The organism is Pantoea sp. B_9 (assembly GCF_008632015.1).
Classification (GTDB): Bacteria; Pseudomonadota; Gammaproteobacteria; order Enterobacterales; family Enterobacteriaceae; genus Pantoea; species Pantoea dispersa.
The window spans coordinates 1-114,952 of sequence record NZ_VWVL01000009.1 but is presented as its reverse complement, the minus strand read 5'-3'; the positions used below and the strand labels follow the sequence as shown (position 1 = coordinate 114,952).

The 114,952-nt window shown below is 57.0% G+C and carries 111 protein-coding genes and 1 tRNA gene (1 of these 112 cut by a window edge); 47 read left to right on the top strand and 65 right to left on the bottom strand.

The window, feature by feature from the left end; translation table 11 throughout:
- Positions 1-771 carry the 5' portion of a xylose isomerase gene (gene xylA / locus F3I21_RS21420; RefSeq protein ID WP_058775593.1) on the bottom strand. The gene continues 552 nt to the left of window position 1, outside the view, so the window shows 771 of its 1,323 coding nt (coding positions 1-771); it begins with the start codon at positions 769-771; its stop codon lies beyond the left edge, outside the window.
- 358 nt (positions 772-1,129) lie between these two features.
- Here xylA and xylF point away from each other — a divergent pair, with 358 nt between their 5' ends.
- From xylF to F3I21_RS21395, 5 genes are all read left to right on the top strand, one after another.
- On the top strand, positions 1,130-2,122 hold the full coding sequence (xylF, locus tag F3I21_RS21415; RefSeq protein ID WP_058758164.1) for a D-xylose ABC transporter substrate-binding protein: 993 nt from the start codon (positions 1,130-1,132) through the stop codon (positions 2,120-2,122).
- Between the two features lie 27 nt (positions 2,123-2,149).
- Positions 2,150-3,670 (top strand): xylose ABC transporter ATP-binding protein, encoded by a 1,521-nt coding sequence (locus tag F3I21_RS21410; RefSeq protein WP_150059701.1) that lies wholly within the window; start codon positions 2,150-2,152, stop codon positions 3,668-3,670.
- Complete coding sequence (gene xylH / locus F3I21_RS21405; protein WP_058758166.1) at positions 3,663-4,844, top strand: xylose ABC transporter permease XylH; 1,182 nt, start codon at positions 3,663-3,665, stop codon at positions 4,842-4,844. The genes F3I21_RS21410 and xylH overlap by 8 nt, the downstream gene beginning before the upstream one ends.
- Positions 4,845-4,937: 93 nt before the next feature.
- The gene (gene xylR / locus F3I21_RS21400) at positions 4,938-6,116 is read left to right on the top strand and encodes a D-xylose utilization transcriptional activator XylR (RefSeq protein ID WP_021506871.1); all 1,179 of its coding nucleotides are present in this window, start codon (positions 4,938-4,940) and stop codon (positions 6,114-6,116) included.
- Positions 6,117-6,176: 60 nt separating this feature from the next.
- Positions 6,177-6,271: transfer RNA gene (locus tag F3I21_RS21395), tRNA-Sec, on the top strand.
- A 147-nt stretch (positions 6,272-6,418) separates the two neighbouring features.
- Here the strand turns inward: F3I21_RS21395 and F3I21_RS21390 are convergent.
- Positions 6,419-6,901, bottom strand: coding sequence for a type VI secretion system tube protein Hcp (locus tag F3I21_RS21390; protein ID WP_150059700.1), 483 nt, complete (start codon positions 6,899-6,901; stop codon positions 6,419-6,421).
- Positions 6,902-6,983: 82 nt separating this feature from the next.
- Here F3I21_RS21390 and F3I21_RS21385 point away from each other — a divergent pair, with 82 nt between their 5' ends.
- Positions 6,984-7,802 carry a DUF4225 domain-containing protein gene (locus F3I21_RS21385; RefSeq protein WP_150059699.1) on the top strand — a complete coding sequence of 273 codons (819 nt, stop codon included), beginning with the start codon at positions 6,984-6,986 and terminating at the stop codon, positions 7,800-7,802.
- On the opposite strand, the gene F3I21_RS21380 is transcribed toward F3I21_RS21385, so the two are convergent.
- The gene (locus F3I21_RS21380; protein WP_136546269.1) at positions 7,799-8,125 is read right to left on the bottom strand and encodes a hypothetical protein; all 327 of its coding nucleotides are present in this window, start codon (positions 8,123-8,125) and stop codon (positions 7,799-7,801) included. The genes F3I21_RS21385 and F3I21_RS21380 overlap by 4 nt on opposite strands.
- 653 nt (positions 8,126-8,778) lie before the next feature.
- On the opposite strand from F3I21_RS21380, the gene F3I21_RS21375 reads away from it, so the two are divergent.
- On the top strand, positions 8,779-9,627 hold the full coding sequence (locus F3I21_RS21375; protein WP_104094299.1) for an AraC family transcriptional regulator: 849 nt from the start codon (positions 8,779-8,781) through the stop codon (positions 9,625-9,627).
- Here F3I21_RS21375 and F3I21_RS21370 read toward each other — a convergent pair.
- A complete protein-coding gene (locus F3I21_RS21370) occupies positions 9,584-9,982 on the bottom strand; it encodes a helix-turn-helix domain-containing protein (RefSeq protein ID WP_021506873.1) in 399 nt (132 codons plus the stop codon). The genes F3I21_RS21375 and F3I21_RS21370 overlap by 44 nt on opposite strands.
- 233 nt (positions 9,983-10,215) lie before the next feature.
- On the opposite strand from F3I21_RS21370, the gene F3I21_RS21365 reads away from it, so the two are divergent.
- Positions 10,216-10,593 (top strand): hypothetical protein, encoded by a 378-nt coding sequence (locus F3I21_RS21365; RefSeq protein ID WP_058770754.1) that lies wholly within the window; start codon positions 10,216-10,218, stop codon positions 10,591-10,593.
- 12 nt (positions 10,594-10,605) lie between these two features.
- On the opposite strand, the gene F3I21_RS21360 is transcribed toward F3I21_RS21365, so the two are convergent.
- Positions 10,606-11,070: an Rrf2 family transcriptional regulator gene (locus F3I21_RS21360; protein ID WP_058758169.1), complete on the bottom strand. Its 465-nt coding sequence runs from the start codon at positions 11,068-11,070 to the stop codon at positions 10,606-10,608.
- Between the two features lie 363 nt (positions 11,071-11,433).
- Between F3I21_RS21360 and F3I21_RS21355 the strand changes: the two genes are divergently transcribed.
- Entirely contained in the window at positions 11,434-12,102 is a 669-nt protein-coding gene (locus F3I21_RS21355; RefSeq protein WP_223815728.1) for a response regulator, read from the top strand.
- Positions 12,099-15,287 carry a transporter substrate-binding domain-containing protein gene (locus F3I21_RS21350; RefSeq protein ID WP_150059698.1) on the top strand — a complete coding sequence of 1,063 codons (3,189 nt, stop codon included), beginning with the start codon at positions 12,099-12,101 and terminating at the stop codon, positions 15,285-15,287. Before F3I21_RS21355 ends, F3I21_RS21350 begins: the two co-directional genes overlap by 4 nt.
- 9 nt (positions 15,288-15,296) lie before the next feature.
- Here F3I21_RS21350 and F3I21_RS21345 read toward each other — a convergent pair whose 3' ends face one another.
- Entirely contained in the window at positions 15,297-16,040 is a 744-nt protein-coding gene (locus F3I21_RS21345; protein WP_370515724.1) for an alpha/beta hydrolase, read from the bottom strand.
- Between the two features lie 490 nt (positions 16,041-16,530).
- Here F3I21_RS21345 and F3I21_RS21340 point away from each other — a divergent pair, with 490 nt between their 5' ends.
- Positions 16,531-17,607, top strand: a complete 1,077-nt coding sequence (locus tag F3I21_RS21340) for an EpsG family protein (RefSeq protein WP_223815726.1) — start codon at positions 16,531-16,533, stop codon at positions 17,605-17,607.
- A gap of 26 nt (positions 17,608-17,633) precedes the next feature.
- On the opposite strand, the gene F3I21_RS23280 is transcribed toward F3I21_RS21340, so the two are convergent.
- Positions 17,634-17,963, bottom strand: a complete 330-nt coding sequence (locus tag F3I21_RS23280) for a hypothetical protein (protein ID WP_190286122.1) — start codon at positions 17,961-17,963, stop codon at positions 17,634-17,636.
- Between F3I21_RS23280 and F3I21_RS21335 the strand changes: the two genes are divergently transcribed.
- Complete coding sequence (locus tag F3I21_RS21335) at positions 17,853-18,890, top strand: acyltransferase (protein WP_058758174.1); 1,038 nt, start codon at positions 17,853-17,855, stop codon at positions 18,888-18,890. The two genes, F3I21_RS23280 and F3I21_RS21335, sit on opposite strands and share 111 nt — an antisense overlap.
- A gap of 48 nt (positions 18,891-18,938) precedes the next feature.
- Here the strand turns inward: F3I21_RS21335 and F3I21_RS21330 are convergent, their stop codons facing one another.
- From F3I21_RS21330 to F3I21_RS21305, 6 genes are all read right to left on the bottom strand, one after another.
- Positions 18,939-19,931 (bottom strand): LacI family DNA-binding transcriptional regulator, encoded by a 993-nt coding sequence (locus F3I21_RS21330; protein ID WP_058775602.1) that lies wholly within the window; start codon positions 19,929-19,931, stop codon positions 18,939-18,941.
- Between the two features lie 79 nt (positions 19,932-20,010).
- Positions 20,011-21,141, bottom strand: coding sequence for an ROK family protein (locus tag F3I21_RS21325; protein ID WP_021506882.1), 1,131 nt, complete (start codon positions 21,139-21,141; stop codon positions 20,011-20,013).
- Positions 21,142-21,240: 99 nt separating this feature from the next.
- The gene (gene dnaC, locus F3I21_RS21320; protein ID WP_021506883.1) at positions 21,241-21,981 is read right to left on the bottom strand and encodes a DNA replication protein DnaC; all 741 of its coding nucleotides are present in this window, start codon (positions 21,979-21,981) and stop codon (positions 21,241-21,243) included.
- Complete coding sequence (dnaT, locus tag F3I21_RS21315; protein WP_021506884.1) at positions 21,981-22,517, bottom strand: primosomal protein DnaT; 537 nt, start codon at positions 22,515-22,517, stop codon at positions 21,981-21,983. The genes dnaC and dnaT overlap by 1 nt, the downstream gene beginning before the upstream one ends.
- Before the next feature lie 101 nt (positions 22,518-22,618).
- The gene (locus F3I21_RS21310; protein ID WP_150059696.1) at positions 22,619-23,296 is read right to left on the bottom strand and encodes a hypothetical protein; all 678 of its coding nucleotides are present in this window, start codon (positions 23,294-23,296) and stop codon (positions 22,619-22,621) included.
- Between the two features lie 78 nt (positions 23,297-23,374).
- Complete coding sequence (locus tag F3I21_RS21305) at positions 23,375-24,064, bottom strand: autotransporter domain-containing protein (RefSeq protein WP_150059695.1); 690 nt, start codon at positions 24,062-24,064, stop codon at positions 23,375-23,377.
- A 187-nt stretch (positions 24,065-24,251) separates the two neighbouring features.
- Between F3I21_RS21305 and F3I21_RS21300 the strand changes: the two genes are divergently transcribed.
- The 9 genes from F3I21_RS21300 to F3I21_RS21260 all read left to right on the top strand — a co-directional run bounded on the left by F3I21_RS21300 (position 24,252) and on the right by F3I21_RS21260 (position 33,524).
- Entirely contained in the window at positions 24,252-24,812 is a 561-nt protein-coding gene (locus F3I21_RS21300) for a DNA-3-methyladenine glycosylase I (RefSeq protein ID WP_104189518.1), read from the top strand.
- 109 nt (positions 24,813-24,921) lie between these two features.
- The gene (locus tag F3I21_RS21295) at positions 24,922-25,584 is read left to right on the top strand and encodes an OmpA family lipoprotein (RefSeq protein ID WP_021506888.1); all 663 of its coding nucleotides are present in this window, start codon (positions 24,922-24,924) and stop codon (positions 25,582-25,584) included.
- Between the two features lie 157 nt (positions 25,585-25,741).
- Positions 25,742-26,746 (top strand): LacI family DNA-binding transcriptional regulator, encoded by a 1,005-nt coding sequence (locus F3I21_RS21290; protein ID WP_058758180.1) that lies wholly within the window; start codon positions 25,742-25,744, stop codon positions 26,744-26,746.
- A 58-nt stretch (positions 26,747-26,804) separates the two neighbouring features.
- Positions 26,805-27,830, top strand: a complete 1,026-nt coding sequence (locus F3I21_RS21285; RefSeq protein ID WP_058758181.1) for a LacI family DNA-binding transcriptional regulator — start codon at positions 26,805-26,807, stop codon at positions 27,828-27,830.
- 158 nt (positions 27,831-27,988) lie between these two features.
- Positions 27,989-28,738 (top strand): sugar phosphate isomerase/epimerase, encoded by a 750-nt coding sequence (locus F3I21_RS21280; protein WP_150059694.1) that lies wholly within the window; start codon positions 27,989-27,991, stop codon positions 28,736-28,738.
- Between the two features lie 10 nt (positions 28,739-28,748).
- The gene (locus F3I21_RS21275) at positions 28,749-29,696 is read left to right on the top strand and encodes a sugar kinase (RefSeq protein WP_058758183.1); all 948 of its coding nucleotides are present in this window, start codon (positions 28,749-28,751) and stop codon (positions 29,694-29,696) included.
- A gap of 175 nt (positions 29,697-29,871) precedes the next feature.
- The gene (locus tag F3I21_RS21270; RefSeq protein WP_150059693.1) at positions 29,872-31,155 is read left to right on the top strand and encodes an MFS transporter; all 1,284 of its coding nucleotides are present in this window, start codon (positions 29,872-29,874) and stop codon (positions 31,153-31,155) included.
- A 66-nt stretch (positions 31,156-31,221) separates the two neighbouring features.
- Positions 31,222-32,196, top strand: coding sequence for a glyoxylate/hydroxypyruvate reductase GhrB (gene ghrB, locus F3I21_RS21265; RefSeq protein ID WP_150059692.1), 975 nt, complete (start codon positions 31,222-31,224; stop codon positions 32,194-32,196).
- An 80-nt stretch (positions 32,197-32,276) separates the two neighbouring features.
- Positions 32,277-33,524: a valine--pyruvate transaminase gene (locus F3I21_RS21260; protein ID WP_150059691.1), complete on the top strand. Its 1,248-nt coding sequence runs from the start codon at positions 32,277-32,279 to the stop codon at positions 33,522-33,524.
- On the opposite strand, the gene F3I21_RS21255 is transcribed toward F3I21_RS21260, so the two are convergent.
- Positions 33,521-34,966 (bottom strand): PLP-dependent aminotransferase family protein, encoded by a 1,446-nt coding sequence (locus F3I21_RS21255; protein ID WP_058775612.1) that lies wholly within the window; start codon positions 34,964-34,966, stop codon positions 33,521-33,523. The genes F3I21_RS21260 and F3I21_RS21255 overlap by 4 nt on opposite strands.
- 171 nt (positions 34,967-35,137) lie before the next feature.
- On the opposite strand from F3I21_RS21255, the gene F3I21_RS21250 reads away from it, so the two are divergent.
- The 6 genes from F3I21_RS21250 to F3I21_RS21225 are packed head-to-tail and all read left to right on the top strand — an operon-like array spanning position 35,138 to position 40,856.
- Complete coding sequence (locus tag F3I21_RS21250) at positions 35,138-36,604, top strand: hypothetical protein (RefSeq protein WP_150059690.1); 1,467 nt, start codon at positions 35,138-35,140, stop codon at positions 36,602-36,604.
- Positions 36,605-36,621: 17 nt separating this feature from the next.
- The gene (locus tag F3I21_RS21245) at positions 36,622-37,899 is read left to right on the top strand and encodes an acetyl-CoA carboxylase biotin carboxylase subunit family protein (protein ID WP_150059689.1); all 1,278 of its coding nucleotides are present in this window, start codon (positions 36,622-36,624) and stop codon (positions 37,897-37,899) included.
- Entirely contained in the window at positions 37,887-38,597 is a 711-nt protein-coding gene (locus tag F3I21_RS21240) for a class II glutamine amidotransferase (protein ID WP_031279597.1), read from the top strand. Before F3I21_RS21245 ends, F3I21_RS21240 begins: the two co-directional genes overlap by 13 nt.
- Before the next feature lie 4 nt (positions 38,598-38,601).
- A complete protein-coding gene (locus tag F3I21_RS21235; protein WP_021506900.1) occupies positions 38,602-39,402 on the top strand; it encodes a hypothetical protein in 801 nt (266 codons plus the stop codon).
- A gap of 26 nt (positions 39,403-39,428) precedes the next feature.
- Positions 39,429-39,929 carry a YbaK/EbsC family protein gene (locus F3I21_RS21230; protein WP_150059688.1) on the top strand — a complete coding sequence of 167 codons (501 nt, stop codon included), beginning with the start codon at positions 39,429-39,431 and terminating at the stop codon, positions 39,927-39,929.
- A 21-nt stretch (positions 39,930-39,950) separates the two neighbouring features.
- Complete coding sequence (locus F3I21_RS21225) at positions 39,951-40,856, top strand: EamA family transporter (protein ID WP_021506902.1); 906 nt, start codon at positions 39,951-39,953, stop codon at positions 40,854-40,856.
- Between the two features lie 58 nt (positions 40,857-40,914).
- On the opposite strand, the gene ibpA is transcribed toward F3I21_RS21225, so the two are convergent.
- Complete coding sequence (gene ibpA / locus F3I21_RS21220) at positions 40,915-41,331, bottom strand: small heat shock chaperone IbpA (RefSeq protein WP_010617843.1); 417 nt, start codon at positions 41,329-41,331, stop codon at positions 40,915-40,917.
- 285 nt (positions 41,332-41,616) lie between these two features.
- On the opposite strand from ibpA, the gene F3I21_RS21215 reads away from it, so the two are divergent.
- Positions 41,617-41,976: a YceK/YidQ family lipoprotein gene (locus F3I21_RS21215; RefSeq protein WP_040679624.1), complete on the top strand. Its 360-nt coding sequence runs from the start codon at positions 41,617-41,619 to the stop codon at positions 41,974-41,976.
- Here the strand turns inward: F3I21_RS21215 and F3I21_RS21210 are convergent.
- The 7 genes from F3I21_RS21210 to yidA form a co-directional block, all read right to left on the bottom strand.
- Entirely contained in the window at positions 41,954-43,216 is a 1,263-nt protein-coding gene (locus F3I21_RS21210; RefSeq protein ID WP_150059687.1) for a DUF3748 domain-containing protein, read from the bottom strand. The genes F3I21_RS21215 and F3I21_RS21210 overlap by 23 nt on opposite strands.
- A gap of 106 nt (positions 43,217-43,322) precedes the next feature.
- Positions 43,323-44,615, bottom strand: a complete 1,293-nt coding sequence (locus F3I21_RS21205) for an MFS transporter (protein ID WP_021506905.1) — start codon at positions 44,613-44,615, stop codon at positions 43,323-43,325.
- A 245-nt stretch (positions 44,616-44,860) separates the two neighbouring features.
- Complete coding sequence (gene dgoD, locus F3I21_RS21200; protein WP_141496834.1) at positions 44,861-46,009, bottom strand: galactonate dehydratase; 1,149 nt, start codon at positions 46,007-46,009, stop codon at positions 44,861-44,863.
- The gene (locus F3I21_RS21195; protein WP_021506907.1) at positions 46,006-46,623 is read right to left on the bottom strand and encodes a 2-dehydro-3-deoxy-6-phosphogalactonate aldolase; all 618 of its coding nucleotides are present in this window, start codon (positions 46,621-46,623) and stop codon (positions 46,006-46,008) included. The genes dgoD and F3I21_RS21195 overlap by 4 nt, the downstream gene beginning before the upstream one ends.
- Entirely contained in the window at positions 46,607-47,485 is an 879-nt protein-coding gene (locus tag F3I21_RS21190) for a 2-dehydro-3-deoxygalactonokinase (protein WP_150059686.1), read from the bottom strand. The genes F3I21_RS21195 and F3I21_RS21190 overlap by 17 nt, the downstream gene beginning before the upstream one ends.
- Entirely contained in the window at positions 47,482-48,180 is a 699-nt protein-coding gene (locus F3I21_RS21185) for a FadR/GntR family transcriptional regulator (RefSeq protein ID WP_058770730.1), read from the bottom strand. Before F3I21_RS21185 ends, F3I21_RS21190 begins: the two co-directional genes overlap by 4 nt.
- A 216-nt stretch (positions 48,181-48,396) precedes the next feature.
- Positions 48,397-49,206, bottom strand: a complete 810-nt coding sequence (yidA, locus tag F3I21_RS21180) for a sugar-phosphatase (protein ID WP_058758197.1) — start codon at positions 49,204-49,206, stop codon at positions 48,397-48,399.
- Positions 49,207-49,412: 206 nt separating this feature from the next.
- Here yidA and F3I21_RS21175 point away from each other — a divergent pair, with 206 nt between their 5' ends.
- Both F3I21_RS21175 and F3I21_RS21170 read left to right on the top strand, forming a co-directional pair.
- On the top strand, positions 49,413-49,766 hold the full coding sequence (locus tag F3I21_RS21175; RefSeq protein WP_058758198.1) for a type II toxin-antitoxin system RelE/ParE family toxin: 354 nt from the start codon (positions 49,413-49,415) through the stop codon (positions 49,764-49,766).
- The gene (locus tag F3I21_RS21170; RefSeq protein WP_058758199.1) at positions 49,763-50,068 is read left to right on the top strand and encodes a helix-turn-helix domain-containing protein; all 306 of its coding nucleotides are present in this window, start codon (positions 49,763-49,765) and stop codon (positions 50,066-50,068) included. The genes F3I21_RS21175 and F3I21_RS21170 overlap by 4 nt, the downstream gene beginning before the upstream one ends.
- Before the next feature lie 42 nt (positions 50,069-50,110).
- On the opposite strand, the gene gyrB is transcribed toward F3I21_RS21170, so the two are convergent.
- The 4 genes from gyrB to dnaA all read right to left on the bottom strand — a co-directional run bounded on the left by gyrB (position 50,111) and on the right by dnaA (position 56,303).
- On the bottom strand, positions 50,111-52,519 hold the full coding sequence (gyrB, locus tag F3I21_RS21165) for a DNA topoisomerase (ATP-hydrolyzing) subunit B (protein ID WP_127833470.1): 2,409 nt from the start codon (positions 52,517-52,519) through the stop codon (positions 50,111-50,113).
- Between the two features lie 17 nt (positions 52,520-52,536).
- Positions 52,537-53,622, bottom strand: a complete 1,086-nt coding sequence (gene recF / locus F3I21_RS21160) for a DNA replication/repair protein RecF (RefSeq protein ID WP_058758201.1) — start codon at positions 53,620-53,622, stop codon at positions 52,537-52,539.
- Between the two features lie 171 nt (positions 53,623-53,793).
- A complete protein-coding gene (dnaN, locus tag F3I21_RS21155; RefSeq protein ID WP_010617831.1) occupies positions 53,794-54,894 on the bottom strand; it encodes a DNA polymerase III subunit beta in 1,101 nt (366 codons plus the stop codon).
- 5 nt (positions 54,895-54,899) lie between these two features.
- Positions 54,900-56,303, bottom strand: coding sequence for a chromosomal replication initiator protein DnaA (gene dnaA / locus F3I21_RS21150; RefSeq protein WP_031279599.1), 1,404 nt, complete (start codon positions 56,301-56,303; stop codon positions 54,900-54,902).
- Between the two features lie 601 nt (positions 56,304-56,904).
- On the opposite strand from dnaA, the gene rpmH reads away from it, so the two are divergent.
- The 6 genes from rpmH (at position 56,905) to F3I21_RS21120 (ending at position 61,552) form a co-directional block, all read left to right on the top strand.
- Positions 56,905-57,045, top strand: a complete 141-nt coding sequence (rpmH, locus tag F3I21_RS21145) for a 50S ribosomal protein L34 (RefSeq protein ID WP_000831330.1) — start codon at positions 56,905-56,907, stop codon at positions 57,043-57,045.
- A 15-nt stretch (positions 57,046-57,060) separates the two neighbouring features.
- Positions 57,061-57,420 carry a ribonuclease P protein component gene (gene rnpA, locus F3I21_RS21140; RefSeq protein WP_040679622.1) on the top strand — a complete coding sequence of 120 codons (360 nt, stop codon included), beginning with the start codon at positions 57,061-57,063 and terminating at the stop codon, positions 57,418-57,420.
- Positions 57,384-57,641: a membrane protein insertion efficiency factor YidD gene (yidD, locus tag F3I21_RS21135; protein ID WP_071813586.1), complete on the top strand. Its 258-nt coding sequence runs from the start codon at positions 57,384-57,386 to the stop codon at positions 57,639-57,641. Before rnpA ends, yidD begins: the two co-directional genes overlap by 37 nt.
- Before the next feature lie 2 nt (positions 57,642-57,643).
- Complete coding sequence (yidC, locus tag F3I21_RS21130) at positions 57,644-59,290, top strand: membrane protein insertase YidC (RefSeq protein WP_021506916.1); 1,647 nt, start codon at positions 57,644-57,646, stop codon at positions 59,288-59,290.
- A gap of 80 nt (positions 59,291-59,370) precedes the next feature.
- Positions 59,371-60,735: a tRNA uridine-5-carboxymethylaminomethyl(34) synthesis GTPase MnmE gene (gene mnmE / locus F3I21_RS21125; protein ID WP_150059685.1), complete on the top strand. Its 1,365-nt coding sequence runs from the start codon at positions 59,371-59,373 to the stop codon at positions 60,733-60,735.
- Between the two features lie 226 nt (positions 60,736-60,961).
- Positions 60,962-61,552 carry a malonic semialdehyde reductase gene (locus F3I21_RS21120; protein WP_021506918.1) on the top strand — a complete coding sequence of 197 codons (591 nt, stop codon included), beginning with the start codon at positions 60,962-60,964 and terminating at the stop codon, positions 61,550-61,552.
- A gap of 41 nt (positions 61,553-61,593) precedes the next feature.
- Here the strand turns inward: F3I21_RS21120 and F3I21_RS21115 are convergent, their stop codons facing one another.
- The gene (locus tag F3I21_RS21115) at positions 61,594-62,103 is read right to left on the bottom strand and encodes a flavin reductase family protein (RefSeq protein WP_150059684.1); all 510 of its coding nucleotides are present in this window, start codon (positions 62,101-62,103) and stop codon (positions 61,594-61,596) included.
- Between the two features lie 293 nt (positions 62,104-62,396).
- Here F3I21_RS21115 and F3I21_RS21110 point away from each other — a divergent pair, with 293 nt between their 5' ends.
- On the top strand, positions 62,397-63,161 hold the full coding sequence (locus F3I21_RS21110) for a 4'-phosphopantetheinyl transferase superfamily protein (protein WP_125310371.1): 765 nt from the start codon (positions 62,397-62,399) through the stop codon (positions 63,159-63,161).
- Positions 63,162-63,188: 27 nt separating this feature from the next.
- On the opposite strand, the gene F3I21_RS21105 is transcribed toward F3I21_RS21110, so the two are convergent.
- Positions 63,189-64,502 carry an NCS2 family permease gene (locus F3I21_RS21105; RefSeq protein WP_150059683.1) on the bottom strand — a complete coding sequence of 438 codons (1,314 nt, stop codon included), beginning with the start codon at positions 64,500-64,502 and terminating at the stop codon, positions 63,189-63,191.
- Between the two features lie 151 nt (positions 64,503-64,653).
- Here F3I21_RS21105 and yieH point away from each other — a divergent pair, with 151 nt between their 5' ends.
- Positions 64,654-65,316 carry a 6-phosphogluconate phosphatase gene (gene yieH, locus F3I21_RS21100; RefSeq protein WP_150059682.1) on the top strand — a complete coding sequence of 221 codons (663 nt, stop codon included), beginning with the start codon at positions 64,654-64,656 and terminating at the stop codon, positions 65,314-65,316.
- 229 nt (positions 65,317-65,545) lie between these two features.
- Here yieH and F3I21_RS21095 read toward each other — a convergent pair whose 3' ends face one another.
- The 15 genes from F3I21_RS21095 to F3I21_RS21025 all read right to left on the bottom strand — a co-directional run bounded on the left by F3I21_RS21095 (position 65,546) and on the right by F3I21_RS21025 (position 78,954).
- Positions 65,546-66,784 (bottom strand): MFS transporter, encoded by a 1,239-nt coding sequence (locus F3I21_RS21095; protein ID WP_150059681.1) that lies wholly within the window; start codon positions 66,782-66,784, stop codon positions 65,546-65,548.
- 119 nt (positions 66,785-66,903) lie between these two features.
- Positions 66,904-67,638, bottom strand: a complete 735-nt coding sequence (gene phoU, locus F3I21_RS21090; protein ID WP_021506924.1) for a phosphate signaling complex protein PhoU — start codon at positions 67,636-67,638, stop codon at positions 66,904-66,906.
- 14 nt (positions 67,639-67,652) lie between these two features.
- Positions 67,653-68,426 (bottom strand): phosphate ABC transporter ATP-binding protein PstB, encoded by a 774-nt coding sequence (gene pstB / locus F3I21_RS21085; RefSeq protein ID WP_021506925.1) that lies wholly within the window; start codon positions 68,424-68,426, stop codon positions 67,653-67,655.
- 44 nt (positions 68,427-68,470) lie between these two features.
- Complete coding sequence (pstA, locus tag F3I21_RS21080; protein WP_021506926.1) at positions 68,471-69,358, bottom strand: phosphate ABC transporter permease PstA; 888 nt, start codon at positions 69,356-69,358, stop codon at positions 68,471-68,473.
- Positions 69,355-70,317, bottom strand: a complete 963-nt coding sequence (pstC, locus tag F3I21_RS21075) for a phosphate ABC transporter permease PstC (RefSeq protein WP_150059680.1) — start codon at positions 70,315-70,317, stop codon at positions 69,355-69,357. The genes pstA and pstC overlap by 4 nt, the downstream gene beginning before the upstream one ends.
- Before the next feature lie 86 nt (positions 70,318-70,403).
- Positions 70,404-71,447: a phosphate ABC transporter substrate-binding protein PstS gene (gene pstS / locus F3I21_RS21070; RefSeq protein WP_127833474.1), complete on the bottom strand. Its 1,044-nt coding sequence runs from the start codon at positions 71,445-71,447 to the stop codon at positions 70,404-70,406.
- Positions 71,448-71,613: 166 nt separating this feature from the next.
- Positions 71,614-72,450 carry a hypothetical protein gene (locus F3I21_RS21065; RefSeq protein ID WP_150059679.1) on the bottom strand — a complete coding sequence of 279 codons (837 nt, stop codon included), beginning with the start codon at positions 72,448-72,450 and terminating at the stop codon, positions 71,614-71,616.
- Between the two features lie 16 nt (positions 72,451-72,466).
- A complete protein-coding gene (locus F3I21_RS21060; protein WP_058758208.1) occupies positions 72,467-72,988 on the bottom strand; it encodes a fimbrial protein in 522 nt (173 codons plus the stop codon).
- Positions 72,988-73,470, bottom strand: coding sequence for a fimbrial protein (locus F3I21_RS21055; RefSeq protein WP_150059678.1), 483 nt, complete (start codon positions 73,468-73,470; stop codon positions 72,988-72,990). Before F3I21_RS21055 ends, F3I21_RS21060 begins: the two co-directional genes overlap by 1 nt.
- A 1-nt stretch (position 73,471) precedes the next feature.
- A complete protein-coding gene (locus F3I21_RS21050) occupies positions 73,472-73,960 on the bottom strand; it encodes a fimbrial protein (RefSeq protein ID WP_150059677.1) in 489 nt (162 codons plus the stop codon).
- A 20-nt stretch (positions 73,961-73,980) separates the two neighbouring features.
- Positions 73,981-74,484, bottom strand: a complete 504-nt coding sequence (locus F3I21_RS21045) for a fimbrial protein (protein WP_058758209.1) — start codon at positions 74,482-74,484, stop codon at positions 73,981-73,983.
- A gap of 56 nt (positions 74,485-74,540) precedes the next feature.
- On the bottom strand, positions 74,541-75,287 hold the full coding sequence (locus F3I21_RS21040; RefSeq protein ID WP_058758210.1) for a fimbria/pilus periplasmic chaperone: 747 nt from the start codon (positions 75,285-75,287) through the stop codon (positions 74,541-74,543).
- A gap of 24 nt (positions 75,288-75,311) precedes the next feature.
- Positions 75,312-77,831, bottom strand: coding sequence for an outer membrane usher protein (locus tag F3I21_RS21035; protein WP_150059676.1), 2,520 nt, complete (start codon positions 77,829-77,831; stop codon positions 75,312-75,314).
- Complete coding sequence (locus F3I21_RS21030) at positions 77,831-78,355, bottom strand: fimbrial protein (protein WP_058758212.1); 525 nt, start codon at positions 78,353-78,355, stop codon at positions 77,831-77,833. Before F3I21_RS21030 ends, F3I21_RS21035 begins: the two co-directional genes overlap by 1 nt.
- Positions 78,356-78,420: 65 nt before the next feature.
- Complete coding sequence (locus tag F3I21_RS21025) at positions 78,421-78,954, bottom strand: fimbrial protein (RefSeq protein ID WP_058758213.1); 534 nt, start codon at positions 78,952-78,954, stop codon at positions 78,421-78,423.
- A gap of 591 nt (positions 78,955-79,545) precedes the next feature.
- Here F3I21_RS21025 and F3I21_RS21020 point away from each other — a divergent pair.
- A complete protein-coding gene (locus F3I21_RS21020) occupies positions 79,546-80,196 on the top strand; it encodes a LuxR C-terminal-related transcriptional regulator (RefSeq protein ID WP_150059675.1) in 651 nt (216 codons plus the stop codon).
- A 49-nt stretch (positions 80,197-80,245) separates the two neighbouring features.
- Here the strand turns inward: F3I21_RS21020 and F3I21_RS21015 are convergent, their stop codons facing one another.
- From F3I21_RS21015 to ravA, 19 genes are all read right to left on the bottom strand, one after another.
- Positions 80,246-81,064, bottom strand: a complete 819-nt coding sequence (locus F3I21_RS21015) for a winged helix-turn-helix domain-containing protein (protein ID WP_058758215.1) — start codon at positions 81,062-81,064, stop codon at positions 80,246-80,248.
- Positions 81,065-81,512: 448 nt separating this feature from the next.
- Entirely contained in the window at positions 81,513-83,342 is a 1,830-nt protein-coding gene (glmS, locus tag F3I21_RS21010) for a glutamine--fructose-6-phosphate transaminase (isomerizing) (RefSeq protein ID WP_150059674.1), read from the bottom strand.
- Between the two features lie 180 nt (positions 83,343-83,522).
- The gene (glmU, locus tag F3I21_RS21005; RefSeq protein WP_031279605.1) at positions 83,523-84,893 is read right to left on the bottom strand and encodes a bifunctional UDP-N-acetylglucosamine diphosphorylase/glucosamine-1-phosphate N-acetyltransferase GlmU; all 1,371 of its coding nucleotides are present in this window, start codon (positions 84,891-84,893) and stop codon (positions 83,523-83,525) included.
- Between the two features lie 512 nt (positions 84,894-85,405).
- Entirely contained in the window at positions 85,406-85,825 is a 420-nt protein-coding gene (locus tag F3I21_RS21000) for a F0F1 ATP synthase subunit epsilon (protein WP_021508191.1), read from the bottom strand.
- A 24-nt stretch (positions 85,826-85,849) separates the two neighbouring features.
- The gene (gene atpD / locus F3I21_RS20995) at positions 85,850-87,247 is read right to left on the bottom strand and encodes a F0F1 ATP synthase subunit beta (RefSeq protein WP_021508190.1); all 1,398 of its coding nucleotides are present in this window, start codon (positions 87,245-87,247) and stop codon (positions 85,850-85,852) included.
- Positions 87,248-87,310: 63 nt separating this feature from the next.
- Positions 87,311-88,177, bottom strand: coding sequence for a F0F1 ATP synthase subunit gamma (gene atpG, locus F3I21_RS20990; RefSeq protein ID WP_021508189.1), 867 nt, complete (start codon positions 88,175-88,177; stop codon positions 87,311-87,313).
- A gap of 52 nt (positions 88,178-88,229) precedes the next feature.
- Positions 88,230-89,771, bottom strand: coding sequence for a F0F1 ATP synthase subunit alpha (atpA, locus tag F3I21_RS20985; protein ID WP_021508188.1), 1,542 nt, complete (start codon positions 89,769-89,771; stop codon positions 88,230-88,232).
- A 14-nt stretch (positions 89,772-89,785) separates the two neighbouring features.
- Positions 89,786-90,319, bottom strand: coding sequence for a F0F1 ATP synthase subunit delta (gene atpH, locus F3I21_RS20980; RefSeq protein ID WP_021508187.1), 534 nt, complete (start codon positions 90,317-90,319; stop codon positions 89,786-89,788).
- Between the two features lie 14 nt (positions 90,320-90,333).
- The gene (gene atpF / locus F3I21_RS20975; protein WP_021313757.1) at positions 90,334-90,804 is read right to left on the bottom strand and encodes a F0F1 ATP synthase subunit B; all 471 of its coding nucleotides are present in this window, start codon (positions 90,802-90,804) and stop codon (positions 90,334-90,336) included.
- Between the two features lie 108 nt (positions 90,805-90,912).
- Positions 90,913-91,152 (bottom strand): F0F1 ATP synthase subunit C, encoded by a 240-nt coding sequence (atpE, locus tag F3I21_RS20970; protein ID WP_003849523.1) that lies wholly within the window; start codon positions 91,150-91,152, stop codon positions 90,913-90,915.
- Positions 91,153-91,201: 49 nt separating this feature from the next.
- Positions 91,202-92,020: a F0F1 ATP synthase subunit A gene (atpB, locus tag F3I21_RS20965; protein WP_031279833.1), complete on the bottom strand. Its 819-nt coding sequence runs from the start codon at positions 92,018-92,020 to the stop codon at positions 91,202-91,204.
- Positions 92,021-92,028: 8 nt separating this feature from the next.
- Positions 92,029-92,409 carry a F0F1 ATP synthase subunit I gene (atpI, locus tag F3I21_RS20960; protein ID WP_021508185.1) on the bottom strand — a complete coding sequence of 127 codons (381 nt, stop codon included), beginning with the start codon at positions 92,407-92,409 and terminating at the stop codon, positions 92,029-92,031.
- A 713-nt stretch (positions 92,410-93,122) separates the two neighbouring features.
- On the bottom strand, positions 93,123-93,740 hold the full coding sequence (rsmG, locus tag F3I21_RS20955; protein ID WP_021508184.1) for a 16S rRNA (guanine(527)-N(7))-methyltransferase RsmG: 618 nt from the start codon (positions 93,738-93,740) through the stop codon (positions 93,123-93,125).
- Positions 93,741-93,788: 48 nt separating this feature from the next.
- Positions 93,789-95,678, bottom strand: a complete 1,890-nt coding sequence (gene mnmG / locus F3I21_RS20950; RefSeq protein WP_150059673.1) for a tRNA uridine-5-carboxymethylaminomethyl(34) synthesis enzyme MnmG — start codon at positions 95,676-95,678, stop codon at positions 93,789-93,791.
- Between the two features lie 441 nt (positions 95,679-96,119).
- Positions 96,120-96,560, bottom strand: coding sequence for an FMN-binding protein MioC (mioC, locus tag F3I21_RS20945; RefSeq protein WP_021508182.1), 441 nt, complete (start codon positions 96,558-96,560; stop codon positions 96,120-96,122).
- 154 nt (positions 96,561-96,714) lie between these two features.
- On the bottom strand, positions 96,715-97,176 hold the full coding sequence (asnC, locus tag F3I21_RS20940) for a transcriptional regulator AsnC (protein ID WP_007893613.1): 462 nt from the start codon (positions 97,174-97,176) through the stop codon (positions 96,715-96,717).
- Between the two features lie 105 nt (positions 97,177-97,281).
- Positions 97,282-99,420 carry a 5-histidylcysteine sulfoxide synthase gene (gene ovoA / locus F3I21_RS20935; protein WP_150059672.1) on the bottom strand — a complete coding sequence of 713 codons (2,139 nt, stop codon included), beginning with the start codon at positions 99,418-99,420 and terminating at the stop codon, positions 97,282-97,284.
- Positions 99,421-99,491: 71 nt separating this feature from the next.
- Entirely contained in the window at positions 99,492-100,952 is a 1,461-nt protein-coding gene (gene viaA, locus F3I21_RS20930) for an ATPase RavA stimulator ViaA (RefSeq protein ID WP_058770715.1), read from the bottom strand.
- Positions 100,949-102,445 (bottom strand): ATPase RavA, encoded by a 1,497-nt coding sequence (gene ravA, locus F3I21_RS20925; protein WP_058758223.1) that lies wholly within the window; start codon positions 102,443-102,445, stop codon positions 100,949-100,951. The genes viaA and ravA overlap by 4 nt, the downstream gene beginning before the upstream one ends.
- Positions 102,446-102,744: 299 nt before the next feature.
- On the opposite strand from ravA, the gene kup reads away from it, so the two are divergent.
- Entirely contained in the window at positions 102,745-104,613 is a 1,869-nt protein-coding gene (gene kup / locus F3I21_RS20920; protein ID WP_021508177.1) for a low affinity potassium transporter Kup, read from the top strand.
- A gap of 11 nt (positions 104,614-104,624) precedes the next feature.
- Here the strand turns inward: kup and qseC are convergent, their stop codons facing one another.
- Positions 104,625-105,956, bottom strand: coding sequence for a quorum sensing histidine kinase QseC (qseC, locus tag F3I21_RS20915; protein WP_104094328.1), 1,332 nt, complete (start codon positions 105,954-105,956; stop codon positions 104,625-104,627).
- Positions 105,953-106,615, bottom strand: a complete 663-nt coding sequence (gene qseB / locus F3I21_RS20910; RefSeq protein ID WP_088516146.1) for a quorum sensing response regulator transcription factor QseB — start codon at positions 106,613-106,615, stop codon at positions 105,953-105,955. The genes qseC and qseB overlap by 4 nt, the downstream gene beginning before the upstream one ends.
- 169 nt (positions 106,616-106,784) lie before the next feature.
- On the opposite strand from qseB, the gene F3I21_RS20905 reads away from it, so the two are divergent.
- The 7 genes from F3I21_RS20905 (at position 106,785) to rbsR (ending at position 113,150) form a co-directional block, all read left to right on the top strand.
- On the top strand, positions 106,785-107,180 hold the full coding sequence (locus F3I21_RS20905; protein WP_058758226.1) for a YgiW/YdeI family stress tolerance OB fold protein: 396 nt from the start codon (positions 106,785-106,787) through the stop codon (positions 107,178-107,180).
- Positions 107,181-107,352: 172 nt separating this feature from the next.
- On the top strand, positions 107,353-107,772 hold the full coding sequence (rbsD, locus tag F3I21_RS20900; RefSeq protein ID WP_021313542.1) for a D-ribose pyranase: 420 nt from the start codon (positions 107,353-107,355) through the stop codon (positions 107,770-107,772).
- A 7-nt stretch (positions 107,773-107,779) separates the two neighbouring features.
- Positions 107,780-109,288, top strand: a complete 1,509-nt coding sequence (rbsA, locus tag F3I21_RS20895) for a ribose ABC transporter ATP-binding protein RbsA (RefSeq protein WP_058758228.1) — start codon at positions 107,780-107,782, stop codon at positions 109,286-109,288.
- Positions 109,285-110,256: a ribose ABC transporter permease gene (gene rbsC / locus F3I21_RS20890; protein WP_021508172.1), complete on the top strand. Its 972-nt coding sequence runs from the start codon at positions 109,285-109,287 to the stop codon at positions 110,254-110,256. The genes rbsA and rbsC overlap by 4 nt, the downstream gene beginning before the upstream one ends.
- A 27-nt stretch (positions 110,257-110,283) precedes the next feature.
- Entirely contained in the window at positions 110,284-111,159 is an 876-nt protein-coding gene (gene rbsB / locus F3I21_RS20885) for a ribose ABC transporter substrate-binding protein RbsB (RefSeq protein ID WP_021508171.1), read from the top strand.
- A 64-nt stretch (positions 111,160-111,223) separates the two neighbouring features.
- Positions 111,224-112,153: a ribokinase gene (gene rbsK, locus F3I21_RS20880; protein ID WP_150059671.1), complete on the top strand. Its 930-nt coding sequence runs from the start codon at positions 111,224-111,226 to the stop codon at positions 112,151-112,153.
- Positions 112,154-112,157: 4 nt separating this feature from the next.
- Positions 112,158-113,150 carry a ribose operon transcriptional repressor RbsR gene (gene rbsR / locus F3I21_RS20875; protein ID WP_369597187.1) on the top strand — a complete coding sequence of 331 codons (993 nt, stop codon included), beginning with the start codon at positions 112,158-112,160 and terminating at the stop codon, positions 113,148-113,150.
- Here rbsR and mdtD read toward each other — a convergent pair.
- A complete protein-coding gene (gene mdtD, locus F3I21_RS20870; protein ID WP_150059670.1) occupies positions 113,147-114,550 on the bottom strand; it encodes a multidrug transporter subunit MdtD in 1,404 nt (467 codons plus the stop codon). The two genes, rbsR and mdtD, sit on opposite strands and share 4 nt — an antisense overlap.
- Between the last annotated feature and the right edge of the window lie 402 nt (positions 114,551-114,952).

The following is a 114,952-nucleotide window of genomic DNA, read 5'->3' as shown; positions in this document are numbered from 1 at the left end:
AAACTGGCGGAGGAAACCGTAGACCGTCGCGACATCAAAGTCATACTGATGTTTAGTCGGCTCCTGCGGCTTCGGCTCAATCAGCAGCATCCCCTGGAAACCGATTTTATGCTTGTGCTCCACCACCATCTGCATGAAGCGCCCGATCTGCTCGCGCTCCTGCCGCAAATCGGTATTCAGCAGCGTCTCGTATCCTTCGCGTCCGCCCCACAGCACATAGTTTTCACCGCCCAGCGTCTGCGTCGCCTGCATCGCGCTGCACACCTGGCTGGCTGCCCAGGCGAAAATTTCCGGATCCGGGCTGGTCGCCGCGCCAGCCGCATAGCGGGGATGCGTAAAGCAGTTCGCGGTGCCCCACAGCAATCTGACGCCGGTTTCCTGCTGTTTTTCCAGCAGCTTATCTGTCATTACCGCCAGGTTTTCCTGGTAGCTGCGCAGCGAATCACCTTCCGGTGACACATCGACATCATGGAAGCAGTAATAAGGCACGTTGAGTTTGTAAAAGAACTCGAACGCGACATCCGCTTTGAGCTTCGCCAGCTGCAGCGCATCGCCATTTTTCTGCCACGGGCGATCAAAGGCCCCCACGCCGAACATATCCGCCCCGTTCCAGCAGAACGTGTGCCAGTAACAGGCGGCAAAACGCAGGTGTTCCGCCATGGTTTTACCCAGAATCACTTCCTGCGGATTGTAATGGCGAAACGCCAGTGCGTTAGTGGTATTGGCCCCTTCATAACCAACGCGCTCAAGCTGGTCGAAATAAGCGTGCATGTTGTGCTCCTTAGCATCAGACCCGAATGGTCAGCAGTGAAGCGTTATTTTGCGGAGGCGTAAGCGTTCAGCTCAATTACGATATTTCACACTGAACTTAAGATAATTATTATTTGTGCGACAGCTCGCAAATCCATGTATTTAATTACATCGCGTGCCGGCGCGCAGCGCCGCTGCAAGATTTAACAGATGGCCGCGTAAAATTTCGATCGCGCTCAAAGAATCACAAATAAACAAAAAAACGTAATAGCAGGATAAAAATCAGTAATTGATGTTGTTCACGTCGCGGGGCAACAATTCATCCGCCCTGGTTCATAGCCTTACAACGACAATAGCCTCAACCTACAGGATGACCATGATGAAAATGAGACACACGCTGTTAGCCCTCAGCGCTGCACTGGCCCTGTTCAGCCACGCCGGGCTGGCGAAAGAAGTGAAAATCGGTATGGCGATCGATGATTTACGTCTGGAACGCTGGCAGAAAGACCGGGACATTTTTGTCAGCCAGGCGGAAAAGTCTGGGGCCAAAGTATTTGTCCAGTCGGCCAACGGCAATGAAGAGACGCAAATCTCGCAGATTGAAAATATGATCAACCGCGGTGTCGATGTGCTGGTCATCATTCCTTATAACGGTCAGGTATTGAGTAATGTGGTGGCCGAAGCGAAACGCGAAGGCATTAAAGTCCTCGCTTATGACCGCATGATTAATAATGCCGACATCGATTTTTATATCTCGTTTGATAATGAAAAAGTCGGCGAACTGCAGGCCGAAAGTCTGGTTAAACAGGTACCTAAAGGTAACTACTTTTTGATGGGTGGATCGCCGGTGGATAATAATGCACGTCTGTTCCGTGCCGGCCAGATGAAAGTGTTAAAACCTTACATCGATAACGGCAGCATTAAAGTGGTGGGCGATCAGTGGGTTGATGCCTGGCTGCCAGAGAATGCGCTGAAAATCATGGAAAACGCGCTGACCGCTAACAGCAACCACATTGATGCCGTCGTTGCCTCCAACGATGCCACCGCCGGTGGGGCCATTCAGGCGCTGAGCGCGCAGGGACTGGCGGGCAAAGTCGCCATTTCCGGTCAGGATGCCGATCTCGCCGCCATCAAACGCATCATGAACGGCACGCAAACCATGACGGTGTACAAACCCATCACCGAACTTGCCACCGAAGCGGCAAAAATTGCAGTGGAACTGGGCGATGGCAAAACGCCCGCCAGCAACAGCAAGCTGAATAATGGCCTGAAAGAGGTGCCGTCGCGCCTGCTGAAGCCGATTCCGGTCAACAAAGACAACATCGAAAGCACCGTAGTGAAAGACGGCTTCCATAAACAGAGCGAACTCTAAGCGCCTGAAACGCGAAGGAGCAGATCGATGCTGCTGGAAATGAACAACATCACCAAGCGTTTCGGCGCGGTGAAAGCGCTGGATGCCGTCAGCCTGCGGCTCGAAGCCGGTGAAGTCATGTCGCTGTGCGGTGAGAACGGCTCGGGCAAATCGACGCTGATGAAAGTGCTGTGCGGGCTTTACCCGCACGGCGAATTTGACGGCGAGATTCGCTTTGCCGGCGATCGCATCGAGGCGCAAACCATCCGCGACACCGAGCGCAAAGGCATTGTGATTATTCATCAGGAGCTGGCGCTGGTGCGGCAGCTTACGGTCATGGAGAACATTTTCCTCGGTGCCGAGCTGGGTCGCTTCGGTATGGTCGATGATGAAACCATGACGCTGCGCTGCCAGCAGCTGCTGGAGCGGGTCAAACTTAACGTTTCGCCTGCCACCAAAGTTGGCGAGCTCGGCCTCGGCCAGCAGCAGCTGGTAGAGATCGCGCGGGCGCTGAATAAGCAGGTGCGATTGCTAATCCTCGATGAACCGACCTCGTCGCTCACCGAAGAGGAAACCGAAGTGCTGCTTGGGATTATCACTAACCTGCGCGAGCACGGTATTGCCTGCATCTACATCTCCCACAAGCTTAATGAGGTCAAAGCGATTTCGGACACCATCTGTGTGATTCGCGATGGTCAGCACATCGCCACACGGCCAGCGGCCGGGCTGAGTGAAGATGACATCATCACGATGATGGTGGGTCGCGAGCTCACCGCACTCTATCCGCACCAGCCGCACGAGATCGGCGAAACGGTACTGAAAGTCGAAAACCTCACCGCCTGGCATCCGGTCAACCGCCATGTGCGCCGCGTTAATAATGTGTCGTTCAGCCTGAAGCGCGGCGAAATTCTCGGTATTGCCGGGCTGGTGGGCGCAGGACGCACCGAAACGGTCCAGTGCCTGTTTGGTGTCTGGCCCGGTCGCTGGCAGGGCGAAATCTGGATTGATGGCCAGCAGGTGAAGATCGACGATTGCCGGGCCGCGATTGCGCACGGCATCGCCATGGTGCCGGAGGACCGGAAAAAAGATGGCATCGTGCCACTGATGGGCGTGGGGAAAAACATCACGCTGGCCGCGCTGGATCAATACAGCCATCGCTTCTCCACGCTGGATGAAGCCCAGGAGCAGCAGGCGATCAACGATGCTATCCGCCGTCTGCGTGTCAAAACCTCCTCACCCGAGCTGGCGATTGGCCGCCTCAGCGGTGGTAATCAGCAAAAAGCGATCCTCGCCAAATGCCTGCTGCTCAATCCGCGCATTTTGATTCTGGACGAACCGACGCGCGGCATCGACGTCGGCGCTCGCCAGGAGATCTATCTGCTGATTAACGCGCTGGTGCAGCAGGGCATCGCGGTGATTGTTATCTCCTCTGAACTGCCTGAAGTGCTGGGTCTGAGTGACCGCGTATTGGTGATGCACGAAGGGCAAATCAAAGCCGATTTGATTAACGACAACCTGACTCAGGAGCAGGTCATGGAAGCTGCCCTGCGGAGCGAACATTATGCTTAAAACTGAAAGTAGCCAGAGCCTGTCCGGTACCCCGGGCAAGCCAGCGCCGGGCAAGTTTCCGCGCTTCAATCTGCAGGTGCTGGTGATGCTGGGAGCGATTGTGCTTATCGCTCTGTTCTTCACCTGGACCACCGACGGTGCCTGGCTTAGCCCACGTAACGTCTCTAACCTGCTGCGCCAGACCGCCATCACCGGCATCCTCGCGGTGGGCATGGTGTTTGTCATTATCTCGGCGGAGATCGACCTTTCCGTCGGTTCGATGATGGGCCTGCTGGGCGGTGCCGCGGCCATCTTTGACGTCTGGCTCGGCTGGCCGCTACCGCTGACCATCGTGGTAACGCTGGTGCTTGGCCTGTTGCTGGGCACCTGGAATGGCTGGTGGGTCGCGTACCGTAAAGTGCCCTCGTTCATCGTCACGCTGGCGGGCATGCTGGCGTTTCGCGGCATTCTGGTTGGTATTACCGATGGCACCACCGTAGCGCCAACAACGCCGGCGATGTCGCAGATCGGGCAAAGCTATTTGCCGGGCGGTGTTGGCTTTGGCTTCGGCTTCGCCGGTCTGGCGCTGTTTATTCTCTGGCAATGGCGGCTGCGGCTGCGTCGCCAGCAGCTGGGGTTATCACAACCAGCCGCCAGCGGCACGGTGGCACGCCAGGCGATTACCGCTGTTCTGGTGCTGGGTGCCATCTGGTTACTGAACGATTACCGCGGCGTGCCGACACCGGTCCTGCTGCTGGCACTGCTGCTGCTCGGCGGCATGTTTATGGCCACGCGCACCGCCTTCGGACGACGGATTTACGCCATCGGCGGCAACATTGATGCAGCGCGCCTGTCGGGCATCAACGTGGCGCGCACCAAGCTGGCGGTGTTCGCCATCAACGGCGTCATGGTGGCTATCGCCGGCCTGATCCTCAGCTCACGTCTGGGTGCTGGCTCGCCCTCGGCGGGCAATATTGCCGAACTGGACGCCATCGCTGCCTGCGTGATTGGCGGCACCAGCCTGGCGGGCGGCGTCGGTTCGGTGGCCGGTGCGGTGATGGGCGCCTTCATCATGGCGTCTCTGGATAACGGCATGAGCATGATGGACGTGCCGACCTTCTGGCAGTACATCGTCAAAGGGGCGATTTTACTGCTGGCGGTGTGGATGGATACGGCCACGCGCCGCCGGGTGTAATCGCGTGGGCGATCACAATGTGGCGCAAACAATTTCTGCTGCCTTTTCCGCCGTGCTATGCAATGCGCAACAGGTTTAAGGGAGCGCGCCACGATGCACGAAAAACGTTACCGTATTACGCTGCTGTTTAACGCCAACAAGGTGTATGACCGCCAGGTGGTAGAAGGGGTTGGCGAGTATCTGCAGGCTTCGCAAACCGACTGGGATATCTTCATTGAAGAGGATTTCCGCTGCCGCATCGACAACATCCGCGAATGGCTGGGCGACGGCGTCATTGCGGATTACGACGACAGCTCGATCGAGAGCCTGCTCAGCAATGTGCCGGTGCCGATTGTCGGTGTTGGTGGCTCTTATCACCGGCAGCAGGATTATCCGCCGGTGCACTACATCGCCACCGACAACGCTGCGCTGGTGGAGAGTGCCTTTCTGCACCTGAAAGAGAAAGGCATTCATCGCTTTGCGTTTTACGGCCTGCCCGCCGCCAGCGGCAAACGCTGGGCGCAGGAGCGCGAGCAGGCGTTTCGCCAGCTGGTGATGCGCGAGCGCTATCAGGGCGTGGTGTATCAGGGGATGGAAACCGCGCCGGAAAACTGGCAGCACGCGCAAAACCGCCTCGCCGACTGGCTGCAAACGCTGCCGCCGCAGACCGGCATTATCGCGGTGACCGACGCGCGTGCGCGTCATTTGCTACAGGCTTGTGAACACCTGAAAATACCGGTGCCGGAGAAGCTCAGCGTAATCGGCATTGATAACGAAGAGCTGACACGCTATCTGTCCCGCGTGGCGCTCTCTTCGGTGGCCCAGGGCACACGCCAGATGGGTTATCAGGCCGCCAAGCTGTTGCATCGCCTGCTCGATCGGCAAACGCTGCCCTTGCAACGCATTCTGGTGCCGCCGGTGAAAGTCATTGCCCGCCGCTCTACCGATTTTCGCTCGCTGCGCGATCCGGCGGTGATTCAGGCGATGCATTACATCCGCTTTAACGCCTGTAAAGGCATCAAGGTCGAACAGGTGCTGGATGCGATTGGCATGTCGCGCTCCAATCTGGAAAAGCGTTTTCGCGATGAGACCGGCGACACCATTCACGCCATGATTCACCGCGAGAAGCTGGAGAAAGCGCGTGAACTGCTGGCCTGCTCTTCATTAAATATTAATGAAATTTCGCAGATGTGCGGCTATCCTTCCCTGCAGTACTTCTATTCGGTGTTTAAGAAAAGCTACGCCACCACGCCAAAGGAGTATCGGCAGCATCACGGCGAGAAGGTGCAATAACGCCCCGCTGCGATCAAGATTTTGCCGCCAATTGCCGCTATACTGCGCGGCATCTTCAAAGGAAGATCGTCGTCTCCGGTGAGGCGGCCGGATTTCAAATCCGGTTGGGGCCGCCAGCGGTCCCGGGCAGGTTCGACTCCTGTGATCTTCCGCCAATTTGCTTTTTCTGAATTCCACCGCTTCAGGTGATCATTTTTACAACCTATAATTAGCGCTAACTCTAATCTTTCGTTAACGCTAATGAACGCATCTGAGAGAACTACCTTAAATATTTACAGGGTGCCTTTCAGATACGTACTCATTCAAGCTTCCTTATTACTTTTAATATCCCATCCCGACTGCGACTCAGCACCTTTACCGCCAGAGGAAGACTGTTCCCAATACTGAATCTTAACTTTTGAAGCCTGAAACTGATAAGATAAGGCTAAAAGCTCTGAATGGTTTGCTCCATTGAAGAGAACGTTGGTAATAAGGACATCTTCCAATGTTATCCTGCAATATTCAGTTTGGCTGCCCCCTGCCTTACAGGCGGAAAGTTCCACCTTACTAATATGGTTGCCGTTCGAGACATACTTCATCACTGCTGGTGTGGCTTTGTCGATATGAGTCTGAACTGTTAGGTCCCGGTACTGCACTTTTCCTGCACCACCACCGCCACCCACACTCATGTTGCCTGGCTGACTGGCACCCCAGGTAAAAGAATCAACATTAATCCATCCCTTATGATTCGAGTCTTGAGATTCGCCTGTGATGCCTTCAATTTTGAGAAAAATATCAATGCTCATTTGTCTTCCTTTTCGACTCCAGTTATTTTAGGATCTGATTAGCCCTGTTAATTGAAAGCTATGTTTACACAAAGGTATCGTTATGGACAACTACTGGAATAAGAACAGATTTTCAGATTACTTCCTCACAATGGGTAATCTTCAGGCAAATCAACTAGTAAGCTTAGCTAACAATCTTTCTCTCATTCATCTGAAAGATGGAATGCTTAGGATGCGATTTCATGATGAAGTACGGGACTTCATTAATCTTCAACTTAATACCATCCGTTCTGCTACCAGCGATGAACAATGTCAGGAGTGCATTCAGAATCTTAAGAAAGAGTCTCATAACCTTTCAATTCAGGACAGAATGCTCAGAACCGGCCAGGCGACGATATCCTCATCAGTAAAGTTCTACCATGATAATGAAAAGGTCATCGGTTATGTTATTGACGGTATAAGCGTTGTCCTAAGTGGCTTACAAATTGTGGCAGGGGCGGGTGTATTAGTCGGGTCTGCAGCAACAGGCAATGTGCTAGGCGTAATCGCCGGTTCAACACTCATTATGAATGGTGTAGGTTCAGGTATTGAAGGAATTGGAAAGCTGAGAGGTGTACCTAACCCTTCAAATCCGGTCAGAGACGCATATGAGGATATAGCTGAGTTTTTTGGATTTGACCAAAGGCTGGGATTACTTGCATATCAGGTAGTTGATTTAACCACCTCTTATTATGGTATTTTCAAACTTACATTAAAGCCGGAAGCCTGGAGATTATACAAATATCTTCCTGCTGATTATTATCGCAAAGTTCAGACTATGAGCAAGCCCGCCCTTGCTATAAAAGGTGCAGGAGCGGCGATCAAAGGGACTGGAATAGGTTTGAATCTTTATCAAATGCAAAACAACCCTGCAAATAATTAACTATTATCGTTCTTCTTAATAAACCTATAGGCTTTCCAGGATAATCTCAATGGAGTAACGAAATAGATAATCAAAAAAGCGAAGCCAAGGACAATCACATAAGAGAGGAAATCTGATTTATCGGCATTAAGGGCACCATATAATCCTATGAGGATCAATATAGATACTCCGATAACACCTCCCCAAAAACGTTTGCTTAAATCAATAACCAGAGTTTTAAGGGTATCAGATTGGGACTCATCCTTTTTTACGATACTCCTGAGCTTGCCGATATCTTTAGTAGTGAAACCATTATCAAACAGCTTTTTCTCATATTCGTTCATATAAATCATCCCGATTAGACATCCTGTTCCGAATCAAATATATCACAATCCAATGATGAAAAGCCACATGAAATCCAGGTATGCCACGCCAGTTTGATTGAAATATGAATACAAAGTGGCATGGCTCCAATACCCATCTCAATTTATAAAATAAAAAATACATCAATCCACTCTTCGTCATATAAATCAATGAATTAATAAGTTTTGATATTAACAACCAAGCCTGAGGATTTAAAGTAGCTTCTGGCTTATACGCTCTCACTCAGACTCGTTAGATATGAATCATTAAAAAACTTGCACGAAACTCAAGTTTGATGTGCTGCCTGCAAATCCGGTATCAATTAAGCATAAATGAAACCGGAATCACCACCCTCAAATTCATAAAGTCATCAGACCAAAAGGGCAACACTGTCTTTGCTCGGAACGCTCATAATTTTTCAGGTTTTTAGTTATTGCTGCGATCTGCTGCCAGATTCAGTAAACCGGCTTGTGCTGAATGACTTGATCGGTAGTATGAATGTGAGAGCTGCCCGGTTCTTGTATCAGGTTCAACTCTCCGGTCAAAACCAGTAGCTATGAATCTCTTAAATTCATAATTTAAAAACATCACCCTACATCGGTGATCTTCCGCCACTCACCACTCAGGCCCAGCCATGCTCATCCATCCATCCGACAACCTTCCGTTCTCTGGCGATCCGCGTAAGGAAGAGCTGCGCCAGCGGCTGATGCGGCCAGATGCGCCTAAAGTCATTGCCGTGTCACTGTCGAAGGAGCTGGATCGCGAGCGACGCACGCATCGTCATGCCGCCGGACAGCTGTTTTGCCTGCGCCAGGGATTGATGACGGTGAACACCTCGTCGGGCATTTTTGCTAATCCGCCGCGGCTGGTCGGCTGGATTCCGCCGTGGTTTGACCATGCCCTTGTCGGGCCGGGACGCGTGCTGGGCTGGACGGTACTGATTGACGAAGCGCTGGCCGCGCCGCTGCCGGATCGGCCGGTGCTGCTCTCCTGCCCGACCGTACTGGAGCCGCTGGCTGAACGGCTGGCGGTGCTGGAGCCTGAACTGTGGAGCAGCGCGCGCTATACCCGGCTGGGTCAGGTGTTTCTTGATGAACTGTACGAATCCACGCCGCAGGAACTTACCCTGCCGCTGCCGGAAGAGCCGCGGCTGCGGCAGATTGCACGCCTGCTGATGGACGATCCGGCTGATACACGCACCGGGCCGGAGCTGGCGCAGTGGGCTGGTCTGAGCGCGCGCAGCCTGAGTCGCCACTGGTCGAGCGCGGTTGGCATGAGCCTGAGTAAATATCGTCAGGTATCGCGCCTGCTGAAATCGCTGGAAGGGCTGGCGGCAGGCCACAGCGTGCAGCAGGTTGCCTGGCAGGTGGGCTTCGACAGCGTCAGCAGCTATATCAGCGCGTTTCGCGCCGCCTTCGGCTCAACGCCAGGCAAATATTTTACGACGCCAGCCGACTCTGCGAATGCAGCATCAGCAGGCTAGCCGGACCGTCAATCGGTGGCAGGCTGTGCCGGTATTTGCGGCGAAAAGCGCCCGGCGGCAGGTCAAACATGCGCCGAAAGGTGCGGCAGTAGGTTTGCTGTGAATCGAAGCCAAACTGCAGCGCAATCTGCATCAGCGACGTATTACTGCTGAGCAGGGTGATGACGGAAGCCGTTAGCTTACGTTCACGGATATAGGCTCCCAGCGCCACGCCAGTGTAGCTGCGGAACAGCCGCTGCAGATGCCACTGCGAATAACCGGCCCGCTGTGCGACCGTCTCCAGCATGAGCTTTTGTTCAATATTCGCCTCTATCCACATCATCAGCTGATGCATAAAGGCTGCGTGAATATCCATCCTCTCCTCCTGATGCCGTGGTGCGACTCAATCTGCGACATTGTAAAAACAGGACGACTGGCTGTGTTTGCGTATAAAGCCAATAAATAGCGATAACTCGCCAATTTACATGTCACTACTCTGGCGGGGAGGACATGCTGTTGCGCCAGCGCACATCATGTAATATTGTAAGTTACATGATAGATAAGCTGCCGTTCTTTCCGCTGCGCCAATCGTCACAAAGGAGAAAATCTATGCATGCCTTTTTACTCTCTGACACGGGTGTGTGCCTGGCAATTGCGCTGGCCTCAGCCAGCATCGCGATGACCATGACGCAGACCGAACTGTTTGCCGGTTTGCGCGCCTGGACCGCACGCAAACACGCCTTGCTCGGTCATCTGTTTCACTGTTTCTATTGCCTGAGCCATTGGGTGGTGTTTGCCGCGATGCTGGTTTACCACCCGACGCTGCTGAACAGCGGTTGGCCGCTGGTCGACTGGATCATGACAGCCTTCATCACGCTGACGCTGACCACGTTTGTCAGCGGTATGATGTTTAAAGTGTTTCAGGCCGCCGTCACCACGCATGTGATGAAGCATGACGCGCAGATCAAATTGCAGAAGCAGGATTAATGGCCGCGCGGGTTAGTCGCTGCAGCGCGGAAAGATGTGCGGATCCAGCCCAAGGCTGGCCATTTTTTGCAGGTAATCGTCGGCGATGTCCGCCACGGTAATCTGGCTGAAGCGCTGCAGCAGTAGCGCTTCGGCTTCACCCAGCGCCTGGTCAAGCCGGGCGTCCACCGCATGTTCCACCAGGCAGGGCGAAGGATCGGCCGCCGGGCCAATGCTGAACAGCGCCGGTGAGCCGATAGCCTGGTACACATCCAGTAGCGTGATATCGCGCAGGTCCGCGCGCAGCTCCCAGCCGCCGCCGTGCCCCTTTTCCGACACCAGATACCCCTTTTCACGCAGCCCCGACATCATGCGACGCACCACCACCGGATTGGTGCCGAGCATTTTTGCCATGGCATCGGAAGTAGCGCGTTTAACGTGACGATCAAGATGAATGAGCGCGTGCAGCGAGCGGGACAGGCGGTTATCGCGTGGCATGGACGTTTCCTCTGAAATTCCCGCTACTGTAGCAAACCACGCTGGCGGCAACAATTTATCCCGGCTGAGCGTGGATGACGCCCTGACCAGGCATCCGCGTTAATCAGGCTGCCAAATGGGAAAAGGCAGACCGCCACAGTAAAAGAAATTGCGGTGAAAAGGCGATTGGGCATCAGTTAATTAATTAATGAAGTGAGTGACAGAAAGGGAATATTTATTTCCCACCAGGAAAGATAACTCCTCCAGGCGGAATAACCATTTCCCTTTTATAATTAATTTAATCTTGTAGGACATAGACTACAAATAATTATTTTATTGTTCTTGATCATACGCAATATATAAAATTCAACGAGCGGCTAAAGTTTGACCTGTCATTCACTCATCAGGAAAAGGTTAACTATGGCTCAGGTCGTTGTGGTTGATGACCATCCGATCGCGCGGATGGCCGTTCGTTATTTGCTGGAACAAAATGGACATACGGTGCTGGCCGAAAGCGCCGATGGCCGGGAAGCGGTAACGCTGATTCAGCAGCAGCAGCCGGATATCGTCATCATTGATATCGACCTGCCGTCGCTGGACGGAATTGAAGTGATTAAGTCATTGCGCGAGCAAAGTTTTCCAGGAAAAATCATTGTTATCTCCGGGAAAAATGAAAACGTGTATGCCGTGCAGAGCCTGCGCAGCGGTGCCAATGGCTTTGTCAGTAAAAAAACCGATATGCCAGAGATCGCCACTGCTATTCAGGCGACACAACGTGGTTACGGTTATTTCCCGCTGGGCGGTTTTATGCAGCAAATGGAGCAGGAAAGCACGCTGGCGGAGAAAAAAATGATTGAATCTTTGTCACCCCAAGAGTTTCAGGTTTTCCATCATATTATTAAGGGCCTGAATAATATGCGCATCGCGGCGCGGATGGGCGTCAGTAATAAAACCGTCAGTACCTATAAAAGCCGATTAATGGATAAACTGCACTGCAAAACCATGAGTGATTTATTTGCTTTAGTGCATCGCAATCAAATGGAAGCCTCATGATCCGTCTGCTGATGTTTATCGGACTGGTGCTGTGCTGCAGCTCCACGGTGGCGCAGCCGATGCCACAGCTCTATATTCCGCTGGAGCGGGAACCGCTGGCACCGCTGATACCGCAACTGTCGCAGGACGACTGGCAGGCATTGCGTCAGTTGCCCACGCTGCGCATTGCGCTGTGGGCGCCTGATATTCCGCCTTATCTCACCTTCCTTGATATGTCATCCGAGGAAAAAAACGTGGAAGGCGTATTTGCTGATTACGCCCGGCTGATAGGCCAGGCACTCGGTATGCGGATAGAGATGCAGCGCTATGCCGATCGTGACGCGGCGCTGGCCGCTATCGCTGCCGACCAGGCTGATATGCTGTTTAGCAAAGCCGGGAACACTGTGCCCGCTAACGCCCAACTGGACGCCTCACAGAATCTGCTGATCAACCGACCGGTGGTAGTGACCCAGCGCGATCGCGCCATGCAGCCGGTGCCTTATGCAGCGCCAGTCAGACTGGCGGTGGACCAGCACTATCTCAGCGACAGCGTAATCCGGGCGCAATTTCCTCAGGCGCACATCATGCGTTATGCCTCCAGTCGCGTCGCGCTGTCGGCGCTGGCGACCGGCGAGGCGGATTACGTGCTCGATAATCTGACCTCCGCCAGCTTTTTAATTGAACGCAACTATCTCAATCAGCTGGCGCTGGCCGACATTCTCGCCCCACGCGCGCAGGATGCCAGTCGGCTACTGGTCAGTCAGCGCAGGCCGGTAATGCTGCGTGCAATAAATCGCGTCATCGCGGCGATCCCCGCAGAGCAGCATCGCGCGATCTCACGCCAGTGGACACAGCGCCCGGACATCTGGCGTCTGCAGCAGCCGCTGGCGCTTACGGCTGCTGAACAGCGCTGGCTACAGCAGCACGGCAGCGTGCGCGTGGGTTTTAATCCGTTTTTTGCGCCACTGGCACTGCTGGATGGGCGTAACCAGTTTCAGGGCATCAGTGCCGAACTGCTGCACCAAATCCACCTGCGCACCGGTATCAATTTTGTCGCCGTGCCGGAGTATCACGAAGACTCGCTCCTGATGCAGCTTCAACAGCATAAAATCGACATGTTGGCCGCACTCTCCTATAACGCGCAGTGGCCAGGCCGTTTTACCCAGCCGTGGCTGCACACGCCGTTTGTGCTGATTACCGCCGCTACCGCGGGTGCACCGGCCGCGCTGCACTCGGGCTTACGTATCAGCGTAATGAAAGGCAGCCCGGTCATTGGCTGGCTGCAGCAACACTATCCTGAAGTACAGCTACAGCTGGTGGACAACGCCAGTCTCGGCATGCAGCAAGTGGTGGAAGGCAAAGCCGATGGCATGGTGCATAACCAGCTGGGCGCCGCTTACCTGATCAAACGCTATTTTTCCGGACGGATGCGTATTGTCCAGCGCGTCGGCACCCAGCCCGCTCACATCAGTTTCGCCGTGCACGCTGGCGATCCCGAGCTGCTCAGCATCATGAATAAAGCCCTGAATGAAATATTACCCAGTGAGATCTCGCAGCTCACCAGCCGCTGGCAGGGTACGCCCGAGGTGACGGCCAGCAGCTGGCCACTGTATCGCACGCCATTTTATGCGCTGGCGGGCGTGGCAGCCGTCGTCTCCCTCGCCTGCCTGCTCTGGGTGTATCAGCGCGGCCGGGAAATCCGCCGCCGCCGCCGGGCGCAGCGGCAATTGCAGATCGCCCGCGATCGTGCCGACCGTGAAAATCAGGCCAAAAGCCGCTGGGTTGCTACCGTGAGCCATGAGATTCGCAATCCGGTCAACGCGATCATCGGCCTGCTGGCGCTGGAAGCGCGTAAGGCCGGTGCCAGCGAGGCGCTGCTGACTGCATGGCAATCGGCACAGGCATTAAGCGGCCTGGTGGGCGACATTCTGGATATGGCGAAGATTGAGCGCGGGCAGCTGACGCTGGCACCGCAGTGGCACAGCATCGCGACCCTGTGCCAGCCGGTACTGCAGCTCTATCAGGGGCTGGCGCATGAAAAAAACCTTACGCTTAGCTATCACACTACGCTGCCTGATCTTGAAGTCTGGGTTGATGCGCCGCGCCTGCGTCAGGTGATCGCCAATTACATCAGCAACGCCATTAAATTCACGCCGCAGGGAAGCGTGGCGGTGTATCTCAGCGGTGAGCAAAACGCCGCTGGCGAACTGGTGCTGGAAATTGAAGTGCAGGATAGCGGCATTGGCATCAGCGAACAGGAGCAACAGCAGCTGTTTCAGCCGTTTGCGCAGGCCACAGCCGGTCGTCAGCAAACCGGCTGCGGACTGGGGCTGGTGATCAGCGCGCAGCTGCTGCAACAGATGCAGGGCAGCATGCGGCTGCACAGCGAGCCGGGTGAAGGCACCCTGGTTAACGTCACGCTGCCGCTACCGAGTCGCGCACCGCCGCCGGTAACCCTGCGCGCGACTGATGCGCCGCCCGCCATGCCGGCACTGCATATCCTGGTGGTTGACGATCATCCGGCGAATTGTTTGCTGCTGACCCGTCAGCTGGAAGCGCTGCAGCATCGTGTTACCGCGATCGGCCAGCCTGACCTCGCACCTGAGATCATCGCAACACAGCAAATTGACGCGGTAATCACCGATTGCCATATGCCGCAGATGGATGGTTTTACGCTGACCAGTGTGTTACGTCGCCGTGGTTATCGTCACAAAATCATCGGACTTACCGGCAGTGCACTGGCTGAGACGCGCGAACGCGGCCTCGCGGCAGGTATGGATGCGTGCCTGTTTAAGCCGCTGCATCCGGATCAGCTTAACGCTGCCCTGGCGCAGCCTGCTGCCCTGCCGGCATTGCTGTCGTTGCCGCAGCTGCGCGCCATGGTGCACCACGATGACGATATGGTGGCAAAACTGCTGCTCAGGGTATGCGAAGAGAATCAACGCGATTTGCAACAGGCCCAGCAGGAACTGGCGCAGCAGCAGTGGCCGGCGCTGGCACGCACGCTGCACCGGCTGGCCGGGGCAGCTCAAATTATCTATGCAGCAGATATCAATCAGCTGTGCCAGCAGCTTGAGCAGGACTGCGTCGATGCGCGCGATGGCGACCTGCTCAGCGTGGGTCTGGCTGGCCTGACTACGCGTATCGAGCAGCTACAGCTGGCCATTGATTGCTGGCTGCCGTTCAATCGTGTTGTAAAGCAATAACCATCCCGCTTACGGCTTCACCAGGCTGCTTTGCCAGTCGTGGAACAGGGTGAGCCAGTTTTGCACCGGCAGATGTTGCTTCTGCCCGGTGCCAAAGCCGTGACCGCCCTGCTGGAACAGATGCAGCTCCACATTGACCTTGTTCTGCCGCAGTGCGCTGAACATGTCCAGCGCGTTTTGCGGTGAGGCGGTGCCATCGTTCAGCGCCTGCACCAGAAAAGTCGGCGGCGTGTGTGCGCTGACACGATCTTCCTGCGAAAGCTGTGCCATTTGTTGGGCAGTGAGATCTTTTCCGTACAGCGCCGCGCGCGTGCCTGGGTGGGTCACGCCCTGTTTCAGCGACAGCACCGGGTAGATGAGCGCGCTGAAATCCGGGCGCGCCGACACCTTATCCTGCGCATCGACGGCCTGATAGTTAGCTTCATCGGGAGTGTTGCTCAGATTGGCGGCGAGAAAGGCACCGGCGGAAAAGCCCATCACGCCAATGCGGTCAGGCGCCACCTGGTACTGCTGCGCATTGGCCCGAATCAGCCGCAGCGCTCGCTGGGTATCGGCAAAAGCCTGCTGGCGATACTGCGCTGAACCGTCGTGTGGCAGACGATAAATTAACACAAATGAAGCATAGCCCTGCTGGCTGAGCACGTTGGCCACATCCAGCCCTTCAAGATCTTTCATAATATAAGAAAAACCCCCACCGGGAATGATTAGCACCGCCGCATGATTATTTTTTCCTGTTGCCGGAACATAAATCATTTGTGGCGCATCGACGTGGGTAACAGCCCGGTTATTAATGGCCGGGTTTTTACTAAAATTAATAAATTTATTATTTGCTGACACTTCATTTGGCCAGATCGGAATTTCCTTATTGGCAAACGCGGCCGGAAGATACAGTAAAAAAAACAGGCTAAATATCCACAACCCTCTCATCGCACTGGCTCCAAATCCTGAATAAAAACAGCAACAAAAGTCAAACTGAACGGATAAAATCGCTCAGTGACGCTCCGGCTCTCCGCGAGATAATGAAAAAAACATACTCATCGAAAAATGTCTGTGGAAACGGTAGCAAATAAATATGGCAAAACCTATTCAATATAATATCGGACCAGGAAAAATTAGACTTTTCTCATGTTTACGTTAACAAGGCCGTATGTTATAAGTGAATTTTAAACTATAAGAATCTGTGACCATGGGAATTTACTGGATCATAAGTCTTAGCCTGACTTTCGTCGCTATTGTCGAAATCATGTTAAGTAAAAATGAAAACACAGCGCAAATCAGGACGTGGCTTTATTTTGTTGCCGTTGTAGTACTTTTTACTTTTGGCGGTATTCGTGGCCTGGGAACCGGCCTTGATGACTTCCAGTATCGCGACTTCTATGCCCAGTTTATCGATAAAATTATTATCGAAGGTTTCTGGCGTGCGGTCGTGGAATTCCGTTATGAACCAGCCATTTACGCCATTGCCGGTGCGACACGCATCTTTACCGCTAATCCGGACATTTTCATCTTTGTCTTCGCGGTCATCGCTGTTGGTGTCAACGCGCACTACTTCCGTAAGCTGACACCGCTGCCGCTGGTGGCCCTCGCCGTCTACTCTGCGCACCTGTTTATCAACAAAGACATGAACCAGATTCGCTTCGGTTTATGTTCGGCGTTTTTAATGGGCTTCGTCTGGCACATGTCGCGGCGCAGCAAGTCTGGCATGATCACCACCTTCATCCTGTCGTTTATCAGCCACGCCACCGCGATTGTCGCGCTGCTGATTCCGCTGGCGATGATTGTGCGTAAAAACAAATACATCCCGATTGCTATCGTGGTCGCCAGCCTGCCGCTGGCGTTTCTCGGCAGTTCAGCGCTGATCGCCGCGCTCTCCAGCCACCTCGGTGCGCTGGGCGACAGGGCCATGGGCTATGCCGATGCCGATTCTCGCCAGGAACAGGGTATTCTGACCCTGTCGAACCTGAAGAATATCGGCTTCGTCTTTATCTTCAGCTACATGTTGCTGAGCGATAAAATTAAAAATTTCGACCCGGAAAAGTTTAATACCTATTACATTCTGGTCATCACTTTTGCCATCGGCAGTGGCCTGAGGATGGCGCTACAGGATTACGCTTCTGGTGGTCGTCTGGCGAACTATTTGCTGCAGGTTGAGCCGGTGCTTATTTCGCTGTGTATCTGGGAAACCCGGAAGCTGAAGAAGGTGCTTGCCGTGGCTGTCACCATTCTGATGGTGCTGTACTATCTCTACTACAACACCGTATCGAGCAAGCAGTCGATTGTCGGCTATGAGGTGTCACGCACCTTCCAGCTGTTCCGTTAGGTCCAGAAATAACGCTAGCCAACTGGTTAGCGTTTTTTCATTAATAAGTCCTTTCTCATCGTCATCCAGGGAAAATCCGAATATTTTACTGGTCCTGAACATTGCTTGCTTTTTATGAAGATTAAAATTCTAATAGATTGCATCTGCTCACGCAGAACACCTGTGATAAGAATATTCCGAAGCAACCATGCAAAGTCTTTCATGGCTTTTCCTGGCACGTCGTCACTCAATGAAAGAATGCTGACATGAACGAAAAAAACAATTTTGACATCGTACGACTTTCCCTCGCCTTTATCGTAATGCTGGTGCATTCCGCTGAGGTGACGAGAAACGCCGATATCCGTTTCCTGGCGCATTTTCTCAATAGTGATTTTGCCGTCAAAGGATTTTTCGCAATAAGTGGTTTTCTTATTGCAAAAAGTTACTTAAGAAGTAAATCGCTGACGTCCTATTTTATTAAGCGCGCACAACGTATATTACCGGCTTATATTTTCACCATCATCATGTGTTTTGTGATTGGCATGTGTCTTACTACCCTACCGCTGATGGATTTCCTGAAAAATAAAGAAACCCTTAAATATCTGGTCGCCAACTTCTCGTTTCTTAACTTTATTCAGCCGTCGCTGCCGGGCGTGTTTACCAACAACCCCAATCAGCCGCTGGATGGTTCACTGTGGACCATCAAAGCCGAGCTGACGCTCTACGTGCTGCTGCCGTTTATCGTGCCGTTGCTGAAGCGAAGCCCGCTGAAGGTGTGGAGCGTGATTTTTATTATCTCCTGCGCCTGGTACTTCTACTTCACCGCGCTGTACAGCGGCCCGAAAGCCGATACGCTGGCCAAGCAGTTTATTGCGCTGTCGTCCTACTTCTTCTTTGGCAGCCTGCTGGCGGTGCATCAGCCAACCTTTGACCGCCTGAAAGAGATCACCATTGTGTCGCTGGTGGTGTTCCTGCTGTTCAAGAGCACGGATTACGCGTTTATCGTTGAGCCGGTGGCGTTTTCGGCGGTAGTGATTCTGTTCTGCACCAGCCTGTGTAAAGAGATAAAAATCAGCCAGTACGGCGATCTCTCTTACGGCATGTACCTCTATCACTGGCCGATTATTCAGGTGCTACAGCATTTCGGTGTGTTCGATGCCAACGCGTTTGCTGGCCTGGGGCTGACGATTGTGATGACGCTGGCGCTGGCTTACACCTCGTGGAATTTGCTGGAGAGCCGTTTCCTGAAGCGCACCCATCACGCTCAGCCGTCGATTGTGCCGCCCACCGCTGCACGCGACTAAGTATTAATCATGCAGGCGCACGTCGCGCCTGCACCAAAGCGCCACCGCTCAAATGGTGGCGCCCATCGACAGCTGATAATGCAAATCCACCTGTTCAATGGTGGGCTGCTGGTTAATCTTCTTCAGCACAATTTCCGTTGCCACTTTGCCCATCTCGAAGCGCGGTGTAATCACACTGGCCAGCCGCGGCGTTGTCGCCTGACCAATCTCCAGTCCGTGGAATCCGGCAATTGCCAGCGCCTGCGGCACTGCAATCCCAGCAGCCTGACACTCCTGCAGCACGCCGACCGCCAGATCATCGTTGGTACAGAGAATGGCATCCATCTGCGGATAGAGCTGGCGCGCCAGCGTCATCATGCCGGTGCCAATCGACACCGAAGAGACTTTGTTCGGAACGATGCGTCCGGCCGGCAATCCGGCCGCCGCCACGGCATCGCAATAGCCGGCGTAGCGCTGCTGGTCACGGCGATCGGACATCGAGCCAAAATAAATCACCCGCTGTTTGCCGCTGGCCAGCAGCATCGCGGTCATGTCGTAGCCGGCACGGTAATTATCAAAGCCGACGTTGATGCGCCCGCGCGTCTCGCTCAGTCCCATCACTTCGGCGACCGGAATGGTGGCCGCGTTAAGATACTTTTCCGCACGCACGGTGTGCACCGACTCGGTCAGGATCAATCCCTGCACGTTAAAAGCCAGTACCGTGGCAATCTGCTCCTCTTCGCGCTGCGGATTGTAGTCGTAGTTGACCACCAGCGTCTGATAGCCGTGGGCGCTGGTGACCGATTCGATACCGGCCAGCAGATCGGCAAAGATTTGATTATTGAATGAGGGGATGAGTACGCCGATGCGCGGCGGTGGGTGCCGCGACGCCGCGGTGTTTTCCTGTTCGGCGACGTAGCCGATTTCGGCCATGACGCTGGCGATTTTCGCCGCCGTTTCCGCCCTGACCTTTTCCGGCGTGCGCAGATAGCGGCTCACCGTCATCTTGGTGACCCCTGCGAGAGTCGCAATATCGTCCAGAGTGATGCGCTGCGTTTTCATTGCGCGGTCCGCAAAGAGAGCCTGTCAATCAACGTATTATGCCCGCTGGCGAGTCAAAAAAGAAACGCTGCTCCGCCGGTCATACCGCTCGTTCATAGTGCTCAATCACCGCCAGCGCCAGACCGTTGGCCGGATCAATGCGCTGCGGCAGAAAGTGCAGCGCGGTATGGGCAAAGGTAAACGCCAGCGTGCCGGCCTGTGCCGCCTGCTGTACTGCCTGCACAAACGCCGGTTGCGCATTCCACGGGCCGTCAATGATGATGCTGGCCGGATTGACCAGTTGCATCACCTGGCTCAGCGCATGGCCGAGATAGCGGCCGGTCTGCGCCATCAGCTCATACACGATCTCCGGCTCGCTGTCGCCGGACTGCCAGCGTAAGCCGGGCTTGCGCCGGGCCAGCTGCTGCTGGATCGCCGGCAGGCTGACCAGCGTCTCCAGACAACCCTGTCGCCCGCAGCTGCAGCGCGCGCCGTTGGGCTGCACGCTCAGATGGCCTATCTCACCGGCGGTCCAGCTGCTGCCGCTGAACACCTCGCCGCGCTCCACCAGCGCGCCGCCCACGCCGTCGGCGATGCGCAGATAGAAGTGGCTTTGCGCTTTATTGAGCTCCAGCTGCTGCACCGCCAGCAGCGCGGCCGCTTTGACGTTATTCATGATGCGCAGCGGCAGCTCAACGCCGCGCCGCAGCGGCGTCAGCACATCGACATCCTGCCAGCCGAGCGGCGCAGAAAAGTGCACCCGTCCGCGCTGAGAATCAATGATGCCGGGAAAACCGATGGCGACACCCAGCAGCGCCGGATGCGCCGCGCGCAGCGTCTGACACACTTCCGTCAGCTCGTGCAGCAGCCCGTCGGCATCGGCCGTTTCGGTGCGCCAGGTTTGCTCGGCCACCACGCGCGAAAAGTAGTCGCACACGCGCCAGTGAATCGCCTGGCGCTCCACCATGATGCCCGCGCTTTTCAGCTGGCCCGCGCGCAGTTCGATCTCAATTTTGGGCCGGCCAGCCGCCGCCACGCTGACCGGGCCAAGCTCGTGAATCAGCCCCTGCGCCAGCAGGTCATCGATAATCAGGGAAACGGTGTTTTTGCTCAGGTCGAGCGCCAGCGCCAGATCCTGGCGGGAAGTGATGCGGGTGGTACGCAGCTGCGTCATCACCCGCTTGAGGTTGTTCAGTCGAAGTACCGCTGGTCCTTTCCCGGCTGCTTTCATCGCACCCTCACCTGACAAAGAGTAATAGGTGTAAGTTTAGCAGCCCGCACTGGCAGTTAATCGCCGGTAAAACCGGGTTTTTACCGCTTCTGCCGCGTATCAGTACTCGTCGCCGCGCACGCGGCTGCGGTAACTTTCCCAGTCAAAACGCACCCACAGGCTATTACCGAGGCGCATGCGATCCATCACCCGTTCGCCAAGCAGCGTATTCATGCCGGCCGGATCGAGGTTGGAGAGCATGCCGGTCGGCCGCTTTGACGACGAACGGCGATCAACAATCTGGTTGATGATCACTTTCTCGTAGCGCGATTCGCTCTGCATGCCGATCTCATCGATCACCAGCAGATCGACATGGCTGAGATCCTGCAGCAGCCGCTCTTCGGTCAGGTCGCTGCCGCCGCTGAAGGTGCCTTTCATGCTCGACATCAGATCGGCCACCGTGACAATCAGCACGCTTTTACCGCGCAGAATCAGATCGTTACCAATCGCCGCCGCCAGATGGTTTTTGCCGGTGCCGGGACGACCAGAAAACACGAAGCTGGCGATGCTGTTCTCAAAGCCGGCGGCGTATTCACGCGCCAGACTGAGCGCCTTGCGCTGGCCGTCATTTTCGACGCGGTAGTTGTCGAACGAGCAGTTCATGTGCAACTCACGGATGCCGGAGCGGCCCATGATGCGCTGCATCTTCATGGCGCGGTTTTCGCGCACAATCGCTTCTGAGCGCAGCCGGCCCTGCTCCTGATTCCACGCCAGCAGCTCGGCGCCGTTTTTAAACTTTGGCTGCACATCTGCGGGCATGATTTTTTTCAGGCGACTGAAAAGATCGTTCGGCGTTTTCATTACTCACCTCGGAATCCATCGGGAATATCATAATCAGTATTGCTGATCTGGGTGATATCGCGCTTTGGCTGACCGCCGTTGGCGGCGCGGTTCATCTGCACGCTGCGCGCCAGTTTCTGCTGCCACTGTACATGGTGAAACAGCCGGCCTTCCGCCTGCCAGTAGGCGACAAAAGCCGCCAGCTCTGCGGCGGTGACCGGCTCGCTCAGCGCCACGCCCCAGATCGCCGCCTGGCGCTGGAAGTCGCTGTCCGGCTGCCAGCCCGGATACATGGCGAACTTACCCACCGGCACGGCGATCGGCGCGGCGTCGCTGTGAAACAGGCTGTCGTCCAGCGTGACATCATTCGGCTGCTGCGCCGCCGCTTCCAGCGCCAGCAGGTGCGCGAGGCGCTGCGGCGTGATCGCGTAAAACGCCGGAACATTGTTGTGCAGCACCGCCAGCGTGCCGTTATCGGCCTGCTGCAGCGTGGTGAGGGGATCGTGGCAAAAGCCATCCAGCCCCACCAGCGTTGAAGATAAGATTTTGACTGACATGAAGAAACCTGACGTTGACTCACCCGGTGCACCGGCGACCCGGTGCTAAGCGGTCAGTGTACCTGTTTTAGCACCGGGGATCGCCATAAAACCGCGCGGATTTAGCGCGAGGCGAAGTGCGGTTCAGCCGCCTCAATACTGACCACGCGACGGCTGGCGCGTGCCGCTGCCAGCGCCGGGCGGGTTTGCCACAGATAGCGCAGCGATGCTACCAGACACAGGCTGTAGCCAAACAGCTCGCTGCCCTCTTCCACCATGTTCTTCACCACGCGGTTATAGCCATCCAGCATTAGTTGCTGCCACAGCTCATGCATGCCAAACAGCCGCGAGAACACCAGCACCGCCAGCAGCCCGGCGGCCATCATTTGCCAGCTGCGATGCTGCAGCAGTGCCGCCAGGCCCGGCAGGATTTGCCGCGGCTGACGCAGCGCCATCGCCAGCGAGGCCGCGGTCGTTGCCAGCGCAAACCACAGCCATGCGCCGTGTTGCACCACGTCGAACAGAAAATCCATTTCACGAATCAGCATGCAGCTGAAGAAGCCACCGACCAGAATCAGCGCGCTGCGCTGCTGCGGTCGCTGCCAGGCGGCGAGGAAGAACAGTGCGGCAATGGCCGCCAGCATCAGCTCCTGTGTCGCTTCGGTGAAAGAGGTTTCGTGCAGTGCATCGTTCATCCAGTTGACGTCGATGTAGACCATCGCCATACAGAAGACCAGCACCAATCCACTGATGATAAAGGCCGCCAGTTCGCGGCTAATAAGAATAATGTTTTCGCGCATTGTGATACCAAATCAGAAAATAATTAGCGCGCTTATTATATTTCTGCTGGCTGGCACCACTTCTCATTTCATGCCGCTTCAGAAGCTGGCGCTGACGCCGAGGTTGTAAATGAACTGTTCGCCGCTGCTGACCGCACCGGTCTGGGCGAAGGAGGCGAACGCCGCCATGTTCTGGCCGAGCGGCAGACGGGCACCGACGCTGACATCCATCCAGTTCGTTTCCCGGTTCATCTCTTCCGGCCGATCGCGTGGCACGGCCGTGCCGTCTAAGCTGAGCTGATGGCTGTAACTCACCTGTGCCCACGGCGATATCCAGCCAAAACTGGAATCCACGCGCCAGCCCAGTGAAGCGATGTGTTCGGCGTTGTTACGATCGACCGGCGCGCAGGCGGCGCAGCTCAGGGTGGAATCATCGACGGCAAACTGCGCCACCGGACCGGTGCGCAGGCGGTCATTCATCGGCAGGTTCCAGCCTGCCGAGTAGCGGTTCACCAGCGGCGAGTTGCCGACGCTGGCCGTTTCGCTGTGCAGCGCCATGCCGCCGCCGGGCGGATTGAGCGCGGCATCAAGCAGATCGCTGTCGCGGTTTTCTGTCAACATCAGATGATTACTGGAAATTTTTTCGGCAAGTATCGCATTGTAATCCGGCGCGCGGCTCTCGCTGGCCTGATCCCACGCGTGCGCTGGCAGGGCCGCCACCAGTAGCCACCCACCGCTAAAGGCCAGCGCAAGGAGACGCAGGCCGGTCCGCTGACTGTTCTGCCACATGAAAGACTCCTGACGAGCCAGAAGGGATCGGGTTGGCCTTGAAATTGATGATCATCCTGAAGCGTTCACCCGGTTGCAGCGCGAACGTCCATGACGTTATTATCGGCACCCATTGATTAACTATTAATCGATTCTTTCAAACGTCAAGCGACTGACCGCTTTTTCCTCATGCTTAGGGAGTGATGCAATGCAGCGATGTGGCTGGGTAACACAGGATGCGCTTTATCTGGCGTACCACGACACGGAATGGGGCGTGCCGCAGACCGATAAGCGCGCCTTATTTGAGATGCTGTGTCTGGAGGGGCAACAGGCTGGCCTGTCATGGATCACCGTGCTGAAAAAGCGCGAGAACTACCGCCAGGCGTTTCATGATTTTGATCCGCAGGCGGTGGCGCTGATGGATGAGGCCGATCTGCTGCGCCTGCTGCAGAACAGCGGTTTGATCCGCCATCGCGGCAAGCTGGAAGCCATCATCAATAATGCCAAAGCGCTGCTGGCGCTGGAGGCCACCGGCGAAGACTTTTCCCGCTTTATCTGGTCATTTGTCGATAACCAGCCGATTTTGCACCATTACGCGGATTATAAGCTGGCGCCAACCACCTCCGAACCGGCCATTGCGCTGTCTAAAGCGCTTAAGAAGCGTGGTTTTAAATTCGTCGGGCCTACAACCTGCCACTCTTTTTTACAGGCCTGCGGGCTGATAAACGATCATCAAACCAGCTGTTTCTGCCATCCCGATAATCTTTAAGGCAAAAGTTTACAAATTAAGACTGTGCCTCACGAATTTCCGCATCATTGAACGGCATAATAGTGCCGTTTTGGGGCATTTTCCCCGTTTCCGTATGAGGGACTTTTTCATGAAAAAGCGTGTACTGGCGCTGGCCTTGTTAATGAGCGGCAGCGTGGCGCTGTCGGGTTGTACCACCAATCCTTATACCGGCGAATCGCAGGCCGGGAAATCGGGCATCGGCGCGGGTCTGGGCGCGGTGCTGGGCGCTGGCGTGGGCGTGCTCTCTTCGTCGAAGAAAGATCGCGGTAAAGGTGCGCTGATTGGCGCAGCGTCCGGTGCGGCACTGGGCGGCGGCGTCGGCTATTACATGGATGTGCAGGAAGCCAAACTGCGCGACAAGATGCGCGGCACCGGCGTCAGCGTAACGCGTCAGGGCGATAACATCGTGCTGAACATGCCGAACAACGTGACTTTTGACTCAAGCAGCGCCAACCTGAAACCGGCCGGCGCAAATACGCTGACCGGCGTGGCGATGGTGCTGAAAGAGTATCCGAAAACCGCCGTCAACGTGGTCGGCTTTACCGATAGCACCGGCACGCGCGCGCTGAACATGCGCCTGTCGCAGCAGCGAGCAGAAAGCGTTGCCAGCGCGCTGATCGTGCAGGGCGTGGCGCAGAACCGCCTGCGCACCCAGGGCATGGGCCCGGATAACCCGGTCGCCAGCAACAGCACCGAAGCCGGTAAAGCCCAAAACCGTCGCGTCGAAATTACCCTGAGTCCGCTGGGCTAAGGCACAGGCCGGTCTGCCGCTGCAGGCCGGCTTTTGACGCGTTTTTACGCGCTTATTGACGTGCAAAGCAGCAGATAACGCGTAAACGTCGCCGGACGATAGAGCCAGCGATGACTTTATGCTAGCGTGATCAAAATTTGATCAGTGGAAAGCCATCATGTCACTCAAAGCTATCGCCTCCGCCCTTGGCCTCTCTGTGACCACCGTGAGCCGCGCGCTGAATGGGTTTGATGATGTCGCCGCTGCTACCCGCAAACGCATCGAAGAGGAAGCCGACCGGCGCGGTTATCGCCCGAATGCCGCCGCGCGTCGCCTGAAAACCGGCCGTGCCAATGCGGTCGGGCTGGTGTTTCCGGTCAGCAATGCCTCACTCAACGACAGCTACTACAGTGAAATGCTGCTGACGCTCGATCAGCGCCTTGCCCTGCACGAGATCGATCTGCTGTTGCTCCCCGACAAACCGCAGGATCAGCAGCGCAATTTGCTGCGCATGCTGCGCAGCGGCGTGCTGGACGCGCTGATAGTCACCCATACCACGCCGCAGGATGTGCGATTGCAGCGCCTGCAGCAGAAGGGTTTTCGCTTTCTTACGCTGGGGCGCAGTCAGCTGCCGCAGCCTTACGCCTGGTTTGATTATGATAACCATGCCGGAACGCTACTGGCGGCGCAGCACTGCCAGCAGCAGGGCTATACGCGCATCGCTTATCTCGGCGGTAACGAGCCCAGCACCTACATTCTTGACCGCCGGCAGGGGTTTATCGACGCGCTGCCCGCCACGCCCTGCGCGCAGCAGGCTGGCTGGATGGCCGCGCTGCCACCCTCGCGCCGCGCGGGCTATCAGCAAACCCGTGCCTGGCTGGCGCACGTTATCCAGCCTGACGCCATCATTACCGACTGCAGCCCGCTCGGCGAAGGCGCAGCGATTGCCCTGCAGCAGGCCGGGCGTCTGAGCGGCGCGCAGGCAATTCCCCTGTACGTGTACGATGGTCTGCCGCACGACTCCATTATCACGCAACCGGTCAACGCGATTCTGCAATCATCACAGCAGCGGATTGGCGAACGCGTCGCCGAAATGGTGCTGCAGCTGCTGGAAGGCGCGCCGCCCGCGCATTTACAGACGCTGTGGCAGCCAATGCTGCGCCTCACTTCTGACGCACAGTGATTGCGCGGGTGCCGCGCTGTGATAGTCTTCGCCTGATGCAATTAATCAGGTGTATGTGATGAAAACCAGGCCGCCACGAGCCACAATCAGTGACGTTGCCCGCACGGCAAAAACCGGTAAAACCAGCGTTTCCCGCTATCTGAATGGCGAAGTCCATCTGCTTTCGCCGGATCTGAAAGCCCGTATCGAACAGGCGATTGCCGACCTCAACTACCGCCCCAGCCAGATGGCGCGCGGACTCAAACGCGGCCGCACCCGGCTGATAGGCCTGATCATTGCCGATATCACCAACCCCTACTCGGTGGATGTGCTGAGCGGCATTGAAGCCGCCTGCCGCGCGCGCGGCTTCACGCTGCTGATGTGTAACACCAACAACGAAGTTGACCTCGAACAGCACTACCTGCAGCTGCTCAGCAGCTATCAGGTGGAAGGCATTGTGGTGAATGCAGTCGGGATGCACGAAGAGGTGCTCAACCGTCTGCAGCAGTCGATGCTGCCGATGGTGCTGATTGACCGCAAGATTCCCGATTTCGCCTGCGACGTGGTCGGGCTCAACAACCCGGAGGCCGCCCGCATCGCCACCCGGCATCTGCTGGATAACGGCTATGAAGCGCTGCTGTTTCTCAGTGAGCCGCTCGGCAGCGTCAATACCCGCCGCGAACGTCTCGCCGCCTTCTTTGATACCATCAGCGGCGCGCCACAGGTGGTGGCAGAGAATGCCGAAGTGGTGTTGCATCAGCCGGCGCAGCTGGAACAGGTGCTGCAGGCGTTTCATCAGCGCCATCCGGGCAAACGCTGCGCGGTGATGGCGGCCAACGGTGCGCTGACGCTACAGGTGGCGCGGGCGTTACAGCGCCTGACGCTGCGCTGGGGCGAGAGCATTGGCCTGCTGGGCTTCGACGAACTTGAGTGGGCGGCGCTGGCCGGCGTCGGCATCACCACGCTGAAGCAGCCCACCTGGCAGATCGGCTATGCCGCGCTGGAGCAGGTGATCGCGCGTATCGAAGGCAGCGAACAGCCGATTCGCGAGCAGGTTTTCTCCGGCGAACTGATTGTGCGCGGCTCCAGCCAGCCGCTGCGCTAATCCCGCTTTTGACGGCTCACTTCGTGAGCAGGATCATAATTCCGCACTCTGCTACTTTCCTTTGGAACCGGTTCCATTAAGCTTTTTACAGCACATTAACGTGCTGTCTGGCGCATAACGGTGCGGCGGGCAGTACAGCGAGACAGGCTGGAGGAAAGATGTCGAAAGCGGAAATTATTGTGGTTACGGCCGCCTACGGCGCGCACAAGGTGGCAGAACTGGGCGGCCAGGCAGCGCTGCTGCCGCTGATTAAAGCGGCCGGTGCCGATGGCGTCGAGATCCGCCGCGAGCTGTTCGGCGACGACGAATTGTGCCAGCTGCATACGCTTAGCGACGCGCTGCGCCAGCATCAGCTCAGCGTCAGCTATTCAGTGCCGGAAGCGCTGTGGCAGGCGGACGGTGCGCTCAATCCGCGTCTGGCGCAGTTCCTGCAGGAAGCTGAGCTGCTGGGCGCTCAGCGCCTCAAGCTGGCACTGGGTCACTATGTCTCGCTGGCCGATCGCCAGCTGGTCAAGGTGCTGGCCGGCTCGCGCGTCACGCTGGTCATCGAAAACGATCAGACGCCGGACAGTAAGCTGACGCCGATGCTGCACTTCTTCCATCACGCCTGCGATGCCGCGCTGCCGCTGGATATGACCTTCGACATGGGCAACTGGCGCTGGACCGGCGAAGACGCCCTGCAGGCAGCGGCGCAGCTCAGTCGCTACGTGAGCTACATTCATGTTAAGGCGGCGGTGCCGCACGGTGACAGCTTCCGCGCCATTGCGCTGGATGACGCCGACGACAGCTGGCGCACGCTGTTGCAGGCGCTGCCGGCCGATGCACCGCGCGGTATTGAGTTCCCATTAGCCGGCGCAGATTTACTGGCGGTGACCCGCCACTACGTCGATCTGCTGCGCGCGGTGTAAGGAGTTGAGCATGACACACACCTCTCAGCTGGATGTCGTCACCATTGGTGAAGCGATGGCGATGTTTATCGCCGGGCAAACCGGCGATCTCGCCGCAGCCGATCAGTTCACGAAGCGCATTGCCGGTGCCGAACTTAATGTGGCGATTGGTCTGGCGCGCCTCGGTTTGCAGGTGGGCTGGGTCAGCCGCGTCGGCGACGACAGCTTCGGCCGTTTTACCCTGCAGCAGCTGGCGAAAGAGCACGTTGACCACCGCTGCGTGACCATTGATAACCGCTATCGCACCGGTTTTCAGCTTAAAGCGCGCGTGGACGACGGCTCCGATCCGGAAGTGGAGTATTTCCGTAAAGGCTCCGCCGCCAGCCACCTGTCACCGGATGATTTCGACGAAAGCTATTTCGGCAGCGCGCGCCATCTGCATCTGAGCGGCGTGGCCGCCGCGCTTTCCGATAGTTCGCTGGCGCTGGCTAAACATGCGGCGAAAGAGATGCGCGCCCGCGGCAAAACCATCTCCTTTGATCCTAATCTGCGTCCGGTGCTGTGGCGCAGTGAAGAAGAGATGCGTAAGCAGCTGAATTTGCTGGCAGAATACGCCGACTGGGTGCTGCCAGGTGAAAAAGAGGGGCTGATTCTGACCGGCTACCGTCAGCCTGAAGCGATCGCGGATTTCTACCTCGATAAAGGCGTGCGGGCGGTGGTGATCAAAACCGGCAGCGACGGCGCCTGGTATAAAACCGCCGCGGGCGAACAGGGCCAGATTGCGCCGATCCACGTGGAGAATGTGGTGGATACCGTCGGCGCGGGCGATGGCTTTGCGGTCGGGCTGATCAGCGCGCTGCTGGAAGGGAAATCGCTGCCGCAGGCGATTCTGCGCGGTAACAAAATTGGTTCGCTGGCGATTCAGGTTGCCGGCGACAGCGAAGGTCTGCCGACGCGCGCAGCGCTCGGCGATTATTAAACAAACGCACGGACCCGTAGCGGCGCAATTTATTGCGCACATGCAGGACGCAACGTCAACAACGCGCGATGAATCGCGCCGCTACGATGCCGTGCCAATACACTAAAACTGTCTCTACACCCTAATTTCGAGACGCATCCACAGAATGCGCCCGCCTCAACCAGAGGAGTCACCCATGAAATCGCAGACAATCGCGCCAAAACGCTGGTGGTATATCATGCCCATCGTGTTTATTACCTACAGTCTGGCGTATCTGGACCGGGCGAACTTTAGCTTCGCCTCTGCCGCAGGGATAAATGAGGATCTCGGTATCACCAAAGGCATGTCATCGCTGCTCGGTGCCCTGTTCTTCCTTGGCTACTTCTTCTTTCAGATCCCCGGCGCGGTCTATGCCGAGCGCCGCAGCGTAAAAAAACTGATTTTCTGGTGTCTGATTCTGTGGGGCGGCTGCGCCTCGCTGACCGGTATCGTCAGCAATATTCCGATGCTGGCCGCCATCCGCTTTGTGCTCGGCGTGGTGGAAGCGGCGGTGATGCCGGCGATGCTGATCTACATCAGCAACTGGTTTACCAAATCCGAGCGCTCCCGCGCGAATACCTTCCTGATCCTCGGTAACCCGGTGACGGTGCTGTGGATGTCAGTGGTGTCCGGCTACCTGATTAACTCCTTTGGCTGGCGCGAGATGTTCATCATCGAGGGCTTCCCGGCGGTGATCTGGGCGATTGCCTGGTGGTTTATAGTGCAGGATAAACCGGCCCAGGCCAAATGGATGAGCGACGAAGAGAAAGCGGCGCTGCAGGCGCAGCTGCAGAAGGAGCAGGAGAACATTAAAGCGGTGCGCAACTACAGCGAAGCCTTTCGCAACCGCAACGTTATCCTGCTGTGCCTGCAATATTTTGCCTGGAGCATCGGCGTGTACGGTTTCGTGCTGTGGCTGCCGTCGATTCTGCGTAACGGCACGCAAATGGGCATGGTCGAAGCGGGCTGGCTGTCGGCGGTACCGTATCTGGTGGCGACCATCGCCATGCTGGTGGTGTCGTGGGCGTCGGACAAGACGCAAAACCGTAAGCTGTTTGTCTGGCCGCTGCTGCTGATTGGCGCACTGGCGTTCCTCGGCTCGTGGATGGTGGGCTCCAGCAACTTCTGGCTGTCGTATGCGCTGCTGGTGATTGCCGGCGGGGCCATGTACGCCCCCTATGGCCCGTTCTTCGCCATCATTCCGGAGATGCTGCCGCGCAATGTTTCCGGCGGTGCCATGGCGCTGATTAACAGTATGGGCGCACTGGGTTCCTTCATCGGTTCATGGATCGTAGGCTATCTTAATGGGGCGACCGGCAGTCCTGCCGCCTCCTATGTCTTTATGGGTGCTGCGCTACTGGCGTCGGTGTGGCTGACGCTGATTGTTAAACCGGCGGAAAACAAAACGCCGCCGCCGATTCACGGGGCGAAGCACGCCTGAAAGCGTAAGCGATGACTTTTCCGGGCGACTCAGGTCGCCCGTCACACGTTCTACAGGGAGCAAATAATGAAACCTGCTGTGATTCTGTATAAGAGCCTGCCCGATGACCTGCGTGCCAAGCTGGACCAGCACTTCAGCGTCACGGAAGTGAAAGATGTCTCGCCGGAGACGGTGAAACAGCATGCGGCGCAGTTCGCCGCAGCGCAGGGTCTGCTCGGCTCCGGCGGCAAAGTGAATGATGAGCTGCTGGCCAGCATGCCGGCGCTGCGTGCCTGTTCTACCGTCTCCGTCGGCTATGACAACTTTGACGTTGATGCGCTCAACCAGCGCAACGTTCTGCTGATGCACACGCCCACCGTACTGACCGAAACCGTGGCTGATACCATGATGGCGCTGGTGCTGAGCACTGCGCGTCGCGTCACCGAGCTGGATAAATGGGTCAAAGCCGGTGAGTGGAAAAAGAGTATCGATGCTGAGCACTTCGGTATCGACGTACACCACAAGACGCTGGGCATTCTCGGCATGGGCCGTATTGGTCTGGCACTGGCGCAGCGCGCGCACTTTGGCTTCGGCATGAACATTCTGTACAACGCCCGCCGCCAGCATGAAGAGGCGGAAACCCGCTTTGGCGCGCGCGCCTGCGATCTGGAAACGCTGCTGAAAGAGAGCGATTTTGTCTGCATCAGCCTGCCGCTGACCGAGCAGACGCACCATATGATCGGTGCGGAACAGCTGAAACTGATGAAGCCGAGCGCGATTCTGATCAACGCCGGACGCGGTCCGGTGGTCGATGAGCAGGCGCTGACCGCCGCACTGAAAGACGGCACTATTCACGCCGCCGGGCTGGATGTGTTTGAAGTCGAGCCGGTGCCGGCCGATGCGGAAATCCTCACGCTGCCGAACGTGGTCGCACTGCCGCACATCGGCTCCGCCACGCATGAAACGCGCTACGGCATGGCGCGCGATGCGGTCGACAACATGATCGCCGCACTGAGCGGTAAAGTGGAGAAAAACTGCGTTAACCCGCAGGTCCAGGCTTGATCTCACGGCTTTAGCCATTGCGCCTGCCGGTTGCGGGCGCTATGGTGGTCTTCCCCCTGATAACAATGTTTTTACCTCCTATGGCTTTTTCTCAGTTCGGCGACAAATTTACGCAACATTCCGGCATCTCTCGTCTGATGGAAGATATGGGCGAAGGGCTGCGCACGCCTGGCACGATCATGCTGGGCGGCGGTAATCCGGCGCAGATTCCGGCCATCAATGATTATTTCAGTCAGCTGCTGCTGCAGATGCATCAGGACGGCAAGCTGAACGAAGCGCTGTGCAACTACGACGGCCCGCGCGGCAAAGCGCTGCTGCTGGAGGCGCTGGCTACGCTGCTGCGCGAGGAGCTCGGCTGGCCGGTAACGCCACAAAATATCGCGCTCACCAACGGCAGTCAGAGCGCGTTCTTTTACCTGTTTAATCTGTTTGCCGGCCGCCGCGCCGACGGCAGCAAAAAGCGCGTGCTGTTCCCGCTGGCGCCGGAATACCTCGGCTATGCCGATGCCGGGCTGGAGGAGGATCTGTTCATCTCCGCCAAACCCAATATTGAACTGCTGCCGGAAGGCCAGTTCAAATACCACGTCGATTTCGACCATCTGCCGCTGAATGATGAGACTGGCCTGATTTGCGTGTCGCGTCCGACCAATCCAACCGGCAACGTCATCACCGACCAAGAACTGCTGCAGCTGGATGCGCTGGCACAGCAGCACGGCGTCCCGCTGCTGATCGATAACGCCTATGGCGTGCCGTTCCCCGGCATCATCTTCAGTGAGGCACGTCCGCTGTGGAACCCCAACACCATTCTGTGCATGAGCCTGTCGAAGCTGGGCCTGCCGGGCGCACGTTGCGGAATTATCATTGCCGATGAGAGCACGATCGGTGCCATTGGTAACATGAACGGCATTATCAGCCTGGCGCCAGGCAGCATCGGTCCGGCGATTGCCACCGAGATGATTGTGCGTGGCGATCTGCTGCGCCTGTCGCAGGAAGTGATTAAACCGTTCTATCAGGCCAAGGTTAGCGAAACTATCGCGATTATTCGCCGCTATATCAGCGAAGATCGCTGCCTGATCCACAAACCGGAAGGCGCTATTTTCCTGTGGCTGTGGTTCCGCGACCTGCCGATCAGTACCGAAGCGCTGTATCAGCGCCTGAAAGCGCGCGGCGTGCTGATGGTGCCGGGCCACTTCTTCTTCCCGGGGCTGGAACAGGCCTGGCCGCACACACATCAGTGCATGCGCATGAATTACGTACCGGACAGCGACAAGATTGAGCGTGCGGTACAGATTCTGGCGGAAGAGCTGGATAACGCCTGGAACGCTTAATCCGCGCTTAACGACAGCTGGCACCACTGCGCCAGCTGCTGAATCGCCTGTTCGACTTCGGCATTCCAGCCAAAACCGGCGTTGAGCCGGAAGCAGTGATCGTAGCGATGATCGGTGGCGAAGATGTGCCCAGGCGCGATGCCGATGCCCGCGTTGCGCGCCTTGAGAAACAGCGCGCGCACGTTCAGCGCCTGTTGCGGCATCTCCACCCACAGCACGTAACCGCCCTCCGGATCCGACACGCGCGTGCCCGCCGGGAAGTAGCGCAGCACCGCCTGGCGCATATGGTGGATCTGATTTTTCAGCTCGCGCCGCAGCTTGCGCAGGTGCGCATCGTAACCGCCACTGCGCAGCAGTTCGGCAATCGCCGCCTGCGACAGCACCGACGTGCCCATGCTGGTGGTGTACTTCAGCGAGGCGATTTTGCGCATGTACTTGGTGCTGTGCACCCAGCCAATACGGATGCCGGGCGCCACGGTTTTTGAAAAGCCGCTGCACAGGATGGCATTCGGGCTGAAGGCGCGCATCGGAAACGGCCGGCGCTCGCCGAAAGCCGTATCGCCAAAGATATCGTCCTCAATGATCACCACATCATTCTCATCGGCCTGGCGCGCGATATACGCCTTGTGCTCGTTGGGAATGCTTTTGCCCAGCGGATTATTGATGTTGTTGATGGTGAGATAGGCCTGCACCGCTTTACGCCGGAACAGCCCGGTGAGTTTCGCGACGTTAACGTAACCCTCCGGCCCGGCTTCCACTTCAATGACGCGCAGGTTGAGGTTGTGCAACATCTGTAGCAGCACGAAGTAGCACGGCGACTCCACCGCCACGATATCGCCTGGCCGCGTGGTGGCGCGCAGCGCCAGCGAAATCGCCTCAATGCAGCCGTTAGTGACCAGGATGTCATCGGCGCTGATATTGCAGCCATAATCCACCGCGCGCCGGGCAATTTCCGCCTTGAGCGGCGCATAGCCGGTGCCTTTCACCGTATTACCGAGCAGCGCCGGTTTGCTGTAACCCATCTGCCGCATCAGCAGGCCAATTTTTTTCACCGGATAGAGCGAGATGTCGCCGTTGGCCAGATCGAGCCGCACGCGGCAGTCCGATCCCAGCATCGCCAGGTGCAGTTCGGTTTGCTCATCCAGCGGCGCCACTTCGCGCGGCTGCTCGCTGAATACCGCCGGCACTTTTTTCTCTGTGGGACGCGGTGCGACAAAAAAGCCAGACTTCGGCCGTGCCACCGCGTAGTGCTCATCCTCCAGCGTGCGTAATGTTTTCAGCGCAGTGGTCATGCTGACGCGATACTGCGTCGCCAGCGTGCGCACCGACGGCAAACGGCTGTCGGGCGGCAGCGATCCGCTGTGAATGGCCTGTTTTATCTGCTCAGCGATCTGACGGTAACGACTGCTCTGACTCTCCTGTTCCTGCGTTTCACCCGCCATCTGTTCCACCCCATATCGTGCTGATCTGTGCGTATTCATCAGATTACATTCAAAGTACTTTAGGCTGCATCTGTTAATTCAGCTTCACGCAGCACCTTCGTGGCCCGTTTTCCAGCCCGTTGTCGCCCGCACGGCAGCGGCGATTTTATTAGCCAAAGGATGAAGTGAAAAATGAATAATCTGTCCGCGATGATGAGTGAAATTGAAGAATACCTGACGCCCGCGATTCTCGATTCCGCCCAGCACTGTGCTCAGCGCCTGCTCGCCGCCCTGCCCGATCCCGACCATCCCGAACGTAACCGCGTGCTGCTGGCCTATGGCGGCGGCAAAGACAGCAGCTATATGGTGGCCTACGTACGTTACATTCAGGGGTTAATCTGGCAACAGCGCAACAGCACGTTTCAGCTGCGCATCAGCACTAACCGCCATGCCGCCATGAATAACAGCGTGATGGAAAACATCGACCGCGTCTATCGCGCGCTGCGTATCCATGACGACGCGTTCACCGAATGCCTGGTGACCGACGGACTACAGATTCGTCCCTTCGATCGCCATTTGCCGATGCCGCAGAGCGTGCGCCAGCAGAACCGCGACGATGTGCTGATGAATGGTCACCGCTTCCGTGCCGACGCGCGCTCCACCTTCTGCAACGCCTGCAACCTGAGCATGGTGAATTCGTTTGGCCTGGCGGCGCACTACGATGGCGGCGTCGATGTGATCATCACCGGCGATTCGCCGCAGGAGCAGACCGCTTACCTTGCGTGGGCGCGCCACCTGTCAAAACTGTTTGATGCGCCGATGGCCGATAAGTCGCGCGGCTTCAGCGGCTTTCTGCACACGCTAGACGGCGTGGCGGCGCGCTACTTCGCCGACATTTACGGCGCTGACCAGGTCACGCCGGCACATCGCATTACCTGGCAGCTGGCGCGCGACCCGCTGTTCTTCAACATCTATCAGGACACCGCTTATGAGGCTGGCGCGCACTGGGCGCTGCTGACCGAATTCATGCATTTCCGCTTCGATGAGCTGATGTTCAGCTTCTCCGAGTCGGACTGCGGCAACCCGACGTTAATGGCACATATTCGCGGTCTGCGTGCGGAGACGCTGTTGCAGCGCAGCTACGCCGAAGGCATTCGCGAATATGTGCGCTTTGCGCTCGGCCTGATGGTGCAGAAGGACTTTCCGCCGCAGCTGATCGATGAGATGGCCGCGCGCTATCAGGATGATGCCGCGATTGCCCGCGCACGCCAGCGCGCCGCGCAGTTCGCACTCGACGCTTTCGGCCTCAGTGAAACCCAGCTGGTATGCATGATCTATTCACCGTTTATCGCCGGCGGCCAGCAGCTGAAAGCCTGGCTGCTGCAGCTGCCGGCCGCGCCGGAAGAAGCCGCGGTGCGCGCCTTGCTGAGCGGAGAGAGCGAGGATGTGGCGCTGGCGCAGCAGCTCACGCAGCTGTCGGGCCTCAGCGTGGCGCAGATGCGGCACTGCTGGCGCAGCGCGGCGGTGAGTTCGCTGCTGGACGGCGCGCGCGGCGATGCGCTGTCGCGCGTGTTGCGTTTCGACCCGCACAAAGCGGTGATTCAGGTTAACAACGGTGCGTTACAGGACATCGTTACTGAAGTGATTTCCGGGCGTTAACCCGGTAAGGCGACGCGATGAGAAAGATTTTTCTGCAGATTGGCGCCACGCGCGACGGGCAAAATCCCTACTGCGCGGTGGCAAAACGCGAAGGCTATTTTACTGTACTGGCCGAAATGGGGGATTTTGTCGACTATCAATCGCTCAGCATCGCCCTGCCGTTCGATCTGATTGTGCGTCTCGATCGCCCGGAAAATCCGTGGGATGTCCTCAATGCCTGTCTGCACGCCGGTCTGCTGGAGCATCCACAGGTGGTGCTGGCCGGTTTTGAGGCTTACAACGCCAGCGCTGGCCGGGTGCGTGAACTGCTGGCCGGCCCGGATGCCGGTCCGGGCTTCATCCCGCCGGATAAATATGCACAGCGCATGGCGCTACGCAAAGCCTGGCCGCGTTTTCCACAGCCGGAGTTTCGCTTCTTTGCCTCACCGCTCAGCATTGGCGACGCGCGGGATGCGCTGCTTTATCCCTGCGTGATCAAACCGGTCGACGGCGGCGGCGGGCTGGGCATCTGGCTGGTGGAAGAGGCCAGCCAGCTGGATGCGGTGATTGCCCGGCTGCTCGACACCATGAACTATGGCGGACGCGGCTTTACCGGCTTTATCGTCGAAAGCTGGCTGGCCGGCGACGAATATTCGCTGCAGGGCGTGGTGGAGAATGGACACGCGGTGGCGCTGACCTGCTGCCAGAAGGTGATTGAGCAGCATACCGAGGCCGACGGCTGTATCAGCTTTTACGAATCCGGCCATGTGGCGATGGCGGCGCAGCAGCTGCCCGCCGCCTTCACCAGCCTGATGAGTTTCTGCTGTGAAACCTTCGGCTACCGGCGCGGCGCTTTCCACATTGATTTCATTATGGTAAACGGCGAGCCGCACTTTCTCGAAATGGGCTTTCGCCTGTCCGGCATGGGTGTGGTGAACCTGGTGGAAGAGGTCACCGGCATCAACTGGGCCGAGGTGGCCTTTCAGGTTGAAGCCGGACGCGGCCTGCCTGAACTGCACTTCGCTTCACCGTCACAGGCCGTCGGCCGGCTGCGGTTGCGCCAGCGGCTGCAGTATGACGCCGCCGGGCGCTGGATTGCCGAGCACCAGCGCGGCCAGCTGTTACCGCCGCTCAACTTACCGGCGCTGGAGGTCTCGCCGCGCTCATCGCTGTACGCCGATCTGACGCGCCACGCCGGGATTCTCGCTACGCTGCGTCTGCCTGCCGCCAGCCGCGACGAAATTCTGGCGGTGTTTCACGCCCTTCTTGCTGTTCCCGCTTTGACCTCACGGAGAGATTTACTATGTGCAGAATGATTCTGGCACACGGCCAGTTTGACGCCGCTGCGGTACTGGACGCCGCACGCGCCATGAGCTGCGGTGAAACCGCCGCGCACGATGGCCCGATTAAACAACATCCCAACGGCTGGGGCTGTCTGTGGCTGGAGCACGGTCAGATCCGTACGCTGCATGGCACCGGCACCTTTGCCGAAGCACTACCTGGCATTGACGTCACGCGCATGCAGCACAGCCGCTTTCTGGCGGTGCACGTGCGTCACGCCACGCTCAGCAAAAACCAGGGCATTGCGTTCTCCCATCCGCTGCGGCGCACCAGCGGCGGCACCCAGTGGTACATGATGCACAACGGCTTTTTGCCGACCGTCTATGCGCAGCTGGGCATGGCGCAGTCGCGCTTTGATTCCGCTGAATATCTGGAATATATCGTCGACCGCGTCACGCCCGCCGATTTCACCCGCGACTACCTGCGCGAAAAAATGGCCCGGGTGGCGCCGGGTGGCAGCGCGGCAAACGCCATTTTCGTCACCCGCGAGAAGGCCTGGGCGTGGCAATGGCATCCTGATGACACGCCTTACCCCGACTATTTCACCCTGCATCGTTGTCAGCAGAACAACAGCACCTTTATCTCCTCTGAACCTGTTTCAACACTGGGCACGGCGTCAGCATGGCACCGTATGAGCAACCATGAACTTCATGAAATTCCATTTGGAGAGTGAACCCATGGCCATTTTCAATCAGATTCGCGTCATTAACCCCAACATGTTCGTCGAAAGCACCTGGCTGGATGACATCGTCACCGCGCGCGTGCCGCTGCTGGTGCTGCGCAATTTCCTCACGCCAGAGGTGCGCACCGCGGTGGTGGCTGATCTCCAGCAGTGCCGCGAGCAGGTACGGGTTTCTCACTATCCAAATGGCGCGCTGACCACGCTCGGCCCGTATCTGGCGAAGCACACCGCCGCGCCGGAAAACTATTTCACCGAACTGCGCGACATCCAGCCGGCGCTGCCGGCCTCGCTGCACGCCCTGCGCGCGCAGATTTACCACTGGGTGCAGCATGCGCTGCGCCTTGAGAGTCTGCAAACCGCCACCGAACCGGCACTGGGTGATTACGCCGGCTCGATTGTGCGTTTCCACGCTGACGGCGTCGCTAATCCGCTGCATAACGACAACATCGTGCGCGATGCCGCTGGCAGCGGTCTGGCGGTGACGCACATTCTGCATCAGCTGAGCTGCGTCGTGTGCCTGCAGGAGTGCAACGCCGGCGGCGCGCTGCGCATCTTCAATAAGAAATGGCAGCCGGAAGACGAGCGCTTTAAAACGCCGGGCGAGCTGGGCTACCAGAGCGGCGTCATCGCCGGCAGCGAGACTTGCGAATTCGCGCCGCGCAGTGGCGATATCTATCTGTTTAATCCCGCGTTTTATCATGAAATCGATCGCGTTGAGGGCGACACGCGCATCACCATGGGCTTTTTCTTTGGCCTGACCGACAAAAAAATGAAGCACGCCATTGCCTGGAGTTAATCCCGGCCTTAGACGAGGAAGACAGTATGACAACCTATGACAAAGTGATCGCGCTGCTGGATGCGCAGCAGGCCCGCTACCGCGTGGTGGAGCATGAGGCCGTCGGCCAGACCGAGGTGATCAGCGCCATCCGCGGAAACGATCTCCAGCAGGCGGCCAAAGCGATGGTGCTGGAAGTCACCATGCCGGACGGCGCAGCGCCGCGCTATCTGCTGGCGATCGTACCCGGCGACTGCAAAATCAACTTCAAGCACGCCGCACGTGCCATTGGCGGTAAGAAGTCGACGTTTGCCACCCCTGAGCAGGCACAAGCGCTGACGCAGTGCGTGATGGGCGCGGTGCCGCCGTTTAGTTTTGATGACCGACTGGCGCTGCGCGTGGATGCGCGGCTGCGTGATGTCGGGACGCTGTGGTTTAACGCCGGTGCGCTGGACCGCTCGGTAGCGTTGGATGTGGATGATTATTTTCGACTGATCGGCGACGACTGCGGTGCAGAGATCGCCACACCGGTGACGGCAACCGCCTGATTGCCGCGCTGAGGAATGCGTATGTCCGTGAAAGATATGTTGTTAGCCCTGTGCGTCGTGGTGGCGTGGGGCGTAAATTTTGTGGTGATTAAGCTGGGTTTGCAGGGCATGCCGCCCTTTTTGCTGGCGGGACTGCGTTTTACGCTGGTGGCGTTTCCGGCGATCTTTTTCGTGCGTCGTCCGGCAATTCCGCTGCGCTGGCTGGTGGTGTATGGCATGACCATCAGCTTTGGTCAGTTCGCGTTTCTGTTCCTCGCCATCAAGCTTGGCATGCCAGCCGGGCTGGCTTCGCTGGTGCTGCAGGCACAGGCATTTTTCACCCTGCTGCTCGGCGCACTGCTGCTGGCCGAGAAGCTGCGCTGGAACCACATCGCCGGCATTCTGGTCGCCACGCTCGGCATGTTTATGCTGGCAACCGCCGGTATGGAGGGCCAGACAACCGCGGGCATCACGCTGACCACCATGATGCTGACGCTGGCGGCGGCGCTGTCGTGGGGGCTGGGCAATATCACTAACAAGATTATCCTGCGCAACCGCAAGGTGCCGGTGATGTCGCTGGTGGTGTGGAGCGCGCTGGTGCCGATTGCACCGTTCTTTGCCTGTTCGTGGTGGTTCGAGGGCGAATCCGCCATTGTCACCAGCCTGCTGGATATTTCACTGCAGACGGTGCTGGCGCTGCTCTATCTGGCGTTTTTCGCCACCATCATTGGCTACGCCATCTGGGGCAATCTGCTCAGCCGCTACGAAACCTGGCGCGTGGCGCCGCTGTCGCTGCTGGTGCCGGTGGTCGGCATTCTCAGCGCCGCGCTGATCCTCGGTGAAACTCTGTCGGCACAGGAGATTCTCGGCGCGTCGGTGATCATTCTCGGGCTGCTGGTGAATGTGTTTGGCGGTATGGTGAGCCAGCGCCTGCTGGTACGTACCTGATGATGCAGCCATAAAAAAACGCCGCGTTGCAGCGGCGTTTTTCTTTACTTCGTTAGCCTTATTTCAGGATTTCAATCCGGCGTGGTTTCGCCTCTTCCGGGACGATACGTTCCAGATCGATACTCAGCAGGCCCAGTTCGAGACGCGCATCGCGCACCACGATGTGATCGGCCAGCTGGAATTTGCGTTCGAAGTTACGTTCTGCGATGCCCTGGTACAGGTATTTACGTTCCTGCTGCTCTTCAGGGTGGGCGCCGCGCACCACCAGCATGTTGTCATGGGCGGTGATATCCAGTTCGCTCTGCGCAAAGCCGGCGACGGCAATGGTGATGCGATAGTGGTTTTCGTCTACCAGCTCGACGTTGTACGGAGGGTAGCCGCCGTTAGCCTGGTTTTGGTTGGACTCAAGCAGGTTAAACAGACGGTCGAAACCAATAGCAGAACGATAAAGCGGAGAGAGATCAAAGTTACGCATAATAAGACTCCTGATAATCAGCAAGTTTTGGCAACCTTCCACCATGGACAGGTTGTCCGGCCCGTCGGTGTCCCTGTCGGCGACCGCGTCGTGACCGTAGCTTAAAGATGGGTGCGCTCAGGTCGCTTTCAAGGGGCAATGCGCTTTTTTTTGCAGCAATTCTGACGATATGGCATACACTCAGGGGACGCTTCGCCTGACGGGAAGGACATAACCACAGAGTTATGCGGATGTCAGGTGACACACTCCAGCCAGGGCCATGCCATGACTGTAGGGATGATGATGATGAAAATGATGAAACGCTTTCCGCTCACCGGCCTGCTGGTCTGCTGCGCCTGTGCCACATCAGGCTGCTCCAGCGTGATGTCGCATACCGGTGCCAGCCAGGGTTACTACCCCGGCACGCGCGCCAGCGCAGAGATGCTGACCGATGACAATACCAGCTGGGCGATTAAACCGCTGGCGCTGATCGATCTGCCCTTCTCGGCGGTGATGGATACGCTGCTGCTGCCGTGGGATTACTTCCGCGCCGACGACGATAAAACCAAAGATTCGCCGCGCGAACGCGTGCTGCAGAGCGAGAAGATGGCTGGCACCCAGGCCAGCCTGGCCACCGCGGCGGCTATGCCGGCGGAATCGCACTGACGCAGAACAGCTGTCGCCAGCCGTCAACCTCGCGCATGTAGGCGATCTGCTTCCCGTCCGGCGACCACACCACCGCGTCGCCGCCCGGCGGTTGCGCGCTGCGCGCGGTAAGGCGCGTACACTGTCCGCTGGCTATCTCACAACGCATCACGCTGTTATCACAGATAAAGGCGATGGCTGCGCCGTCCGGCTGCCAGCTGAAAGCAGACTGAATGCTGCTGCGCAGTGAGGTGATCTGACGCGCCGCGCCACCGTTGGGTGAGACTGTCCACAGCTGCACAATGCCCTGCTCGTCAGCCTGCAAAAAGGCGATTGCGCTGCCATCCGGCGCAGCGCGCAACCAGTGGCGCGGCTGCAGCGCCAGCCCTTTACCGTGCGTGATGCGCCGCTGCTGCACGCCAGCCGGCGGTGCCGGCAGCTGCTCTGCCGTGCCCTGCAGCGGTGCATTGCCGGCTCTGGCATAGTCCGCCAGCGCCTCAGGCAGATCGACCACAAACACTTCCGGCACCTTCTCACCACTGGCATTGCGCGTATCGCCGATAAAGGCGATGGCCCAGCGCTGCCAGCTGCCGTCCGCTTTCTGGTAGCCGCGCGCGCCAATCCAGCACTCTTCATAAGCGCGGTCAATCTGATCGCTGCCCGGTTGTGGATCGCGCCGGGTGTGGCTCACCAGCACGCAGTAGTGGCTGCCGTCATATTCGCGCGGATGCTGTTTTGGCGGACACACCGGATGCAGCGGCACCGCCACGCCGACGTTGCGCAGATCTTCACGCACATCGCGCTCATGCATTACGTGATCGTTATAGGTAAAGCTCAGCCGCGAGCCATCCGGACTGAACACATGCACGTGCGAGCCACCACGCAGCGCACCCGGCGTATAGGGCGCGGTGATATCGCAGGCGTCGAGGTTCTCTGCGATGCCCTGCTGAACAATCACGCCGCGCCGGTGATGAAAGTCATAATGCCAGTGCGCATCGGGATGCTCCGGCCCATGAATACAGACATAGCGCGGCGGCAGATCCGGACTCACGGTCACCACGCCGACGTGCGCGCCCTCGCGCGCCTGATACAGCACCTCGACCGCGTCGCTGTGCACGTTGACGCGCTCAATGGTCAGGCTGGTAAACGAGGCGCCGGACGGCCGCACATCAAATGCCAGCCACTGGCTGTCGGCGGTCCAGACGTTGATATTGGTCAGCTGATGATGGCGCTGAGTAAAGGTGAGTTGTTTTTCTGACATGGGGCAACCTCAGATGTAACCGTTGCCGGACAAATTACGTGATGCCGTTCAGTTAAGCAAAAGCTGAGCAGCTAATGCGGGTGCGCAGGCATGCGCACCCGGAAGCTTAGCCCACGCGCTGCACATCCCCCACCAGCAGGATGTAAGAGAGCGCGCCAATCAGCGCAACGGCGGAGATGTACACCAGCGCGGGCGCAAAGCCGTAATCCTGCGCCAGATACCCCACCACCAGCGGTACCGTGATGCCACCGAGGCCGCCGATAAAGTTAAACATGCCGCCGGTCAGGCCGATCAGGCGTACCGGCGCCAGCGACGAGACCAGCGACCAGGTGATGGACGCGAACCCGTTACCGAAAAAGGCCAGCGCCATCAGCACCATAATCCACAGCGGATCGTTGGTGTAGTTTGCGCCCATAATGCAGGTGGAGATCAGCAGGCCGCAGATGATCGGCGTCTTGCGGGCAAAGCCGAGCGAGCGGCCGCTGCGCACCAGACGATCGGCCACCATCCCGGAGAGGATCACGCCAACAAAGGCGGCGAGAAACGGCACGGTTGTCATAAAGCCGGCCGTCAGCGCGGCAATATGTTTCTCCTGCGTCAGGTAGTTGGGGAACCAGGTAAGGAAAAACCACAGCGTTGAGGTCACCGCGAACTGGCCGAGATACACGCCGCACAGCTTGCGATGAAACACCAGTTTCCAGTCGGCCGCGGTGAGTTTAACGCGTGCTTTCTTCTCGCCGGGTGCATCGCCGTCGACCATCGCGCCACCGGCACGAATGTAATCCAGCTCGGCCTGATTGATGCCTTTGCTCTGGCTCGGCGCCTGATAAACCTTCATCCACACCAGCGACCAGATAATGCCAATCCCGCCGGTGATGATAAACACCCAGTGCCAGCTCAGCAGTTCCTGAATCCAGATCAGCAGCGGTGTGAGAAACGCCAGGCCAACAAACTGACCGGAGGTGTAAAAACCGACGGCCGAAGCGCGCTCCTGTTCCGGGAACCAGCTGGTAACCAGGCGATTATTGGTCGGGAAAGCCGGCGCTTCAAAAATACCGGTAATGGCGCGCAGACCTATCAGCGATAATAAGCCGCTGGCGAATCCCTGCAATAATGTCGCCACCGACCAGCCGAGAATAGCGATAAAATAGGTCAGGCGTGAACCTACGCGATCGAGAAACCAGCCGCCGGGAATCTGGCACAGCGTATATAACCAGGCAAAAGCAGAGAACACATATCCCATTTCTGCTTTGCTGATGCCAAATTCCTGCTGAATATGCGCCGAGGCCACGGCTAAATTAGCGCGATCGACATAACAAATGACCACCGTAATAAAAATCATCAGCAGCGTAATATAACGGCGACGCGTAGGTTTCGCCTGAACAGCAGAGAGATCCATGGTGTTTCTCCGTCAGATGTCAGCTGGCGGACGTGCCGAAACACGCCGCAGCCAACGCAGGGTAAGGTTATCGAAGATAAAAGCCGCAGCAGCGGCAAACTGGCAGTGCGGTGAAAACAGGTTGAGCGCTGCCCTGTGCCTTATATATTTCGCACATGGTTTAAATAGTCAGATTTATTAATCGCCTGATAATAGGCGCTGTTATAAAGCGGTAAACGCAGCGACCGGGTGGAATACCACGGTTCTTACCACTCGGCTACCGATCCATCCGGAAAGCGCCATAATGGATTACGCCAGTCTGGCGCATTTTTACTGCGCGCAATCACCAGCTCTTCATTAATTTCCACACCGAGGCCGGGTTTATTTAATGGATAGAAATGGCCGTCATCCATTTTAAAATCATCTTTATTGATCACGTAATCGAGCAGTTCAGCGCCCTGATTATAGTGAATGCCCATGCTCTGCTCCTGGAACACCGCGTTACGCGACACGAAGTCGACATGCAGACAGGCAGCCAGCGCAATCGGCCCCAGCGGACAGTGCGGCGCCAGCGCCACGTCGTAGGACTCGGCCATCGCCGCGATTTTGTAGCATTCGGTGATGCCGCCAGCGTGCGACAGATCCGGCTGCAGAATCGCCAGCCCACCGGCTTCCAGCACGCGCTTGAACTCGAAGCGGGAGAACATGCGTTCGCCTGCGGCAATCGGCAGGTGCGTCTGCGCCGCCAGGCGCGGATAGTATTCTGCCTGCTCGGCCAGCACCGGTTCTTCAATAAACAGCGGACGATACGGCTCCAGCTCTTTGATCAGCACTTTGGCCATCGGCGCGCTGACGCGACCGTGGAAATCGAGGCCAAACTCAATGTCATTGCCAAAGGCTTCGCGGATCTGCGCTACGGTGTTAACAGCGGTATCGACCTGACGAGAATTGTCGATGATGCCCATCTCTTCGCAGCCGTTGAGTTTGAAGGTGTCAAAGCCGATACCACGTAATTTCTTAATGCCATCAATCACTTCAGCCGGACGATCGCCGCCTACCCAGCTATAGGCTTTGATGCTGTCACGCACCAGACCGCCCAGCAGCTGATACACCGGCACGCCCAGCGCTTTGCCTTTAATATCCCACAGCGCCTGATCGATACCGGCAATGGCGCTCATTAAAATCGGGCCGCCGCGGTAAAAACCGCCGCGATACATCACCTGCCACAGATCATTAATCCGCGCCGGATCCTGCCCAATCAGATATTCCGACAGCTCATGCACCGCCGCTTCGACGCTGCGCGCGCGCCCTTCAATCACCGGCTCGCCCCAGCCGATGATGCCTTCGTCGGTTTCGATTTTCAGGAACATCCAGCGCGGCGGCAGGCGATAAGTGGTCAGTTTCGTAATTTTCATCGTACAGCGTCCTTATAGGCAGCAATAAATGCGCGGGCCTTCTCCACGGTGCGCGACAGCGGCTGGCCGGCGCGATAGAGATCGCTGCCCAGGCCAGCCCCGACGCAACCGGCGGCGATAAATTCATGCAGGTTTTCCGGCGTGACGCCGCCCACGGCAAAGACCGGCACCTCCGGCGGCAGCACCGCTTTCAGCGCTTTGATGTAGCCCGGACCAAACGCCGACGACGGGAAAATTTTCAGCGCCTGCGCCCCAGCCTGCAGCGCGGTAAAGGCCTCGCTGGCGGTGGCACAGCCTGCGGCTACCAGCATGCCGTGCGCCACGGCCTGGCGAATCACCGCAGCATCGGTATTGGGCGTCACCACCAGCTTGCTGTTGAGCGCCGCCAGCTGATCGACCTGCGTCGCCTGCAGCACGGTGCCGGCACCGATCAGCGCTTTATCGCCGAAGGTTTGCACCATCGCGCCGATACTTTTCGCCCACTCTGGCGAGTTGAGCGGAATTTCAATCGCATCGAAGCCGGCGTCGATTAACGCCGCGACGTGCGCTTCAGCTTCATCCGGCGTGATGCCACGAAGAATGGCGATCAGCGGAAGTTTAGTGGGCCAGGACATGCGCAATACTCCTTATTCCGTGCTGGAAAGCGCGATCGCCCTCCAGCGTGACTGAATCTGTTCCGATAAAGGCCAGCGCCTGCTGATAACGCTGTGCCAGCGCGCTGCCGGCGATAATGACAATCGGCTGGCGACTATACGTTAACTGCTGCGTCATCTGCGCCACTTCATGGCCGATTAACAGGCCAGAGAGAAAATCACTGATATGGCGACGATCGCGCGCGCCGAGCACGTGGGCGGCACGCACTTCAAACAGGCGCGCCAGAATTGAGCGGTCGTGGCTGCCAATCTGCAAACCGTCACGGAACGCGTCCGGACTGGCTTCCTGCGCGGGTAAACCGGCGCCAATCAGCGACTGCTTCAGCAGTAAATGGTGCAGCTCGCCGGTCATCACGGTGCGGAAATCGATGACGCGATCCTGTTCCATCTGCACCCACTTGGCGTGCGTGCCCGGCATGACATACAGCGGCGCGGGCTGCAGCGTGACCGCGCCGAGCAGCTGGGTTTCTTCACCGCGCATTACGTTGTAGTTGTCGTCACGTTCGACGCTCAGTCCCGGCACAATCCACGCTTTTCCTTCCACGCAGGTCAGGCGATCGCTTAATGCATTGAGCGCCACCGGGCAGGCGAGATAAGGCACTGCCAGCCAGCCAGCGTTGCTGCCCACCATGCCGGCCATGATCACCGGGACTTCGGCCACCGGCCAGCCGTCGGTAATGGTGGCAAACACCTGAGCAGGCGTGCGGTCGCCGAGGCGCGTCACGCCCGCTTCCGAACGGCGCTCATCGACGCATTCACCGGCGCGGTAATACCAGGCGCGCAGGTTGGTGGAGCCCCAGTCAATGGCGATATAACGCGTCACAAAATCTCCTTGAGTCGGGCGGTTGAGCTGGCAATCATCGCCTTCGCCGCCTGTTCCGCCGCATCGCCATCCTGGTGGCGAATGGCATCGAACAGCGCTTTATGTTCGGCTAACGTGCGCGGCATATTGCCGGAGTCCGCCATGTAGGTTTGCGCAAACACCGCTTTTTGCAGCTGGCTGATCGCCACATTGAGCTGCTGCAGCACCGGGTTATGCACCGAGGCCATCACCGCTTCGTGATAGCGGATATCTGCGTCGTTAAAGGCATCACGGTTGAGGTGGTTGGCCACCATCTCGTTGTAGGCCAGTTCAATCGCCGCCAGATCGGTCGACGTTGCCCGCTCGGCCGACCAGCGCGCAATCTGCGGCTCCACCAGCACGCGTACCTCGTTCATGGCCGCAATCAGGCGCGGATCGTGATCGTGCGCCAGCGCCCACTGCAGTACATCGCTGTCGAGATAGTTCCACTGGTTACGTGAGGTGACAAACGCGCCGCGATAGCGCTTCATCTCCATCAGGCGTTTAGCCATCAGGGAGCGATACACTTCGCGGATAATGTTGCGCGAGGTTGAAAATCGCTCGCACAGCTCCGCTTCCGCCGGCAGCGCGGCGCCCGGCACATATTTTCCCGCAACAATCTCTTCACCCAGCGTCTGGATGATGCGCTCTGTTTTACTCAGTGGTTCCTGCGTCATCGTGTTCGATTCCATGAAAGGCGTGAGAAATCAGATTACTGCTTTCGTAGTGCAAAGCCCAATCCCTGACGCATCCTGTAGCGGAGATTGTAGTACCATATGTATTGTTTGTACTACAATATGGATCACAAAACAGACAACCCACCGGCATGCTGGCAGCAAAAAATTCAGCAGAGAAGTGACGGGCAGCAGAACGCCGCCCGCATCAGAGGAGGGTTACAGCACTAGCTCTTCAATGGCGTGCGCGACACCATCTTCCATATTGGTCTTCGTCACGAACTGCGCAATCTGCTTCACGGAATCAATCGCATTGCCCATCGCCACGCCGGTGCCGGCGTATTCAATCATCGCCAGATCGTTTTCCTGATCGCCAATCGCCATCACTTCTGACGGCTGCAGGCCGAGTTTCTCCGCCAGCATTTTTACGCCGTAGCCTTTGTTGACCAGCGGATTAAGGATTTCGAGATAGTAAGGTGCACTTTTCAGAATGGTATAACTGTCGCGGGCGCGCGCTGGTAAGGCGGCGATGGCTTTATCCAGCAGCTCCGGTTTGTCGATCATCATCAGTTTCGGGAAGCGCGTCGCCGGGTCCATCTCTTCTACGGCGCGATAGCGCACCGGAATGCCGGTCAGGCTGGCTTCGTGGATGGTGTATTCGCTGATGTCTTTATTTGGCGTGTAGAGGAAGGATTTGTCGAACGCCTGAAAATGTACCCCAAGGTCGCGCGCCAGCTGCTCCAGGTAGAGATAGTCATCAAAGCCAAGCGTCTTCTCGGCCACCACCTCACCGCTGTCCGCGCTGTGCGCCAGTGCGCCGTTGTTGCTGATGCAATACTGCCCCGGCTGACGCAGATCCAGCTCCATCAGGTAGCGCTCCACACCAACAAACGGGCGTCCGGTGGCCAGCACGATCGACACACCTTTATCCCGCGCCCGGCCAATCGCCGCTTTGACGCCCGCCGTGATTTCGTGCTGCGGATTCAGCAGCGTGCCGTCCATATCGATCGCAATCAGTTTTATCGCCATAACGTCCTCGGTTAATTCAGGGTCTGGCTTTAATGCTAGCGCGATTCAGCTCACATTGACCAGTTAATCGGCAGGTAACGCCTGTCATGCTTTGTGCAGCATTATCCAGTTTGAGCATTTGGTGTTTTACTTCTGCTGATTCGCTTGATCATATAAGTGATTGCTTATAAATTACTATAAGCAATCACTTATATGGAGATTGCGTTATGTGGGAAATCATTTTTACCGACACCTTCCGGGAATGGTTGCGGGCACAGGACAACAAACTGAAAAAACGCATCGCTGCGGCCCTGTTAAACCTGCAGCATTATGGCCCGTTGCTGCCACGGCCCTATGCCGATACGGTTAACGGATCACGCTTCCACAACATGAAAGAACTGAGAATACAGTACGCTGGTCAGCCAATTCGGGCGCTATACGCATTCGACACGCAACGCAAAGCGGTCATTTTGTGTGCTGGCAATAAATCCGGAGACAAACAATTTTATGCGCGGATGATATGCCTTGCAGATCAATTGTTCACGGCTTACCTCAATAACGCAGAGGAAAATCATTCATGAACGACTTACAAAAATTTATCGAGAGTGAGTTTACTGAAGCTGAGCAAGCTGACATTCAGCTGATGGCAGATGAGCTGATTCTCGAAACCGGCCTGCAACTGCTGCGGGAAGAGTTAGCGTTATCGCAGAGAACCGTTGCGGAAGCGATGGGCGTTAAGCAGCCGCGTATCACGCAAATTGAGCAGGGCGGCGCCGATCAGCGTCTGATCACCATTAAGCGCTACATTGAAGCGATGGGCGGCAAGCTAAGCCTGCTGATTGAAATGCCGGACGGCTCGGGTGGAAGAATTCTGCGCGTTTAATAAAACAAAAAACCCTTCCCGTTTGGGAAGGGTTTTGCGATATCAGATATCGATGTTGGCGGCTTTCAGCGCGTTCTCTTCGATGAAGGCGCGGCGCGGTTCAACCGCATCGCCCATCAGCGTGGTGAACAGCTGGTCGGCGGCGATGGCGTCTTTGATGGTGACGCGCAGCATGCGGCGGCTGTCCGGATCCATGGTGGTTTCCCACAGCTGATCCGGGTTCATCTCGCCCAGACCTTTATAGCGCTGCACTGACAGACCGCGGCGCGACTCTTTCACCAGCCAGTCAATTGCCTGCTCGAAGCTGGCAACCGGCTGACGGCGCTCGCCGCGCTCGATATAGGCATCCTCTTCAATCAAACCACGCAGGTGCGCGCCGAGTGCACAGATTTTGCGGTATTCCGCGCCGTCAATGAACTCGCTGTCCAGCGGATAATCGGTATCAACGCCGTGAGTACGCACGCGCAGCACCGGCTCAAAGCGCTGCTGTTCGCGGTTTTCCCGCACCTGTGCCACATAGCTGCTGCCATGCGCTTCGCGCTCGTTCAGGTAAGCCACCAGGCTCTCCAGCCATGCGGTCACTGCAGCCTGATCGCTGAGATCGCTCAGGGTTGGATGATAAACCAGCGCGCGCAGCAGCGCAGACGGGAAGCGGCGCTCCATACGCTTGATCATCTTCTGGGTGCTGTTGTATTCCGCCACCAGGCTTTCCAGCGGCTCGCCGCCCAGCGCCGGTGCGCTGGCGTTGGTGTGCAGCGTTGCGCCGTCCAGCGCGATGGCAATCTGATACTGATCCATCGCGTCGTCATCTTTAATGTACTGCTCCTGCTTGCCCTTCTTCACCTTGTACAGCGGTGGCTGCGCGATGTAGACGTGGCCACGCTCGATGATTTCCGGCATCTGGCGATAGAAGAAGGTCAGCAGCAGCGTACGGATGTGCGAACCATCGACGTCCGCATCGGTCATGATGATGATGCTGTGATAGCGCAACTTGTCCGGGTTGTACTCATCGCGGCCGATACCGCAGCCCAGCGCGGTGATCAGCGTGGCGACTTCCTGTGAAGAGAGCATTTTGTCGAAACGCGCTTTCTCCACGTTAAGGATTTTACCTTTCAGCGGCAGAATCGCCTGGTTCTTACGGTTACGTCCCTGCTTGGCGGAACCGCCTGCAGAGTCACCCTCCACCAGGTAGATTTCAGACAGCGCCGGATCGCGCTCCTGACAGTCCGCCAGCTTGCCCGGCAGGCCCGCCAGGTCCAGCGCGCCTTTACGGCGGGTCATTTCACGTGCACGACGTGCGGCTTCACGCGCACGCGCGGCATCGATAATTTTGCCGACCACGATTTTGGCGTCAGACGGATTTTCCAGCAGGTATTCGCTCAGCAGTTCGTTCATCTGCTGTTCCACCGCCGATTTCACCTCGGAAGAGACCAGCTTGTCTTTGGTCTGAGAGGAGAATTTCGGATCCGGCACTTTCACCGAAACCACTGCCACCAGGCCTTCACGCGCGTCGTCACCGGTAGCGCTGACTTTGGCTTTTTTGCTGTAACCTTCTTTATCCATGTAGGCGTTGAGCGTACGCGTCATCGCCGCGCGGAAACCGGCAAGGTGCGTTCCGCCGTCGCGCTGTGGAATATTGTTGGTAAAGCAGTAGATGTTTTCCTGGAAACCGTCGTTCCACTGCAGTGCAACTTCAACGCCGATACCGTCTTTTTCGGTGGAGAAGTAGAACACATTCGGGTGAATCGGGTTCTTGTTGCGGTTGAGATATTCTACGAACGCTTTGATACCACCTTCGTAGTGGTAATGGTCGTTTTTATCGTCGCGCTTGTCTTCCAGGCGAATCGACACGCCGGAGTTAAGGAATGACAGCTCGCGCAGTCGCTTCGCCAGGATTTCATATTCAAAATCGGTGACGTTGGTGAACGTATCGTGGCTCGGCCAGAAACGCACGCGCGTACCGGTGGCGTCGGTATCGCCGGTCACCGCCAGCGGCGCCTGCGGCACACCGTGCACGTAGGTTTGCTGATGCACTTTGCCGTCGCGACGAATGGTCAGTTCCAGCTTCTGCGACAGGGCGTTCACCACCGATACGCCGACGCCGTGCAGACCGCCGGAAACTTTATAAGAGTTGTCATCAAACTTACCGCCGGCATGCAGTACGGTCATGATCACTTCGGCAGCAGAGACGCCCTCTTCCGGGTGGATACCGGTCGGAATACCACGGCCGTCATCCTGTACGGAGACAGAGTTGTCGGCATGGATGGTGACCACGATATCACTACAGTGGCCGGCGAGCGCTTCGTCGATGGCGTTATCCACGACCTCGAATACCATGTGATGCAGACCGGTGCCGTCATCCGTATCGCCGATGTACATACCCGGGCGTTTGCGTACCGCATCAAGCCCTTTCAGGACTTTGATACTTGAGGAGTCATAAGAATTCGACATCAACGTTTCTCGCTCATTTAATCTTCAGGTTGAACCGCTATTTTACCCTGTTCCACGCGGAACATCTTGCCCTTTTCGTCACTCATATCGATTACATGCTCGACACCAATGGCGCTGACAAACACCTGAGCCTGCGTGGCTTTCAGGCGTTCCGCCAGCAGGCGACGACGGGTGTCATCCAGCTCGGAGGCGAAGTCGTCAATCAGGTATAAACAGCGACGTCCGCTGCTGCGCGTCAGGTACTCGCCCTGCGCTAACCGCAACGCACACATCAGCAGCTTTAACTGACCGCGTGAGAGTAAATCTTCCACCGGCGTGCCTTCAGCACGAATCCGAAAATCGGCTTTGTGCGGACCGCTGGCGGTGTAGGTGAGCGCACGATCGCGCTCGAAGTTGCGCTCCAGCAGCTCGCCGAAGTCGCTCTCTTTGTCCCAGCCGCGCTGGAAGGAGAAGCTCAGCGCAAACTCCGGTAAAAACTGGCTGCAGGTGGCGGTGATTTCGCTGGCAATGGCTGCGCTGTATTCAGCGCGCCAGGCGCTGATCTGTTCTGCCAGCGGCACCAGCTCCTGATCCCATGGCCGGATCTGGCTGTAGCGCGCGACCTGGCGCAGCGCCGCGTTGCGCTGTTTCAGCAGGCGACGCAGATTGCTCCAGGCCAGAAAGAAACCGGGATAAGCATGAAAGCAGCCCCAGTCGATGTAGGCTCTACGGTATTTGGGGCCACCGTTGAGCAAAGTAAACCCTTCTGGCGTAATCAGCTGCATCGGCAGCAGCTGCGCCAGCTCGGCGACTTTGTGGCCGTCGCTGCCGTCGATGCGGACTTTGCTGTCGCCGGCGCGGTTTTTACTCAGGCCGACCGCCAGCTCGCGCTCGCTGCCTTCAATCCGCCCGTGCAACACAAACGCGTCCTGATCGTGACGAATTACGCGTCCGGCCTGCAAACTGCGGAATGCACGGCCGTGACCCAGCGTATAAATCGCCTCCAGCACGCTGGTTTTACCGCTGCCGTTGGCGCCCACGAGAAAATTAAAGCCCGGCGCCAGCGTGAGATCGGCCTGCTCGATATTACGAAAATCTTTAATCAGGAGGCGGGTTAAAGCCATGAATCAATCCAGCCAGAGGGGGTTGCCTAACATTAACAATCCAGGCCGTTGGCGGCGCAGGCAGTCTGGCCACGGCCAGCGCGCAGGCCCTGGGAGCATACTGAAGTATGTGACCAGGGGCGAGCACTGCCCGGGACCAGAATGGCAAGTAAGCCAGGCCGATATTTTCTATTACAAACGCATGGGCATAACGACGTAGGCCGCAGCCGGACTGGCTACATCTTCAATCTGCACGCTGGAAACCGAATCGGTCAGCAGCAGGCGCACGTTTTCGCACTTCAGCGCGTTCAGCACATCCAGCACGTAGCTGACGTTAAAGCCAATCTCCAGCTCGGTGCCGCTGTACGACACGTCCAGCATCTCTTCCGCCTCTTCCTGCTCCGGGTTATTGGCGGTGATGCGCAGCTGATTTTCGGTGATATAGATGCGAACGCCGCGGAACTTCTCGTTCGACAGGATTGCCGCGCGGGCAAAAGCCTGTTTCAGCAGATCGCAGCCCGCTTCCAGCGCTTTGTCAGGATTCTTCGGCAACACGCGGCGATAATCCGGGAAACGGCCATCAACCAGCTTCGACGTAAAGATGAAGTCGCCGACGTGCGCGCGAATGTTGCTGCTGCCAATCTGCACCTGCAGCGGCGTTTCACCGCCGTCCAGCAGACGGACCAGCTCAATCACACCTTTACGCGGTACGATCACCGAATGGTTCGGCAGCGCCTGTCCGACAGGCATCGAACAGACTGCCAGGCGATGGCCGTCAGTAGCAACGGTGCGCAGCTCTTCGCCTTCGGTCTCGAACAGCATACCGTTGAGATAGTAACGCACATCCTGATGCGCCATGGAGAACTGCGTGGCTTCAATCAGGCGTTTGAGCGTGGCCTGCGGCAACGTGAATTCCACTTCGCTCTGCCAGTCGTCGAGATTCGGGAAGTCGCTGGCTGGCAGCGTCGACAGCGAAAAGCGGCTGCGGCCGGAGCGCACCAGCATGCGGTCACCTTCCAGCGTCAGACTGATCTCTGCGCCTTCAGGCAGCCCACGGCAAATATCAAGAAACTTACGCGCCGGCACGGTCGTCGCGCCCGGTTCGTGCGGCTGGGTCAGCGCCACGCGCGCCACCATCTCCATCTCAAGATCGGTACCGGTCAGCAGCAGCGTGCCTTCATTCACCTGCAGCAGTAAATTTCCGAGGATCGGCAGCGTCGGGCGTCCGCCAAGCGGGCCACTCACCTGTTGCAGCGGCTTCAGCAACTGCTCACGTTCAACAATAAATTTCATATGCGTCAGGAAGATAATGTTCGAATGAGGTTAGAGAAATCTTCTTTGATGTCGTGGCTCTCTTCACGCAGCTGCTCGATTTTACGGCAGGCATGAAGCACGGTGGTATGGTCACGGCCACCAAACGCATCGCCAATTTCCGGCAGGCTGTGGTTGGTGAGCTCTTTGGCCATCGCCATCGCCATTTGACGCGGACGCGCCACCGAGCGCGAACGGCGCTTCGACAGCAAATCCGCCACTTTAATTTTGTAGTACTCGGCCACCGTCTTCTGGATGTTGTCGATGGTTACCAGCTTTTCCTGCAGTGCCAGCAGGTCGCGCAGCGCTTCGCGCACAAAATCGATGGTAATGGCACGCCCGGTAAAGTTGGCATTGGCAATCACGCGATTAAGTGCCCCTTCCAGCTCACGCACGTTAGAGCGCAGACGCTTGGCAATAAAGAAGGCCACTTCGCCCGGCAGACGGATGTCGTTTTCGTCCGCCTTTTTCATCAGGATCGCGACACGCGTCTCCAGCTCAGGCGGCTCGATCGCCACGGTTAATCCCCAGCCAAAGCGTGATTTCAGACGATCTTCCACCCCGTTGATCTCTTTCGGGTAACGATCCGAGGTCAGGATGATCTGCTGATTACCTTCCAGCAGCGCGTTGAAGGTGTGGAAAAACTCTTCCTGCGAGCGCTCTTTATTGGCAAAGAACTGAATATCATCGATCAGCAGCGCGTCCACCGAACGGTAGTAGCGCTTAAACTCCTCGATGGCGTTGTTCTGCAGCGCTTTCACCATATCCTGCACGAAGCGTTCAGAGTGCATATAAACCACTTTGGCATTCGGCTTGCGCGCGATGATGCCATTGCCCACCGCGTGCAGCAGGTGCGTTTTGCCGAGGCCAGTGCCGCCATACAGGAACAGCGGGTTATAAGCGCCGCCAGGATTATCCGCCACCTGACGTGCCGCCGCGCGCGCCAGCTGGTTGGACTTACCCTCAACGAAGTTGTCGAAGTTGTGGCGGTTATTCACGTTCGAGCGGTAGGTCACATCAGCCGGTGCCGGAACCGAATCCCAGCTCGGGCGCAGCGGCTGTGCCGGTGCCGGACGATTCTCAGCCGGTGCGGGCGCGCTGACGCTGCTGGCCATGGCGGGTTGCGTAGCAGCCACCGGCGCAACCGGGCGCGTACCGACCTCAAAACGCAGCAGCGGCACGTTCGCACCGCAGAATTCATTCAGCAGCCCATTGATACTATTGAGATATTTATCCCGAACCCAGTCGAGTACAAACCGATTTGGTGCATACAAGGCCAGCGTATTGTCGTTCAATTCAGCCTGCAGCGGACGAATCCACATGCTGAATTCGGTGGCAGGAAGCTCATCCTGCAAACGGGCAAGACACTGTTGCCAAAGCGTAAGTGACACGGCGGACTCCACTCGTACAAAATCGATAAGAATTTTAGGCGCTAATAATAGAAACTGTCTTTTTTGACACAGGCGGTCAGAAAGCGCCTGCGACCGCTATCCGCGGTAGTCATCCCCGGCGATCGCAAGGAGGATCGTCAGCGGAAGGGCGGATCATAGCGCAAAGCGCCTCAGAGATCTTCCCTTTCTACACAGTTTTGATCCATTTTATCCACAGGGTGTCCAGGCATGCATCAGTTTACGCCGTCTGCGGAAAAAGCGAGCGGGGATCAGGCTGAAAGCGAGAAATTTTCCGCCGCGCTCGCATTTTTGCCGTTACGATCGGCGCGGCGATCGCAAGAAGATCCTGGACGATCCTTGCGCTTTCCTTTATAGCCCGTATAATTCCCCACCCGGCATTGGCGCGTGAAGCTTTGATGCCCGGAATTAGCGGGCTGTATCAGAGTTTTCAGGTCTCGCGCCCAGCGAAGTAAATTGACTCCGGACTGTACAATTATTACAATCCCGCCTCTTTATTAAAGACACATTGAGGCGTCGGTCGTTTTACTGGCCCGAAAACGCGTCACCCAGTGAAATTTTTCAAGTTTAGGTAGAAATCGCCATGAAACGCACTTTTCAACCGTCCGTACTGAAGCGCAACCGTTCTCACGGCTTCCGTGCTCGTATGGCTACTAAAAATGGTCGTCAGGTTCTGGCACGTCGTCGTGCTAAAGGCCGTGCTCGTCTGACCGTTTCTAAGTAATAAAAGCTAACCCTCGTGGTTAAGCTCGCATTTCCCAGGGAGTTACGTTTGTTAACTCCCGCTCATTTCACTTTCGTCTTCCAGCAACCTCTTCGGGCTGGCACGCCGCAAATCACCATCCTCGGCCGCCTTAATTCGCTGGGGCATCCCCGCATCGGTCTTACCGTCGCCAAGAAGCACGTGAAACGCGCCCATGAACGCAACCGGATCAAGCGATTGACCCGCGAAAGCTTTCGTTTGCGTCAACACGAGCTGCCGCCGATGGATTTTGTCATCGTGGCGAAAAAAGGGATTGCTGACCTCGATAACCGTGCACTGACGGAAGCGTTGGAGAAATTATGGCGTCGTCACTGTCGCCTGGCGCGCGGCTCCTGATCGCCCTGATACGCGTTTATCAACGCGCCATCAGCCCACTGCTGGGACCTCATTGCCGGTTCCATCCCACCTGCTCGCAGTATGGGGTGGAAGCTGTACGCCGCTTCGGCATGTTAAAAGGCAGTTGGTTGACGATTAAACGCGTATTAAAATGCCACCCTTTGAACCCGGGTGGCGACGATCCGGTGCCGCCAAAAACCTTTGATACCAGAGAACATTAACGATGGATTCGCAACGCAATCTCTTTCTCATCGCTTTTCTGTTCGTGTCTTTTATGATCTGGCAAGCCTGGCAGACGGACCACGCTCCGCAGCCACAGCAGACCCAGACCACGCAGAACACAAGCAGCGCAGCGGGTGATGCCGCCTCTTCCGGCGTGCCGGCTAGCGGCCAGGGCAAAACGATCACCGTTAAGACTGATGTCCTGTCACTCAACATTAATACCCGCGGCGGTGATATCGAGCAGGCACAGCTGCTGACTTACCCGGACAAACTGGGTTCAGATGCACCGTTCCAGCTGCTGGAAACCACTCCGGCCTTCGTTTATCAGGCGCAGAGCGGCTTAACCGGCCGTAACGGTCCGGATAACCCGAACAACGGCGCACGTCCGCTGTATACCGCTTCCCAGGATCACTTCGAGATGGCCGATGGCCAGACCGAGCTGCGCGTGCCGCTGAGCTGGACCGGTGAGAACGGCGTGGTTTACACCAAAACCTTCGTGTTCAAACGTGGCGAATTCGCGGTTAACGTCGACTACAACATCAATAACGCCTCGCAGCAGCCGCTGGAAGTGGCGATGTTTGGTCAGCTGAAGCAGACGATCGATCTGCCGAAGCATCGCGATACCGGCAGCAATAACTTTGCGCTGCACACTTTCCGTGGTGCCGCTTACTCGACCAGCGATGCGAAGTATGAAAAATACAAATTCGATACCATCGCTGATAACGAGAACCTGAACACCACCACCAGCAACGGCTGGGTGGCGATGCTGCAGCAGTACTTTGCGACCGCATGGGTGCCGCGCACTCAGGGTAACAATACGCTGTACACCAGCAATCTCGGCAACGGCGTGGCGGCAATCGGCTATAAGTCGGCGCCTGTGACCATCGCCGCCGGCGCGCAGCAGGATCTCGGTGCCACTCTGTGGGTGGGTCCGGAAATCCAGGACAAGATGGCCGCTATCGCGCCGCACCTCGATCTGACCGTGGATTACGGCTGGCTGTGGTTCATCTCTCAGCCGCTGTTTAAGCTGCTGAAATTCCTGCACAGCTTTATCGGTAACTGGGGCTTCTCCATTATCGTTATCACCTTCATCGTGCGTGGCATCATGTACCCGCTGACCAAAGCGCAGTACACCTCGATGGCCAAGATGCGTATGCTGCAGCCGAAGATTCAGGCCATGCGTGAGCGTCTGGGTGATGATAAGCAGAAGCAGAGCCAGGAGATGATGGCGCTGTATAAGGCGGAGAAAGTGAACCCGCTGGGCGGCTGTCTGCCACTGGTTATCCAGATGCCAATCTTCCTGGCGCTGTACTACATGCTGTCCGGTTCCGTTGAACTGCGTCATGCTCCGTTTGTACTGTGGATCCATGACCTGTCCGCGCAGGACCCGTACTACATTCTGCCGGTCATCATGGGTATCACCATGTTCTTCATTCAGAAGATGTCACCGACCACCGTGACCGATCCGATGCAGCAGAAGATCATGACTTACATGCCGGTTATCTTTACCGTGTTCTTCCTGTGGTTCCCGTCAGGTCTGGTGCTGTACTACATCGTCAGCAACCTGGTAACCATTCTCCAGCAGCAGCTGATTTATCGCGGGCTGGAAAAGCGTGGTTTACACAGCCGCGACAAGAAGAAAGCGTAACGCCCGGCAACGCTGAGCAGGACGCAACATCTCCAGGGGCGGCATTTATGCCGCCCTGTTTTTTTTGGAAGAAGGTACTTATGAGCCACAGTGACACTATTGTTGCCCAGGCGACGCCTCCCGGCCGTGGTGGCGTCGGTATTCTGCGTATTTCCGGTGGCAAAGCCGCTGAGGTGGCGCAAGCCGTGCTGGGCAAGCTGCCGAAGCCACGCTACGCCGACTATCTGCCCTTTAACGATGCTGATGGCAGCGTGCTGGATCAGGGCATCGCGCTGTGGTTCCCGGGTCCGAACTCCTTTACCGGCGAAGATGTGCTGGAGCTGCAGGGCCACGGCGGCCCGGTGATTCTCGATCTGCTGCTGAAGCGCATCGTGGCGCTGCCAGATGTGCGTATTGCGCAGCCGGGCGAGTTCTCGGAACGCGCCTTTCTGAATGACAAGCTCGACCTGGCGCAGGCAGAAGCGATTGCCGATCTGATTGATGCCAGCTCCGAGCAGGCCGCCCGCTCCGCCGTCAACTCGCTGCAGGGTGCCTTTTCACTGCGCGTTAATGCGTTAGTGGAAGCACTTACTCACTTGCGCATCTATGTGGAAGCAGCGATTGATTTTCCGGATGAGGAGATCGACTTCCTTTCCGACGGCAAAATCGAAGCGCAGCTGAATGCGGTGATCGGTGATCTCAACGGCGTGCGCGCCGAAGCGCGTCAGGGCAGCCTGCTGCGTGAAGGGATGAAGGTGGTGATTGCCGGTCGTCCCAACGCCGGGAAATCGAGCCTGCTCAACGCACTGGCCGGACGCGAAGCGGCGATTGTGACGGATATCGCCGGCACCACGCGTGATGTGCTGCGCGAGCACATCCACATCGACGGCATGCCGCTGCACATCATCGATACCGCCGGTTTGCGTGAAGCCAGCGACGAAGTGGAACGTATCGGCATTGAACGCGCCTGGCAGGAGATTGAGCAGGCGGATCGCGTCCTGTTCATGGTGGATGGCACCACGACTGACGCCACTGAAGCCGCCGCCATCTGGCCTGATTTCGTAGCGCGCTTACCGGCTGCGTTGCCGATTACCGTGGTACGTAATAAAGCGGACATGACCGGTGAAACGCTGGGCCTGACAGAAGTAAATGGCCACTCACTTATTCGCCTGTCGGCGCGCACCGGCGCTGGCGTCGATACGCTGCGCGAGCACCTGAAACAGAGCATGGGCTTCGCCAGCAATATGGAAGGCGGCTTCCTCGCGCGTCGCCGCCATCTGCAGGCGCTGGAGTTAGCAGCCACTCACTTACAGCAGGGCAAAGAGCAGCTGCTGGGAGCCTGGGCGGGCGAACTGCTGGCCGAAGAGCTACGGCTGGCGCAGCAGGCGCTGAGCGAAATCACCGGCGAGTTCACCTCCGACGATCTGCTGGGCCGGATTTTCTCCAGCTTTTGTATTGGTAAATAGTCACCGTCACAGGTCGCCATGAATGGCGCCCCTACAGGGGATTCATGCGATGCTGCAGGGTGCGCATTTAGGCGCACCGGGATCGCTACCAACATACATCTTTGTTATTTGGCGCGCCTTCGCCTTTGTCGTATAACGGTTGAGGGTCGCCGCGTAAACGCAGCGGCCACATCCATTATTCATGCTAAAAATCAGGCGCAGGTTGTTGCCTGAACAGGAGAGAAACATGAGTACACCGCTCGACAGCGTGGCGCTGAACGCGCTGTTTACTGAAGCCCGCACCCATAGCTACTGGCAGGATAAACCGATTTCGCAGGAGGTGCTGAAGCAGCTCTATGCGCTGACGGCGCTGGGGCCGACCTCAGCCAACTGCTCGCCGGGCCGCTTTGTGTTCGTGACGTCTCAGGAAGGTAAAGAGAAGCTGAAACCGGCGCTCTCCTCAGGCAATGTGGATAAGACCATGGCGGCACCGGTGACGGTGATTGTGGCGTGGGATCCGACCTTTTATGAAGCACTGCCAAAACTGTTCCCGCATGGCGATGCACGCAGCTGGTTTACCAGCAGTCCGGATTTGGCCAAAGAGACCGCGTTTCGCAACAGCAGCCTGCAGGCGGGCTATCTGATTCTGGCGGCCCGCTCGCTGGGACTGGATGCCGGCCCGATGTCCGGTTTTGATCCGGCTAAAGTTAACGCCGCGTTCTTCAGCGAAAATAACTGGCAGGTCAACTTACTGATCAACCTCGGCTATGGCGAAGCCAGCAAGCTGCATCCGCGCCTGCCGCGTCTGAGCTTTGACGAAGCCAGCAAATTTGCCTGATGCGTTAAGCCGCGCAGCCGCACGACGCGCTGCGCTATGACTTAGCCCAGCGAGTGAAAACCGCTGTTGAAGTAGACCATCGGCGCTGTCGCTTCGCCCGGCAGCGCAATACCCACGATACGCGCCAGCAGCACGCTGTGGGTGTTCCACTCCACCGTTTTTTCCAGCTGACAATCGAAGCTCACCAGGGCATCAGCCAGCACGGGCGCGCCCGTATTCAGGGATTGCCATTCACCGCTCTGGAAACGCTCAGCGCGGCGCGTCGGCGAGCTGAACTGCGCGCACAGGTCATCGTGCTGCTCGCGCAGAACGTTCACGGCAAAGTAGCCCGCCTGCAGAATGGCATCATGGCTTGATGCGCTGCGGTTAACGCAGACCAGCAGGCTGGGCGGTTCCGCTGCCAGCGAACTGACCGAGGTGGCGATCAGCCCGAACTTTTCTCCGCTGGATGAGGTGGTCACCAGCGAGACACCGGCAGTGAGACGGCGCATGCCGTGACGAAATTCATCCAGCGAGATCGATTCCTGGCGAGCAAGAGAGGTAACAGACATAACAACTCCGACGTGCATGGTTTGCGATGCGCACGATTGGCAGATAGGTGAATAATTTAAGCACTTCATTGTGCAGCTCTTTCCTGTCCAAATCCTACACCACATCCGCCGCTTCGGCACCCCATCCGACACCAATGTGCAAAAGCCTCATATTCAATTGCAGCTCATGGCAATGAGATTCGCCTCGTCCTTATCTGAATTTACTGGCTATCCAGCGTAAGCCGGATGCAAACCCATGAGAAAATTCTTACAATAGCCCTGATGATTATCCGACCATTTTCACGGAGCGACAGATGGCTAGTCATTTTGTTCGTTGGGTGGTTAACCCGCCCCTCACCCCAGATACCATGCGGGTTCCACAGGATGTGATGACCAGCGCCGGGCACCTGCCTGATAAGCGCCGCGGCCGCTTTCTTGCCGCACGCGCGCTGCTGGCCCAGCTGATGCTGCGCGTCTATGGTATTCGTGACCTGCCGCCGCTGATCGCCAGCAGCAGCGGTCGCCCCTGCTTTGCCGATCCTAACCTGCCTGACTTCAGTATCTCCTATGCCGGTAACATGGTCGGCGTGCTGCTGGCGGAAGAAGGCGGGCGCGCTGGCCTGGATATGGAAATCGTCCGGGCGCATAGCCGTCAGGCGCAGGATGCCCTCACGCAGGGGCTGTCATCCGGTGAAAAGGCGTGGATTAACGCCCAGCAGGATTTTATGGAAGCGGTAACGCAGATCTGGACGCTGCGCCAGAGCATCCTCAAACTGACCGGCGAAGCAGATAGCGGTATTGATGCGCTGCGGCTGCATCCGGCTGCGGGTCGGCTGCGCTCCAGCGTCTATCCCGATATTCAGGCAGTGTGTGATGCCGAGCCGACGCTGGTATGGTCCTGCGCGCTGTCGCCCGGCACTGAGCGCTTACGGCTGTGGGAGATTGATGCGCAGCAGCAGTGGCAGTCGCTGCGCGATGTGGAGATGAGCAAACCCAACATCGGGCCGCGCACCCTGCGCCTCACCAGCCTGCCCGGCGAGCGTGTCGCCAGTCAGCCGGAAGTCAGGCATCCCGGATAACCAGGCCGCACCCGCGGCCTGTTGCGTTTAGTGCGCGTCGATAAAAGCGATTTTCAGCACAAACAGCAGCGCCACCACCACCACGCACGGGCTGATTTCACGCCAGCGTCCGGTACCGAGTTTCATCACGCAGTAAGAGATAAAACCGAGCGCAATACCTTCGGTGATCGAGAAACTGAACGGCATCATCGCCGCCGTGACAAACGCCGGCACCGCTTCGGTGAGATCGTCCCAGCGCACGCGCGCCAGCGAAGCCGTCATCAGTACGCCGACATAAATCAGCGCGCCGGCCGCCGCATAGGCGGGCACCATGGCAGCCAGCGGCGACAGGAACATCACCAGCAGGAACAGGATGCCGGTCACTACCGCCATCAGGCCGGTACGGCCACCAATCGCCACGCCGGATGAGCTTTCGATGTACGCCGTCACCGAAGAGGTGCCGATCAGCGAACCGGTGACGGAGCTGATGCTATCCACGTACAGCGCCTGTTTCATGCGCGGAAAAGTACCTTTCTCATCGGTCAGGCCCGCTTTATCAGTTACGCCAATCAGCGTACCGGATGAGTCAAACAGATTGACCAGCATGAAGGCGAAGATCACGCCCGCCATGCTCACGTTGAACGCGCCTTTGATATCGACCTGGCCGACCACCGAGGTGATGGCCGGCGGCGCGGCGAACAGCCCGGTAAACTTCACGTCGCCCAGCAGCAGACCGATCGCGGTGGTCACTACAATAGAAACCAGCACCGCCGCGTGGATATTGCGCGACGCCAGAATCGCAATGATAAAGAAGCCGAGCGCGCCGAGTAGCACGTTGTGCGAGGCCAGGTTGCCGACGGTCACGATGGTGTCCGTGTTGGGCACAATAATGCCGGCGTTTTTCAGCCCCATCATGGCGATGAACAGACCAATACCGGCGGTGATGCCCACGCGCAGGCTGAGCGGAATATTGGCGATTATCCAGTAGCGTACGCGCAGCAGCGTCAGGATCAGCAGCCCCAGCGCGCCCCAGAAAATTGCGCCCATGCCAACCTGCCACGAGTAGCCCATCGCGCCCACCACCACAAAGGCAAAGAAGGCGTTGAGGCCCATGGCCGGTGCCAGCGCCACCGGCAGATTGGCCACCAGCCCCATCAGGATGCTGCCGAACGCAGCAATCACGCAGGTGGTAACAAACACCGCCTGGGTGTCCATGCCTGCGGCACCAAGAATCTGCGGGTTAACGAAGACGATGTACACCATCGTCAGGAAAGTAGTGAAACCGGCAATCACTTCGGTGCGCGCGGTGGTTCCGTGTTCCTGCAGCCTGAAAATACGCTGCAAAAGGCCCTGCTCGTTCATTTCGCTGTTCCGATGAAAAATTTATCGCCGCGTATCCTATAGTCTTTAGCGCTGCAAGACACTGATTTTTCGCAACCGGTTGCCTGGGGTCGCTTTCTGCGCTGAGTGCGCTAGAGTGACAGCTTATTGTTTACTAAAAGGATGAGGCGCGATGTCAGTTGAATGTATCTTTTTTGATTGCGACGGCACGCTGGTCGACAGCGAAGTGATATGCACGCAGTCCTACGTCAACACCTTTGCCCGTTACGGTATCGAACTCTCGCTGCAGCAGATGTTTGAACAGTACAAAGGGGTGAAGCTTTACGACATCATCCGCGATGTGACGGCACAGCATCAGGTGACACTGCCGCTGGCTGAGGTGGAGAGTGCCTACCGCGCGGAAGTGGCGCGCCTGTTTGATCTTGATCTGCAGCCGATTGCCGGCGCCAGAGCGCTGGTGGAGCGCGTGAAGGTGCCGATGTGCGTGGTGTCGAACGGTACGGTGAAGAAGATGGAGCATTCGCTGGGGCTGACCGGCATGCTGCCGTATCTGAGCGGACGCCTGTACAGCGGCTATGACATTAATCACTGGAAGCCGGATCCGGAGCTGATGTATCACGCGGCGGAACAGATGCAGGTGCCGATTGAAAAGTGCATTCTGGTGGATGATTCAGAGGCTGGCGCGCGGGCTGGCATCGCCGCTGGCATACCGGTGTTTTACTACTGTGCCGATGCACACAATCCGGTGATTGATCACCCGCTGGTGACGCGTTTTGACGATATGACGCAGCTGCCAGCGCTATGGCGGGCGCGTGGCTGGGATTTGGTCAGGTAAGTGCGCGCAGCCCCCTCATCCCAGCCTTCTCCCGCCAGCGGGAGAAGGGGCTGATCGAGCGAGGCTGAACAAAAGTGCCCACCCACATACCGCACCAGACAGTTCCCTCTCCCGTTTGCCGAAGAAGGGGCCGATCGAGCGGGTGTTAAGGTGAAGCACAGGTTTGTCAAACCGCACTGAACGGTTCCCTCTCCCGCCAGCGGGAGAGGGTTAGGGTGAGGGGAAAAAATCACCCAATCGCGCCCAGCGAATCCTCATTGCCCTGGTTTTTTGGCAGCAGGAACAGCGTGGCGACAATATCCAGCAGGTAAATCAGCGCCAGCAGCGTAATCGCAGCGGTGAACGAAATATGCGTGGCCAGCATGCCGATCACCAGCGGGCCGAAACCGCCGACGCCGCGGCCGAGGTTGAACAGCACGTTCTGCGCGGTGGCGCGCGCCTGCGGTGGGAAAGTGTCCGAGATCAGCGCGCCGTAGCCGCCAATCATGCCGTTAACAAACATCCCCATGATGGCACCGGTAAACAGCATCACCGTCGGGTCGCGCAGCTGGGCGTAAACCACCACCATCGCCACGGCGCCAAACTGGTACAGCAGGAAAATCTTCCAGCGCGCAAAGCGGTCCGCCAGCATGCCGAACAGCCAGATGCCGAACGTCATGCCCACCACCGTAACGGCCGTCCACAAGCCGGATTTGGTCAGGCTGAAGCCGAAGCTGGAAGAGAGATAGCTTGGCATCCAGATCATCAGGCCGTAATAGCCGAAATTCTGCACCGAACAAAGAATCAGAATGCCGAGGCTGGCTTTGCTGGTGGCGCGATCGGCAAACAGCAGTTTAATGCGCGCGGAAAAGGAGAGCTGTGGAGTTTTTTCCACATGGCGGGTGAAGACTTCCGGCTCGCCCATGCTGCGGCGAATCACAAACGACACCAGCGCCGGCAGCAGGCCAACCAGGAACATACCGCGCCAGCCAATCACGCTCAGCAGCGGCGGCGTGATAAAGGCCGCCAGCAATACGCCGAGCTGCCAGCCGATACCGACCCACGCCGAGGCGCGGTTGCGCTTCTCCTTCGGCCAGGCTTCGGCAATCAGCGCCATGCCGATGCCAAACTCACCGCCCAGTCCCATGCCCGCCAGCGTACGATACGCCAGCAGATCCCAGTAGCCCTGCGCCACGGCGCACAGCCCGGTGAACAGTGAGAACATCAGGATCGTCACGGTCAGAATGCGGATGCGGCCATAGCGATCGCTCAGATGACCAAACACAATGCCGCCGACCACCGCGCCGATCAGCGTCCAGGTCACCAGCGAACCGGCCTGCGACGCATCCAGCGCCAGCGACACGCTGATCGCTGGCAGCATAAAGCCCAGAATCAGCAGATCAAATCCATCCATGGCATAGCCGCTGACGGCAGCCACCATTGCTTTCGCCGGCGTAACGGCGGTTTTGTTGTTATTTGCAGAGGACATAAAACAGCACCTGGCAGAAAAATGTGCGCCAAGTATAAAGAGAGCGGCAGGTTGAGAACAGGCAGAAATCAAGCGCACTGCCTGTCAGCCTCAGCGCTAACAGGCAGTCATCACGTCAATCAGGAGGGTTTATTGCTGCCGTCGTCGCCCGACAGCAGTTCATCCAGCTTGTCACCGCCCACGTGACGGAAATCCTGACCTTTCACGAAATAGAAGATAATTTCGCAGATGTTCTGGCAGCGGTCACCGATGCGCTCAATGGCGCGCGCGCAGAACAGCGCGGTGAGCACGCTGGGAATGGTGCGCGGATCTTCCATCATGTAGGTCATCAGCTGGCGCACGATGCCTTCGTACTCTTTATCCACCTTTTTGTCTTCGCGGTAGATCTTAATGGCTTCGTTGAGATCCATGCGCGCGAAGGCATCCAGCACATCGTGCAGCATCTGCACGGTGTGATGCCCGAGCGACTCGAGGCTCACCAGCAGCGGCAGATGCTGCTGACCGAACTTCTCCAGCGCGGTACGGCTGATCTTCTCCGCCACGTCGCCGATGCGTTCCAGCTCCGAAATGGTTTTGATGATCGCCATCACCAGACGCAGGTCGCTGGCGGTAGGCTGACGCTTGGCGATGATGCGCACACAGGCTTCATCAATCTCCACTTCCATCATGTTGACCTTCTGGTCACCGTCGATCACCCGGCGCGCCAGTTCGCCATCCTGATTATGCATCGCGGTGATGGCATCGGTAAGCTGCTGCTCCACCATGCCACCCATGATCATCACCTGAGTACGAATGTGCTCCAGCTCCGCGTTGAACTGACCGGAGATATGTTTGTTCAGATTTAAATTATCCATGTTTCTCTCCTGAATCAGCCGTAACGACCGGTGATGTAATCTTCTGTCTGCTTCTGCGCTGGCTTGGTAAACAGCGTGTCGGTGTCGCTGAACTCAATCAGCTCGCCCAGATACATAAACGCCGTGTGATCGGAACAGCGCGCCGCCTGCTGCATGTTATGAGTCACGATGACCACGGTGTAATCCTGCTTCAGCTCGGTGATCAGCTCTTCGATGCGCCCGGTGGAGATCGGGTCCAGCGCCGAACATGGCTCATCCAGCAGCAGCACTTCCGGGCGAATCGCGATGCCGCGCGCGATGCACAGACGCTGCTGCTGACCGCCGGAGAGACTGTAACCGCTCTGGTGCAGCTTGTCTTTGGTTTCATTCCACAGCGCGGCTTTGCTCAGCGCCCACTGCACGCGCTCGTCCATATCGGCACGCGACAGCTTCTCAAACAGCCGCACGCCAAAGGCGATGTTGTCATAAATCGACATCGGAAACGGCGTCGGCTTCTGGAACACCATGCCGACGCGCGCGCGCAGCAGGGCGATATCCTGATGCGATGCCAGAATGTTGTCGCCATCCAGCAGAATTTCACCCTCAGCACGCTGCTCCGGATAGAGCGAGTACATTTTGTTGAAGGTGCGCAGCAGGGTGGATTTGCCGCAGCCCGACGGACCGATAAACGCCGTCACCTGGTTTTTGGCGATATCCAGATTAATGTTCTTCAGCGCGTGGAACTTACCGTAGTGGAAGTTCAGATTGCGCACCTGAATTTTACCGGCAGAAGGAGTTGCCATACTCATTGCTCATCTCTCATGTGCAGCGCCGCCGAAGCCGCGCCGGAAAATTAGTGTTTGCCTTTGGCGAAAATCACGCGCGCCACGATGTTCAGCAGCAGCACGCACAGCGTAATTATCAGCACACCCGCCCACGCCAGGCTCTGCCATTCGGCAAACGGGCTCATGGCGAATTTGAAGATGGTCACTGGCAGGTTGGCCAGCGGCTGCATCATGTCGGTGCTCCAGAACTGGTTCGACAGCGCGGTGAACAGCAGCGGTGCGGTTTCACCGGCAATGCGCGCAATCGCCAGCAGCACACCGGTAATGATGCCGGAGACCGAGGCTTTCAGCGTAATAGCCGAGATCATCTTCCACTTTGGCGTGCCCAGCGCATAAGCCGCTTCACGCATGCTGTCCGGCACCAGCCGCAGCATGTTCTCGGTGGTACGAATCACGATGGGCACCTGCAGCAGCGCCAGCGCTATCACACCGGCCCAGCCGGAGAAGTGCTGCATCTGCGCCACCACGATGGTGTACACGAACAGGCCGACCACAATTGACGGTGCGGACAGCAGGATGTCGTTAATGAAGCGAATCACTTCCGCCAGCCAGTGCTTGCGGCCATATTCTGCCAGGTAGATACCCGCCAGAATGCCCAGCGGCGTGCCAAAGAAGGTGGACCAGAAAATCAGCAGGCCGCTGCCCGCCAGGGCGTTCGCCAGACCACCGCCCGCGGTGTTGGGCGGCGGCGTGGATTCGGTAAACAGCGTCCAGCTCAGGCCATCGATCCCTTTCGTGACGGTGGTGAACAAAATCCAGATCAGCCAGAACAGGCCGAACGCCATGGTCAGCAGCGAGAGCGTCAGGGCAATTTTGTTTTTGGTGCTGCGCCACGCCTGCATTTTACGGCGCGAGGCTTCCAGCTCGGCGCGCGCCTGCATTTCAATTGCTGTCATGAACGGGCTCCTTCACTCTTCGCCAGACGCAGGATCATCAGTTTGGAGATCGCCAGAACGATAAAGGTAATCACGAACAGAATCAGGCCAAGCTCCATCAGCGCCGCCACGTGTACGCCGGATTCGGCTTCGGCGAACTCGTTCGCCAGCGCTGAGGTGATACTGTTGCCGGGCATAAACAGCGACGCGCTGTCCAGCTGGTAGGTATTACCGATGATAAAGGTGACCGCCATGGTTTCGCCCAGCGCGCGGCCGAGACCCAGCATCACGCCGCCGATCACGCCGTTTTTGGTGAACGGCAGCACGATGCGCCAGATCACTTCCCAGGTGGTGCAGCCGATGCCGTAGGCAGACTCTTTCATCATCACCGGCGTCTGTTCGAACACATCGCGCATCACCGAGGCGATGTAAGGGATAATCATGATGGCGAGGATCACGCCCGCCGCCAGAATACCGATGCCGAAGGCCGGACCGGAGAACAGCGCGCCGACGATCGGGATATTTGCCAGCACGTCGCCAACCGGCGTCTGGAAATACTCCGCGAACAGCGGAGCAAAGATAAACAGGCCCCACATGCCGTACACGATGCTAGGAATGGCCGCCAGCAGCTCAATCGCGGTACCCAGCGGACGGCGCAGCCAGTTTGGCGCCAGTTCGGTCAGAAACAGGGCGATACCGAAACTCACCGGCACCGCGATAATTAAGGCAATCAGTGAGGTTACGAGGGTGCCGTAAATCGGCACCAGCGCACCAAATTCTTCGTTTGGCGCATCCCAGGTTTTGCTCCACAGAAAGGAGAAGCCAAATTTCTGGATGCTCGGCCAGGAGGAGAAAATCAGGGAGACGATAATGCCACCCAGCAGCAGTAACACGATCAGCGCGGAGAGCTTCACCAGCGCGCCGAATATCATGTCGCCTTGCTTGCCCGGTGCTTTAAACGTCGGCTTAGTGGCAGCCATAGAATTCTCGATCTCAGAGGGTAATCAGGGCGGCAACAAGGCCGCCCATCAGGCTGGCCAGCGCGGACGCTGGCCGGGTCATACACTTACTGGTACAGCGCTTTACCGGAACTGTCTTTGATGTTGGCTTTCCAGGCAGCACGAATCTGATTCGCTACGCTCTCTGGCAGCGCTGCGTAATCCAGCGCCGTGGCAGTTTTGCTGCCGCCTTTGTACGCCCAGTCAAAGAACTTCAGCACTTCACTGCCCTTCTCCGCATTCGCCTGCTCTTTATAGATCAGGATGAAGGTGGTTGAGGTGATCGGCCATGCATCGTTGCCTTTCTGGAAGGTCAGATCCTGGGCAAAGGTTTTGCTCCAGTCAGCGCCTTTGGCGGCGTTAGCAAAGCTGGCTTCGCTCGGAGCCACTGGTTTGCCGTCGGCATCAACCAGTTTGGTGTAAGTCAGGTTGTTCTGTTTGGCGTAGGCATACTCTACGTAGCCAATCGAGCCCGGCAGACGCTGTACAAACGCGGCCACGCCGTCGTTACCTTTACCGCCCAGGCCGGTTGGCCAGTTGACGGTGTTGCCTTTACCGATTTTGCTGTTCCAGGTCTCGTTCACTTTAGACAGGTAGCTGGTGAAGACGAAAGAGGTGCCGGAACCATCCGCGCGGCGCACCACGTTGATGTTGGTGTCTGGCAGCTTCACGCCCGGGTTCAGTTTGGTGATCGCCGGATCGTTCCACTTTTTGATGGTACCGAGATAGATGTCGCCGACCGTTTTACCGTCGAGCGTCAGCTCACCGGATTTAACGCCGGGAATGTTCACCGCCAGCACCACGCCACCGATCACCGTCGGGAACTGGAACAGGCCATTTTTCTGCAGATCTTCCTCTTTCATCGGCGCATCGGACGCACCGAAATCCACGGTTTTGGCGATAATTTGCTTCACGCCACCCGAGGAACCAATACCCTGATAGTTGATTTTGCTACCGGTGGCTTGCTGATACTCTGCTGCCCACTTGGCATAAACCGGTGCCGGGAACGTCCCGCCTGCGCCTGTCAGGTCGGTGGCTGCAAAAGCAGAAACCGCGCTTACTGCGAAGGTGGCGGCGAGAATTCGGGCTACGGTGCTACGCATCAGTGTCATGTTCCCTCCAGGGGATTAAAAATCAGGCTTGACGCCGTTTTAGTAAGAGTCAGTGATTGCTGCTGGAGGCAAAATAGGACAGTTTGATGACAGTGAAATGTACGAATTGTGACAGTAATATGACAATCGCCGGCGCGGCGATTGTCATCACTATAAAGGAAGCGGGTTACTGAATGGTGGCCTGCAGCAGGTAAACCTTGTCAAAGGTGCCGGCTTCGGGCGTCCCGATAGTTTGCAGTTTTGAGGCGAATACCAGCGGGCGGCCCGGTGCTGTAAAATCCAGCTGTAATCCGTCCGGCTGTTGTCCGTCCAGCGTTATTTGACTGACAATATTCTGGCCGAGATCCAGCTCGTTGGGCGCCGTAAAGGTCAGGGTGGCATCCTCGCTGCAGGTGACGTTAATGTTGACGCGCGCTTCGTTACCGTTGACGTCGTAAACGTCCATCGAACCATGGCTTAAATAATAGGGGCCGCCGAGATCGCAGCTGCCGGGGTCCGGTTCAGGATCGGGGCCGGGACCGGGACCGGCAGTTCCACATTCATTACCAAATTCCGGACGTGTCCAATAATCATGAGTAACTTCACTAATGCTAAAACAAATTTTATCAATAGGATCACTAGAATACGTGGCTATATTCGAATATCCAAGCCCCCATGATTTAATTGCCAATGCAGCTATTTCATTTACCGTGCCTTCTCTTTCGTTAATAGCTTTACTATCTACTCGAATAATATCACCATGTTTATACACTACCACCACCACAATATAAAAATAACCATGGGTGGCTTCAATATATGTATCATCGCTGCCGATAATCCCAGTAGGGGTGATATTAAAGCTACAGTACCCACTTCCTGGTTTATTATTGTTATTATTATCTGGGAAGCTATCGTAAGGACAGTACTCGCGAGGAGTAACAACAATGGGTATTTTAACACCTGCTTCCGTTCTTAACGGAAATAAAAAAATCAGAAAAAACAAACAACAAAAATTTATTTTCATTATGACTACCTAAAATCTAATGATACAGGATGGCAAAGGTGCCGGACGCCGTAAATAGCCCCCTGACGATATTTTTATTTTCGACAGCATCAGGTTCTGCGGCGATATAGCTGACAAAATCCAGCTGAGTCGTCCCCGCCTGCACGGCAAAGCTGGCCGGCTGGTTAAACGGCAGCGCCTGGCCCTGCGGCGTTTCCAGCCCGATGGCGATGCCACGCGCCTGGCTGCCGGCATCCGGCGTCAGCAGTCCGGGCAGCGCCGCGCTCTCGTTACCGCTGAAGGTGATCTCCAGTGTATTGCCAAGCGCGGGATCGCAGTTCTCGAGATGCAGGCTAAACGGCTTACCGCGCGTGCGCTGATTGAGATACAGGTATTTATCCGGCATTGCGCCGAGATCGATCTGTAGCTCTTCATCACCCGGCCGGATGGTGCAGGCTTCCTGCACCAGCGCGCCGGTGAAATGCAGGTTATCCGCCGCCTGCGCCGCTGCGTGCCCGACCAGCAGCCACAGCAGCGCCACGTTGATTAAAGGATTCATTACTGATACTCCGCCAGCAGGGTGGCGCTGGCTTCAAACGCCCCTTCCTGCAGGATGCCGTTAGGATCTTTCACCGGCACCGCCCACAGTGCTGGCGGGCGCAGCGGATCAAGGGGAATGCGCGTGTTGAGCGGCAGCGGCTTATCATCAGCGGTCAGCCGCAGGCCCAAATCGGCCACGTTAGTTTGCAGCGCAGCATTATCAAAAGCCGTGGCCACGCCGTTCACCGCCAGCTGCAGCTGCATGGGTGGCGCGTCAGGATCGAGCGGCGGACACTCCAGCTGGTACTCCACCTGTTTGCGGTAGTTGACGCCGTCGATTTTGTTGACGCCCAGCTTATCGCCAAAATCAATTTCCAGCGTATTGCCGCCGCTGATGGTGCACTGCGGCGGCGGCACCAACACACCGTAAAAGCTCACCTCCTCTGCGCGCGCAGAGCAGGCGAGCAGCGCCAGCAACATTAAAAGCGTCAGCGCTTGCATATCAGATGAATTCCACTTTTAGCGTGGCGTTGCCGTTGAACGCGCCGGCCGTCAGCGTGCTGCCGGTTTTTTTCACCGGCACCGCCTGCAGTACCGGCAGCGTCGGATAGGTAAAGTTAAGCCAGGTATTGAGGCTCAGCTGGGTACCGGAGCCGCCGCCCTGCAGCAGTTTGATCCCCAGATTAGTATTGTTGGTGGTCAGCACTTTGGTATCCCACGATGCCGCGGTACCACTGAACTGCATGCGCATGGTATTTTTCGGGTTATTTTTACAGTCCAGGGTAAAAGTCACCGGCTTGATATAATTGACGCCGTCAACTTCGGTAGTGACCACCTGGCTACCAAAATCCACATCGATCGGTTTGCCTCCATTCACCTCACACGAAGGGGGTTCAACCAGCGTACCGTGAAACTGAGCCTGAATATCGAACGCGTAAACCGGTAATACAAACGCGTTAAACAAGATCGCCAGCAAAATCAATTTATTCATTAGTTATCCTTTAACTGTGGTTATTGTAATTCAATTACCAGCAACGCCGTTGCAGTAAAATCCCCACTGGTTAACGTCGCACTCCTTCGCTTATAGGGCGCAGCCGTAATTTTCGGTACATCAGGATAGGTGAAACTGTACCAGCTATTATTCACCGCAAGGTTGTAATCATCAGGATCATAAAAAGCAATCCCGAGATTCGCTTTTGTAGTTGCCAGCAGGCTGGGATGAAAGCTCGAGATCGTCCCGGTAACCTGAATCCTCATACTATTACTGGGTATCTCATTACAATTCATAGTAAACGGGACCGGCTGCAGATAATTAAACCCATTTATTTCATCGATATTTACCCGGCCAAATTCAACGGTAATCGGCTGATTATTATTAATGACGCAGCCCGACCCGGCCTGAACGGTTCCACTGATTCTTATTTCGGTGGAAGCCGTCTCGGCGTGGCTGAATAAAGGCCCAGTCGCGTTCAGTGCGGCCAGCATCAGGGTCAGGCCCGTTAATTTACGCTTCATAATTTCGCCTGCTGCGCTCTGCGGTGATGAACGGCATCGTTTTCTCGTCCGCGTGATTACTGCTGGCGCTTTTCCGGCACCACACGGCAGTCGCTGGCGCAGCGGAAGGTCAGCGCCGGACGGCCACCGTAGTCGTTGATGTAGGTTAACACCGGCGCGTTGCCCAGCGCGCTGGCGCTGCCGCCCAACTTAATGCTGCCCTTCGGCGGCACCATCAGCGGCGCAAAGCCCGCCACCGTTTTGCCTTCCTTGTGCGTCGTGGCATCAACCAGGGTAATGTAATACGGCGTCGGGTTGTGTGCCATGTAGCTATCGCCCTGACGGGTCAACGTCAGCTGCTCCTGCCACGGATTCTCCATCGCCTTACGGTCCGGCACGATCGCCGCCGGCCGGTAGAACAGCTTCACACGGGTTTGCAGCGCAATCTGCAGCACGTTGGGCTTTTCACTGCGCGGTGGGATTTCGCGCAGATTAAAGTAGTAAACGGTCTCACGATCCTGCGGCAGCTGTGCCGCCGCCGGCAGCGCCTGCACCTTCATCTGGCTCTTTTCACCCGGCTCGATGCGCTGCACCGGCGGCAGCAGCACCAGCGGTCCATTCAGCTTATTGCCCTGCTCATCTTCAATCCAGCCCTGCGCCAGATAGGGTAATTTCTCGTTCTGGTTACGAATGGTCAGGCTGACCGCCTTTTCATTACCGTTATAGATCACCCGGGTACGATCCAGCGCCACCGCGGCCAGCGCCTGCTGTGCGGTCGCCAGCGTGAGCAGCGTCGCCAGAACTGTTTTTACTGAGGTATGCATGGTTAACTTTGCCCCTTTAAAGAATTAAATTTTTTCGTCTTCCCGCAGGCACGGTAAAAGTAATCCGCTGTACAGGTCATCAGGCAGCGTGGCCGGCAGCGTGACGGAACACTGCACCTGGCCATTCCAGCTCACGTCCATCCGTTCCGCCGGATGGACACCGCTCAAATAGATGTTGCCCTGATCGTAAATGATGCCGGTTTCCTGCTTTTTACTGTTCATCACGCTGGCACCGAACGGCGGCACCGAGCCGTCTGCCAGGCGAATGATCGCCATCGCTTTAGCACCGGCAATTACGTTAAAGCGACGGTAGCCTATGGCGCCTTCAGTCAGGGTGGTTTGCACCACCGAACGGGTGGCTTCGGCGTTGTCATCCAGTTTGCCAAAGTCAATGCGGGCGCTGCTGCGGTAATAGCTGTTGACATCGCTGATCACCGCTTTACCAAAGCGGTTGGTGTATACCGGTGCACCAAAGCCGCGCACCGGCACGTCAGGCACGCCGCTGGTATCCACTAACAGTCGGGTTCCGCCCAGCATCATGTTGCGGTGCAGCGCGCCGCCTTCAGGGGTCAGCACCGCGCCGCCCTGGGCAGACACACTCAGGCTGCTGTACTGCCCTTCCTGATAGTTGATGCTGGCGGTGGTATCAGCGATATCGCCGTGATGCGACACGTAACCGCCCATGCTGTTACCGCGCCGGCTGTGGCCTGCGCGCAGCTGATAACTGCTGTTTTCGTTAACGCGATCGTAATAACTGACGTCGTGACTGGTGTCATCGCGCTTCACATCAGCGCTGTAGCTGATATTGCTGCTGTTGCCGAACGGGAACGACAGCGAAATATAAGCGCCATCATCGGTGACTTTATTAAATTTGTTGCGATAGGCCGCCAGCGAAACGCTGACGTTTTTCAGGCGGCCAATGTCAAAGTAGCGCGACATCGACAGGCTGAAGTTATCGCTCGCCGGACGGTTCCAGTAGCTCTGATGGGTGTAACTGAGGTAAGCGGTAACACCCAAATCACGAAACGATTTGTTCAGCGTCACGGTGTACATCTCTTTGTTGCGCCCGTTACGGCGCGCATCACGCTGCGCATTGAGATAATCGCCCATGGTCATAAAGTTGCGCTGTGAGAAGCGGTAGCCGGCAAACGTCACCTGGCTGTCATACTCTTCAAACCGCTTGGAGTAGCTCAGGCGGTAGGAGCGACCGTTCTGGGTACCAGTGTGCGGCAGCTTTGCCTGCGACTGGGTGGCGTCAAACGACAGCGCGCCGAGGAACAGCAGGTCACGCCCCAGCCCCACGGAAACCGCGCCGTAGCGCGCACTGGCGATACCGCCGCCGTACAGCGACCAGCCGTTATTGATCCCCCACGAATACTCACCGGCAGCAAAGGTTGGGCCGTTAATGTGATGGCGGAAATCCGACGGTCTGCCGGTGGCTAATTTGTAGCGCACGCGTCCCGGGCGGGTTAAGTACGGCACCGACGCCGTATTGACGGTAAATTTCTGTACCGTGCCGTCCTGCTCCTCAACGCGCACATCCAGCGTACCGTTGACCGCATCGTTAATGTCCTGGATACGGAACGGCCCGGTGGCGACGTGCGTTTCATAAATGACACGTCCCTGCTGGCTGATCACCACTTTGGCATTGGTTTTGGCAATCCCGGTTACCTCGGGCGCATAGCCACGCAGGTTCGGTGGCAGCATATTGTCGTTGGAGTTCAGGCTGACGCCGGTAAAACGGAAACTGTCAAACACGTCTGAATAGAGGTAATTTTCGCCCAGCGACAGCTGCGCACGCAGGTGCGGCAGCGCGCGATAGGCATAAAAGCGGCTCCAGTCCCAGCGGGTGTCTGACATGCCGGTAGAGTTCTGGACGTGCGACGCCTGCCAGTCGGCGCGCACGCGCCACGGCCCAACGTTAGCACCACTGGTGCCGTTACCGCTCAGGTTGTAATATTTGCTGCCGCTGGCCTGCTGACGGCTGGCCTGGGCATATAGGTTGTAATCAAACAAAACGCCGGGCACGCCCTCATCCCAGCGCGCAGGCGGATCCCAGTCTGGCGAGCTGTACTCCAGATAAGCCTGTGGCAGGTTGATGCGCAGCGCTGAGTTACCCAGATCGCCGCGCGCTTCTGCGCCTTCCAGGCTGCTGAGGGTCAGGCACTGGCCGTTATGCCACCAGCTGAGTTTCTTTTGCGCATCCGGGCGCAGCCCCCACTGTTCCACCAGCGCAGGGGTAATACAGGCTTCACTGCCGGCGGGATCATTCTCGGGAGCTAAAAAGGTGATGTCCTGTTCTGGCAGTTCACTCTGGTTGAGATACACCACCATCGGGTAAGTCCCCGGCAGAATATAACCTTTCTGCGAAAACTGCTGAATATTAATATTTTCGCGTTCCTTAATATCCAGCATGTCGGTGTTAAATTGCAGTTCGGCGCTCAGAGCACAATCCGGACGGAATAGGGCAACGCTGATTAACACGCTGAGAATGTGCGCACCAGATAAGCGGAAGCGCGGGCTATTATTCGCAACCTGATGCATTAATGATAATCCATTTTCATGCGTACTGAGCTGTAATAATCACCCGCTTCAACCAGCGTTTGATGATTATGCTGAAAGTGTACGATATAGTTCAGCGCCATACCGGAATCATCCACGGTGTGGCTGCTTAAATAGTGCTGAAGCTGATGGGATTGCGCATCATCAATGCTGAAAGCAAGGCCGCGGCTTTTGCCGCTGACATTAAACAGACCGTCACGCTTTTCACCATCAAAAGAAATGTCAAAGTTGCGCTTATTATAATTAATTAATGTATCGCTCAGAATACAGTTGGTCAGGCGCAGCGAAAATGCCTGGGTCGCATTGCGCTGATCGCGCATCACATCGGTAATTGATGTCTGTTCAAAATCAACCGTCTGATCCTGATTACCTGCATCAATGGTACAGGCGGAAACAATGATCGCGCCGCGCATTTTTACCCGACCATTATCATTATCACTTTCAGTGGCAAATACCGGAAGAGACAACAACGCTGAACTGAGGGCAAAAGTGATAAACGCTTTCATAATTTCCACCTGATAACTAATGGCGTGTGAAACTCACACGCCACACCCCAGCTAAGGGTGCTGAATTACTGGTAGGCCAGAGAGAAGTCAGCGATAGACTGGAATTCACCTGGATTGATGGTGGCAGAAGCACCGCCGCCCTGCAGGAAGGCTGCGAAGCTCAGGGTGTTGTTACCATCCTGTAAAGTCTGTGCATCCGTTGCCTGGCCCAGTGCGATTTTCTTACCAGAACCGTCGGTGATGGCGATGCTGGCGCCGGTAGCAGTACCGGTCATGCCCAGCAGGTCTTTGTCATACTGTGAGCTGGCACCGGTGAAAGTAGTGGTAACGGTTTTCAGCGTCGCGGTATCGCAGTTTTCCAGTTTGATCTGGAAAGGACGCGGGTTAGAGCTACCGGTTTTGTTCGCGGTTTCCAGCTGAGCTTTAGATACCTGACCCAGTTCTACAGTCTGATCAACGGTTTCAGGGGTGATTGAGCAAGGCGCATCAATAATAGAACCGGTGAAGGTTACGGTACCTGCACCATTACCTGCAGCCTGAGCGCCTGCTACTACACCAAATGCCATTACAGAAGCCAGCATGATTTTGTTCAGTTTCATTTTTATAAATTCCCGTTTAAGTAAAGTGAGTCATCAAGTTTTATTTAAATCGCAACAGCAATGCCGTTTGCTTCGGCGCCCATTTTCGATAAACGAGAAAGTTAAGCAATACACATCCCAGATCAAAAACAACTATTCACAAACTCAGAGAGCAAAAACAATTATTGACAAAATTAACAACTTAACTGCCTGTTTTTATAGTGTTTTTACAATTTGTGATTCACAACCCCACAGGACTGGAATGATGCAGATCAGTTATGAGGGCATTAATCGCGCTGGGTTTTTTCGGGATTAAGCGGGGATATGTAAATAATAATCAAATTAATATTATCGCATTGTTAATTGCAACAAAAAACAAACACTACTCACCATAACATAAAACACGACAGGTCTGTTTTGCAGGTAATAACTTTAGTTACCTAAGGTGCAATTCTGGCAAAAAGACCAAACCGGTTCTGACTACGTTTTTTTATAGATGTGTATCCGGGCAAATGGATTTCCCGGCACTTCAGCATTTATCACAGCTATTAACTTGTGTTAATTGCCGGGCAAAAACACTATGGAGCGGTAATTTCACCAAAAGGAATCCAGATGAAAAATTACCGCGTTGCTATCGTTGATTTCAGTGGTTATATGGCACCGGCCTTATATACCTTTACCAATAGCCACTTAAAGCACTGCAAAGTGAATATCTGGCATCATCCGGTTGAATTGATCGAGCTGATTGACTACTGCCGCAAATCGCGCAATCGACCGCATGCCGTCATCTTTTATTTTTCTGATGAAGCGAAAAACTTCGCGAAAGAGAAGAACTTCATTTTAAGCTTCTCAGCGGCATGCCCGAGCATCCGGGGCGTCGTCTTTACCTCGATTGATAGTTTTGTTGCACGTAAAATGAGTGAACGCACCTTTTATTCTGTCATCTCCAAGCGCGAGCCGCTGACCACCGTCAATGAGATGTTGCAGAGCAGTATTCAGGGACAAACCGCACTCAGTCCGCGCCTGGAGCAGCAATTAAATGCCGATCCGCATCAGGATGCGCTGGCCCGCAAGATATCCAGCCTTTCCCGCCGGGAGCATACGGTGATTCGCGAACTGTTAACCGGTATTTCACTGAGCAAGATCGCCTATAAACATGCTATCAATGTCAAAACGGCAGCCAGCTATAAATACTCAGCTTTCAGAAAGCTGGGAATTGAGGGCAATTCAACGCTGGCCAAAATGAAATTAGAATGGTTTTGAGAGGAACTGCACACAGCTCTTCCCGCTGTGTGCAGTAAAAACTGGCTGGTTACTGATGCTGCAATATGATGATGTTCTGGCAAAGCGCCCTGACGCGATGAATATCGCTATCACAAAGAAAATAGCTAAATGCGTTAGCTTCTATCGCATCTTCAACGTAGACCTTCTTCATCTCTTTTTTGTTTTCCAGCAGGTGATTAAACGCTTCGTTCTGGTGTATTAACGACTTGGCCTGCGCGATTTTTGTACTGTCTCTGATGATCTTTTCGCTGACGTACAACTCTACATCATTGATTAAAAAGCCTTCCCGGATGAACACCTGCTCTTCGGCAACCCAGCGGTGAAAAGGCTGACTGTCCCACAATAGCCCTAGCGTTCCCAGCAATAAAACCGTGACCAGACACAGCTTTAATTTATTACGCTGAGCGGACTGGCGATACTGCTCGCAGTTACTGTCGGGTATTGCCACCGTCACTTTCTGCGCATCCCCGACGCTGACGCGCTGCAGGGTTTCCTCGTGGCGCTGTTTATCCAGTAGCTCCACGCTGACACCATAGCTGAACTGGTAGCCCACCCGCGGCACCGTTACAATCAGGTTTTTATCCTGATGGAGCTGGGTAAAGCTTTTACGTAACAGGGCAATAACCTGATTCAGGCTGTTGTCCGACACAAAAAATCCGCGCTGGTGCCATGCTCCTTCAAGAAGCGTGCTTTTTTTAACCGGCTCTCCCTGGCTAACAAGCAGTAACTCAAGACAGCTGACGGCAGATGTCGGCAGCGTGATGTCATTTTCTGGCTGAGATATCGATTTCAGTATACCCGCTGCACTATCAAAAATGACGTCATCATTAATAAGATAGATATTCACAACAGCTCCTTTTTAAGCACGAGGCTTTATAAGAGACCCTCGCCTCCGCGTGGATATAAAGCTGGGCCATCCTATACGCGATAAGTTGCATGAAGGAAATAAAAACAGTTGTGAATATTCCTTATTTTTTATCAAGAAAAAATTAAACCTTTACAATCATAAGGTTATTGGAAGGGTGTTTTTATGAAAAATTATCTGTACTGCGAAGGGGAATTAAAACATGAGAACAATAAACCGGTGGTAAGCGGCCTGAAAAAGGAGTTTTAGCACAGGCGGTTAAATAATTATGCAACCGTCAGGTAATAAATCGTAAAGTCACTTCCTTTTATTGCCAGCCATAGTGCATGAAACATATTGCAAAAAAATGAACGCGGAAGATTTTTTTCTAAAAAAAAGCCTGCCGCTCATGCTGGCAGGCTGTGGTTTGTATTGACTGACGATGCGGCGCTTATTCCACCGTGACCGATTTCGCCAGGTTACGCGGCTGGTCGACGTCGGTGCCTTTGATCAGCGCCACGTGGTAGGAGAGCAACTGCAGCGGCACGGTGTAGAAGATTGGGGCAATTACCTCTTCAACGTGCGGCAGCGGGATGATTTTCATGCCTTCGCTGTCGCTGAAACCGGCATCCTGGTCGGCAAACACATACAGCAGACCGCCGCGCGCGCGCACCTCTTCGATGTTGGATTTCAGCTTCTCCAGCAGTTCGTTGTTCGGTGCCACCACAATCACCGGCATATCGGCATCAATCAGCGCCAGCGGACCGTGCTTCAGTTCGCCCGCTGCATAGGCTTCGGCGTGGATATAGGAGATCTCTTTCAGCTTCAGCGCCCCTTCCATGGCAATCGGATACTGATCGCCACGGCCGAGGAACAGCGCGTGATGCTTGTCAGAGAAGCCTTCGGCGAGATTCTCGATCACTTTATCCTGCGCCAGCATCTGTTCAATGCGGCTCGGCAACGCCTGCAGTGCATGGACAATCTCGTGCTCGGTGTCAGCGCGCATGCCGTGCAGACGGCCCAGCTTCGCCACCAGCATCAGCAGTACCGTCAGCTGGGTGGTGAACGCTTTGGTCGAGGCTACGCCGATTTCGGTACCGGCTTTGGTCATCAGCGCCAGATCTGACTCACGCACCAGTGACGAACCCGCCACGTTGCAGATGGCCAGCGAACCGAGATAGCCCAGCTCTTTGGACAGGCGCAGCGCTGCCAGCGTATCGGCGGTTTCACCGGATTGCGACAGGGTGATCAGCAGGCTGTTTTTACGCACCGCCGATTTGCGATAGCGGAATTCGGAGGCGATTTCCACGTCACACGGGATGTTGGCCAGCGACTCAAACCAGTAACGCGACACCATGCCTGAGTTGTAGGAGGTGCCACAGGCGATGATCTGGATATGTTCCACCTGGCTCAGCAGCGTTTCCGCGTTAGCGCCCAGCTCGCTGAGATCAACAATGCCGTCATGGAAGCGGCCGGCCAGCGTGTTTTTGATGGCGTTCGGCTGTTCGTAGATCTCTTTCTGCATGTAATGGCGGTAGACACCTTTATCGCCGGCATCGTACTGCGCAGTGGATTCGATCTCTGCGCGCTGTGCCTGGTTACCGTGGCGATCGATAATCGCCACTTCGCGGCGGGTAATTTCGGCAATATCCCCCTCTTCGAGGTAGATAAAGCGGCGGGTCACCGGCAGCAGCGCCAGCTGATCGGAAGCGATAAAGTTTTCGCCCACGCCGCGGCCAATCACCAGCGGGCTGCCGGAACGCGCAGCCACCAGCACTGACGGATCGCGGCTGTCCATGATCACCATACCATACGCCCCGCGCAGCTGCGGGATCACCCGCAGTACCACTTCGCGCAGCGTACCGCCCTGTTTCTGCTCCCAGTGCACCAGATGCGCCACCACTTCGGTGTCGGTTTCGGAGGCAAAGCGGTAACCGCGTGCGATCATCTGTTCACGCAGCGGTTCGTGGTTCTCAATGATGCCGTTGTGCACAATAATAATGTGCTCTGAGACGTGCGGGTGCGCATTGGCTTCCGACGGCTCACCGTGCGTCGCCCAGCGGGTGTGCGCGATGCCGGTTCCGCCAATCAGCGGCTGCTGCTCCGCCGCTTCCGCCAGATTGGCCACTTTACCCAGACGACGCAACCGCGTCATGTGGCCCTGGCGATCGACAACCGCCAGACCGGCAGAGTCATAACCGCGATACTCAAGACGACGCAGCCCTTCCAGCAGAATTTCTGCGATATCACGCTGCGCTACTGCACCAACAATTCCACACATAGTAATTTCCTGACGTCATGGCTTTCGGCCATTGCGTTGTCATCTGACCTGATTGTTCCCCGAGCCTTGTAGAGAGTGGGGGAGATCCCTTCCTAATCCAGGTTGCAGGTGCGTTAGCTGCCTGAAAACCGGAATATGTCGGGTTTTTAATACCGGGCCGATCTTTGCCGGCCCTGACATTTATTTTTTCTTAACCGGACGCTGCCAGCCAGACTTCTGATTTTGCTCTTTGCGGTTATAGACCAGATCGGCAGCGGTAACGTCTTTCATCACCGTTGTGCCGGCGGCGATGGTGGCGCCCGCCGCCACGCTGACCGGGGCCACCAGCTGGGTATCCGAGCCGACAAACACGTTGTCGCCGATAATGGTTTTAAACTTGTTGGCACCGTCGTAGTTGCAGGTGATGGTGCCGGCACCGATATTCACGCCCGCGCCAATCTCCGCATCACCGAGATACGACAGATGGCCGGCCTTCGAGCCTTTACCCAGCGTCGCTTTCTTCATCTCGACGAAGTTGCCGACGTGCGCCTGTTCAGCCAGTTCGCTGCCCGGACGCAGGCGCGCAAATGGCCCGACGGTGCAGGCGGCGGCCAGCGTGGCATCTTCAATCACCGAATAAGGACTGATTTCGCAGTCATCGGCAATCACGCTGTTTTTGATGATGCAGCCAGCGCCAATTTTTACCCGATGGCCCAGCGTGACGTTACCTTCAATGATCACGTTGGTATCAATATCGACATCACGACCGTGCTGCAGCGTACCGCGCAGATCGAAGCGCGCCGGATCGCGCAGCATGACGCCAGCCAGCAGCAGCTTTTCTGCCTGCTCGCGTTGATAAGTGCGCTCCAGGGTGGAAAGCTGCAGACGATTGTTCACGCCGTCGGTTTCGCTGATACGCGCCGGGTGCACTGCGTTGATCACGCGGCCTTCCTGATGCGCCATGGCGATGATATCGGTGATGTAGAATTCGCCCTGCGCATTGTGGTTGTTGAGCTGCGCCAGCCAGCGCTTCAGGTCGGCACCGTTGGCAATCAGGATGCCGGTGTTGATCTCCTGAATCTTCAGCTGTTCGGCTGACGCATCTTTTTGCTCCACGATGCCGGTGATGGTGCCGTTTTCACGCACGATGCGTCCGTAGCCTGTGGGATTATCCAGCACCACAGTGAGCAGCCCGATGCCGCCCGCGGGTTTGGCGTCGCGCAGACGCTGCAGGGTTTCCTGGGCGATCAGCGGGACATCGCCGTACAGCATCAGGATATCTTCGTCATCGGCGAAGAACGGTGCCGCCTGCTGCATGGCATGGCCGGTGCCGAGCTGTTCCGCCTGCAATACCCAGTTCAGCGGGTTATGCGCCAGTTTCTCCTGCAGCAATTCACCGCCGTGGCCGTAGACCAGATGCACCTGCTGTGCGCCGAGGCCGGTAGCGGCATCAATAACGTGTTGCACCATCGGTTTACCTGCCAGGCTGTGCAGCACCTTGGGCAGATCGGAATACATGCGGGTGCCTTTGCCAGCGGCGAGGATCACCACGCTCATTGCGCTTGTCGACATAACTATCCTGACTCAATTTAGCTTTCGAAAGTGTAAGGTTTACCCCTGAGATTACTACATTTTTCTCCGTGCGAAATTAGCGGAAGAGGATCAGCGGCGGTGAGTGGCCAGCACGGGTCGCCGGGGAGAGCATGAGGTAAGGGCGTTGTGCCATTTTCGGTCGCCATCAATGGCGCCCCTGCGGGTAAGTGTGCGGTTTTGGATAGCGTGCGCATTCATCCGCATCGACATTTGGTCGCCATGAATGGCGCCCCTACGGGTTAATTGTGCGGTTTTGGACAGGTGCGTATTTATGCGCACCGACATTTGGTCGCCATGAATGGCGCCCCTACGGGTAATTGTGCGGTTTTGGACAGCGTGCGTATTTATGCGCACCGACATTTGGTCGCCATGAATGACGTTCATACAGGGCACCAGCACAGCTATTCGTAGGGTGCGCATTTATGCGCACCGGCAGCAGGCAAAAAAAATGCCAGCCCGGGGGCTGGCATTTCGTGACGCATAAAGCCTGATTACATCGCTTTTTTGGTCAGCTCGATGACGCGCAGTTTCGCGATAGCTTTCGCCAGCTCCGCAGAGGCCTGAGCATAGTCCACGTCGCCGTGGCTGCTGTTCATGTGCTCTTCTGCTTTACGTTTCGCTTCCAGCGCGCGCGCTTCGTCGAGGTCTTCACCGCGAATTGCAGTGTCGGCCAGAACGGTCGTGCTGCCCGGCTGTACTTCCAGCACGCCGCCAGAGAGGTAGATATACTCCTCTTCGCCGTGCTGTTTAACGATGCGAATCATACCAGGCTTGATGGCAGTCAGCAGCGGGGCGTGGCCCGGGTAAATACCCAGCTCACCTTCGCTACCTGACACCTGGATACGCTGCACCAGACCGGAGAACATTTGCTGCTCCGCGCTGACCACGTCCAGATGATAAGTCATAGCCATACCACTCCTCCTGGGAAACCGTTATTACAGTTTCTTCGCTTTTTCGACAGCTTCTTCGATCGCGCCGACCATGTAGAACGCCTGCTCTGGCAGGTGGTCGAATTCGCCTTCCATGATGCCTTTGAAGCCACGGATGGTGTCTTTCAGCGTCACGTATTTACCCGGAGAACCGGTGAAGACTTCTGCTACGAAGAACGGCTGAGACAGGAAGCGCTGAATCTTACGCGCACGTGCCACCAGCAGTTTGTCTTCTTCAGACAGCTCGTCCATACCGAGGATGGCGATGATGTCTTTCAGCTCCTGGTAACGCTGCAGCAGCGACTGAACGCCACGCGCGACGTCGTAGTGCTCCTGACCGACGATCAGCGGATCCAGCTGACGGCTGGTAGAGTCCAGCGGGTCAACGGCCGGGTAGATACCCAGTGACGCGATCTGACGGCTCAGCGTAACGGTTGAGTCTAAGTGAGCAAAGGTGGTTGCTGGTGACGGGTCAGTCAGGTCATCCGCAGGAACGTAAACGGCCTGTACGGAGGTGATTGAACCGGTCTTGGTGGAGGTAATACGCTCCTGCAGCACACCCATCTCTTCAGCCAGCGTTGGCTGATAACCTACCGCCGATGGCATACGACCCAGCAGTGCAGAAACCTCTGTACCGGCCAGGGTGTAACGGTAGATGTTGTCGATGAACAACAGAACGTCACGGCCTTCATCACGGAATTTTTCCGCCATGGTCAGACCGGTCAGTGCCACGCGCAGACGGTTACCCGGCGGCTCGTTCATCTGGCCATACACCAGCGCTACTTTATCGATAACGTTGGAGTCCGTCATTTCGTGGTAGAAGTCGTTACCCTCACGAGTACGCTCACCCACGCCGGCAAAGACCGAATAACCTGAGTGCTCAGCCGCGATGTTACGGATCAGCTCCATCATGTTTACGGTTTTACCCACACCCGCACCACCGAACAGACCGACTTTACCGCCCTTCGCGAACGGACACATCAGGTCGATAACCTTGATGCCGGTTTCCAGCAGTTCCTGCGAGTTTGACTGATCTTCATAAGAAGGCGCTGCGCGGTGAATAGAGGAAACCTCTACAGCGCTGCCGTCTTCTTCTTTCAGGTCGCCTTTCATGTCGATTGGCTCACCCAGCACGTTCATGATACGGCCGAGTGTTGCTTTACCAACCGGAACCTGGATAGGTTTTTTCAGGTCGGTGACTTCCAGACCGCGCTTCAGGCCGTCAGAAGAACCCATGGCGATGGTACGCACCACGCCACCGCCCAGCTGCTGCTGAACTTCCAGCACCAGACGAGCATCACCATTTTTTACCTCGAGAGCGCTGTATACCTGCGGTACCGCGTCCTGAGGGAATTCGACGTCAACTACGGCGCCGATAATCTGGACAATCTTTCCAGCTGCCATCTTGAATCCTCTACCTAATACGAGAATATCCGGCCGCGCTCGCGCGACGGGATATATGCCTGGTTAAACCGCGGAGGCTCCCGAGACGATCTCGGTAAGTTCCTGAGTGATGCTGGCCTGACGAGCTTTGTTGTACACCAACTGCAGCTCTTTGATCAGGTTTCCGCCGTTATCGGTTGCCGCTTTCATGGCCACCATACGTGCAGCCTGCTCACTGGCCAGGTTTTCCACCACACCCTGATAAACCTGCGATTCGACATAACGACGCAGCAGGGTATCCAGCAGCGCTTTCGGATCGGGTTCGTACAGGTAATCCCAGGTCTTCGCCTTCATCTCTTCTTCACCTTCCGCTGGCGGTAACGGCAGCAGTTGGGTAATGGTCGGAGTCTGAGACATGGTGTTATTAAACTTATTGCTGACGATATACAGCTTGTCGATGCGGCCTTCATCATAAGCCTGCAACATCACTTTTACCGGGCCGATCAGGTCGGACAGCGCAGGCTTATCGCCCATGCCGGTAACCTGAGCCACGACGTTGCCACCTACAGAGCCGAAGAAAGAAACGCCTTTGGAACCGATAATCGCCAGATCGCTCTGCACGCCTTTATCAGACCAGCCTTTCATTTCTGCCAGCAATTTTTTGAACAGGTTAACGTTCAAACCACCACAAAGCCCGCGGTCAGTCGAAACGACCAGGTAGCCGACGCGCTTAACGTCGCGCTCATCCAGGTAAGGGTGCTTGTATTCCAGATTACCCAGAGCAAGGTGACCAATCACTTTGCGCATGGTATCTGCATACGGACGGCTGGCCGCCATGCGTTCCTGCGTTTTACGCATTTTGGAGGCGGCGACCATTTCCATCGCTTTGGTGATCTTCTGCGTGTTTTTCACGCTTCCGATCTTGGTACGTATTTCTTTTGCGCCGGCCATTAGCTTCTCCTCAAAGCCTTGCGGCCTGCCTTTTCAGACAAGCCGCCAGACATTACCAGGACTGGGTTGCTTTAAACGTTTCGAGGAGGCCTTTCAGCTTCTCTTCGATTTCGTTGTTGTAGTTACCCGCCTGGTTGATTTCAGCCATCAGCTCCGCGTGTTCGCGATCGGCGAACGCCAGCAGAGCGGCTTCGAAGCTGCCGATTTTCGCCAGTTCAACGTCGTTCAGGAAGCCGCGCTCGGCAGCGAACAGTACCAGACCCTGTTGTGCAACAGACATCGGTGCATACTGTTTCTGCTTCAGCAGCTCGGTCACTTTCTGACCGTGGCTCAGCTGTTTGCGCGTTGCATCGTCCAGATCGGAAGCGAACTGAGAGAACGCTGCCAGTTCACGATACTGTGCCAGCGCGGTACGGATACCACCGGACAGTTTCTTGATGATCTTGGTCTGTGCAGCACCACCAACACGGGATACCGAAATACCCGGGTTAACGGCTGGACGGATACCGGAGTTGAACAGGTTCGATTCCAGGAAGATCTGACCATCGGTAATCGAGATTACGTTGGTCGGAACGAACGCAGAAACGTCACCCGCCTGGGTTTCGATGATCGGCAGCGCGGTCAGAGAACCGGTCTGGCCTTTCACTTCACCGTTGGTGAAACGCTCAACGTAGTCAGCGCTAACGCGTGATGCACGCTCCAGCAGACGAGAGTGGAGGTAGAACACGTCGCCCGGGAATGCTTCACGACCCGGCGGACGGCGCAGCAGCAGAGAAATCTGACGGTAAGCAACAGCCTGCTTAGACAGGTCATCATAAACGATCAGCGCATCTTCACCGCGGTCACGGAAGTATTCACCCATTGCGCAACCGGCATACGGAGCCAGGTACTGCAGCGCAGCGGATTCAGAAGCGGAAGCGACAACCACGATGGTGTTAGACAGCGCACCGTGCTCTTCCAGCTTACGTACCACGTTAGAGATGGTAGAGGCTTTCTGACCGATCGCGACGTAGACACACTTGATGCCAGAATCGCGCTGGTTGATGATGGCGTCGATGGCCATCGCAGTTTTACCGGTCTGACGGTCACCGATGATCAGCTCACGCTGGCCACGGCCGATTGGAATCATCGCATCGACAGATTTGTAACCGGTCTGAACAGGCTGGTCGACTGACTGACGGTCGATAACGCCTGGTGCAATCACTTCAACTGGTGAGAAGCCATCGTTGTCGATAGCGCCTTTACCGTCGATCGGTGCACCCAGGGTGTTAACCACGCGGCCCAGCAGGCCACGGCCAACCGGCACTTCCAGGATACGGCCAGTACACTTCACCTTCATGCCTTCGGCGAGGTCAGCGTACGGACCCATCACTACTGCACCTACAGAGTCACGCTCGAGGTTCAGTGCGATAGCGTAACGGTTGCCCGGCAGAGCAATCATCTCACCCTGCATCACATCGGCCAGGCCGTGTACGCGGATGATACCGTCACTTACAGAAACAATAGTACCTTCGTTGTGAGCTTCGCTCACGACATTGAACTGAGCAATGCGCTGCTTGATCAGTTCGCTGATTTCGGTGGAATTCAGTTGCATATGCTCCAGTCCCCTTAAGACTGCAAGACGTCTGCCAGACGGTCAAGACGGCCGCGCACGCTGCCATCAATCACCAGGTCACCCGCACGGATAACCACACCTGCCATTACAGACTTATCAATTTTGCAATTCAGCTTAACTTTGCGTGACAGACGTTTTTCCATCGCGGCGCTGATTTTACTCAGCTGGCTGTCACTCAGCGCACTGGCGGAGATCACATCAACTTCGGCTGTCGCTTCATAAGCGTCACGCAGTTGAATGAACTGTTCCAGTACCGCTGGAAGCGCTGTCAAACGTCCGTTCTCCGCCATAACCTTAATCAGGTTCTGAGCGTGTTCATCAAGTTGATCACCACAGACTGCGTTGAAAGAAGCAGACAAGGCTTCCGGTGCCAATGCACCGGAAAGGAGTTCTGCCATCTGTTCGTTGCGAGCCACTTCTGCGGCAAACGCCAGCATGGTCTGCCAGCGGTCGATACTTTGATGCTCAACAGCAAAGTCAAAAGCTGCTTTGGCGTAGGGGCGAGCTACAGTAATCAGATCAGACATCAGCCCCTCCCTCCTTACAGTTCAGCGACCAGTTTATCAACGATGTCGCTGTTAGCAGCTTCATCCACGGAACGTTCGATGATCTTCTCGGCGCCAGCTAAGGCCAGCAGCGCGACTTGCTTACGCAGCTCTTCACGTGCACGTGAGCGCTCGGCTTCGATTTCTGCCTGCGCCTGAGACACGATGCGGTTACGTTCAGTCTCAGCTTCAGTTTTGGCTTCGTCCAGAATCTGGGCACGGCGTTTGTTCGCCTGCTCGATAATGACCTGAGCTTCTTCTTTGGCTTTTTTCAGCTGGTCGGTCGCATTGGCCTGCGCGAGATCCAAATCTTTCTTCGCGCGTTCAGCAGAAGCAAGGCCTTCAGCAATTTCTTTCTGGCGCTTTTCGATGGCAGCCATAATCGGCGGCCATACGTACTTCATGCAGAACGCGACAAACAGGATGAACGCGATGGCCTGGCCGAGGATTGTTGCATTAATGTTCACAGCACAATGCCTCTTATTAAGTTAACTTGCTCTGCCGCTATCAGCGATAAACGGCAGAATCCGTTCCTCATCACACTGCGTGCCATGAGTGAACCACGGCTACAGGCTTTAGGCGACAGCAAACATCACGTAGAGACCCAGACCAACAGCGATCATTGGGATTGCATCCACCAGACCCATTACAACAAAGAACTGCGTACGCAGCAGAGGAATCAGATCCGGCTGACGCGCTGCGCCTTCCAGGAATTTACCTCCGAGGATGCCGATACCGATCGCAGCACCGATTGCCGCCAGACCCATCATCACAGCGGCAGCCATGTACAGCAGATCCATATTCAGGTTTTCCATGACAGTCTCCAGTTTGTTTCAGTTAAAAGCTAAGTTGTTGAGATAAAAATCAATGCTCTTCAGATGCCATCGACAGATAGACAATCGTGAGGACCATGAAAATGAAAGCCTGCAGCGAAATAATCAGGATGTGGAAAATGGCCCATGGCACATTCAGCACCCACTGCGACCACCACGGCAGCAGACCGGCAATCAGGATAAAGATCAGCTCACCCGCATACATGTTGCCGAACAGTCGCAGACCGAGCGAAACCGGTTTAGACAGCAGGCTAACACCTTCAAGAATCAGGTTGATGGGGATGAAGATCGGGTGATTAAAAGGCTGCAGCGTCAGCTCTTTGGCGAAGCCACCTACACCTTTCATTTTGATGCTGTAGAACAGAATCAAAATAAATACGCCCAGCGCCATAGACAGCGTGATGTTCACGTCTGCAGACGGCACGACGCGCAGCGCCGGCAGGCCCAGATAGTGCTCGCCGATAAACGGCAGCAAATCGATAGGCAGCAGATCCATGAAGTTCATCAGGAAGACCCAGACGAAAATCGTCAGAGCCAGCGGGGCGATAACTTTACTCTTACCGTGGTACATGTCGCGGACGTTGCTATCAACAAAGCCAACGACCAGCTCGATAGCCGCCTGCATTTTCCCTGGCACACCGCTGGTGGCGCTTTTCGCCACTTTACGGAACAGCACCAGGAACACCAGTCCCAGTACAACAGAGAAAAACATGGAGTCCAGGTTTAACGTCCAGAACGTTGCTGGCGCGTCGTGTGCATTCACCAGCTCGAAAGTACGCAGGTCCATCTGAAGATGTGTCAGATGATGACCTATGTATTCCTGCGGCGTTGAGATCTCTCCTGCGGCCATGATGCCTCTTACCCTTTGTTGTTAATTACAGCCGGCGCGACGATTTGTACCACCAGCACCGATAACCAGGTGATTGCGAGTGGCCAGAAGACCGCTCCAAATCCACCTAACGCCACAACGAGAAAAACAACGGTGGCAAACACCTTGAGCACTTCACCAAAGGCGAAGCTCCAGGCGACACGCCCTTTTGCCGGAGTTTGATCCTGCAGGCGCCAGGCTAAAAACATAAACAGTACGTTTGGCAGCCAGGCTGCCGCACCACCCGCGATGGCAGAGGCGCCCCAGGTGACATCTTTCAGGGCAAACAGCGCACCGATTACGACAAAGGTCACCAGCTGGATCACCAGCACGGTTCGGGCTAATTTCACACTGTAAAGAGACACTGACATGACGCTTAACTCTCCTGCCCCGAACGGGGTATGTCGCGTGTCGTATAAGACTGCCTTTACTCTTTTGAGTCAAGCAGCAAAAGCCGTGCAAATTATACGGGCCGCACCTGCGATTTCAATCGGTAAGTAGCGAAAAGGTGAACAATTATTTAAATTTCTTTCTGGAGGGCTATTTTTCAAAACATCCGCTTCGGCCTGCCTGACGAAACAGGCTTGAAATTGCCCGGCAGACTTGCTTTTAAAGCGTGCTGCAGATCACATTATAAGCACCCCCGGCAGCGATAATTTGCTTTTTAACCCCTGCCGCGCAATTAATGAAACCCGTAATTTACTTTTCTATCAGTAAGATAGAATTATTGCTCCAGGATTAGCGCCAGATTTTCGATAAAAACACTCTATTGACATCACCCACCGCAATAAAAACGTAAAACTGATATTACGTCCGCCGATTTATTGCAGAGTTATATTTTCCGCCGTGACTATTCGTCACAGTAAATACAGCGGTTAAAGTGATGTAACTGATAATGAAATGTGAATTATTCGTTAAATGTAACAGAGGTTTTCGGATAATTTCCGCGGCGGATGTTAACCTGCTTCCCCTGCCCTGTTGAATAAAAGCGTTTATCGTGACGCGTTCAACCGCTGTTTTTTTAGCCGGCTGCTGCGCTAAGCCAAACGGCATGAATCACGATAAATCCACACCGTTTGCGCGACTATTGCCGCCTGATCACCACCAGATGACGCTCACCTTCCAGTTCCGGCACCCGCAGAGGCGCAATTTTTTCGATGGCGAAGCCGGCAGGCAGCGCGGCAATTTCGTCATCCGGCCTGACGCCTTTCAGCGCATAGAAGTGGCCTGTCGCGCCCGGCAGATGGTGACACCAGTTCAGCATGTCCTCCAGCGACGCAAAGGCGCGGCTGATCACCCCGTCAAACGGCGGCTCAGCCGGGAACTCTTCCACCCGGCTCTGCACCGGCGTGACGTTAGTAAGCCCTAACTCATGTTGCACCTGACGCAGGAAACGCACGCGTTTCCCGAGGCTGTCCAGCAGCGTAAAGTGCGCCTGCGGGCGGACAATCGCCAGCGGGATCCCCGGCAGGCCCGGTCCGGTACCGACATCAATAAAGCGCTCACCCTGCAGGTGAGGTTCTACCACGATGCTGTCGAGAATGTGGCGCACCAGCATCTGCTGCGGATCACGCACCGAGGTCAGGTTGTAGGCTTTATTCCACTTGTGCAGCAGTTCGACATAACCCACCAGCTGCTGTTTTTGCTGATCGGAGAGGGAAATGTTTGCCGCTTGCAGCAGCCGGGAGAGTTTATTAATCACGACGAGAATTCCATTAACAGGGGCGAGCATGCCCGCCCCGGGGGTCGATCAGGCGCTTTTACGCAGCAGGCCCTGTTTTTTCAGGTAAATCAGCAGAATTGAAATTGCCGCCGGCGTGATGCCGGAAATACGCGATGCCTGGCCAATGGAAGTCGGTTTGTGGTCGTTGAGTTTGGCGATCACTTCATTCGACAGTCCATTCACCTGGCGATAGTCGAGGTCGGCCGGGAGTAAGGTGTTTTCATTGCGCTGCTGGCGATCGATCTCCTCCTGCTGACGCGCGATGTAACCTTCATACTTCACCTGAATCTCTACCTGCTCTGCGGCCTGCTCATCCGCCAGCGCCGGACCGTAGCTCGGCAGCGACATCAGCAGTTCGTAGGTCATCTCCGGACGACGCAGCAGATCTTCCGCGCTGGCCTCTTTGGTCAGCGGCGCGCTGATTACCGTGTTCACTTCGCTGACATTTTCAGACTTCGGATGCACCCACAGGTCACGCAGACGCTGACGCTCCTGCTCAATCGCTTCCAGCTTCTGGTTATAGCGAGCCCAGCGCGCGTCGTCGACCAGGCCGAGTTCACGTCCGGTTTCGGTCAGGCGCAAATCGGCGTTGTCTTCACGCAGCATCAGACGATACTCGGCGCGCGAAGTAAACATGCGATACGGCTCTTTGGTGCCCAGCGTACACAGATCGTCGACCAGCACGCCAAGATAGGCCTGATCGCGACGCGGCGCCCAGCCCTCTTTGTCCGCAGACTGACGCGCAGCGTTAAGGCCGGCCAGCAGCCCCTGCGCCGCCGCTTCTTCATAACCGGTGGTGCCGTTGATCTGGCCGGCAAAGAACAGGCCGTGGATAAATTTACTCTCCAGCGTCGGCTTGAGATCGCGCGGATCAAAGAAGTCATACTCGATGGCGTAGCCCGGACGCACGATCTTCGCGTTCTCCAGACCTTTCATCGAGCGCACGATCTGCATCTGCACATCAAACGGCAGGCTAGTGGAGATGCCGTTCGGGTAGATTTCGTTGCTGGTCAGCCCTTCCGGCTCAAGGAAAATCTGATGCGCGTTACGATCGGCAAAGCGCATCACTTTGTCTTCGATCGACGGGCAGTAGCGTGGTCCGATCCCCTCAATGATCCCGGCATACATCGGGCTGCGATCGAGGTTATTGCGGATCACTTCATGTGTCTGCTCGTTGGTGTGGGTGATCCAGCATGGCACCTGCTGCGGATGCTGTCCGGCATGGCCCATAAACGAGAACACCGGCATCGGGTCATCCCCGTGCTGCGGCGTGAGCACCGAAAAGTCGATGGTGCGGGCATCGATACGCGGTGGCGTACCGGTTTTCAGGCGGTTTACGCGTAACGGCAGCGCACGCAGACGTTTAGCCAGCGGAATCGACGGAGGATCGCCTGCACGACCACCGCTGTAGTTATCGAGGCCGATGTGGATTTTGCCGTCCAGGAAGGTGCCGACCGTCAGAACGACGGTTTTCGCCCGGAACTTCAGGCCCATCTGGGTCACGGCGCCGACAACGCGATCGTTCTCCACAATCAGATCATCAACCGCCTGCTGGAAGATCATCAGGTTCGGCTGGTTTTCCAGCGCAGTGCGTATCGCCTGGCGATACAGTACCCGGTCTGCCTGTGCACGCGTGGCACGCACCGCCGGGCCTTTGCTGGCGTTTAGTATCCTAAACTGAATACCGGCCTGATCGATCGCGCTGGCCATCAAACCGCCTAAGGCATCCACTTCCTTAACCAGGTGTCCTTTCCCGATGCCACCGATCGCCGGGTTACAGGACATTTGTCCCAGCGTATCAATATTATGGGTGAGTAACAGGGTTTGCTGACCCATTCGGGCAGCGGCCATCGCGGCTTCTGTGCCCGCATGACCACCACCGATTACGATGACGTCAAAAGGATCTGGATAAAACATGAAGTGGGTCCTCGTTAGTGTTCGGACAGGGATCGTTGCCCTGGGCGGTGGATTCTACTGAAATTCTGTTCAGGGCGAAAGTCGCGGGATCCTGCGGTTTAAAAGAAAGGATCTTAAGTCTTTTATATGATCTCTCTGTTAGATCTCTTATTAGGATCGCCCCTGTCTGTTGATAACCCGGAAAAGCGCTGTGGCAACAGGGGATTAGCGAGGATCGTTTACTGTGAATGATCGGTGATCCTGATCCGTATAAGCTGAGATCAACTTTGCTACTTATGCACAGCGCAAAAAAGCATCAGCGGTTGTTCTTTGGATAACTACTGGTTATACGCATGAAATAACGGATCTTATCCACAGAGCGACGCAGGTAAAAGGCGATAAAACAGCGGAATCAACTGGGGATCGACACAAATACCCGATCCCCGACCAGCAAAGATCGTCTTAAATCTGCGGGTGCCAGCTGGCAACCCACACTTCCGCCGGATCTTCCGGAATCTCATGTTCCAGCACGTCGATCTCCAGCCGATCGCCAATACGTTTGGCGCCCAGCTGCGTTAACGTCGTCTCCAGCAGTTTGATCGCACCGCAGAACAGATCGTATTCATGATTACCGATACCCACTGCGCCAAAGCGTACGCCTGACAGATCCGGCTGGCTCTCCTGCAGCGCTTCATAAAACGGCAGCAGGTTGTCCGGCAGTTCGCCGGCACCGTGCGTTGAGCTGACAATCAGCCAGACGCCTTCCTGCGGCACCTCATCCAGCTCGGGTCCGTGCAGCAGTTCGGTTGAAAAGCCCGCTTCCTGCAGTTTCTCTTCCAGATGTTCAGCGACATATTCGGCGCTGCCAAGGGTACTGCCACTGATTAAGGTAATATCGGCCATGATGCTCTCCCGCACTAAAGGCGAGCATTGTACGCTGTGATCAAGCGGTGATCCACCTGTGGAAAACAGGGTTAATCGCCGATAGCATCAGGCGACAAGGCGCATCACAAAAGCGATCCGCCCGGGATAAGGTTATGCACAGCGGGGAAGCCGATCACGGCTTGATGGTGCGCATGATCGGGTTTTGCAGGGAGATCAGCGTTTCGGTGGACTGGATTTCATCAATGGTCTGGATCTTGTTGATCAGCACCTGCTGCAACGCATCAATGGAGCGGCACATCACTTTAATAAAAATGCTGTAGTGGCCGGTGGTATACCAGGCTTCCACCACTTCATCCAGCGCTTCCAGTTTGCTGAGCGCTGCCGGATAGTCGCGCGCGCTTTTCAAAATGATGCCGATAAAACAGCAGACATCAAATCCGAGCTGCCGTGGATCGATCTCCACGCGCGTACCCAGAATAATCCCCGCCTGACGCATTTTCTCGACGCGCACGTGAATCGTGCCGGGGCTGACGTTGAACTGCTTGGCGAGTTCGGCGTACGCGGTGCGCGCGTTTTGCAGCAGCGCATTTAAAATGCCGCGGTCGAGATTATCCAGTTGCAGGTGTTCCGCCATCATCCATCCTCATTAGGTTCTTCTTCTCTGAACAGGGAGAATGTGCAGCAAATTAGCGGGACAGGCAAGGCGCAGACAGCGGAGCTGCCGCTGTCTGCACGCTTTTTAGCGCTTACGCCACAGCGTCAGCTGGGCCTGTGTGTGCTGGAACTTACGTGCGGTTTCGCGAATCACAAACGGCACGTCCTGCGGCGGCGCAACCTCCTCAAAGGCATCGCGCAGCAGTCGTTGCAGCGCCTGCCAGGTGGTGAGCGCTTCACCGTTTTCACGGAAACCGCCCAGCCAGTTCTCCTTCGGCGTGAACTCTTCCAGCCAGGTGTAAGGTGAGGAGATAGCCAGCAAACCGCCGGAGCGGATCATCGGCGTGATGTCCTGCAGGAAGCGCTTCGGCTGGCGCAGGCGATCGATCAGGTTAGAGGCCAGTACCAGATCGTAGCCATCGGGCTGCGGTTTCAGGTTACAGGCATCGCCCTGCACAAACTGAATGCGCTGCGCCAGGGTCTCATCGAAACCAAACTCTTTCAGCCGCACCTGGCGATACTCCACCAGCTCTCCCTCTTCCGGCACCACGTAACGGAAATCCTCGCCCGAGGTCAGCTGCAGCGCCACGTCGATAAAGCGCGCCGAGTAATCCATGCCGGTGACCGCAGCAAAATGGCGCGCCAGTTCAAAGCTGGCACGGCCGGTGGCGCAGCCGATATCCAGTGCACGGCCGCGCTGCGTGCAGTGCGGCAGCACGATGTCGACCAGCGCCGCCGCGTAGTTCGGCACACCGTAATAGCCGGGGCCGTACTGGAAGTCGAGGTACTGCGACACCATGCTGTCGGTTTCATACGGATTCAGCGCCATGCTCTCCTGATGCGAGGAAACCACGTAGCGGAAACCGGCATGCTGGAAGAAGTGGCGCCGGAAGGCGTAGCGTGAGGATTTCAGCGCTTCGTTGCCGGTGGAGATCCAGCTGCCGCCTTTGATCAGCGCATGTTTGCCGTCAAAGGTGGGCGTGGAGAAATCGTCATACAGCGGATGTACCCTGAAGCCTTCAAAGCCGTTGGTCGGCGTGGTGGTCCACTGCCAGACGTTGCCGACGATGTCGAAGAAGTCACCCTGGGCAAAGTGGTCTACCGGACAGGAAGAGGCCCAGCGGGCAAGATTGATGTTGCCCGGCGCGTCGATCCAGTCCGGCTGATCGCCGGCAACCTGCTCGCGCAGCTGCATCCACTCGGCTTCGCACGGCAGCTGGATCGCTTTGCCGCTCTCTTCCGCCAGCCAGCGGCAGAACGCCGCCGCTTCCAGCTGATTCACTTCGGCGGGCCAGTCCCACGGCATCGCCACTTCTTCGGTCATCAGACGCAGCCGGAGATCGTCAGGTTGCGCGATGTCGCCGACCCAGAAAGTCGGCATCTGCGGCTGGGCAAACTCGCGCCAGCCCCAGCCTTCGTCATCCCACCAGCGGCGTTCGTTATAGCCGTTGGCGGCAATAAAATGAAAGAACTCGGCGTTGCTCACCAGCATTTTGCTGGCTTTGAACGGTTTCAGCTCAGTTGTAAGGCTGCCGTATTCGTTATCCCAGCCGTAGGTGTCATCGGTTTTACCCTGCGTGACGCGCCCGCCAGGCATCGCCACCAATGTATTGACTGGTACCGAGGCACGATCGTGGCGCGCCTGCGGACACGCCGGCCAGTGCGGCTGCGGTTTTACCCACTCAAGCGGCAGCTGGCGGATCAGCACGCTGGAGGTTTCGAGGTGAATTCGCTCATGCTCAATGCCCATCAGAATCACCCATGCCGGGCTGTCCCAGTCAATCGGCAGATCCAGCGGCATGGTGCGGATGAATTCACTTACCACGGTTTTCACTTTGCCGCGGTAGTCGCGCACCTCGGCCACATCCGGCCAGCTGTAATGGCTGTCGTCGAGATCGTCCCAGCTCATCTCATCCACGCCGATCGCCATCATCGCCTCGATGCGATCGTCAATGCGCTGCTGCAGATAACCGCCCGCCATCAGCTTATTAATGTAGAAAGTGGCGGTATGGCCAAAGTAGAAGATCAGCGGATGGCGCAGGGTGATGGCTTTATTAAAGTACGCGCGCTCATCGGCGAGGCAGTCGAACAGGCTTTCGTACAGCTCCCAGGTCTGGGTGAAATAGGCCAGCAGTTCGGCGCGTTTGGCGTCGCTGCTGCTGCCGGAAAGCCGAACGGTGCGGGTGGGCGCAGGCAATTGATCGTGAAGATGAGCGGTTGTCACAGTGAACTCCGTAAGCTGATTAAACACAGCGGGTAATTCACTATAGCAAATTAGCATTTCTGCCTGATGAATTAGCGTTTCCAGCGGCGCAGCAGGCGGCTTTTCAGGCCGGTATCGAAGCGCCAGATGTGATCGAAAATGCGCAGAATGCCGGGTTTGCCGTGCGCCGACATCGCCACGGCGTGGAAGCGTTGCTGGTGGTGACGCTGGCGCTGTTTAATGGTGCTGACGATGTCGTCCGGCAGACGCTGGGCGATAAAATCGGAAACGATCACCGCATCGGCTTCCTGCCACTGACTGCCCTCCATACGCGTGACCACCGCAGACAGGCAGGCGGCCAGATCGGTGCCGCCGCGAAAACGCTGGCTGAGAAAACGGATTGCCTGCTCAATGCCGTTATCGGCGGTCAGCTCGTAGCCAATCACTTCGTGAGCAAACAGCATGATGTAGCAGCGCCGCCTGTCGGCCAGCGCCACCTTCAGCAGCGCCAGACAAAACGCTTTGGCGCAGCGTTCATTGAAACCGCCCATCGAACCAGAGGTATCCACGCAGACGATGAACGGGCCGCGCGGCTGCGCTTCGTGCTGCTGATGGCTGGCCGGGCGCAGCGTCACTTTCTCGTGCCAGGCATCGCCCTGTAACCGGTAGGTCAGCAGGCGTTTCTCCACCAGCCGGCGATAAAACTCCAGCTCCAGTTCGCTGATGCTCAGCGCCGCCAGCTCCGGCGGCAACAGACGCAGCACATCGTCGCTCTGATGGATGCCGCTGACCTCTTCCGGCACGTTGTCCGGCTCGCGCACCAGCTGATGAAACGCTTCCAGCGGCGCATCCTGGGACGGTACCGATTTCGCTTCGCGGCTGCGTCCCAATTGCTGCGCCAGTTTCATCAGTTCCGGCTGCTGGGCGAGGAAATCGCCGTACTGCACAATCAACTCATAGTCGCCATGCTGCAGCGGTGCCTTGCTCAGATCCCACAGGCGTCCGGCGGCGGCTTCGTCGTCATCGGTCAGAATCGGCGCCAGCTGACCGCTGATGGCCATGCGCTGCTGCAGCTCGGCCATCAGGCGTTCCCGCTGCTCTTCCAGCAGGGTTTCGTTCAGCGTCAGGGTTTGCAGCGTCAGGCTCAGGCGCCAGCGCTGCAGGAACAGCGTGTGCTGCGCATTGCTCAGCTGGGCGCTGTCGGTATGCAGCAGCAGTTTGCTGGCTTCTTCGATAAACGGGGACGGCAGCGCTTTCAGCTGCGTCATGATGGCAGGCAGTTGCTCACTGAAGGCGTGGCTGCTAAGCAGCTGCATCTGCTGGAACAGCTGAAATTCGCGTGCCAGCGCGTCTGGCACCGGCGTGGTTTTCATCTGGGCGGCAATCTCGGCGCGCCAGCGCGGCAGCTCGCCCATCATCGCCTGTTTCAGGCGCGGAAATTTTTCAAAGAACAGCGCCAGCTGTGGCGAGGCCAGCAGTGCCACGATCAGCTCTTCGATCAGCTCGGTTTCGCCAATCGACAACAGCGTGCTGAGCGTCTCCAGCGAGATCATTTTCTCGCCTGTTTCAGCTGTTCCGCCACATCCTGCAGGCTGGTTTCGACGCGTGCCAGCCAGTCGTCGCTGATAAACAGGCAGCGCTGGTGCTGGCTAAACAGCGTGCGCTGCGCGCGCAGCTGGGCCTCCAGCGCGTCGTACTCTTCAATGATTTCCTGCGGCACGTCGCTGCTGCTGGCGGCACCCGGCAGCGTCAGTCGCGTGGACTGCAGGCTGACGTCGCGCAGCGTCAGACAGTGGTGCGCATCCACCAGCAGGTCGAGCGTCTGGCCAAAGCCGATGCCGTTGAGCTTGCCGCGGATCTCGCCCGCCTTCAGCAGCCACTGATTGAGCGCATCGCGTGCCACCACCACGTGCGTGACCTGCATGTCGTGCAGCGTCAGCGGCTGTTGCAGCATCAGGGTCAGCTGTTCGTCCGTAATCGAGGCCGGTAATTCATAGTGCGGTTTGCGGCTAAACATGCCGCTGTGCTTCTCCAGCGTCAGTGCCTGCGCCACGCTCTGCTGCTGTTGCAGCGCCAGCCGGCGCGCTTTGATCTGCTGCAGCGTGTGCAGCATCGCCTGCTGCTGCCACGCGTGCTGCGTCATCAGCGCATCGATTTCACGATCCAGCAGCTGCATCGACGCCACGTCGTGCCACAGGCAATCTTTTAGCAGGATCAGATCAAGCGGGGCAATCGCCACGCGGCCGCTGTAAAACGCGCTGGCCTGCAGCAGATGGATGGCTTTTTTCCAGCGGCGGTCGGAGATATACGGCGCCTCTGGCAGGTTCTCCAGCTGCTGGCGCAGCTGATAGATCAGTTCAAACACATGATCGGGCAGGCTGACCTGGCTGATGCCTTTCTGCCACTGCTGATACTCTTCATCGCTGATGCACAGCGATTCCGCCACCGGGTTGGCGTTTTCATCCTGCTGGTGGGTCAGCATGCTGCGGAAGTTCTGCTTTTCATGCACGTTGTCGAGCCACAGCCGGATCAGCATACGGTCGTACAGCGCTTCCAGACCGCTGTCAGCCTCCGGCAGTTCGTTGGAGGCGGTGACCAGCAGACGCATCGGGATCGGCTCTTCGCTGTCGCCATTGCGGAAGCGACGTTCGTTGATGGCGGTGAGCAGCGTATTGAGAATCGCCGGACCGGCTTTCCAGATCTCATCCAGAAAGACAATTTCGGCATCCGGCAGATAGCCTTTGGTCAGACGCTGATAGCGTCCTTCATCTTTCAGCGCCTGAATCGACAGCGGGCCAAACACCTCTTCAGGCGTGGAAAAACGGGTCATCAGGTATTCAAAGGCACGGGCGTGCTGGAAGGCGTATTTCAGGCGGCGGGCAATCAGGCTCTTGGCGATGCCCGGTGGCCCAAGCAGAAACACGCTTTCGCCGCTCAGCGCTGCCAGCAGGCAGAGACGAATGGCATGATGCCGTTCATAAAGCCCTTTCTCCAGGGCATTGCTGAGGCGAGAAATTCTTTCTGCCAAAAGATGGGGTTGAGCCATAATCACATCATTGTCCTTCTGATCCTGGTGCCGTCATATTCTGGCGAGCGCAATACTCTACTGTTTATCATGCGTGAAAGCGTTGATAGCCGTCAGCTTTTTTGTTTCAGAAGGTTGAGGTGAGGCAAATCGCGGGTTTTCAGCGCATTTCGCGCCGATTTTCGGCGAAAAAACGCTGCACAGACGGCGTAATGCCAGACGGTAAAAGTAGGTTTTTTCGGGAATATGTGCATACTGTGCGCTTTTTGATGATCTGAGCGCCGGGCTGAGGCCTGCGCGGCTCCAACAAAAGACAACTTATGAGCTCGGATAAGAAACAGTCCCTTGGCGCAGTCACTCTGGCGGCGATCGGCGTGGTGTATGGCGATATCGGCACCAGCCCGCTCTATACCCTGCGCGAGTGTCTCTCTGGTCAGTTCGGCTTTGGCGTGGAACGCGAGGCGGTGTTTGGCTTTCTGTCGCTGATCTTCTGGCTGCTGATTCTGGTGGTTTCGCTTAAATACATCAGTTATGTGATGCGCGCCGACAACGCCGGTGAAGGCGGGATCCTGACGCTGATGTCACTGGCGGGCCGCAATACCGGCGCACGCGCCACGGCGATTCTGGTGATCATGGGGCTGATTGGCGGCAGCTTCTTCTACGGGGAAGTAGTGATCACGCCGGCGGTATCCGTGCTTTCGGCCATCGAAGGGCTGGAGATCGCCGCGCCGAGCCTTGATAGCTACATTGTGCCGCTGGCGATTGCGGTACTGACGCTGCTGTTTGTGATTCAGAAACACGGCACCGGCATTGTCGGTAAGCTGTTCGCGCCGGTGATGCTGCTGTGGTTCATCATTCTGGCGGTGCTGGGCGCGCGCAGTATCATCAATAATCCTGAGGTGCTGCACGCCATGAACCCGTACTGGGCGCTGCACTTCTTCATTCAGTACAAAACGGTATCGTTCTTCGCGCTGGGCGCGGTGGTGCTGGCGATCACCGGCGTTGAAGCGCTGTATGCCGATATGGGCCACTTTGGTAAGTTTCCGATTCGCCTGGCATGGTTTGTGGTGGTGCTGCCGTCGCTGGTGCTCAACTATTTCGGCCAGGGTGCGCTGCTGCTGGAGCATCCGGAGGCCATCAAAAACCCGTTCTTCCTGCTGGCGCCGGACTGGGCGCTGATTCCGATGCTGATTCTCGCGACGCTGGCCACGGTGATCGCCTCGCAGGCGGTGATCTCCGGCGTATTCTCGCTGACGCGCCAGGCGGTGCGTCTTGGCTATCTGCCGCCGATGCGCATCGTGCACACGTCCGAAGAGGAATCCGGCCAGATTTATATTCCGGTGATCAACTGGCTGCTCTATTTCTCTGTGGTGATTGTTATCGTCGGCTTTGAGCACTCCAGTAATCTGGCGGCCGCCTACGGGATTGCGGTGACCGGTACCATGGTGCTGACCGCCATTCTGTGTTCAACGGTGGCGATTCAGAACTGGCACTGGAATCGCTACCTGGTGGTGCTGATTCTCATCGCGATGCTGTGCATCGACGTTTCGCTGTTCTCCGCTAACCTGGTCAAAGTGTTCTCCGGCGGCTGGCTGCCGCTGACGCTGGCGCTGATGATGTTTATCGTGATGACCACGTGGAAGAGCGAGCGCTTCCGCCTGCTGCGTCGTATGCATGAGCATGGCAATTCGCTGGAGGCGATGATCGCCTCGCTGGAGAAATCGCCGCCGGTGCGCGTGCCGGGCACGGCGGTCTACATGTCACGGGCGCTCAATGTCATCCCCTTTGCCATGCTGCATAACCTGAAGCACAACAAGGTGCTGCACGAGCGCGTGGTGCTGCTGACGCTGCGTACCGAAGATGCGCCTTATGTGCACAACGTGCGTCGCGTGACCATTGAGCAGCTGTCGCCCACCTTCTGGCGCGTGGTGGCAAGCTACGGCTGGCGTGAAACGCCGAATGTCGAGGAGATTTTCCACCGCTGCGGCCTCGAAGGGCTCAACTGCCGCATGATGGAAACCTCGTTCTTTATGTCACACGAGTCGCTGATCATCGGCAAACGCCCGTGGTATCTGCGTCTGCGCGGCAAGCTGTTCCTTGCGCTGCAGCGCAACGCCCTGCGCGCGCCGGATCAGTTTGAAATTCCGCCTAACCGGGTAATCGAGCTCGGTACTCAGGTCGAAATCTGACGCATCGCGCGTCACCAGCTGAGGGTGACGCGCAGCCCCTGCGGCTGCACCGCGCTGAAGGTCAGCCGGATGCCGTGCAGCTGAGCCACATTTTTCACAATCGACAAGCCAAGCCCGCTGCCGGTTTGCGCCTGCCCCGGCGGTCGCCAGAAGCGTTCGCCCAGCCGCGTCAGTTGATCGGCGCTGACGCCCGGTCCGTTATCCACCACCTCCAGCCTGCGCGCGCTAAGCCGCAGCTGAATCTCACTGCCGGACGGCGTGTAGCGCAGCGCGTTATCCAGTAGATTGCGCAGCAGTAAACCCAGCAGCAGTGGATGACCGTTCATCACCGGTTCCGCGTCAGCCGTCAGCGTCAGCCTGGTGTGCTGCGCTGCCGCCTGTGCCTGATGTTCAGTGACCAGCTGGTGCAGCAACGGCGCGAGTGGGACTGGCTGAAATTCGCTGCGCAGATCGTCCGCTTCGACGCGCGACAACGTCAGTAGCTGATCGACCAGCCGCGTGGCGCGCAGGATGCCGCTATCGAGCTGCTGCAGCGCATGGTTACGCATCGCCTCGTCATCGCCGGCCAGCTGAATCACCTCGCTCTGTACGCGCAGCGCCGCCAGCGGGCTGCGCAGCTCGTGCGCCGCATCGGAGGTAAACCGTCGCTCGCGCTGCACCAGCTGTGCCATGCGGGCAAACAGGCCATTCAGCGCCGCCACCAGCGGCTTCACCTCCAGCGGCAGGCGCTGCGGCGTCAGCGGGGTGGCATCATCCGGCGCGCGTTGCTGCAGCGATGCAGTCAGGCGTTTCAGCGGACGCAGCTCAAACCACACCAGTGCCAGCAGCAACAGCAGCATCAGCGGCATGGCCACCAGCCACGGCAGCAGACTGCTCAGTGCCAGATCGCGCGTCATATCATCACGATATTCCCACTCCTGTCCGACCACCACGCGCCACTGCTTATCGGCTGACGTCAGCCACAGCAGCCGCCAGCGATCGTCATCGCCACGCAGGCGACCATCGTGGAAGCCGTCGCGATCCGCTGTAAACTGCAAATCGCGGCCGTTTTCGCCGTCGTTCAGCAGCGGTTTGCCGTCGGCGCTGAACAGCGCAAAGGCCAGCGCGTCGTCATCCTGATCGCCGCGATGGTGGCGCAAAATCGCTTTGGTTTTTGGCAGCGAGGCGGCCTGCAGACGGCTGGCATCCAGCGCCAGCAGGCGTTTGGCGAACAGCATCTGCTGGGTATCAAACAGTTCATTAACGGTGTCGCGCGTCTGCTGCCATGCGCTAAAGGTGGCACTGGCACCACACAGAATAATTAACAGCAGAAAGCCGATGGCCAGCCGCAGGAACAGACTCATTCTGCCGCTCCCAGCGTGTAGCCAATACCGTGCACGGTGCGGATGAACTGACTGCCAAGCTTTTTACGCAGATGGTGGATGTGCACTTCGACCGCGTTACTGGAGACGTCGTCGTCCCAGCTGTACAGTTTCTCCTCCAGCTGCGCGCGCGTCAGCACGCGACCGGGATTGCGCAGGAACAGCTCCAGCAGCGCCAGCTCACGGCTTTTCAGGCTGAGCGGTTCGCCATCCAACGTCACGCTGTGGCTGCCGGGAGCCATCACCAGCCTGCCGTGACGCAGCTCTGGCTGCAGCTGACCGTGACGGCGACGAATCAGCGCCTGCAGACGCGCGGCCACCTCCGTCAGCGCAAACGGCTTGCACAGATAGTCGTCGGCACCGAGTTGCAGGCCCTGCACGCGCTGGTCCAGCGCATCGCGTGCGGTGAGGATCAGCACCGGGACATCCGCGCCCTGCTCACGCCACTGACGCAGGATGTCCAGCCCGTCACGTTGCGGCAGCGACAGATCCAGCACCACGGCATCCCATGGCGCCGCGTTGAGCGCCTGAAATCCGGCTTCGCCGCTGACAAACCAGTCGACGCTGAAACCCAGTTTGGTCAGGCCGACCTTCAGGCCATCGCCAATCAGCGTATCGTCTTCAATTAATAAAATGCGCATGCGTTTCTCCCGGTTACCTGGGGGTTTATACGAAGCAGATGCGCGCTTGTACAGCGTCATTCGCCCGTTTTAGCTTATTTTTCCCCTCTTTTTTCCCTTAAGATCCTGTTAAGAACCCTGTGGTGAAATAGCTCCCGTAATCCGCACAGACATGAAAATGAGGTGAAAAATGAAAAAGAGTGCAGCGCTGTTCGCCATTATCGCCCTGGCGGCAACCCCGGTGTTAGCCGCCCAGCAGGGTGGTTTTGTCGACCCTAACGCGCCAGCCGCTCAGGCTAAAGCCGGCGGTTTTAAGGCCGATAACAGCAGTGTGGTGACGGTCAAGCAGGCCGAAGAGATGAAGGATGACAGCTGGATCACCGTGCGCGGCCAGCTTGATAAGCAGATCGGCGATGAAGATTATCTGTTCCGCGACAGCAGCGGCAGCATGAAAGTGGAGATCGACCACAAACGCTGGAACGGGCAGACCATTACGCCGAAGGATCAGGTCGAGCTGACCGGCGAACTGGATAAGGATTTCAATTCGATTGAACTGGACGTTAAACAGGTGCGTAAACTGCCGTAACCTCCCTTGCGGAGCCACGTCGCGGGCTCCGCCATCCCGCCAAACTCAAATTTTCCCCGGCCCAGGCGAAACGTTTCGATGGCGATCACATTTCCGTGATGCCGTCATTGAGTTGCCATGTACATTTAATACACTGCCAGACAGCGAAACGTTTCGCTGTGGAGTGGAATAAATGAAAAAAGGTCGCCTGTTAAACGCTGAAGTCTCTCATGTGATTGCCCGCCTCGGGCATACCGATACGCTGACGATTGCCGATGCGGGCTTGCCGATCCCGGCCGGTCCACAGCGCATCGATCTGGCGCTTACGCCCGGTACGCCCGATTTTTTACAGGTGGTGGAGGTCATCACGCAGGAGATGCAGGTTGAGAGCGCCCTGATAGCGGAAGAGATCCAACAACACAATCCGCAACTCCATAGCCAGCTGATCGCCGTGCTCGAAGCCTTGCAACAGCACCAGGGGAATGTCATTAGCGTTCGTTACACCAGCCATGAACAGTTCAAACAACACACTCAGCGCAGTCAGGCGGTCATTCGCAGCGGAGAGTGCTCTCCGTATGCGAATGTCATCCTGAGCGCGGGCGTCACTTTCTGAGGCCGCTATGCAACCGTTATTGCAACTCAGGGGAATTGAAAAATCATTTCCCGGCGTGAAGGCGCTCAACGGCGCGTCGCTGGCGGTCTATCCCGGGCGCGTGATGGCGTTAGTGGGAGAGAACGGCGCGGGCAAATCCACCATGATGAAGGTGCTGACCGGCATCTACAGCATGGACGCCGGTTCGCTGCACTGGCTGGGCAAAGAAGTGACGTTCTCCGGGCCGAAAGCGTCTCAGGAAGCCGGCATCGGCATCATCCATCAGGAGCTGAACCTGATCCCGCAGCTGACCGTTGCGGAAAATATTTTCCTCGGCCGTGAATTCGTTAACCGCTTTGGCCGCATCGACTGGAAACAGATGTATGCCGCGGCGGATGCGCTGTTAAAGCGCCTCAATCTGCGCTTCAGCAGCCACAAGCTGGTGGGTGATCTGTCGATTGGCGACCAGCAAATGGTGGAGATCGCCAAAGTGCTCAGCTTCGAGTCGCAGGTCATCATTATGGATGAACCGACCGACGCGCTGACCGATACCGAAACCCTGTCGCTGTTCCGCGTCATCAATGAGCTGAAAGCGCAGGGCTGCGGCATTGTTTATATCTCCCACCGCATGAAAGAGATCTTTGAGATTTGCGATGACGTCACCGTGTTCCGTGACGGCCAGTTTATTGCCGAGCGCGCGGTAGGCGATCTCAGCGAAGAGGGCCTGATCGAAATGATGGTCGGCCGCAAGCTTGAGGATCAGTATCCGCATCTCGATCAGACACCGGGCGAGGTGCGGCTGCGGGTCGAGCACGTTAGCGGACCGGGCGTAGAAGATGTCAGCTTTACCCTGCGTAAGGGCGAAATTCTGGGCATCTCCGGTCTGATGGGCGCGGGCCGCACTGAATTAATGAAGGTGCTGTACGGCGCGCTGCCGCGTACGCACGGCAAAGTGACGCTTAACGGCCGCGAGATTGTCACCCGCTCGCCGCAGGACGGCCTGGCCAACGGCATCGTCTATATCTCGGAAGACCGTAAGCGTGACGGGCTGGTGCTCGGGATGTCGGTCAAAGAGAACATGTCGCTGACCGCGCTGCGCTACTTCAGCCGCGCCGATGGCGGCCTGAAGCACGCCGAAGAGCAGCTGGCGGTGGGCGATTTTATTCGCCTGTTCAATGTGAAAACGCCGTCAATGATGCAGCCGATCGGTCTGCTGTCTGGCGGTAATCAGCAAAAAGTGGCGATTGCGCGTGGCCTGATGACGCGCCCGGATGTGCTAATCCTCGACGAGCCGACGCGCGGCGTCGATGTCGGGGCGAAAAAAGAGATCTATCAGTTAATTAACCAGTTTAAAGCCGAAGGGCTGAGCATCATCCTGGTGTCGTCGGAAATGCCGGAAGTGCTGGGCATGAGCGACCGTATTCTGGTGATGCATGAAGGCCATCTGAGTGGCGAATTTTCCCGTGAGCAGGCTACCCAGGAATCCCTGATGGCAGCGGCGGTCGGTAAGCAACACAGCGAGGAGTTAGTTGTATGAGTACCCAAACCTTACCTGCCAGCCGTCGCTGGTTCAGCAAAGCCTGGCTGCTGGAGCAGAAATCGCTGATCGCGCTGATTGTGCTGATCGCCGTGGTTGCCAGCCAGAGCCCGAACTTCTTCACGCTGCCCAACATGTTCAACATCCTGCAGCAGACGTCGGTCAACGCCATCATGGCGGTGGGCATGACGCTGGTGATCCTGACCTCAGGCATCGACCTTTCGGTCGGCTCGCTGCTGGCGCTGACCGGCGCGGTCGCGGCATCAATTGTCGGGCTGGAAGTTAATGCGCTGGTGGCCGTGGCGGCATCGCTGGCGCTCGGCGCCTTTATTGGTGCCATTACCGGTGTGATTGTGGCACGCGGCAAGGTGCAGGCGTTTATCGCTACGCTGGTGATGATGCTGCTGCTGCGCGGCGTCACCATGGTTTACACCAACGGCAGTCCGATCAACACCGGCTTCAGCGATAACGCCGATCTGTTTGGCTGGTTCGGCATTGGCCGCCCGCTGGGCATTCCGACACCGGTATGGCTGATGGCGGTGGTGTTCGCGCTGGCGTGGTACATGCTGCATCACACCCGCCTCGGCCGCTATATCTATGCGCTGGGCGGTAACGAAGCAGCCACGCGCCTGTCCGGCATCAACGTTAACCGCGTTAAAGTCATCGTCTATTCGCTGTGCGGCCTGCTGGCGGCACTGGCGGGCACCATCGAAGTGGCGCGTCTCTCTTCGGCGCAGCCGACGGCGGGCACCGGTTATGAACTGGATGCGATTGCCGCGGTGGTGCTGGGTGGGACCAGCCTCGCGGGCGGTAAAGGACGCATTATGGGCACGCTGATCGGTGCGCTGATTCTCGGCTTCCTCAATAACGGCCTCAACCTGATGGGCGTATCGTCTTACTACCAGATGATTGTCAAAGCCGTCGTCATTCTGCTGGCGGTGCTGGTGGATAACAAAAGCAGTAAGTAACTCTGACCTTCACACAGGATTAAAGAAATGAAAAAGTTAACTGCATTGGCCGTCATCCTTGGCGCCACCCTCAGTGCTGGCGCGATGGCTAAGGATACGATTGCGCTGGTGGTCTCAACCCTGAATAACCCGTTCTTTGTGTCGCTGAAAGATGGCGCACAGAAAGAAGCAGATAAGCTGGGCTATAACCTGGTGGTGCTCGACTCACAGAACAACCCGGCAAAAGAGCTGGCAAACGTGCAGGATCTCACTGTGCGCGGCACCAAACTGCTGCTGATCAACCCAACGGATTCTGACGCGGTCGGTAACGCCGTGAAAATGGCTAACCAGGCGAACATCCCGGTGATTACGCTGGACCGTATGGCGGCGCAGGGTAAAGTTGTCAGCCACGTGGCGTCTGATAACCGCTTCGGCGGCAAAATGGCCGGCGATTTCATCGCGAAGAAACTGGGCGACGGTGCGAAAATCATCGAGCTGCAGGGCATTGCCGGCACCTCCGCTGCCCGCGAGCGTGGTGAAGGCTTTAAGCAGGCCGCTGATGCACACAAATTCAACGTGCTGGCCAGCCAGCCGGCCGACTTCGACCGTACTAAAGGTCTGAACGTGATGCAGAACCTGCTGCAGGCGCATCCGGACGTGCAGGCAGTTTTTGCCCAGAACGACGAAATGGCGCTGGGCGCGCTGCGTGCGCTGCAGACCGCAGGCAAAACCGACGTGCTGGTGGTGGGCTTTGACGGCACCGCGGACGGCGTGAAGGCGGTAGAATCCGGTAAACTCAGCGCGACCGTTGCACAGATGCCAGACAAGATTGGTATGATTGGCGTCGATACCGCAGATAAAGTTCTGAAGGGCGAAAAAGTACAGGCGATCAACCCGGTTGACCTGAAACTGGTTACTAAATAAAACCCAAAGAAAAGCATGGCAACGCGCCACCCTCGCGGTGGCGCAACTTCCTGGATAACTCCCTATGAGCAAAAGCGCAAAACTGGCGGTACTCGGCAGCATCAACGCCGACCACATCCTCAATCTCGCCCATTTTCCCCGTCCGGGTGAAACGGTGATCGGGAAACAGTATCAGGTTGCCTTTGGCGGTAAAGGGGCCAACCAGGCCGTCGCGGCTGGCCGTGCCGGCGCTGACATTGCTTTTATTGCCTGCGTGGGTGCAGATGACATCGGCGAACGTATTCGCCAGCAGCTGCAGCAGGACCAGATTGATACCGCTCCGGTGGAAACCGTGGCGCAGGAAGCCACCGGCGTGGCGATGATCTTCTTGAATGGCGAAGGCGAAAATAACATTGGCATCTACTCAGGCGCGAACGCGGCGCTGACGCCAGCCTGTGTGGAGCGCCACCAGCAGGTAATTCGTTCGGCCGATGCGCTGCTGATGCAGCTGGAGTCGCCGCTGGACAGCGTGCTGGCCGCGGCCCGCATCGCGCGCGCCAGCCACACTCAGGTGATCCTTAATCCGGCGCCGGCGACCCAGCTCTCTGATGAGCTGCTGGCGCTGATCGACATTATTACGCCGAATGAGACCGAAGCGGAAATCCTCACCGGCATCGCCGTCAACGACGACGACGACGCGGCGCGGGCAGCTCAGGCGCTGCACGCCAAAGGCATCGATACCGTATTGATTACGCTGGGCCGGCGCGGCGTATGGCTCAGCGAGCAGGGCCAGGGACAGCGTATTCCCGGTTTCAGCGTGCAGGCGGTGGATACCATCGCTGCCGGTGATACCTTCAACGGGGCCTTCATTACCGCGCGGCTGGAAGGCGTGGCGATGCAGGATGCGGTCCGTTTTGCCCATGCGGCGGCAGCCATTGCCGTGACGCGCCCGGGCGCACAGCCCTCAGTGCCATGGCGCACTGAGATTGACGCATTCCTGCAGCAACAGGGTTAAGCGCTTGGCTACCATGAAAGATGTCGCCCGTCTGGCGGGCGTCTCCACCTCCACCGTTTCGCACGTTATCAACAACAACCGTTTTGTTAGCGAGCAGGTGCGCGACAGAGTGGAACAGGCGATTCGCGAATTAAACTACGCGCCGTCGGCGCTGGCGCGCAGCCTGAAGATCAAGCAAACGCGCACCATTGGCATGTTACTGACCGCCAGCAGCAACCCGTTCTACTCGGAAGTGGTGCGCGGTGTAGAGAACAGCTGCTATGAACGCGGCTACAGCCTGATTCTGTGCAATACCGAAGGCGATGAAGAGCGCATGAATCGCAGCCTTGAAACGCTGATGCAGAAGCGTGTGGATGGCCTGCTGATGATGTGCACGGAAACCCATCTGCCCTCCGCTGACATCCTTAATCGCTATCCTTCGGTGCCGATGGTGATGATGGACTGGGCGCCATTTGAAGGGCGCGGCGATATTATTCAGGATAACGCGCTGCTGGGCGGCGAACTGGCCACGCAGTATCTGATTGACCGCGGTTATACCCGCATCGCCTGTATTGCCGGGCCGCTGGATAAAACCCCGGCGCGCCTGCGTCTGGACGGTTTTCATCAGGCGATGGCCGCCAGTGGGCTGGCGGTGCCGCCGGGCTATGTGGTGGACGGCGATTTCGAATTTCAGGGCGGTTTTAACGCCATGAATCAGCTGCTGGCGCTCGATCCGCCACCGCAGGCGGTGTTTACCAGCAACGATGCGATGGCGGTAGGCGTCTATCACGCCCTGTATCAGGCGGGACTGCGCGTGCCGCAGGATATGGCGGTGATGGGCTATGACAACATTGAGCTGGCGCGCTATCTGACGCCGCCGCTCAGTACCATTCATCAGCCGAAAGATGAGCTGGGCGAGCTGGCCATTGATACGCTGATTCATCGTATGAGCGATCCCGACGCCAGCCAGCAAACGCTGGTGCTGACGCCGGAGCTGGTGGAGCGCGGTTCGGTTTAACTGCTTTTACGCGTTTTCTCGCGGTTGGCGATCAGGTTACGGCCATCACCCGGCCGTAACATCAGAAACGCCAGCGCCGACAGCACGGTAATCACGCCCATGGTAAAGAAGGTGGCGTGGAACTGCTGCACCGTGGTGCTCTCAAAATCCTGATAAAAGCGCAGCACGGCGGCGCTGACCGCCACGCCAAAACTGATCGACACCTGCTGCGTTACCGCCAGCACGCTATTGCCGCCACTGGCGTTCTCATCATTCAAATCCGCCAGCGTGATGGTATTCATGGCGGTAAACTGGGTCGACATCGCCATGCCCAGTACAAACAGCGCCACCAGCAGCATGATGATGCTTCCGTCCGGCGACTGCAGCGCGAAGCTGGCGACCAGCACGCCGATGATAACCGTAATGCCCACCAGCGTTTTACGATAGCCAAAGCGGCGCAGCACCTGAGTCACGGTGGATTTGGCCAGCAGCGAGCCAATCGCCGTAGGGCCCATCATGCAGCCGGCGATGATCGCCGGATAGCCAAATCCTACCTGTAGCATCAGCGGCATCAGGAACGGAATACAGCCAGTACCGAGACGCGCGGCAATATTACCGATAATCCCGACGGAGAACGTACGTGTCTTAAACATCGGCAGACTAATCAGCGGAGCCGGATGGCGGCGCGCATGCATAATATAGAGCAGCAGTAATACCACGCCGCTGAACAGCACCAGCACCGCCTGCCACGGCGATACGATACGCTCGCCAAACAGCTCGATGCCGATGGAGATCAGTACCAGGCCAAAACCAAACAGCATGAAGCCGCCGAAATCGAAGCGGCGTTTTGGCGTGGTGAAGTCCGGCATATATTTGCGCGCATAGAAGATGCCGGCGATGCCGATAGGAATATTAATCAGGAAGATCCAGTGCCAGCTGGCGTAGGTGACCAGCAGACCACCGAGCATAGGGCCAAGAATCGGTCCGACCAGGCCGGGCATGGTGACAAAGTTGAGTACCGGCAGCAGTTCGCTGCGCGGATAGGCGCGCAGCAGCGCCAGACGCGCTACCGGCATCATCATTGCTCCGCCAACGCCTTGCACCACGCGCGAAACCACCAGCATGCTCAGCGATCCGGACAGCGCACAGGCCAGTGAGCCAAGCGTGAACAGGGAAACCGCCACAATAAACACCTTACGCGTGCCAAAGCGATCGGCCAGCCAGCCGCTGACCGGAATCAACATCGCGACCGTGAGCGTATAACTGATGACGGCGGACTGCATGGCGAGTGGGGAACGTTCAAGGCTGGTGGCAATGGCGGGAAGCGCGGTATTCAGGATGGTGGCGTCGAGAGCCTGCATAAAAAACGCCATGGCGGCGATCCAGGGCAGGCCGGCCATACTGCGCGCGGAGCGAATCATTGAAAATCCTTCTTGAAGAAAATCGGTCAGCAAAGAGCGTAAGTTAAACAGGATAGCATCGGTCGCTGCGACGATGGCGCTGATTTGTGCCGCTGTGAGAGCTGATTTGCCTGATTATTAGACGGGAAATGTCTGTTTTTACCGCGTTCGTATAAAAAAGTAGCTTTCGGTCAATTTTTTTCAGGAAATGCTTGTCACTTCAGATTAACTCCCTATAATGCGCCACCACTGAGACGGCAAAGCGGCAACGCAGACGGCTCAGCAGGGCGTGAAGTGATTCACCCCGCCGGAGAAAAACGCTGAAAAAAGTGTTTGACTCTGAAGGAGGAAAGCGTAATATACGCCACCTCGCGACAGCAGGCCGAACGCCGCGTCGCACCGCTCTTTAACAATTTATCAGAC

Coding starts and splice junctions, on each gene's coding strand:
- xylF (WP_058758164.1), top strand. CDS start 1,130: ATGAAAATGAGACACACGCTGTTAGCCCTCAGCGCTGCACTGGCCCTG.
- F3I21_RS21410 (WP_150059701.1), top strand. CDS start 2,150: ATGCTGCTGGAAATGAACAACATCACCAAGCGTTTCGGCGCGGTGAAA.
- xylH (WP_058758166.1), top strand. CDS start 3,663: ATGCTTAAAACTGAAAGTAGCCAGAGCCTGTCCGGTACCCCGGGCAAG.
- xylR (WP_021506871.1), top strand. CDS start 4,938: ATGCACGAAAAACGTTACCGTATTACGCTGCTGTTTAACGCCAACAAG.
- F3I21_RS21390 (WP_150059700.1), bottom strand. CDS start 6,901: ATGAGCATTGATATTTTTCTCAAAATTGAAGGCATCACAGGCGAATCT.
- F3I21_RS21385 (WP_150059699.1), top strand. CDS start 6,984: ATGGACAACTACTGGAATAAGAACAGATTTTCAGATTACTTCCTCACA.
- F3I21_RS21380 (WP_136546269.1), bottom strand. CDS start 8,125: ATGAACGAATATGAGAAAAAGCTGTTTGATAATGGTTTCACTACTAAA.
- F3I21_RS21375 (WP_104094299.1), top strand. CDS start 8,779: ATGCTCATCCATCCATCCGACAACCTTCCGTTCTCTGGCGATCCGCGT.
- F3I21_RS21370 (WP_021506873.1), bottom strand. CDS start 9,982: ATGGATATTCACGCAGCCTTTATGCATCAGCTGATGATGTGGATAGAG.
- F3I21_RS21365 (WP_058770754.1), top strand. CDS start 10,216: ATGCATGCCTTTTTACTCTCTGACACGGGTGTGTGCCTGGCAATTGCG.
- F3I21_RS21360 (WP_058758169.1), bottom strand. CDS start 11,070: ATGCCACGCGATAACCGCCTGTCCCGCTCGCTGCACGCGCTCATTCAT.
- F3I21_RS21350 (WP_150059698.1), top strand. CDS start 12,099: ATGATCCGTCTGCTGATGTTTATCGGACTGGTGCTGTGCTGCAGCTCC.
- F3I21_RS21345 (WP_370515724.1), bottom strand. CDS start 16,040: ATGATTTATGTTCCGGCAACAGGAAAAAATAATCATGCGGCGGTGCTA.
- F3I21_RS21340 (WP_223815726.1), top strand. CDS start 16,531: ATGTTAAGTAAAAATGAAAACACAGCGCAAATCAGGACGTGGCTTTAT.
- F3I21_RS21335 (WP_058758174.1), top strand. CDS start 17,853: ATGAACGAAAAAAACAATTTTGACATCGTACGACTTTCCCTCGCCTTT.
- F3I21_RS23280 (WP_190286122.1), bottom strand. CDS start 17,963: ATGCGCCAGGAAACGGATATCGGCGTTTCTCGTCACCTCAGCGGAATG.
- F3I21_RS21330 (WP_058775602.1), bottom strand. CDS start 19,931: ATGAAAACGCAGCGCATCACTCTGGACGATATTGCGACTCTCGCAGGG.
- F3I21_RS21325 (WP_021506882.1), bottom strand. CDS start 21,141: ATGAAAGCAGCCGGGAAAGGACCAGCGGTACTTCGACTGAACAACCTC.
- dnaC (WP_021506883.1), bottom strand. CDS start 21,981: ATGAAAACGCCGAACGATCTTTTCAGTCGCCTGAAAAAAATCATGCCC.
- dnaT (WP_021506884.1), bottom strand. CDS start 22,517: ATGTCAGTCAAAATCTTATCTTCAACGCTGGTGGGGCTGGATGGCTTT.
- F3I21_RS21310 (WP_150059696.1), bottom strand. CDS start 23,296: ATGCGCGAAAACATTATTCTTATTAGCCGCGAACTGGCGGCCTTTATC.
- F3I21_RS21305 (WP_150059695.1), bottom strand. CDS start 24,064: ATGTGGCAGAACAGTCAGCGGACCGGCCTGCGTCTCCTTGCGCTGGCC.
- F3I21_RS21300 (WP_104189518.1), top strand. CDS start 24,252: ATGCAGCGATGTGGCTGGGTAACACAGGATGCGCTTTATCTGGCGTAC.
- F3I21_RS21295 (WP_021506888.1), top strand. CDS start 24,922: ATGAAAAAGCGTGTACTGGCGCTGGCCTTGTTAATGAGCGGCAGCGTG.
- F3I21_RS21290 (WP_058758180.1), top strand. CDS start 25,742: ATGTCACTCAAAGCTATCGCCTCCGCCCTTGGCCTCTCTGTGACCACC.
- F3I21_RS21285 (WP_058758181.1), top strand. CDS start 26,805: ATGAAAACCAGGCCGCCACGAGCCACAATCAGTGACGTTGCCCGCACG.
- F3I21_RS21280 (WP_150059694.1), top strand. CDS start 27,989: ATGTCGAAAGCGGAAATTATTGTGGTTACGGCCGCCTACGGCGCGCAC.
- F3I21_RS21275 (WP_058758183.1), top strand. CDS start 28,749: ATGACACACACCTCTCAGCTGGATGTCGTCACCATTGGTGAAGCGATG.
- F3I21_RS21270 (WP_150059693.1), top strand. CDS start 29,872: ATGAAATCGCAGACAATCGCGCCAAAACGCTGGTGGTATATCATGCCC.
- ghrB (WP_150059692.1), top strand. CDS start 31,222: ATGAAACCTGCTGTGATTCTGTATAAGAGCCTGCCCGATGACCTGCGT.
- F3I21_RS21260 (WP_150059691.1), top strand. CDS start 32,277: ATGGCTTTTTCTCAGTTCGGCGACAAATTTACGCAACATTCCGGCATC.
- F3I21_RS21255 (WP_058775612.1), bottom strand. CDS start 34,966: ATGGCGGGTGAAACGCAGGAACAGGAGAGTCAGAGCAGTCGTTACCGT.
- F3I21_RS21250 (WP_150059690.1), top strand. CDS start 35,138: ATGAATAATCTGTCCGCGATGATGAGTGAAATTGAAGAATACCTGACG.
- F3I21_RS21245 (WP_150059689.1), top strand. CDS start 36,622: ATGAGAAAGATTTTTCTGCAGATTGGCGCCACGCGCGACGGGCAAAAT.
- F3I21_RS21240 (WP_031279597.1), top strand. CDS start 37,887: ATGTGCAGAATGATTCTGGCACACGGCCAGTTTGACGCCGCTGCGGTA.
- F3I21_RS21235 (WP_021506900.1), top strand. CDS start 38,602: ATGGCCATTTTCAATCAGATTCGCGTCATTAACCCCAACATGTTCGTC.
- F3I21_RS21230 (WP_150059688.1), top strand. CDS start 39,429: ATGACAACCTATGACAAAGTGATCGCGCTGCTGGATGCGCAGCAGGCC.
- F3I21_RS21225 (WP_021506902.1), top strand. CDS start 39,951: ATGTCCGTGAAAGATATGTTGTTAGCCCTGTGCGTCGTGGTGGCGTGG.
- ibpA (WP_010617843.1), bottom strand. CDS start 41,331: ATGCGTAACTTTGATCTCTCTCCGCTTTATCGTTCTGCTATTGGTTTC.
- F3I21_RS21215 (WP_040679624.1), top strand. CDS start 41,617: ATGAAAATGATGAAACGCTTTCCGCTCACCGGCCTGCTGGTCTGCTGC.
- F3I21_RS21210 (WP_150059687.1), bottom strand. CDS start 43,216: ATGTCAGAAAAACAACTCACCTTTACTCAGCGCCATCATCAGCTGACC.
- F3I21_RS21205 (WP_021506905.1), bottom strand. CDS start 44,615: ATGGATCTCTCTGCTGTTCAGGCGAAACCTACGCGTCGCCGTTATATT.
- dgoD (WP_141496834.1), bottom strand. CDS start 46,009: ATGAAAATTACGAAACTGACCACTTATCGCCTGCCGCCGCGCTGGATG.
- F3I21_RS21195 (WP_021506907.1), bottom strand. CDS start 46,623: ATGTCCTGGCCCACTAAACTTCCGCTGATCGCCATTCTTCGTGGCATC.
- F3I21_RS21185 (WP_058770730.1), bottom strand. CDS start 48,180: ATGACGCAGGAACCACTGAGTAAAACAGAGCGCATCATCCAGACGCTG.
- yidA (WP_058758197.1), bottom strand. CDS start 49,206: ATGGCGATAAAACTGATTGCGATCGATATGGACGGCACGCTGCTGAAT.
- F3I21_RS21175 (WP_058758198.1), top strand. CDS start 49,413: ATGTGGGAAATCATTTTTACCGACACCTTCCGGGAATGGTTGCGGGCA.
- F3I21_RS21170 (WP_058758199.1), top strand. CDS start 49,763: ATGAACGACTTACAAAAATTTATCGAGAGTGAGTTTACTGAAGCTGAG.
- gyrB (WP_127833470.1), bottom strand. CDS start 52,519: ATGTCGAATTCTTATGACTCCTCAAGTATCAAAGTCCTGAAAGGGCTT.
- recF (WP_058758201.1), bottom strand. CDS start 53,622: ATGGCTTTAACCCGCCTCCTGATTAAAGATTTTCGTAATATCGAGCAG.
- dnaN (WP_010617831.1), bottom strand. CDS start 54,894: ATGAAATTTATTGTTGAACGTGAGCAGTTGCTGAAGCCGCTGCAACAG.
- rpmH (WP_000831330.1), top strand. CDS start 56,905: ATGAAACGCACTTTTCAACCGTCCGTACTGAAGCGCAACCGTTCTCAC.
- yidD (WP_071813586.1), top strand. CDS start 57,384: ATGGCGTCGTCACTGTCGCCTGGCGCGCGGCTCCTGATCGCCCTGATA.
- yidC (WP_021506916.1), top strand. CDS start 57,644: ATGGATTCGCAACGCAATCTCTTTCTCATCGCTTTTCTGTTCGTGTCT.
- mnmE (WP_150059685.1), top strand. CDS start 59,371: ATGAGCCACAGTGACACTATTGTTGCCCAGGCGACGCCTCCCGGCCGT.
- F3I21_RS21120 (WP_021506918.1), top strand. CDS start 60,962: ATGAGTACACCGCTCGACAGCGTGGCGCTGAACGCGCTGTTTACTGAA.
- F3I21_RS21115 (WP_150059684.1), bottom strand. CDS start 62,103: ATGTCTGTTACCTCTCTTGCTCGCCAGGAATCGATCTCGCTGGATGAA.
- F3I21_RS21110 (WP_125310371.1), top strand. CDS start 62,397: ATGGCTAGTCATTTTGTTCGTTGGGTGGTTAACCCGCCCCTCACCCCA.
- F3I21_RS21105 (WP_150059683.1), bottom strand. CDS start 64,502: ATGAACGAGCAGGGCCTTTTGCAGCGTATTTTCAGGCTGCAGGAACAC.
- yieH (WP_150059682.1), top strand. CDS start 64,654: ATGTCAGTTGAATGTATCTTTTTTGATTGCGACGGCACGCTGGTCGAC.
- F3I21_RS21095 (WP_150059681.1), bottom strand. CDS start 66,784: ATGTCCTCTGCAAATAACAACAAAACCGCCGTTACGCCGGCGAAAGCA.
- phoU (WP_021506924.1), bottom strand. CDS start 67,638: ATGGATAATTTAAATCTGAACAAACATATCTCCGGTCAGTTCAACGCG.
- pstB (WP_021506925.1), bottom strand. CDS start 68,426: ATGAGTATGGCAACTCCTTCTGCCGGTAAAATTCAGGTGCGCAATCTG.
- pstA (WP_021506926.1), bottom strand. CDS start 69,358: ATGACAGCAATTGAAATGCAGGCGCGCGCCGAGCTGGAAGCCTCGCGC.
- pstC (WP_150059680.1), bottom strand. CDS start 70,317: ATGGCTGCCACTAAGCCGACGTTTAAAGCACCGGGCAAGCAAGGCGAC.
- pstS (WP_127833474.1), bottom strand. CDS start 71,447: ATGACACTGATGCGTAGCACCGTAGCCCGAATTCTCGCCGCCACCTTC.
- F3I21_RS21065 (WP_150059679.1), bottom strand. CDS start 72,450: ATGAAAATAAATTTTTGTTGTTTGTTTTTTCTGATTTTTTTATTTCCG.
- F3I21_RS21060 (WP_058758208.1), bottom strand. CDS start 72,988: ATGAATCCTTTAATCAACGTGGCGCTGCTGTGGCTGCTGGTCGGGCAC.
- F3I21_RS21055 (WP_150059678.1), bottom strand. CDS start 73,470: ATGCAAGCGCTGACGCTTTTAATGTTGCTGGCGCTGCTCGCCTGCTCT.
- F3I21_RS21050 (WP_150059677.1), bottom strand. CDS start 73,960: ATGAATAAATTGATTTTGCTGGCGATCTTGTTTAACGCGTTTGTATTA.
- F3I21_RS21045 (WP_058758209.1), bottom strand. CDS start 74,484: ATGAAGCGTAAATTAACGGGCCTGACCCTGATGCTGGCCGCACTGAAC.
- F3I21_RS21040 (WP_058758210.1), bottom strand. CDS start 75,287: ATGCATACCTCAGTAAAAACAGTTCTGGCGACGCTGCTCACGCTGGCG.
- F3I21_RS21035 (WP_150059676.1), bottom strand. CDS start 77,831: ATGCATCAGGTTGCGAATAATAGCCCGCGCTTCCGCTTATCTGGTGCG.
- F3I21_RS21030 (WP_058758212.1), bottom strand. CDS start 78,355: ATGAAAGCGTTTATCACTTTTGCCCTCAGTTCAGCGTTGTTGTCTCTT.
- F3I21_RS21025 (WP_058758213.1), bottom strand. CDS start 78,954: ATGAAACTGAACAAAATCATGCTGGCTTCTGTAATGGCATTTGGTGTA.
- F3I21_RS21020 (WP_150059675.1), top strand. CDS start 79,546: ATGAAAAATTACCGCGTTGCTATCGTTGATTTCAGTGGTTATATGGCA.
- glmS (WP_150059674.1), bottom strand. CDS start 83,342: ATGTGTGGAATTGTTGGTGCAGTAGCGCAGCGTGATATCGCAGAAATT.
- glmU (WP_031279605.1), bottom strand. CDS start 84,893: ATGTCGACAAGCGCAATGAGCGTGGTGATCCTCGCCGCTGGCAAAGGC.
- F3I21_RS21000 (WP_021508191.1), bottom strand. CDS start 85,825: ATGGCTATGACTTATCATCTGGACGTGGTCAGCGCGGAGCAGCAAATG.
- atpD (WP_021508190.1), bottom strand. CDS start 87,247: ATGGCAGCTGGAAAGATTGTCCAGATTATCGGCGCCGTAGTTGACGTC.
- atpG (WP_021508189.1), bottom strand. CDS start 88,177: ATGGCCGGCGCAAAAGAAATACGTACCAAGATCGGAAGCGTGAAAAAC.
- atpA (WP_021508188.1), bottom strand. CDS start 89,771: ATGCAACTGAATTCCACCGAAATCAGCGAACTGATCAAGCAGCGCATT.
- atpH (WP_021508187.1), bottom strand. CDS start 90,319: ATGTCTGATCTGATTACTGTAGCTCGCCCCTACGCCAAAGCAGCTTTT.
- atpE (WP_003849523.1), bottom strand. CDS start 91,152: ATGGAAAACCTGAATATGGATCTGCTGTACATGGCTGCCGCTGTGATG.
- atpB (WP_031279833.1), bottom strand. CDS start 92,020: ATGGCCGCAGGAGAGATCTCAACGCCGCAGGAATACATAGGTCATCAT.
- atpI (WP_021508185.1), bottom strand. CDS start 92,409: ATGTCAGTGTCTCTTTACAGTGTGAAATTAGCCCGAACCGTGCTGGTG.
- mnmG (WP_150059673.1), bottom strand. CDS start 95,678: ATGTTTTATCCAGATCCTTTTGACGTCATCGTAATCGGTGGTGGTCAT.
- mioC (WP_021508182.1), bottom strand. CDS start 96,560: ATGGCCGATATTACCTTAATCAGTGGCAGTACCCTTGGCAGCGCCGAA.
- asnC (WP_007893613.1), bottom strand. CDS start 97,176: ATGGCGGAACACCTGCAACTGGATAATCTCGACCGCGGCATTTTAAAT.
- viaA (WP_058770715.1), bottom strand. CDS start 100,952: ATGATCTCGCTGGAGACGCTCAGCACGCTGTTGTCGATTGGCGAAACC.
- ravA (WP_058758223.1), bottom strand. CDS start 102,445: ATGGCTCAACCCCATCTTTTGGCAGAAAGAATTTCTCGCCTCAGCAAT.
- kup (WP_021508177.1), top strand. CDS start 102,745: ATGAGCTCGGATAAGAAACAGTCCCTTGGCGCAGTCACTCTGGCGGCG.
- qseC (WP_104094328.1), bottom strand. CDS start 105,956: ATGAGTCTGTTCCTGCGGCTGGCCATCGGCTTTCTGCTGTTAATTATT.
- qseB (WP_088516146.1), bottom strand. CDS start 106,615: ATGCGCATTTTATTAATTGAAGACGATACGCTGATTGGCGATGGCCTG.
- F3I21_RS20905 (WP_058758226.1), top strand. CDS start 106,785: ATGAAAAAGAGTGCAGCGCTGTTCGCCATTATCGCCCTGGCGGCAACC.
- rbsD (WP_021313542.1), top strand. CDS start 107,353: ATGAAAAAAGGTCGCCTGTTAAACGCTGAAGTCTCTCATGTGATTGCC.
- rbsA (WP_058758228.1), top strand. CDS start 107,780: ATGCAACCGTTATTGCAACTCAGGGGAATTGAAAAATCATTTCCCGGC.
- rbsC (WP_021508172.1), top strand. CDS start 109,285: ATGAGTACCCAAACCTTACCTGCCAGCCGTCGCTGGTTCAGCAAAGCC.
- rbsB (WP_021508171.1), top strand. CDS start 110,284: ATGAAAAAGTTAACTGCATTGGCCGTCATCCTTGGCGCCACCCTCAGT.
- rbsK (WP_150059671.1), top strand. CDS start 111,224: ATGAGCAAAAGCGCAAAACTGGCGGTACTCGGCAGCATCAACGCCGAC.
- mdtD (WP_150059670.1), bottom strand. CDS start 114,550: ATGATTCGCTCCGCGCGCAGTATGGCCGGCCTGCCCTGGATCGCCGCC.